Origin of the sequence: Erythrobacter sp. 3-20A1M (assembly GCF_018636735.1) — a bacterium.
Classification (GTDB): Bacteria; Pseudomonadota; Alphaproteobacteria; order Sphingomonadales; family Sphingomonadaceae; genus Alteriqipengyuania.
This window is the reverse complement of sequence record NZ_CP045200.1, coordinates 283,307-393,117: the sequence shown is the minus strand read 5'-3', so window position 1 is coordinate 393,117 and position 109,811 is coordinate 283,307. Positions and strand designations below refer to the sequence as shown.

The 109,811-nt window shown below is 65.4% G+C and carries 125 protein-coding genes, 1 tRNA gene and 1 pseudogene (1 of these 127 cut by a window edge); 80 read left to right on the top strand and 47 right to left on the bottom strand.

Annotated elements, in window-relative coordinates; all coding sequences use genetic code 11:
* Positions 1-218: 218 nt before the first annotated feature.
* From smc to F7D01_RS01915, 4 genes are all read right to left on the bottom strand, one after another.
* A complete protein-coding gene (smc, locus tag F7D01_RS01930) occupies positions 219-3,647 on the bottom strand; it encodes a chromosome segregation protein SMC (RefSeq protein WP_215228597.1) in 3,429 nt (1,142 codons plus the stop codon).
* An 18-nt stretch (positions 3,648-3,665) separates the two neighbouring features.
* The gene (locus F7D01_RS01925) at positions 3,666-4,388 is read right to left on the bottom strand and encodes a thioredoxin domain-containing protein (protein ID WP_251566984.1); all 723 of its coding nucleotides are present in this window, start codon (positions 4,386-4,388) and stop codon (positions 3,666-3,668) included.
* A 117-nt stretch (positions 4,389-4,505) separates the two neighbouring features.
* Positions 4,506-5,222 (bottom strand): thioredoxin domain-containing protein, encoded by a 717-nt coding sequence (locus tag F7D01_RS01920; protein ID WP_215228595.1) that lies wholly within the window; start codon positions 5,220-5,222, stop codon positions 4,506-4,508.
* A gap of 3 nt (positions 5,223-5,225) precedes the next feature.
* Positions 5,226-5,765 carry a DUF721 domain-containing protein gene (locus tag F7D01_RS01915; RefSeq protein ID WP_215229611.1) on the bottom strand — a complete coding sequence of 180 codons (540 nt, stop codon included), beginning with the start codon at positions 5,763-5,765 and terminating at the stop codon, positions 5,226-5,228.
* 29 nt (positions 5,766-5,794) lie between these two features.
* Between F7D01_RS01915 and F7D01_RS01910 the strand changes: the two genes are divergently transcribed.
* Positions 5,795-6,844, top strand: coding sequence for an A/G-specific adenine glycosylase (locus tag F7D01_RS01910; RefSeq protein WP_215228594.1), 1,050 nt, complete (start codon positions 5,795-5,797; stop codon positions 6,842-6,844).
* Here the strand turns inward: F7D01_RS01910 and F7D01_RS01905 are convergent.
* On the bottom strand, positions 6,841-7,062 hold the full coding sequence (locus F7D01_RS01905) for a hypothetical protein (protein WP_215228593.1): 222 nt from the start codon (positions 7,060-7,062) through the stop codon (positions 6,841-6,843). The two genes, F7D01_RS01910 and F7D01_RS01905, sit on opposite strands and share 4 nt — an antisense overlap.
* A gap of 104 nt (positions 7,063-7,166) precedes the next feature.
* Between F7D01_RS01905 and F7D01_RS01900 the strand changes: the two genes are divergently transcribed.
* Both F7D01_RS01900 and nudC read left to right on the top strand, forming a co-directional pair.
* Positions 7,167-8,486: a serine hydrolase gene (locus F7D01_RS01900; RefSeq protein WP_215228592.1), complete on the top strand. Its 1,320-nt coding sequence runs from the start codon at positions 7,167-7,169 to the stop codon at positions 8,484-8,486.
* Positions 8,479-9,369, top strand: coding sequence for an NAD(+) diphosphatase (gene nudC / locus F7D01_RS01895; protein ID WP_215228591.1), 891 nt, complete (start codon positions 8,479-8,481; stop codon positions 9,367-9,369). Before F7D01_RS01900 ends, nudC begins: the two co-directional genes overlap by 8 nt.
* Positions 9,370-9,434: 65 nt before the next feature.
* Here nudC and F7D01_RS01890 read toward each other — a convergent pair whose 3' ends face one another.
* The 5 genes from F7D01_RS01890 to mgtE all read right to left on the bottom strand — a co-directional run bounded on the left by F7D01_RS01890 (position 9,435) and on the right by mgtE (position 12,829).
* Positions 9,435-9,815 (bottom strand): hypothetical protein, encoded by a 381-nt coding sequence (locus F7D01_RS01890; RefSeq protein ID WP_215228590.1) that lies wholly within the window; start codon positions 9,813-9,815, stop codon positions 9,435-9,437.
* A gap of 127 nt (positions 9,816-9,942) precedes the next feature.
* On the bottom strand, positions 9,943-10,188 hold the full coding sequence (locus F7D01_RS01885; protein ID WP_215228589.1) for a hypothetical protein: 246 nt from the start codon (positions 10,186-10,188) through the stop codon (positions 9,943-9,945).
* A 56-nt stretch (positions 10,189-10,244) separates the two neighbouring features.
* Complete coding sequence (locus tag F7D01_RS01880) at positions 10,245-10,907, bottom strand: DUF4396 domain-containing protein (protein ID WP_251566982.1); 663 nt, start codon at positions 10,905-10,907, stop codon at positions 10,245-10,247.
* Positions 10,908-10,937: 30 nt separating this feature from the next.
* Complete coding sequence (locus F7D01_RS01875; protein WP_215228587.1) at positions 10,938-11,336, bottom strand: DUF1489 family protein; 399 nt, start codon at positions 11,334-11,336, stop codon at positions 10,938-10,940.
* A 32-nt stretch (positions 11,337-11,368) separates the two neighbouring features.
* On the bottom strand, positions 11,369-12,829 hold the full coding sequence (gene mgtE / locus F7D01_RS01870; protein WP_215228586.1) for a magnesium transporter: 1,461 nt from the start codon (positions 12,827-12,829) through the stop codon (positions 11,369-11,371).
* Between the two features lie 119 nt (positions 12,830-12,948).
* On the opposite strand from mgtE, the gene F7D01_RS01865 reads away from it, so the two are divergent.
* The 4 genes from F7D01_RS01865 (at position 12,949) to F7D01_RS01850 (ending at position 15,694) form a co-directional block, all read left to right on the top strand.
* Positions 12,949-13,413, top strand: coding sequence for a peptidylprolyl isomerase (locus F7D01_RS01865; protein WP_215228585.1), 465 nt, complete (start codon positions 12,949-12,951; stop codon positions 13,411-13,413).
* A gap of 68 nt (positions 13,414-13,481) precedes the next feature.
* The gene (gene gntA / locus F7D01_RS01860) at positions 13,482-14,165 is read left to right on the top strand and encodes a guanitoxin biosynthesis heme-dependent pre-guanitoxin N-hydroxylase GntA (RefSeq protein ID WP_215228584.1); all 684 of its coding nucleotides are present in this window, start codon (positions 13,482-13,484) and stop codon (positions 14,163-14,165) included.
* Entirely contained in the window at positions 14,162-14,749 is a 588-nt protein-coding gene (locus F7D01_RS01855) for a DUF1989 domain-containing protein (RefSeq protein ID WP_215228583.1), read from the top strand. The genes gntA and F7D01_RS01855 overlap by 4 nt, the downstream gene beginning before the upstream one ends.
* Positions 14,750-14,812: 63 nt before the next feature.
* Complete coding sequence (locus F7D01_RS01850) at positions 14,813-15,694, top strand: ATP-grasp fold amidoligase family protein (RefSeq protein ID WP_215228582.1); 882 nt, start codon at positions 14,813-14,815, stop codon at positions 15,692-15,694.
* On the opposite strand, the gene F7D01_RS01845 is transcribed toward F7D01_RS01850, so the two are convergent.
* The gene (locus F7D01_RS01845) at positions 15,682-16,383 is read right to left on the bottom strand and encodes a hypothetical protein (RefSeq protein WP_215228581.1); all 702 of its coding nucleotides are present in this window, start codon (positions 16,381-16,383) and stop codon (positions 15,682-15,684) included. The genes F7D01_RS01850 and F7D01_RS01845 overlap by 13 nt on opposite strands.
* 121 nt (positions 16,384-16,504) lie before the next feature.
* Here F7D01_RS01845 and F7D01_RS01840 point away from each other — a divergent pair, with 121 nt between their 5' ends.
* Complete coding sequence (locus F7D01_RS01840) at positions 16,505-17,287, top strand: response regulator transcription factor (RefSeq protein WP_251566981.1); 783 nt, start codon at positions 16,505-16,507, stop codon at positions 17,285-17,287.
* A 38-nt stretch (positions 17,288-17,325) separates the two neighbouring features.
* Here the strand turns inward: F7D01_RS01840 and F7D01_RS01835 are convergent, their stop codons facing one another.
* The 3 genes from F7D01_RS01835 to ybeY all read right to left on the bottom strand — a co-directional run bounded on the left by F7D01_RS01835 (position 17,326) and on the right by ybeY (position 19,699).
* Positions 17,326-18,210: a LysR substrate-binding domain-containing protein gene (locus tag F7D01_RS01835; protein WP_215228580.1), complete on the bottom strand. Its 885-nt coding sequence runs from the start codon at positions 18,208-18,210 to the stop codon at positions 17,326-17,328.
* A gap of 68 nt (positions 18,211-18,278) precedes the next feature.
* A complete protein-coding gene (locus tag F7D01_RS01830; RefSeq protein ID WP_215228579.1) occupies positions 18,279-19,193 on the bottom strand; it encodes a hemolysin family protein in 915 nt (304 codons plus the stop codon).
* A gap of 20 nt (positions 19,194-19,213) precedes the next feature.
* On the bottom strand, positions 19,214-19,699 hold the full coding sequence (ybeY, locus tag F7D01_RS01825) for an rRNA maturation RNase YbeY (RefSeq protein WP_215228578.1): 486 nt from the start codon (positions 19,697-19,699) through the stop codon (positions 19,214-19,216).
* A 194-nt stretch (positions 19,700-19,893) separates the two neighbouring features.
* Here ybeY and F7D01_RS01820 point away from each other — a divergent pair, with 194 nt between their 5' ends.
* On the top strand, positions 19,894-21,672 hold the full coding sequence (locus F7D01_RS01820) for a sensor domain-containing phosphodiesterase (protein ID WP_215228577.1): 1,779 nt from the start codon (positions 19,894-19,896) through the stop codon (positions 21,670-21,672).
* Between the two features lie 161 nt (positions 21,673-21,833).
* Positions 21,834-23,000 carry a diguanylate cyclase gene (locus F7D01_RS01815; RefSeq protein ID WP_215228576.1) on the top strand — a complete coding sequence of 389 codons (1,167 nt, stop codon included), beginning with the start codon at positions 21,834-21,836 and terminating at the stop codon, positions 22,998-23,000.
* 58 nt (positions 23,001-23,058) lie between these two features.
* Here F7D01_RS01815 and F7D01_RS01810 read toward each other — a convergent pair whose 3' ends face one another.
* Positions 23,059-24,093 (bottom strand): PhoH family protein, encoded by a 1,035-nt coding sequence (locus tag F7D01_RS01810; protein WP_215228575.1) that lies wholly within the window; start codon positions 24,091-24,093, stop codon positions 23,059-23,061.
* A 157-nt stretch (positions 24,094-24,250) separates the two neighbouring features.
* On the opposite strand from F7D01_RS01810, the gene F7D01_RS01805 reads away from it, so the two are divergent.
* Complete coding sequence (locus F7D01_RS01805; RefSeq protein ID WP_215228574.1) at positions 24,251-24,802, top strand: hypothetical protein; 552 nt, start codon at positions 24,251-24,253, stop codon at positions 24,800-24,802.
* A gap of 103 nt (positions 24,803-24,905) precedes the next feature.
* Here F7D01_RS01805 and F7D01_RS01800 read toward each other — a convergent pair whose 3' ends face one another.
* The 10 genes from F7D01_RS01800 to F7D01_RS01755 all read right to left on the bottom strand — a co-directional run bounded on the left by F7D01_RS01800 (position 24,906) and on the right by F7D01_RS01755 (position 32,138).
* Entirely contained in the window at positions 24,906-25,727 is an 822-nt protein-coding gene (locus F7D01_RS01800) for a PEPxxWA-CTERM sorting domain-containing protein (protein ID WP_215228573.1), read from the bottom strand.
* A gap of 26 nt (positions 25,728-25,753) precedes the next feature.
* Positions 25,754-26,443 (bottom strand): PEPxxWA-CTERM sorting domain-containing protein, encoded by a 690-nt coding sequence (locus F7D01_RS01795; protein ID WP_215228572.1) that lies wholly within the window; start codon positions 26,441-26,443, stop codon positions 25,754-25,756.
* Positions 26,444-26,556: 113 nt separating this feature from the next.
* The gene (gene miaB, locus F7D01_RS01790) at positions 26,557-27,900 is read right to left on the bottom strand and encodes a tRNA (N6-isopentenyl adenosine(37)-C2)-methylthiotransferase MiaB (RefSeq protein WP_215228571.1); all 1,344 of its coding nucleotides are present in this window, start codon (positions 27,898-27,900) and stop codon (positions 26,557-26,559) included.
* 50 nt (positions 27,901-27,950) lie between these two features.
* Positions 27,951-28,703 (bottom strand): lysophospholipid acyltransferase family protein, encoded by a 753-nt coding sequence (locus tag F7D01_RS01785; protein WP_215228570.1) that lies wholly within the window; start codon positions 28,701-28,703, stop codon positions 27,951-27,953.
* Positions 28,703-29,140: a Fur family transcriptional regulator gene (locus F7D01_RS01780; RefSeq protein WP_215228569.1), complete on the bottom strand. Its 438-nt coding sequence runs from the start codon at positions 29,138-29,140 to the stop codon at positions 28,703-28,705. Before F7D01_RS01780 ends, F7D01_RS01785 begins: the two co-directional genes overlap by 1 nt.
* Before the next feature lie 104 nt (positions 29,141-29,244).
* Complete coding sequence (locus F7D01_RS01775) at positions 29,245-29,688, bottom strand: MucR family transcriptional regulator (protein WP_215228568.1); 444 nt, start codon at positions 29,686-29,688, stop codon at positions 29,245-29,247.
* Positions 29,689-29,800: 112 nt separating this feature from the next.
* Positions 29,801-30,277: a GNAT family N-acetyltransferase gene (locus F7D01_RS01770; protein ID WP_215228567.1), complete on the bottom strand. Its 477-nt coding sequence runs from the start codon at positions 30,275-30,277 to the stop codon at positions 29,801-29,803.
* Positions 30,274-30,903 (bottom strand): tRNA (adenosine(37)-N6)-threonylcarbamoyltransferase complex dimerization subunit type 1 TsaB, encoded by a 630-nt coding sequence (gene tsaB, locus F7D01_RS01765; RefSeq protein WP_215228566.1) that lies wholly within the window; start codon positions 30,901-30,903, stop codon positions 30,274-30,276. The genes F7D01_RS01770 and tsaB overlap by 4 nt, the downstream gene beginning before the upstream one ends.
* A 16-nt stretch (positions 30,904-30,919) precedes the next feature.
* The gene (locus tag F7D01_RS01760) at positions 30,920-31,528 is read right to left on the bottom strand and encodes a malonic semialdehyde reductase (RefSeq protein ID WP_215228565.1); all 609 of its coding nucleotides are present in this window, start codon (positions 31,526-31,528) and stop codon (positions 30,920-30,922) included.
* A 31-nt stretch (positions 31,529-31,559) separates the two neighbouring features.
* The gene (locus tag F7D01_RS01755) at positions 31,560-32,138 is read right to left on the bottom strand and encodes a NifU family protein (RefSeq protein ID WP_215228564.1); all 579 of its coding nucleotides are present in this window, start codon (positions 32,136-32,138) and stop codon (positions 31,560-31,562) included.
* An 80-nt stretch (positions 32,139-32,218) separates the two neighbouring features.
* On the opposite strand from F7D01_RS01755, the gene F7D01_RS15450 reads away from it, so the two are divergent.
* The 8 genes from F7D01_RS15450 to F7D01_RS01720 all read left to right on the top strand — a co-directional run bounded on the left by F7D01_RS15450 (position 32,219) and on the right by F7D01_RS01720 (position 43,126).
* Positions 32,219-32,959 carry an insulinase family protein gene (locus F7D01_RS15450; RefSeq protein WP_371819651.1) on the top strand — a complete coding sequence of 247 codons (741 nt, stop codon included), beginning with the start codon at positions 32,219-32,221 and terminating at the stop codon, positions 32,957-32,959.
* Complete coding sequence (locus F7D01_RS01750; RefSeq protein WP_371819649.1) at positions 32,848-35,202, top strand: M16 family metallopeptidase; 2,355 nt, start codon at positions 32,848-32,850, stop codon at positions 35,200-35,202. The genes F7D01_RS15450 and F7D01_RS01750 overlap by 112 nt, the downstream gene beginning before the upstream one ends.
* A 101-nt stretch (positions 35,203-35,303) precedes the next feature.
* Complete coding sequence (locus F7D01_RS01745) at positions 35,304-36,677, top strand: class II 3-deoxy-7-phosphoheptulonate synthase (protein WP_215228563.1); 1,374 nt, start codon at positions 35,304-35,306, stop codon at positions 36,675-36,677.
* A gap of 388 nt (positions 36,678-37,065) precedes the next feature.
* On the top strand, positions 37,066-38,331 hold the full coding sequence (gene egtB, locus F7D01_RS01740) for an ergothioneine biosynthesis protein EgtB (RefSeq protein ID WP_215228562.1): 1,266 nt from the start codon (positions 37,066-37,068) through the stop codon (positions 38,329-38,331).
* Positions 38,331-39,317 (top strand): L-histidine N(alpha)-methyltransferase, encoded by a 987-nt coding sequence (gene egtD / locus F7D01_RS01735; RefSeq protein ID WP_215228561.1) that lies wholly within the window; start codon positions 38,331-38,333, stop codon positions 39,315-39,317. Before egtB ends, egtD begins: the two co-directional genes overlap by 1 nt.
* Before the next feature lie 29 nt (positions 39,318-39,346).
* The gene (locus F7D01_RS01730) at positions 39,347-40,057 is read left to right on the top strand and encodes a TIGR02281 family clan AA aspartic protease (RefSeq protein WP_215228560.1); all 711 of its coding nucleotides are present in this window, start codon (positions 39,347-39,349) and stop codon (positions 40,055-40,057) included.
* A 116-nt stretch (positions 40,058-40,173) separates the two neighbouring features.
* Entirely contained in the window at positions 40,174-40,857 is a 684-nt protein-coding gene (locus F7D01_RS01725; protein ID WP_215228559.1) for a Fe2+-dependent dioxygenase, read from the top strand.
* Positions 40,858-40,969: 112 nt separating this feature from the next.
* Entirely contained in the window at positions 40,970-43,126 is a 2,157-nt protein-coding gene (locus tag F7D01_RS01720; protein ID WP_251566980.1) for a TonB-dependent siderophore receptor, read from the top strand.
* On the opposite strand, the gene F7D01_RS01715 is transcribed toward F7D01_RS01720, so the two are convergent.
* The 11 genes from F7D01_RS01715 to F7D01_RS01665 form a co-directional block, all read right to left on the bottom strand.
* Positions 43,120-43,428, bottom strand: a complete 309-nt coding sequence (locus F7D01_RS01715) for a hypothetical protein (protein ID WP_215228558.1) — start codon at positions 43,426-43,428, stop codon at positions 43,120-43,122. The two genes, F7D01_RS01720 and F7D01_RS01715, sit on opposite strands and share 7 nt — an antisense overlap.
* A complete protein-coding gene (locus tag F7D01_RS01710) occupies positions 43,425-44,435 on the bottom strand; it encodes a response regulator (RefSeq protein WP_215228557.1) in 1,011 nt (336 codons plus the stop codon). Before F7D01_RS01710 ends, F7D01_RS01715 begins: the two co-directional genes overlap by 4 nt.
* A gap of 35 nt (positions 44,436-44,470) precedes the next feature.
* On the bottom strand, positions 44,471-44,911 hold the full coding sequence (locus tag F7D01_RS01705; protein ID WP_215228556.1) for a chemotaxis protein CheW: 441 nt from the start codon (positions 44,909-44,911) through the stop codon (positions 44,471-44,473).
* Between the two features lie 27 nt (positions 44,912-44,938).
* Positions 44,939-45,313 carry a response regulator gene (locus F7D01_RS01700; protein ID WP_215228555.1) on the bottom strand — a complete coding sequence of 125 codons (375 nt, stop codon included), beginning with the start codon at positions 45,311-45,313 and terminating at the stop codon, positions 44,939-44,941.
* 26 nt (positions 45,314-45,339) lie between these two features.
* Positions 45,340-45,894 (bottom strand): chemotaxis protein CheD, encoded by a 555-nt coding sequence (locus tag F7D01_RS01695; protein ID WP_371819703.1) that lies wholly within the window; start codon positions 45,892-45,894, stop codon positions 45,340-45,342.
* Positions 45,882-46,910 (bottom strand): chemotaxis response regulator protein-glutamate methylesterase, encoded by a 1,029-nt coding sequence (locus tag F7D01_RS01690; protein ID WP_215228553.1) that lies wholly within the window; start codon positions 46,908-46,910, stop codon positions 45,882-45,884. The genes F7D01_RS01695 and F7D01_RS01690 overlap by 13 nt, the downstream gene beginning before the upstream one ends.
* Positions 46,910-47,767, bottom strand: a complete 858-nt coding sequence (locus F7D01_RS01685) for a protein-glutamate O-methyltransferase CheR (protein ID WP_215228552.1) — start codon at positions 47,765-47,767, stop codon at positions 46,910-46,912. The genes F7D01_RS01690 and F7D01_RS01685 overlap by 1 nt, the downstream gene beginning before the upstream one ends.
* Entirely contained in the window at positions 47,764-49,923 is a 2,160-nt protein-coding gene (locus F7D01_RS01680) for a chemotaxis protein CheA (RefSeq protein ID WP_215228551.1), read from the bottom strand. Before F7D01_RS01680 ends, F7D01_RS01685 begins: the two co-directional genes overlap by 4 nt.
* Positions 49,924-49,940: 17 nt before the next feature.
* Entirely contained in the window at positions 49,941-50,204 is a 264-nt protein-coding gene (locus F7D01_RS01675; RefSeq protein ID WP_215228550.1) for an STAS domain-containing protein, read from the bottom strand.
* A 40-nt stretch (positions 50,205-50,244) separates the two neighbouring features.
* Positions 50,245-51,672 (bottom strand): methyl-accepting chemotaxis protein, encoded by a 1,428-nt coding sequence (locus F7D01_RS01670; protein ID WP_215228549.1) that lies wholly within the window; start codon positions 51,670-51,672, stop codon positions 50,245-50,247.
* A 282-nt stretch (positions 51,673-51,954) separates the two neighbouring features.
* A tRNA-Gln gene (locus F7D01_RS01665) sits at positions 51,955-52,029 on the bottom strand.
* A gap of 87 nt (positions 52,030-52,116) precedes the next feature.
* Between F7D01_RS01665 and F7D01_RS01660 the strand changes: the two genes are divergently transcribed.
* The 7 genes from F7D01_RS01660 to F7D01_RS01630 are packed head-to-tail and all read left to right on the top strand — an operon-like array spanning position 52,117 to position 59,461.
* Entirely contained in the window at positions 52,117-53,130 is a 1,014-nt protein-coding gene (locus tag F7D01_RS01660; protein ID WP_215228548.1) for a DNA topoisomerase IB, read from the top strand.
* Complete coding sequence (locus tag F7D01_RS01655) at positions 53,130-53,639, top strand: CinA family protein (RefSeq protein WP_215228547.1); 510 nt, start codon at positions 53,130-53,132, stop codon at positions 53,637-53,639. The genes F7D01_RS01660 and F7D01_RS01655 overlap by 1 nt, the downstream gene beginning before the upstream one ends.
* Positions 53,636-55,705, top strand: coding sequence for an NAD(+) synthase (locus F7D01_RS01650; RefSeq protein WP_215228546.1), 2,070 nt, complete (start codon positions 53,636-53,638; stop codon positions 55,703-55,705). Before F7D01_RS01655 ends, F7D01_RS01650 begins: the two co-directional genes overlap by 4 nt.
* 10 nt (positions 55,706-55,715) lie before the next feature.
* Positions 55,716-56,603 carry a DMT family transporter gene (locus F7D01_RS01645; RefSeq protein WP_215228545.1) on the top strand — a complete coding sequence of 296 codons (888 nt, stop codon included), beginning with the start codon at positions 55,716-55,718 and terminating at the stop codon, positions 56,601-56,603.
* A 47-nt stretch (positions 56,604-56,650) separates the two neighbouring features.
* A complete protein-coding gene (locus F7D01_RS01640; RefSeq protein ID WP_371819644.1) occupies positions 56,651-57,715 on the top strand; it encodes a type III polyketide synthase in 1,065 nt (354 codons plus the stop codon).
* Complete coding sequence (locus F7D01_RS01635; protein ID WP_215228544.1) at positions 57,708-58,394, top strand: methyltransferase domain-containing protein; 687 nt, start codon at positions 57,708-57,710, stop codon at positions 58,392-58,394. The genes F7D01_RS01640 and F7D01_RS01635 overlap by 8 nt, the downstream gene beginning before the upstream one ends.
* On the top strand, positions 58,373-59,461 hold the full coding sequence (locus F7D01_RS01630) for an NAD(P)/FAD-dependent oxidoreductase (protein WP_251566979.1): 1,089 nt from the start codon (positions 58,373-58,375) through the stop codon (positions 59,459-59,461). Before F7D01_RS01635 ends, F7D01_RS01630 begins: the two co-directional genes overlap by 22 nt.
* 1 nt (position 59,462) lies before the next feature.
* On the opposite strand, the gene F7D01_RS01625 is transcribed toward F7D01_RS01630, so the two are convergent.
* The 3 genes from F7D01_RS01625 to F7D01_RS01615 form a co-directional block, all read right to left on the bottom strand.
* On the bottom strand, positions 59,463-60,545 hold the full coding sequence (locus tag F7D01_RS01625) for a branched-chain amino acid aminotransferase (RefSeq protein ID WP_215228542.1): 1,083 nt from the start codon (positions 60,543-60,545) through the stop codon (positions 59,463-59,465).
* 119 nt (positions 60,546-60,664) lie between these two features.
* Positions 60,665-61,162 carry a hypothetical protein gene (locus tag F7D01_RS01620; RefSeq protein ID WP_215228541.1) on the bottom strand — a complete coding sequence of 166 codons (498 nt, stop codon included), beginning with the start codon at positions 61,160-61,162 and terminating at the stop codon, positions 60,665-60,667.
* A gap of 87 nt (positions 61,163-61,249) precedes the next feature.
* On the bottom strand, positions 61,250-61,777 hold the full coding sequence (locus F7D01_RS01615) for a TetR/AcrR family transcriptional regulator (RefSeq protein ID WP_251566978.1): 528 nt from the start codon (positions 61,775-61,777) through the stop codon (positions 61,250-61,252).
* Between the two features lie 118 nt (positions 61,778-61,895).
* On the opposite strand from F7D01_RS01615, the gene F7D01_RS01610 reads away from it, so the two are divergent.
* A complete protein-coding gene (locus F7D01_RS01610) occupies positions 61,896-62,783 on the top strand; it encodes an SDR family oxidoreductase (protein WP_215228539.1) in 888 nt (295 codons plus the stop codon).
* A 372-nt stretch (positions 62,784-63,155) separates the two neighbouring features.
* Here F7D01_RS01610 and F7D01_RS01605 read toward each other — a convergent pair whose 3' ends face one another.
* A complete protein-coding gene (locus F7D01_RS01605; protein WP_215228538.1) occupies positions 63,156-63,716 on the bottom strand; it encodes a hypothetical protein in 561 nt (186 codons plus the stop codon).
* A 34-nt stretch (positions 63,717-63,750) separates the two neighbouring features.
* On the opposite strand from F7D01_RS01605, the gene F7D01_RS01600 reads away from it, so the two are divergent.
* The 6 genes and pseudogenes from F7D01_RS01600 (at position 63,751) to F7D01_RS01575 (ending at position 68,276) form a co-directional block, all read left to right on the top strand.
* The gene (locus F7D01_RS01600) at positions 63,751-64,515 is read left to right on the top strand and encodes a TlyA family RNA methyltransferase (protein WP_215228537.1); all 765 of its coding nucleotides are present in this window, start codon (positions 63,751-63,753) and stop codon (positions 64,513-64,515) included.
* 87 nt (positions 64,516-64,602) lie between these two features.
* Positions 64,603-65,157 (top strand): TspO/MBR family protein, encoded by a 555-nt coding sequence (locus F7D01_RS01595; protein WP_215228536.1) that lies wholly within the window; start codon positions 64,603-64,605, stop codon positions 65,155-65,157.
* A 38-nt stretch (positions 65,158-65,195) separates the two neighbouring features.
* Positions 65,196-65,444 (top strand): accessory factor UbiK family protein, encoded by a 249-nt coding sequence (locus tag F7D01_RS01590; protein ID WP_215228535.1) that lies wholly within the window; start codon positions 65,196-65,198, stop codon positions 65,442-65,444.
* A 24-nt stretch (positions 65,445-65,468) separates the two neighbouring features.
* Positions 65,469-66,067: pseudogene (locus F7D01_RS01585) on the top strand (DNA repair protein RecO).
* A 2-nt stretch (positions 66,068-66,069) separates the two neighbouring features.
* A complete protein-coding gene (gene leuB / locus F7D01_RS01580; protein WP_215228534.1) occupies positions 66,070-67,134 on the top strand; it encodes a 3-isopropylmalate dehydrogenase in 1,065 nt (354 codons plus the stop codon).
* 53 nt (positions 67,135-67,187) lie between these two features.
* Positions 67,188-68,276, top strand: coding sequence for a glycosyltransferase family 2 protein (locus tag F7D01_RS01575; protein WP_215228533.1), 1,089 nt, complete (start codon positions 67,188-67,190; stop codon positions 68,274-68,276).
* A gap of 31 nt (positions 68,277-68,307) precedes the next feature.
* On the opposite strand, the gene F7D01_RS01570 is transcribed toward F7D01_RS01575, so the two are convergent.
* Positions 68,308-69,591 carry a phospholipid carrier-dependent glycosyltransferase gene (locus F7D01_RS01570; protein ID WP_215228532.1) on the bottom strand — a complete coding sequence of 428 codons (1,284 nt, stop codon included), beginning with the start codon at positions 69,589-69,591 and terminating at the stop codon, positions 68,308-68,310.
* Positions 69,592-69,707: 116 nt separating this feature from the next.
* Between F7D01_RS01570 and F7D01_RS01565 the strand changes: the two genes are divergently transcribed.
* The 34 genes from F7D01_RS01565 to F7D01_RS01400 all read left to right on the top strand — a co-directional run bounded on the left by F7D01_RS01565 (position 69,708) and on the right by F7D01_RS01400 (position 93,309).
* Positions 69,708-70,913, top strand: coding sequence for a PLP-dependent aspartate aminotransferase family protein (locus F7D01_RS01565; protein WP_215228531.1), 1,206 nt, complete (start codon positions 69,708-69,710; stop codon positions 70,911-70,913).
* Positions 70,914-70,973: 60 nt separating this feature from the next.
* Positions 70,974-72,245 (top strand): Glu/Leu/Phe/Val dehydrogenase, encoded by a 1,272-nt coding sequence (locus tag F7D01_RS01560; protein ID WP_215228530.1) that lies wholly within the window; start codon positions 70,974-70,976, stop codon positions 72,243-72,245.
* A 130-nt stretch (positions 72,246-72,375) separates the two neighbouring features.
* Positions 72,376-72,798 carry a Co2+/Mg2+ efflux protein ApaG gene (apaG, locus tag F7D01_RS01555; protein ID WP_215228529.1) on the top strand — a complete coding sequence of 141 codons (423 nt, stop codon included), beginning with the start codon at positions 72,376-72,378 and terminating at the stop codon, positions 72,796-72,798.
* Between the two features lie 41 nt (positions 72,799-72,839).
* Positions 72,840-73,643: a LysR substrate-binding domain-containing protein gene (locus tag F7D01_RS01550; RefSeq protein WP_215228528.1), complete on the top strand. Its 804-nt coding sequence runs from the start codon at positions 72,840-72,842 to the stop codon at positions 73,641-73,643.
* A 174-nt stretch (positions 73,644-73,817) separates the two neighbouring features.
* Positions 73,818-75,266, top strand: coding sequence for a pilus assembly protein TadG-related protein (locus tag F7D01_RS01545; RefSeq protein ID WP_215228527.1), 1,449 nt, complete (start codon positions 73,818-73,820; stop codon positions 75,264-75,266).
* The gene (locus F7D01_RS01540) at positions 75,263-76,111 is read left to right on the top strand and encodes a TadE/TadG family type IV pilus assembly protein (RefSeq protein WP_215228526.1); all 849 of its coding nucleotides are present in this window, start codon (positions 75,263-75,265) and stop codon (positions 76,109-76,111) included. Before F7D01_RS01545 ends, F7D01_RS01540 begins: the two co-directional genes overlap by 4 nt.
* Positions 76,108-76,740, top strand: coding sequence for a TadE/TadG family type IV pilus assembly protein (locus F7D01_RS01535; RefSeq protein ID WP_215228525.1), 633 nt, complete (start codon positions 76,108-76,110; stop codon positions 76,738-76,740). Before F7D01_RS01540 ends, F7D01_RS01535 begins: the two co-directional genes overlap by 4 nt.
* Positions 76,741-76,889: 149 nt before the next feature.
* Entirely contained in the window at positions 76,890-77,513 is a 624-nt protein-coding gene (locus tag F7D01_RS01530) for an SOS response-associated peptidase (protein ID WP_215228524.1), read from the top strand.
* Positions 77,514-77,894: 381 nt separating this feature from the next.
* Positions 77,895-78,266 (top strand): 30S ribosomal protein S12, encoded by a 372-nt coding sequence (rpsL, locus tag F7D01_RS01525; protein ID WP_126175288.1) that lies wholly within the window; start codon positions 77,895-77,897, stop codon positions 78,264-78,266.
* Positions 78,267-78,404: 138 nt separating this feature from the next.
* Positions 78,405-78,875, top strand: a complete 471-nt coding sequence (gene rpsG, locus F7D01_RS01520) for a 30S ribosomal protein S7 (RefSeq protein WP_215228523.1) — start codon at positions 78,405-78,407, stop codon at positions 78,873-78,875.
* 132 nt (positions 78,876-79,007) lie between these two features.
* Positions 79,008-81,140, top strand: a complete 2,133-nt coding sequence (gene fusA, locus F7D01_RS01515) for an elongation factor G (protein WP_215228522.1) — start codon at positions 79,008-79,010, stop codon at positions 81,138-81,140.
* Between the two features lie 120 nt (positions 81,141-81,260).
* On the top strand, positions 81,261-82,451 hold the full coding sequence (tuf, locus tag F7D01_RS01510) for an elongation factor Tu (RefSeq protein ID WP_215228521.1): 1,191 nt from the start codon (positions 81,261-81,263) through the stop codon (positions 82,449-82,451).
* A gap of 306 nt (positions 82,452-82,757) precedes the next feature.
* On the top strand, positions 82,758-83,069 hold the full coding sequence (gene rpsJ, locus F7D01_RS01505) for a 30S ribosomal protein S10 (protein ID WP_061924928.1): 312 nt from the start codon (positions 82,758-82,760) through the stop codon (positions 83,067-83,069).
* A 247-nt stretch (positions 83,070-83,316) separates the two neighbouring features.
* Positions 83,317-84,201 carry a 50S ribosomal protein L3 gene (gene rplC, locus F7D01_RS01500; RefSeq protein ID WP_215228520.1) on the top strand — a complete coding sequence of 295 codons (885 nt, stop codon included), beginning with the start codon at positions 83,317-83,319 and terminating at the stop codon, positions 84,199-84,201.
* 3 nt (positions 84,202-84,204) lie between these two features.
* On the top strand, positions 84,205-84,828 hold the full coding sequence (gene rplD / locus F7D01_RS01495) for a 50S ribosomal protein L4 (RefSeq protein WP_215228519.1): 624 nt from the start codon (positions 84,205-84,207) through the stop codon (positions 84,826-84,828).
* Complete coding sequence (locus F7D01_RS01490; protein ID WP_215228518.1) at positions 84,821-85,129, top strand: 50S ribosomal protein L23; 309 nt, start codon at positions 84,821-84,823, stop codon at positions 85,127-85,129. The genes rplD and F7D01_RS01490 overlap by 8 nt, the downstream gene beginning before the upstream one ends.
* A gap of 14 nt (positions 85,130-85,143) precedes the next feature.
* Complete coding sequence (gene rplB / locus F7D01_RS01485) at positions 85,144-85,980, top strand: 50S ribosomal protein L2 (protein ID WP_215228517.1); 837 nt, start codon at positions 85,144-85,146, stop codon at positions 85,978-85,980.
* Positions 85,981-85,986: 6 nt separating this feature from the next.
* Complete coding sequence (gene rpsS, locus F7D01_RS01480) at positions 85,987-86,262, top strand: 30S ribosomal protein S19 (protein ID WP_215228516.1); 276 nt, start codon at positions 85,987-85,989, stop codon at positions 86,260-86,262.
* Positions 86,262-86,639: a 50S ribosomal protein L22 gene (gene rplV, locus F7D01_RS01475; protein ID WP_215228515.1), complete on the top strand. Its 378-nt coding sequence runs from the start codon at positions 86,262-86,264 to the stop codon at positions 86,637-86,639. The genes rpsS and rplV overlap by 1 nt, the downstream gene beginning before the upstream one ends.
* Position 86,640: 1 nt before the next feature.
* On the top strand, positions 86,641-87,336 hold the full coding sequence (gene rpsC, locus F7D01_RS01470) for a 30S ribosomal protein S3 (protein ID WP_215228514.1): 696 nt from the start codon (positions 86,641-86,643) through the stop codon (positions 87,334-87,336).
* Between the two features lie 15 nt (positions 87,337-87,351).
* Positions 87,352-87,786, top strand: a complete 435-nt coding sequence (rplP, locus tag F7D01_RS01465) for a 50S ribosomal protein L16 (protein ID WP_215228513.1) — start codon at positions 87,352-87,354, stop codon at positions 87,784-87,786.
* Positions 87,786-87,995, top strand: coding sequence for a 50S ribosomal protein L29 (gene rpmC, locus F7D01_RS01460; RefSeq protein ID WP_215229607.1), 210 nt, complete (start codon positions 87,786-87,788; stop codon positions 87,993-87,995). Before rplP ends, rpmC begins: the two co-directional genes overlap by 1 nt.
* Positions 87,996-88,005: 10 nt before the next feature.
* Complete coding sequence (gene rpsQ / locus F7D01_RS01455) at positions 88,006-88,296, top strand: 30S ribosomal protein S17 (protein WP_215228512.1); 291 nt, start codon at positions 88,006-88,008, stop codon at positions 88,294-88,296.
* An 83-nt stretch (positions 88,297-88,379) separates the two neighbouring features.
* Complete coding sequence (gene rplN, locus F7D01_RS01450; protein WP_067680194.1) at positions 88,380-88,748, top strand: 50S ribosomal protein L14; 369 nt, start codon at positions 88,380-88,382, stop codon at positions 88,746-88,748.
* Complete coding sequence (rplX, locus tag F7D01_RS01445) at positions 88,748-89,068, top strand: 50S ribosomal protein L24 (RefSeq protein WP_215228511.1); 321 nt, start codon at positions 88,748-88,750, stop codon at positions 89,066-89,068. Before rplN ends, rplX begins: the two co-directional genes overlap by 1 nt.
* Positions 89,061-89,639 carry a 50S ribosomal protein L5 gene (gene rplE, locus F7D01_RS01440; RefSeq protein WP_215228510.1) on the top strand — a complete coding sequence of 193 codons (579 nt, stop codon included), beginning with the start codon at positions 89,061-89,063 and terminating at the stop codon, positions 89,637-89,639. Before rplX ends, rplE begins: the two co-directional genes overlap by 8 nt.
* A 26-nt stretch (positions 89,640-89,665) precedes the next feature.
* Entirely contained in the window at positions 89,666-89,971 is a 306-nt protein-coding gene (rpsN, locus tag F7D01_RS01435; RefSeq protein WP_215228509.1) for a 30S ribosomal protein S14, read from the top strand.
* Between the two features lie 11 nt (positions 89,972-89,982).
* The gene (gene rpsH / locus F7D01_RS01430) at positions 89,983-90,378 is read left to right on the top strand and encodes a 30S ribosomal protein S8 (protein ID WP_215228508.1); all 396 of its coding nucleotides are present in this window, start codon (positions 89,983-89,985) and stop codon (positions 90,376-90,378) included.
* Complete coding sequence (gene rplF / locus F7D01_RS01425; protein ID WP_215228507.1) at positions 90,378-90,911, top strand: 50S ribosomal protein L6; 534 nt, start codon at positions 90,378-90,380, stop codon at positions 90,909-90,911. Before rpsH ends, rplF begins: the two co-directional genes overlap by 1 nt.
* A 1-nt stretch (position 90,912) precedes the next feature.
* Complete coding sequence (gene rplR / locus F7D01_RS01420) at positions 90,913-91,257, top strand: 50S ribosomal protein L18 (protein WP_215228506.1); 345 nt, start codon at positions 90,913-90,915, stop codon at positions 91,255-91,257.
* Between the two features lies 1 nt (position 91,258).
* Positions 91,259-92,137 carry a 30S ribosomal protein S5 gene (gene rpsE / locus F7D01_RS15110; RefSeq protein WP_371819630.1) on the top strand — a complete coding sequence of 293 codons (879 nt, stop codon included), beginning with the start codon at positions 91,259-91,261 and terminating at the stop codon, positions 92,135-92,137.
* 5 nt (positions 92,138-92,142) lie between these two features.
* Positions 92,143-92,319 (top strand): 50S ribosomal protein L30, encoded by a 177-nt coding sequence (rpmD, locus tag F7D01_RS01410; protein ID WP_215228505.1) that lies wholly within the window; start codon positions 92,143-92,145, stop codon positions 92,317-92,319.
* Entirely contained in the window at positions 92,316-92,642 is a 327-nt protein-coding gene (locus tag F7D01_RS01405) for a hypothetical protein (RefSeq protein ID WP_215228504.1), read from the top strand. Before rpmD ends, F7D01_RS01405 begins: the two co-directional genes overlap by 4 nt.
* 205 nt (positions 92,643-92,847) lie before the next feature.
* The gene (locus F7D01_RS01400) at positions 92,848-93,309 is read left to right on the top strand and encodes a PleD family two-component system response regulator (protein WP_215228503.1); all 462 of its coding nucleotides are present in this window, start codon (positions 92,848-92,850) and stop codon (positions 93,307-93,309) included.
* Between the two features lie 166 nt (positions 93,310-93,475).
* On the opposite strand, the gene F7D01_RS01395 is transcribed toward F7D01_RS01400, so the two are convergent.
* Positions 93,476-94,489, bottom strand: coding sequence for an acyltransferase (locus F7D01_RS01395; protein WP_215228502.1), 1,014 nt, complete (start codon positions 94,487-94,489; stop codon positions 93,476-93,478).
* A gap of 195 nt (positions 94,490-94,684) precedes the next feature.
* On the opposite strand from F7D01_RS01395, the gene rplO reads away from it, so the two are divergent.
* The 12 genes from rplO (at position 94,685) to F7D01_RS01340 (ending at position 103,070) form a co-directional block, all read left to right on the top strand.
* Positions 94,685-95,185 carry a 50S ribosomal protein L15 gene (rplO, locus tag F7D01_RS01390; RefSeq protein ID WP_215228501.1) on the top strand — a complete coding sequence of 167 codons (501 nt, stop codon included), beginning with the start codon at positions 94,685-94,687 and terminating at the stop codon, positions 95,183-95,185.
* 106 nt (positions 95,186-95,291) lie between these two features.
* Positions 95,292-96,656, top strand: coding sequence for a preprotein translocase subunit SecY (gene secY, locus F7D01_RS01385; RefSeq protein WP_215228500.1), 1,365 nt, complete (start codon positions 95,292-95,294; stop codon positions 96,654-96,656).
* Positions 96,657-96,686: 30 nt separating this feature from the next.
* Complete coding sequence (locus tag F7D01_RS01380) at positions 96,687-97,331, top strand: adenylate kinase (protein WP_215228499.1); 645 nt, start codon at positions 96,687-96,689, stop codon at positions 97,329-97,331.
* A gap of 73 nt (positions 97,332-97,404) precedes the next feature.
* Positions 97,405-98,109 (top strand): SRPBCC family protein, encoded by a 705-nt coding sequence (locus F7D01_RS01375; protein ID WP_251566977.1) that lies wholly within the window; start codon positions 97,405-97,407, stop codon positions 98,107-98,109.
* A gap of 9 nt (positions 98,110-98,118) precedes the next feature.
* Complete coding sequence (locus tag F7D01_RS15105; RefSeq protein ID WP_251566975.1) at positions 98,119-98,304, top strand: SDR family NAD(P)-dependent oxidoreductase; 186 nt, start codon at positions 98,119-98,121, stop codon at positions 98,302-98,304.
* Entirely contained in the window at positions 98,292-98,903 is a 612-nt protein-coding gene (locus F7D01_RS01370; protein ID WP_251567164.1) for an SDR family oxidoreductase, read from the top strand. The genes F7D01_RS15105 and F7D01_RS01370 overlap by 13 nt, the downstream gene beginning before the upstream one ends.
* A 321-nt stretch (positions 98,904-99,224) precedes the next feature.
* Complete coding sequence (rpsM, locus tag F7D01_RS01365) at positions 99,225-99,593, top strand: 30S ribosomal protein S13 (RefSeq protein ID WP_215228497.1); 369 nt, start codon at positions 99,225-99,227, stop codon at positions 99,591-99,593.
* Between the two features lie 57 nt (positions 99,594-99,650).
* Positions 99,651-100,040 (top strand): 30S ribosomal protein S11, encoded by a 390-nt coding sequence (rpsK, locus tag F7D01_RS01360; RefSeq protein WP_215228496.1) that lies wholly within the window; start codon positions 99,651-99,653, stop codon positions 100,038-100,040.
* 106 nt (positions 100,041-100,146) lie between these two features.
* Positions 100,147-101,202 (top strand): DNA-directed RNA polymerase subunit alpha, encoded by a 1,056-nt coding sequence (locus F7D01_RS01355; protein ID WP_215228495.1) that lies wholly within the window; start codon positions 100,147-100,149, stop codon positions 101,200-101,202.
* A gap of 90 nt (positions 101,203-101,292) precedes the next feature.
* A complete protein-coding gene (rplQ, locus tag F7D01_RS01350) occupies positions 101,293-101,715 on the top strand; it encodes a 50S ribosomal protein L17 (RefSeq protein WP_215228494.1) in 423 nt (140 codons plus the stop codon).
* Between the two features lie 204 nt (positions 101,716-101,919).
* Positions 101,920-102,441, top strand: coding sequence for a hypothetical protein (locus tag F7D01_RS01345; protein WP_215228493.1), 522 nt, complete (start codon positions 101,920-101,922; stop codon positions 102,439-102,441).
* Positions 102,442-102,530: 89 nt separating this feature from the next.
* Positions 102,531-103,070 (top strand): hypothetical protein, encoded by a 540-nt coding sequence (locus F7D01_RS01340; RefSeq protein WP_215228492.1) that lies wholly within the window; start codon positions 102,531-102,533, stop codon positions 103,068-103,070.
* Here the strand turns inward: F7D01_RS01340 and F7D01_RS01335 are convergent.
* Positions 103,058-103,720, bottom strand: coding sequence for a trimeric intracellular cation channel family protein (locus F7D01_RS01335; protein WP_215228491.1), 663 nt, complete (start codon positions 103,718-103,720; stop codon positions 103,058-103,060). The two genes, F7D01_RS01340 and F7D01_RS01335, sit on opposite strands and share 13 nt — an antisense overlap.
* A 164-nt stretch (positions 103,721-103,884) precedes the next feature.
* Here F7D01_RS01335 and F7D01_RS01330 point away from each other — a divergent pair, with 164 nt between their 5' ends.
* Positions 103,885-105,561 carry a hypothetical protein gene (locus F7D01_RS01330; protein WP_215228490.1) on the top strand — a complete coding sequence of 559 codons (1,677 nt, stop codon included), beginning with the start codon at positions 103,885-103,887 and terminating at the stop codon, positions 105,559-105,561.
* A 33-nt stretch (positions 105,562-105,594) separates the two neighbouring features.
* Here F7D01_RS01330 and F7D01_RS01325 read toward each other — a convergent pair whose 3' ends face one another.
* The 4 genes from F7D01_RS01325 to odhB form a co-directional block, all read right to left on the bottom strand.
* Positions 105,595-106,929 (bottom strand): serine hydrolase, encoded by a 1,335-nt coding sequence (locus tag F7D01_RS01325; protein ID WP_215228489.1) that lies wholly within the window; start codon positions 106,927-106,929, stop codon positions 105,595-105,597.
* A 62-nt stretch (positions 106,930-106,991) separates the two neighbouring features.
* Positions 106,992-107,828, bottom strand: coding sequence for a hypothetical protein (locus tag F7D01_RS01320; protein ID WP_215228488.1), 837 nt, complete (start codon positions 107,826-107,828; stop codon positions 106,992-106,994).
* 13 nt (positions 107,829-107,841) lie between these two features.
* Entirely contained in the window at positions 107,842-109,245 is a 1,404-nt protein-coding gene (lpdA, locus tag F7D01_RS01315) for a dihydrolipoyl dehydrogenase (protein ID WP_215228487.1), read from the bottom strand.
* A 110-nt stretch (positions 109,246-109,355) separates the two neighbouring features.
* Positions 109,356-109,811, bottom strand: the 3' portion of a protein-coding gene (gene odhB, locus F7D01_RS01310; RefSeq protein ID WP_215228486.1) for a 2-oxoglutarate dehydrogenase complex dihydrolipoyllysine-residue succinyltransferase. Its footprint extends 819 nt past the window's final position; 456 of the gene's 1,275 nt are visible here — the last part of the coding sequence; its start codon lies off the right edge, out of view; its stop codon occupies positions 109,356-109,358.

Sequence of the window (109,811 nt, the reverse complement as noted above, 5' to 3'; positions counted from 1 at the left end):
TTGCGCGCAATAGGCATCGTTCATCCAGACGATGACCAGATCGGTATCGAGAATCACATACGGGTTCGGCGAAGCGCCAAGGACGTGCTCGAAATCGATACTCATAATCCCCCGGGAACCCACAATACCGGCTTTTGCGGGCTCAATGATCGCAAGGGGTGTTTGGTTTCATCGGTTCATCGCAGATTTCCCGGATTGGAACGTTTCTGATGGCGGTGTTACTCCGCTGCCATCCGTTCCGCCTCGCCCAGGTCGACGCTGACCAGGCGCGACACGCCGCGCTCCATCATGGTGACGCCGAACAGGCGGTGCATCCGGCTCATCGTCACGGCATTGTGGGTGACGATCAGATAACGGGTGCTGGTTTCGCGGACCATGGCGTCGAGCAGGTCGCAGAAGCGGTCGATATTGGCATCGTCCAGCGGCGCATCGACCTCGTCCAGCACGCAGATCGGGGCAGGATTGGTCAGGAACAGGCCGAAGATCAGCGCGATCGCGGTCAGCGCCTGCTCGCCGCCGGACAGCAGGGTTAGCGATTGCAGCTTCTTGCCCGGGGGCTGGGCGAATATCTCCAGCCCCGCCTCCAACGGATCGTCGCTGTCGACCAGCGCCAGATGCGCACTCCCGCCTTCGAACAGCTTGGTAAACAGGCGGCGGAAATGGGTGTCGACCCGCTCGAACGCCTCGCGCAGCCGCTCGCGCCCCTCGCGGTTGAGATTGCCGATCGAACCGCGCAGGCGATGCACCGCTTCGGCGAGTTCGGCCTGTTCTTCCGCGCTTGCGCCGTGCTCCCGCTCGATCTTCTCGAGCTCGTCGGCGGCCACCAGGTTGACCGGCCCGATCCGCTCGCGGCTGGCGACCAGGCGCTCGTGCACCTGTGCCTCGGCATCGCGATCCGCGACGGTCTCGGTGTCGAAGCCGAACCGTTCGCCGAGCAGGGGCGGGGGGCACTGAAAGCGCTCACCCGAAAGCCGCGCCATTTCCGTGCGTCGACCCTCTTCGTTCTCCGCCCGCGCGGTAAGCCCGGCGCGGGATTCGCGCGCAGACGACAGGGCCTCGTTGGCCGCGTCCAGCGCGCCGGAGGCCGCGTCCGCTTTCTCCTGCGCCGCCACGACATTGCCCTGTGCTTCCTCCAACGCAGCGGTCAGGCGGGCGCGGACGGCATCGCCTTGCTCGATCTCGCGTATCAGCCCCTCCGGCTTGGCGGCGATGACCGCGCGTTCGCCGGCGATTTCCTCGAAGCGGCTTTCCATGCCGGCAAGCCGCCGCGCCGCCTCGCCGGAGCGCGCCTGCCAGTTCGCCTGATCGCTCTTGAGCGCACCGACGCGTTCGCGCCCGACGGCGAGCGACTGGTCGAGCGCGGCGAGTTCGGCCAGCGACGCCTGGATGGCGGAGCGGCCGGCCTCGTTCTTCGCCTGCGCCGCTTCGAGTTTCGCACGACCCGCGGCGGGGTCGGGCAGCCGGTCGCGCCGCTCCGTGGCGTCCGCCAACTCGGCTGCGGCCTGCTCGCGCTGCTCCGCTGTGGCGGCTTCGGCCTCGGCGAGCTCGGCCAGCCGCGCCGCCAGCCGCTCGCGCGCAGCCTCCGCCTGATCGAGCGCGCGCAGCGCCTGTCGCTCGGTCTCGGCGGCGTCCTGCGCCTCGCGCTCTGTGCGGACAAGCGCGGCTTGCGCCTCCGCGAGCTGCACGGCGCTGTCGTCCTGTGCAGCCTTCGCCTCGTCGCGCGCCGCGCGGTGGCTAGGCAATGCCTGTTCGAGTTCGGCGAGCCGGTTCGCCGCTTCCAGCCGCGCCGCTTCGGCGGCCCCTTCGCCGTCCGCGACGAGACCGTCCCAGCGGCGCAGGCGCCCGCCCGTCGTCACCAGCCACTCACCGGGCGCGAGCGTGCGACCGTCGTCGGCATGGGCGACATGGACCAGCGCCAGCCGCGCCGCGAGCTGGGGCGGGCAATCGGTGACCTGCGCGGCGAGGCTGTCGGACACGGCAGGGGGCACAGCACCGTCACGCCCGGTCCAGTAGCGGCCCTCCGCCTCTCCCTCGGGCGTGCCGAGCAGGGCCTTGGCATCGCGCCCCAGCACCGCGGCCAGCGCGCGCTCGTAGCCCGGCGCCGCGCGCACCCGGTCGAGCGCGGCAGGCAGTTTCGCATGACCTTTCGCCTGCCGCTCGCGCGCTTGCCGGTCGCGGTCGAGCGCGTTGTGTTCGCGTTCGAGCCCGGTCAGTTCGGCCTGCGCTACGGAGAGCTGATCCGCCGCCGCGTCGCGCCGTTCGCGCAGGGCATCCTTTTCCTCCCGCAGGTGGGAGACGTCGGCGCGCAGCGTCTCGGCGCGCTCCGCCGCGCGCTCGCTCTCGCGCTGCGCCGCCGCTACCGCTGCGTCGGGATCGCCCTGTGCGCCCAGCGCCCGGCGGGTTTCAGCCTGTCGGCGCATCTCGGCATCGAGGCGTTCGAGGCGTGTGCGCGCCTGTTCGATCGTCGCTTCGGCGACGCGCCAGTCGGCCTCGACCCCGGCGTGATCGGCGGTCGCGCGCGCGAGCGCGAGTTCGGCGGCGCGCGCCGCGCTTTCGGCCGTTTCGACCTGCCGGGCGAGGGCGGGGCGGCGTGCCTCGTCCTCCTCCAGCGCGGTGCGCGCCGCCGCGAGATCGCTCTCCAGCTTGCGCAGGGCCTCCGCCGCGTCGCGCGTCAGCCGGTCGGCCTCGCCCCGATCCTCCTCCAGCCGAGCCTTCTGCCGGTCGAGGTCGGCAAGCCGTTCCTCCGCCGCTTCGAGCTGGTCGGTCAGCGCGGTCATGCGGTGCCCATGGGCCGAGGCGTCGTCGCGGCGGTCGGCCAGCTCGTCGCGCGCCTGGGCAAGGGTTTCGGCGGCGATCCGCTGCGCCTTCTGTGCCTCGCTCGCTCTGGCTTGCGCCTCGGCGACGCTTGCGTCGGCGCGCTTCGCCTCCGCGCGCGCTTCCTCGGCGGCGGCGGCGGCATCGCGCCAGCGGGCGTAGAGCACGCGCGCCTCCGCCACGGCGATCTCTTCGGAGAGCGTGCGATAGCGCTCGGCCTGCTTCGCCTGCCGCCGCAGCGAGGCGATCTGGCTGTCGAGCCCCGCCATCAGGTCCTCCAGCCGGGCCAAATTGGCCTCGGTCTGGCGAAGCTTACTCTCGGCATCGCGGCGGCGGACGTGAAGCCCCGCGATCCCCGCCGCTTCTTCCAGCATCATGCGCCGTTCGGCGGGCTTGGCCGCGATCACCTGCGCGATCTTGCCCTGGCTGACGAGCGCGGGGCTGTGCGCGCCGGTGGCGGCATCGGCAAAGGTCAGCGCCACATCCTTCGCGCGCACGTCGCGGCCGTTGACGCGGTAGGCGCTGCCCGCGCCGCGCTCGATGCGGCGCGTGACGTCGAGCTCTTCCCCCTCGCCATCCACGCCTTGCAGCACGACCTCGGCGAAGTCGCGTGCCGGGCGCGCCTCGGTCCCGGCGAAGATGACATCCTCCATCCCGCCCGAGCGCATGGATTTGGGCGAGTTCTCGCCCATCACCCAGCGCAGCGCCTCCAGCAGGTTGGACTTGCCGCAGCCATTGGGGCCGACGACCCCGGTCAGCCCGGGTTCGATGCGAAGTTCGGCAGGCTCGACGAAGCTCTTGAAACCGCTGAGCTTGAGCCGCCGGATCTCCATGCGCGCGGGTCTGTCGTCCTAGCGCGCCCCGGCGCGCTGCAGCAGCGGTTCGAGCTGCGCCCAGCTGCTGGCTTCGACCTCGCGTCCGTTGACGCGGAAGGTCGGCGTGCGTTGGACATTGTCCTTGCCCGCCTGTTCCTGCATCTGCTCCGCCATGCTGCGCATCTTGCCGGCGTCGGCCAAGCACTGGCGCGCCTGATCGCGATTGAGGCCGAGCTTGGCGTAATAATCGAGCAGGCCGGTGCGCGCGGCATATTCGACGAAGCGCTGGTCTTCGGGCAGCTGCATCGCCGCCTCGGCCGCCTGGGCGTTACCCTGCAGCCCTTCCATAACTTCGGGCAGGTTCTGCCATACCGCTTCCGCCCGCGGAACCACCGCCTCGGGCGGGCCGCACGCATCCAGCGCCACGACCACAAGATCGGCGGTGCCATGGATCAGGACGCTGCGAAATTCGTAGGAAACGCGGCCCGAATTCACGTAATCGTTCATCAGCGGTTCCATGCCCTGGACGCCGAAGGCGGCGCAGGCGGGGCATAGGACGGAGCCGTATTCGACCAGCTTGATCGGGGCGTCGGGATTGCCGACCAGCCAGCCGCCTTCCGGCGTGGTCTTGACCGTATCGACCCATTGCGCGCCGGCGGGTGCCGCGACCTTGGCCACCGGCTCGCTCTGCGCCGCCGCACTCGCTTCGCTGGCGGAATCGCCGCATGCGGCCAGCGAGAGTGCCAGGGGGAGCGCCATGACGGCTAGGGCGGAACGGAACTGGGCAATCATCGAACGGAGTCCTCGCAATTTCGGAAGGGAAGTCTAGCCCGCCGCCCGCATCGGGCAAAGGCGCCGGGCGCGGTATCCACAGGATCAGTCGGTCGCGACCGGCACCGGCCGCGCCGGGGTGGCGCTCGCGGGCAGGCGCGCGTCGATTTGGGGGGCGAGCATGTCCCAGCTGTAGGTTCCTGCCAGCAGCACGCCGTTCAGCGTGAAGCTGGGCGTTCCCGTCACCCCGATGTCGTCGCGATAGCTTTGCGTCGACGCCTCCAGCCGGTCGGCCAGCGCATCGTCGGCCAGACAACGGTCGAGCTGCGGCGTGGTGTAGCGGTCGCGGAACAGCTCGTAGAAACCCAGGTCCCGCGCCATCGCGCGTCGCCGCTCCAGCGTGGTGCCCGTTTCCCAGCGCTGCCGCTGTCCCGCGCTGGTCGCCTGCCGCGCCGCCAGCCACTGCGGCTGGGCATGCATCAGGATCGCGTGATTGCGCGTGAAATCGTCAGGCTTGCCGCACCAGGCGAGCAGCGCCGCCGTCAGGTCGACATCGTCGCGGATATAATGCCGCACCTCCACCTGCACGTTCCCGGTGGGGATATAGGCCAGCTTCAACGCGTCTTCTCCGCTACGCGCGAAATCGCCGCAATGGGGGCAGGTGTAGCTGATATATTCGGCCAGCTTGACCGGCGCATCGGGGTTGCCGACGCTATGCCACACGTCACCCGCCTCGGTGGTGGCGAGCCAGTTGCCCTTGGTCGCGGCGATGGTGCCCAGGGCTGCCACCACCAGCAGCACGGCCCGGATGGTATTGCGCATCTCTTACGTCTCCTGCCCGCCCAGGCTGCGCGCCAGCCCTTCCAGCACCGCCCGCAGCTCCGGGTCGCCGATATCGCGCAGCGAATCCCCCAGTTCCATCGGGATGGGTTTGAGCGAAGGCGGCGCCTTGGGCTTTTCCTCTAGCGGGGGTGCCTGAACCGCGCCTTGCCGCATCTTCACCTTGGCCACCGCTTTGTAGCCGAAGAAGCGGTTCACCCGCTCCATGAGCTCGGGGATCACGTGCTGGATGATCGGCGCGTGCGCGGGCAACACCACCAGTTGCAGGATGCCATCGGATTTCTCGCCTGGAGGGAAGCGGATCGATTCCGGCGCGCAGACGCGCGCGTGCCGTTCCCCCACGATTTCGGGCCAGCGGCTGACGACCGAGCTCTGTACGAAGCCGAAGCGGCGGAAGGCGGTGCGCCCGATATGCGGCATCAGGTCGCCGACCGCGCGCGCGGAGCCACCGCGCGGCCGCTCGTACTGGCGGGCCGAGGTGGCCTTGCGCTTCGCCGGCGCTTTCGGTTTCGCGTCCCGTTCCATCCCTGCCGCCGTCATGCCATAGCCGCCGCGTGACTGCCAGCGCGAACCCGCCGCCGATCGCGACCGAACTGCTCGCCTGGTACGATCGCCATGCGCGCGACCTGCCGTGGCGCGCGCCGCCGGGTACCCCGCCGCCCGATCCCTATCGCGTGTGGCTGTCGGAAATCATGCTGCAACAGACCACCGTTGCCGCGGTGAAACCCTATTTTGCCGCTTTCACCCGGCGCTGGCCGAGCGTGGATCAACTCGCCGGCGCGAAGGACGAGGAGGTGATGGCGGCGTGGGCGGGGCTGGGATACTACTCGCGCGCGCGCAATCTGCTGAAGGCGGCACGGCTGGTGGCTGCGCGGGGGGGCTTCCCGGATACCGAAGCCGGTCTGCGCGAATTGCCCGGCGTGGGCGACTACACCGCTGCCGCGATCGCCGCGATCGCGTTCGAACGGCGCGCAGTCGCGGTGGACGCCAATGTGATCCGCGTGGTGACGCGCCTGTTCGCAATCGACACCCCACTGCCCGGTGCGAAGCGCGAGATCGCGGTGGCGGCCGATAGCATCACGCCCGGCAGGCGGGCGGGCGATTTCGCGCAGGCGATGATGGACCTCGGTTCCTCCATCTGCACCACCCGCGCGCCCAAGTGCCTGCTGTGTCCGCTGGCGGAACGTTGTGCGGGCCGGGTGGCCAATCCCGAACGCTTCCCCGTCAAGCCGCCGAAGAAGGCGAAGCCGCTGCGGCAGGGCAGGTGTTTCTGGATCGAGCGGGAGGGGCAGGTCCTGCTGGTCGAGCGGGCGGGGAAGGGTATGCTCGGGGGGATGCGTGGGCTGCCCGACGATGGCTGGTCCGCGAAAGGCGACGGGAATGGCGAGCCGCCACTCCCGGGCGAATGGGAAACGCGCGGGTTGGTGCGCCACGGCTTCACCCATTTCGACATCGAGCTGGAAGTGGTGGAACGGGTCGGCGGCCCGCCGGGGGAGACAGGCAACGGGTCGTGGTATCCGGTTGCGGAAATCGAGACCCTCGGCCTGCCGACCCTGTTCCTGAAGGCGGCGCGGCGCGTGCTGGCCGCGCGGCAAACGGCCTAGAAGATACCGCCGCCGATCATCAGGCGCACGATCGCGATCAGCCCGACGATCAGGCAGAAATTGCGCCCGCCATTCTTGGACGAGAGCGCGCCGACGATGACGCCCACCGCGATCACCGGCAGGGCGAACCAGTTGCCCCAACCAAGGAGAGGAATGGAGGAGGGGATGACGATGACGAGCGAGAAGAGCCCGATCAGGATCGAGATGATATTCAGCATGTGTTCTAGCTAGGTAATACACGCTTCGCCTGCAAGAGCGGATTGACCGGGCGCACGCCAGGCCGCAGAAAAGGTCGCAAAGAGAAACCGGGAGGAGGATTTCCATGGCCTATCGCGAATTCGGCACCGCACTCGATCGCCGCGCGCTCCTTCGTGGCGCGGGCTGGCTCGGGGCGGCGGGCGTGCTGGCGGCGCATCCGCTGGGCCGCGCGGCCTGGGCTAAACCGCCTCTCGCACCGGCATTCCCGTCGGTCAGGGCCGCGATCGAGGAATATGTTTCCAGCGGCAAGGTCGCGAACATGCTCGCCACCTTCGGCTGGGGCCAGACGCCCGACCCGCAGGTGATCGCACGCGGCACGCTGGCGCTGGGCGGCGCGGCCAAGGCCGACATCGACAGCCTCTATCGCATCTACTCGATGACGAAGCCGCTGACCGGCATGTGCGCAATGCAGCTGATCGACGAAGGCAAAATGGGCCTCGACCAGCCGCTGGCCGAAATCCTGCCCGCTTTCTCCGAGATGAAGGTGCAGAAGACCTACGACGGCTCGATCGCGCCCGACGCGCTGGAGCCGGCGGAGCGCCCGATCACGATCCGCATGTTGCTGACCCATACCGCGGGCCTGGGCTATTCGATCATCCAGCAGGGTCCGATCAAGACCGAGTACGAACGGCTGGGCCTCGTCCCCGGCCAAGTGACCAAGCTGCCGCTCCCGGAGCTCGATCGCGGGAAGCCCGTCGCCAGCCTGAAGGCCTTTGCCGACGGGCTCGCCACCGTGCCGCTGGTCCTGCAGCCGGGTACGAAATTCAGTTACTCGGTCGCGCTCGACCTGATGGGCCGGGTGATCGAGGTGATCGAGGGCAAGCCTTTCGACCTCGTGCTGAAAGAAAGGCTGATCGACCCGATCGGGATGACCAGCACGTTCTTTCGCGTACCGCAGAGCGAGGTTGGGCGCCTTACCACCAATTACGGCATCTTGGGGGGCAAGCCCCTGCCACTCGATCCGGCCAGGGGCTCGGTCTATCTCGACGAGCCCGCGTTTCCCTATGGCGGGGCGGGGCTGGTGTCCTCCCCGCGTGATTACGACCGGTTCCTGCGCATGCTGCTGGGCTATGGCAAGATCGACGGCAAGCGGGTGATGGGCGAGCTGGCGGTGCGCGTCGGCACGTCCAACATCCTGCCCAAGACGGTCGAGATTCCGGCGGAAGGCGGGATGATGGGCGTGACCAGTTACGGCGCGGGCGGCCGGGTCGAAGGGAATGCCTATGGCTGGGGCGGCGCGGCGGGAACCGCGGCGTTCGTGGATTACGATTCGGGCCTGCGCGCGACGCTGTTCACGCAATATATGCCGTCCGAAGCCTACCCGATCCAGGGCGAGTTCAGCGATCTGGTCCGCCAGGATCTGGCGGCGATGACAAATGGCTGACGCGCCGAAGCCGCCCGCCTTCTCCGGCTCCCCGATCGACCGGGCGGACCACATCCGTGGCAATCCCGAGCTGCTTTCCGAACAGTTCGGGTTCTCCGCGCGGGTGCTGCGGCTCGACGGACTGCTGCCGCAATTCGACGATGCGGGTGGGCTGGCCTGGGGCTCGCTGGCCGATTGCGACGAGGATACGGAGCTCGTCTTCCTCGGCCTGCGGGATGGCAAGCCGTGTTTTGCGCCCGTGCCGCGCGACGGCAACATCGCACCGCCCTTCGCCGATCCACGCAGCTGGCAGGCGATGCAGCAATTGCCGGCGGAGGACCTGGCGATCTACGGCGGCGCGCGCAGCCTGGTCGACTGGCACGCACGCCATCGCTTCTGCGCCCGCTGCGGGTCCGCCACCCACCTGGCGAAGGGCGGTTGGCAGCGCGACTGCGCGCAATGCCATGCCCAGCATTTCCCCCGCACCGATCCCGTCACCATCATGCTGGTGGAGCACGAGGACCGGCTGCTGCTCGGCCGCCAGCCGCGCTTTCCCGCGCGCGCCTTCTCCGCGCTGGCGGGTTTCGTGGAGCCGGGCGAAACGATCGAGGAAGCGGTCGCGCGCGAAGTGTTCGAGGAAGCGGGGATCAGGGTGGCGGATGTGCGCTACGTCGCGAGCCAACCCTGGCCGTTCCCCAGTCAGCTGATGATCGGCTGCCATGCGATGGCGCAAGGCGACGCGATTACGCTCGACGAAACCGAGCTGGAGGAAGCGCGTTGGTTCACCCGCGCCGAAGTGGCCGAAGCGATCCGCGAGGGCCGCGACGGGGACGGGCCGTTTGCTCCGCCGCCCGATGCCGCGATCGCGAACCTGCTGATCCGGTGGTGGCTCGACCGCGCCTGATCCGGACATAAAAAACCCCGCGTCCCGAGGTGGGAGCGGGGCTTTTCATAGTCGCGCGGTCCGATTTAGCCGTCGGCCTGGGACATCTTCGAAAGGGCCGTGGCAATGCGGGTCTGCAATTCCGTATCGCTCCGCGAAGCCACTGCGATTTGCTGGAAGCGAGCGGGTGCCAGGTCGTTTTCCTGGAGCAAGACCATGATTGCCTGCTGCTGCGCCTGCGGCTGCATGTCGGGGTTCTCGCCCTGCATCTGCTGAATGCCCATCACGACCTTGGCGAATTTCGTGACTTCCTCGGCACTTACCGGACCGGCGTCCGCAGCGGGAGCGGCTGGCTGCGCCTGCGGCTTGGCCTGACCTTCGGACATCATCTGTGCGTTGGCTGCAGTGCCGAGCGTAGCGAGAGCGGCGAAACCGGCGAGCGCGGTTGTGGTCTTCGTGAATGTCATGAAATTCCGTCCCTTCGTTCTTTGATAGCGTAGGACGCAGGTGGCACCCATAGAATGGGAATCAACCCCGCGACCGGTCGAGCCGTGAATGAGCTGCGGTGCCTCGACCGATCGCGGGGGTAATGCGCTAGTTGGCGTTGCCCTTCTTGATCGCCTCCATCGTCTTCTCGCCCTTGCGGGCATCCTGCTCCGGGTTGTCGGAGCCGACGACGGGTTCGCGATTGTCGGGGTCGGTGGTGCGGTGTTCCTCGCCCCGCTTGCCGACGCGGACGTTAACGTCGCCCCCGCTGGAGCTCTGCTGCGACGGGGTCGCCTCCTCCTTCATGGCGTCGATCATCTCGTTGTCGGGGTGGCGGCTCTGGCGTTCTGGCATGTCGTGTTTCTCCTTTGCCAGACCAACGGCGCGGGCCGGGCAGGTGTTCCGACGCGCTACATCCGTTCCTTGATTCCCGACTTTATCAGCCAGTGATTGACCGGCAGGGCAGTCAGGAAGCCGCCCAGCATCGCCACCTGCATGGCCAGCCAGAACTCTGCCATACCGGCATCGACCGGTGCGCCTACTATCCGGGGAAAGACCACGAAATGGGCCAGCGCCATGGTTCCATACATCCCGATCTGCCAGCTGGTCAGCGACAGCACGTCGGCTTTCGCCGCCGCGCGCAGTCCTTCGCCAACTCCGAGATCGCGCATCGGCGCAATGGCGAAATACTGGAATGCGATGCCGATCGCCAGGGCAAGGACATAGTCGAAGGTCCATGCCGCGAAGAGATGGTCTTGCCACAGCCAGCCTAGCCCGAAGACCGTCAGGATGGCGGGCACGAACAGGGCGAGGGTTTCCGCGAGGATGTCGGCGAGCGTGCAGCCCGCCCCGCAATGCAGGGTGCCTTTGGCCACGGAGACCGCCCAGGGCGGATCCTCGCCCCGGCCCCACCGACGTTCGAACCAGATCAGCAGCGGCCCGGCGAAAAGGCCACATAGCGGCCAGACGAAGCCCATGACGGTCATTTTCGGCGGGTGGCGGAGCATCCGGGCGAACAGATAGAGCGCGCTGGCGATGCCGACGCCAAGCGAGAACTCGGCCAGAGTGTGCAACCAGGGTGGGATCATCCACCCCGCAACGGTTCAGATCAGGCCAAGTTTCAGCAATCTTCCGGCGAGCTTTCCCGGGAGGATGTCGCCGGGATCCTCCCCTTCGGGAAGATCGCGCGGCGCGTCTTCCGGTTTCAGATAGCGCCAGCCCTGATGCGCGCGTTTGGGCCGGGGTTCGACCGCGATCAGTTTCGGCTCCAGCACGATCCACCAGCGACCCTCGGGCGTCTGCTCGAAACCCATGATCGGACTGCGCCCGACGATGTTGTGTTCGAAGATCCAGTAGAGCGATCCGCCGACCATTTCCTCGTGCCGCTTGGGCAGATAGCGCGTGGTCAGCTTCATCTCGCGTTTGCGCCGCTCGTCGAACCAGCCGCGAATGTCGGAGTAGTTCTTCGCCCCAAAGGCGATCTTGGTCATGTGCAGCGGCATCGCGGCTCTAGATAGGGCCGCGCGGCCCTCGCTCAAGCCGCTTGGGCGACCAGTCCGCTCGCCACTGCCAAGCCGAGGAAGGCGAAGAAGCCCATGGAATCGGTGATCATCGTCACGAACACGCTGCTCGCCACCGCCGGATCCTGACCCAGCCGGTCGAACGTGACCGGGACCAGCACGCCGGCCAGCCCCGCGGTAAAGACGTTGAGCACCATAGCGGCGGCGATCACCACGCCCAGCTTGGCCGTGAACACCAGCCCCGTCGCCACCCCGACCAGGACCGCGATGGTCGCGCCGTTGAGCAGCGCGACGCGCATCTCGCGCCACATCATGCGGCCGGTATTGGATTGCACCAGCTGGTTGGTCGCGATCGCGCGCACCGTCACCGCCATGGTCTGCGTCCCGGCATTGCCACCGACGCTGGCGACTACCGGCATCAGGATCGCCAGCGCGACCAGCTGTTCGATCGCCGCGCCGAAGGCCGCGATGATGAGGCTGGCGATCAGCGCGGTGCCCAGGTTCGCGACCAGCCAGCGGACGCGAGCGGAATAGGCGTCGCGGATAGGCTCGTTGATGTCGCCATCGCCCGCGCCCGACAGCAGCATGACGTCCTCGTCCGCTTCCTCGGCGATGATGTGGACCACGTCGTCCACCGTCATCTGTCCGATCAGCCGCCCTTCGGTATCGATCACGGCGGCGGAGATCAGGCCGTATTTCTGGAACATCAGCGCGACCTCTTCCTGATCGGCCATCGCAGGAATGAGCGTCTGATCGCGCTTCATAACGTCGGCCAGCGCGATGTGGCGCGGGGCGCGCAGGATCCAGGCGAGCGCGCAGGCACCCACCGGGTGGTGCGCGGCGTCGACCACGAAGACCTCGAAGAACTCGTTCGGCAGGTCGCCGTCCTCGCGTAAATAGTCGATCAGGTCGCCGACCCGCATGTGTTCGGGCACCGCGACCAGCTCGCGGCTCATAAGGCGACCGGCGGTTTCCTCGGGATAGGCGAGCGCACTCTGGATCGCGGCCCGGTCTTCGGGCTCCATCTCGGCCAGAATGGCCGCCTGGTCCGGCGCGTCGAGATCCTCGATCAGCTGGACCGCATCGTCGGTCTCGAGCTGTTCCGCGATCTGCGCGACGACGCCCGGGGGCAGGGCGCCCATCATCTCGTCGCGGACGTAGTCGTTCAGTTCGGCGACCACGTCGCCCGTCATCAGGTCGCCGATCGCGAGCGTCAGCTCTGCCCGCGCGGGCGGCTCCAGCAATTCGAGAAGGTCGGCGATATCCGCGGGGTGAAGCGGCTCGACCAGATCGTAGGTCGCCCCCTTGTCACCATCCTCCAGCGTATCGACCACCTGGCGGACATATTCCAGCTTCAGCCGGTTTTCCTCGTCGTGGCGATCGTCGTCGATCCGGTCGTCGGGGCGACCGCCTTCGTCCGCCGGAGCATCGGCGAGCATCAGGTCGTGTTCGTCCGGGCGCGGTCCGTTCGCCATGTCCCGCCTCTAGGCCAGCGCCCACGAAAGACAAGCCGCGCGGCGTGACATTGTGCGCATCGCCCCTATATCGGCGCGCGACACGAAAACCCGATACGAACGATCAGGAGAATACCGCAATGGCCGACGAAACCCTCACCCTCACTCTCGATACCGGCAATGGCGAGGGCGGCGACGTCGTCATCAAGCTGCGGCCCGACCTCGCCCCCGGCCATGTCGAGCGCATCACCGAACTGGCGAAGGACGGCTTCTACGACGGCGTCGTGTTCCACCGTGTGATCCCTGGCTTCATGGCGCAGGGCGGCGATCCGACCGGCACCGGGATGAGCGGCAGCGACAAGCCCGACCTGAAGGCGGAATTCAACAGCGAGCCGCATGTGCGCGGGACCTGCTCCATGGCGCGCACCCAAGTACCCGACAGCGCCAATTCGCAGTTCTTCATCTGCTTCGACGACGCGCACTTCCTCGACGGGCAATACACCGTCTGGGGCCAGGTCGAGAGCGGCATGGAACATGTCGACGCGCTGCCCAAGGGCGAGCCGCCGCGCAATCCCGGCAAGATCACCAAGGCGTCGGTGTCCTGAGCCCAACGCGCCGAGATTGATTAATGTGAGGAGCGGGACCGTTTTTCGGTCCCGTTCTTTTTTCGGACATGGGATTGGATATTGCCGAGAGCCGCGAGCAGACGCTCGCACAGACGTTCGTCGACAGGATTCGCGCGCCGGACTTCCCCTGCGTGGGTGCGAAATCGGCGCTGGCGCGGGACAATCTGCGGGTCGAAACCGCGCGCGACCTGACCAGCGGCTGGAACGATGTGGAACTGCACCGCAAGCTACTCGAATGGGCTTGGGCGGCGCCGGCCAATCGGGAGGAACTGCGCAGTCTAGCGGTCGTGTTCGAGGGTCCGCTCGATCTCGACGAACAGGCGTTCGAACGGGCGATGTGGACCCGTCTGCAGAGCTTCGCCGACAAGGATGCATGGCTGGGGCAGGATTATGATCGGCAGGTCAGCGCGGATCCCACCCACCCCGATTTTTCTCTCAGCTTCGGCGGCGAGGCGTTCTTCGTCGTCGGGCTTCATCCCCACGCATCGCGGCCCGCGCGCCGCTTCCCCAATCCGACGCTGGTGTTCAACCTGCACGACCAGTTCGAGCGCTTGCGGGAGGAAGGCCGCTACGAGCGCATGCGCGAGCGGATACTCGAACGCGACGTGGCGCTGGCGGGCGACATCAACCCGATGCTGTCGCGCCATGGCGAAAGCAGCGAGGCGCGCCAGTATAGCGGGCGCAAGGTGGACGCGGAATGGCAGTGCCCCTTCCGGGATCCGCGCGCATGAGCGGGGCGCAGACGATTCCGCCGCGCAGCGGCACCGCCTTCGTGGTCGAGAAGGGGCAGCGGCTGACCGTGATCGACCCGGAAGGTGGGCAGGTGTCCGACTTGCTCGCGTTTTCGCAGGCCGATCCGCGTGAGGTCATCTCCAATGGCCGCACCTTCGATTACGAAGAGACGATCAAGCTCACCACAGGCAACCGCTTGTGGTCCAACCGCTCCAATCCGATGCTTGAGATCGTGGAGGATAGCTGCGGCACGCACGATTTCCTGCTGACGCCATGCAGCGAGGCGACGTTCCGTCACTTCTACGCGGACAAACCGGTTCATCGCGGCTGCTTCGGCAATTTGGCGGAAGCGCTTGCCCCCTACGGCATCGAACCGGACGCCATCCCGACCGCGTTCAACGTCTTCATGAACGTGCCGGTCGAACAGGACAGCGGTCGCCTGCAGGTCTTGCCGCCTCCGACCGAACCAGGCGACCGGATCGTGCTGGAAGCGCTGATGGATTGCGTGATCGGCCTGACCGCCTGCTCGGCCTACGATTCGTGCGGCGGAACCTTCAAGCCGATCGACTATTCCATAGCGTGAATTACCGGGTCCTCCGGTAAAGGTCGGGGGACGCAGCGGATGCATGGCGAGGGATACGCGCGGTTGCGCGTCGAATTGACCTATCTCTGGCGCTTCGGACGACGGCCCGACCTCGAACGGCCAACCCGCTTCACCGAGTGGGTCCAGTGGCGCAAGCTCAACGATCGCTCGCCGGACCAGCCGCAGCTTCTCGACAAGGTTGCCTCGAAGAAACTGGCGACGCATCTGCTCGGCCGCGAGGCGGTGCTGCCGCTCCTATGGACGGGAGAGATCATGCCGATGGATCGCCCGTTCGGGGCGGCGGCAATGGTGAAGAGCAGGCACGGGTGCAAACAATACCGGCCGGTCAGGAACGATGCCGAGTGGCGAGCGGCGGCGCGCCGTTCGGAACGGTGGCGCCGGCGATCCTACGGCGGTTGGCTGGACGAGTGGGCCTATCGCGACATCCCGGCCGGATTGATGGCGGAATGCCTGCTGGGCGACGGACGAACGCTGCCGGTCGATTACAAGATTTACGTGTTCGGGGGCCAGGCGACGCATATACAAGTCCATCTGGACAGGGCGAGCGACCACCGCTGGATCCTGCACGATCGCGATTTCCGCCAACTGGTCCCTAGCCGTGACGAGCCTCCGCCGCCGCGCAGCCTGAAGGCGATGCTGGAAGCGGCGGAGATCCTTTCGCAAGGCCGTGACTTCTTGCGCGTCGATTTCTTCGAAGGGTGCACCGGCCCGCTGTTCGGCGAGTTCGCGCTCTATCCCGGATCGGGTCTAGACCCATTCGGCGCTGATTGGGTGGATTTCGAACTGGGCAGGCTTTGGCATGCGGCGCGAAAAGAGCGGTCGCGGGCAACGAAGGGCGGCGATGTGCGGCAGTTCCGCCAAGATGCGTTCGGCAACGCGATTGTCGGTTTTCCATCACCCTGGACCGATGCTCAGAACCGATAACCGATCCTGAGGGTGACGATCGGGTAGACCTTGTAATCGTCGACATCGTCCTGGATCGCCTGCCGTTCCTGTTCGAGGTCCGCGCGGAAATCTGGATCGCCGCTGCTGGTGCCCGTTGCGGTGAATTCGCGGACCCGAACCGACCCTTGCAGCAGGACGCCGGCATCCGCCGCGATGAACATGCCGCGGCGCTTCGATCCTCCCCATCCCAGGGTGAAGGCGGGCGCGAACCCTTTCACGTCCGCTTCCCCGGAAATCCTGCCGACCTGTGCGGCGGTATAGGTCCCGTCGCCCAGGCCGACCGAACCCTCGCCCGGTAGCTGGGCCAGCAGGTCGGCCCGGTTGCGGTTTATCCGGGCACCGGCAGAGATGCGGAACGCGCCGCCGAATGGATAGACATCGACCATCGCGCCGTAGGATTGCAGCTTCAGCCGGGCGTCGTAGTCCAGATCGTCGCTCGACGGATCGGCACCGACACGCAGGAAACTCGCGTCCGCGCGGACACCCATATGGTCGGAGAAGCGCCATCCCACCTCCGGTCCGATTCCCAGCGTACCGCCCCCGATGGCCGCCGAGACCACGCCTCCCTCCTGCTCCCTGGTCTCGTCAGCGATCGGATCGGCCTCCTGCGCCGCGACCGGCGTAGCGATCAGGGCGAGCGCGGGTCCGTAGGCAAATTTCCAGTCCAAGGTTTCCTCCTGTCTTTGTCCGGTCGAGTGAGCCGGTCTGCTGACACGCGTTATTCCCGGCGGAGGGGTGTGTTTGCCATCTAGGAGAAGTTGGGTATTTTCGCGGCGACAGGAGGCGGGGATGGGGCCGGAGTTCATCGATCTAATCTCGGAACTGCACGATTGCCGGAGCCAGGGCGAGGCGGGTCGCGCGGGCGAAGAGAGGGCGATCGCCGCATTCTATGCCTATCTTCACAAGCGCGGTGTCGAACACTGCAATTTCGGCGGTTTCATGCTGGATGAGGAGGGGTCCGGCCAGGCGCGCGCGTTCAGCGGCTCCCTTCTCCCGGACCCCTTCGTCGAAGAATTTATCGAGGAATTGTCGGAGCACGACTACATCCTGCGCCGCGCGGCGCTGCTTTCGCCTGCACAACCGGTGGCGAATTTCGAGATCGGATTGCCGGCGCTGGACGAGATCGCGGAGTTCAATCCGTCGTCCGTCGCTGTCCAGCGCGAATGCGCGCGGCACGGCATCGTCGAAGGCGTGGCCCTGGTCGGCAATACCGTGCCCCGGGCCACGCCCGCCAGCGGGCGCTATTTCGGCTTTGCCTTCGCAGGGGAGCGCGGCAGCGGCAGGCATATCAAGGGTATGCTGGGCGAACTCAATGTCGCGGCCCATGCTCTGCTGGACCGGATCGCGCCGCGGCTGCATGCCGACATGGACGGCTTTTCCGGTCGCCTGACCCGGCGCGAGCGGGACGTTCTCGCCTGGCTGGCGGAAGGGGCGCAGCGCAAGCAGATCGCCTACAGGCTCGGCATTTCGCTAGCGACTGTGGACATGCATGCGGGCAATCTGAGGCGCAAGCTCGGCGCGACCACGCTGGCCGACGCGGTCGCGCGGGGGCTTCGCTACGGCCTGATCTGACCGGTCGCCGGAAAATCGAGCAAGGGCAGTCGTGCCTGCTACAGGCCCGCCCTAACCAGCCAGTCGTGGAACAGGCGCACGGGGCGTTCCTCCAGCGCGGCGCGCTTGCACACGAACCAGTAGCTGTAGGGGCTTTCGACCTCGATATCGAAGAGGTCGGTCAGGCGTGGATCGGCGGCGCGCCGACGGTGGTCGTCGTGCATGATCGCGATGCCCAGGCCCTGCGCCGCGGCTTCCAGCATGATCGAACCGGAATCGAAATGGTCGATCGCGGCTGGTTCTAGGTCTCGCATGTCCAGCGCGTTCTTCCATGCGGTAAAGCTTTCGGGCAGCTCGTTATGGACGAGGAAGGTCTGTTTCGCGAGAGTATTCAAGTCCGGATCGGGGCCGATCGTGTCGGCCAGAGTGCGGCTGACGATGGCGTGGACCTTGTTCTCGTCCAGCCGGATCGCGTGTAGGGACGTGTCCGGCCCCCGGCTGAGGATGATCGCCGCGTCGAGCGTATCGCCCACGCGCCCTTCCAGATGGGGGCCGGTGTCGATGTCGATATGGAGCAACGGATGCAGCTTGCGCAGCTCGCCCAGCCGCGGGAACAACCGCTGGGTTCCGAACAGCGGCAGCACGCCCAGATGGAGGCGCAGCACCGAAACGCTGTCCGACTGGCTTTCGACCGCGCGGGCCAGCGCCTCGAAATGCGGATGGATCGCCTCGTAGAACTGGTGCCCCTCGTCGGTCAGCTGCATCGTCTGGCGCGCACGGGTGAACAGCTTGCGCCCGATGAACTCCTCCAGGCTGGTGATCCGCCGGCTGAGCGCCGAGGGGCTCAGGCCCAGCTCGTCCGCCGCGGCCCGAGCGGAACCCAGGCGCACGGTGCGCATGAACGCCTCGAGCGCGCGCAAAGGGGGGAGGCGGCGAATGGCCATGGCGTGCACATTGCGTCGGCGCACGCATCATGTCGAGCGCGGATTTGCTGCAGGTGCGAAGAGTAGGGTTAATCCTCTTCCTGCGTCTCGACCGGCGGGTGGAGCCTGAGGCGCGTCACATGCGTTTCGTCGCCCGCGGTAACCTCGATCTGCCAGCCGCTGGGATGCGCCACGATCGTGCCGACGGGCGGAACCTGTTCGGCCAGCACGAAGGTCATGCCGCCCAGCGTGTCGACCGATTCCTCGATCTCGGCCAGGCGCGGATCGATCTGCTCGCCCACATCCTCCAGCTCGGCGCGGGCGTCGCAGTCCCACATTCCCTCGCCGATGGGAGTGATCCATTGTTCGGGCGCGTCGTCGTGCTCGTCCTCGATCTCGCCCACGATTTCCTCGACCAGATCCTCGATCGTGATGATCCCGTCCGTGCCGGAGAACTCGTCCACCACCACCGCCAGGTGAATGCGGCGGCTGCGCATGTCGGCCAGCACGTCCAGCGCGTTGCGGCTTTGCGGCACGAACAGCGGCTGGCGCATAAGCACGGTCCAGTCGGCGGGCGGCGGCTTGCCATTGGTGAGGTAGGGGAAGACATCCTTGATGTGGATCATCCCGATCACGTCGTCCAGTTGCTCGCGATAGACCGGCAGGCGCGAATGGCCGTGTTCGGAGAAGATCGCGAGCAGATCGTCCCAGTTGGCGCGCGCGTCGATCGCCACGATCTCGCCCCGCGGGATCGCCACGTCGTCGGCGTCGTGCTCGCTGAAATGAAGGAGGTTGCGCAACATCTGGCGCTCCACCCGCGACAGGTCGCCGCCGGGCGGCGCGTCGTCGTCCGAATCGGGGTGGTCGCCCTCGTGCTCGTCGATCGCTTCTTCGAGCTGGGCGCGCAGCGAGCGGTCGCCCTCTGCGTCGAACAATTTGCGGATGGCGAGCCAAAGCCCGCCTCTACTGTCCGCGTCTCCGGCGGAGGAATCGGTCTCGGGCATGGCCCCTTAATGCACTCCCGTCAGTTGCGATCCCCATATGGGTCGGCAAGGCCCATCAGTGCAAGCGCCTTGATCTCCAGCGCCTCCATCGCCTCGGCCTGATCGTCGCTGTCGACATGATCGTGGCCGGCGAGATGCAGCAGGCCGTGCACGATCAGGTGCGTCGCATGATCCGCCAGCGAGATAGCCTTTTCCGCCGCCTCGCGCGCGCAGGTCTCGTGCGCCAGTGCGATATCGCCGAGCAGTTCGGGCGGGCCATCCGGTGGCAGAGAAAGCAGTTCGTCGCGTTCCAGCATGGGGAAGGACAGCACGTTAGTCGGCTTGTCCCTGTCGCGCCATTCGCGGTTGAGCGTGTGAACCTCGGTATCGGAAGTGAACAATACGCTCGCCTCGAGCCGCGGATTTCCCAGCGCAGGCTCCACCTGTACGGCGGCATCTGCCGCCTGGCGCGCCAGTTCCTCCCACGCTCCGTCCGGCCAGTTCCGGATGTCGGTTTCAATCTGCATCGCGGATGCCCCCAGCTTCGCGAATCTTCGTCATATCGCGGCCCTATACCGGTTCGCTGCTTCCTGAAACTGCAAGCCGAGCCACGGGAAACGAGCCTCGCACAGGGCCCCCTTATCGTTCTGAAATGCAACCGATTTAAATGGATTTTTAACAGCTTGGCTCGACACTGCGGCTTGTACGTAACGGGGTCTTCATGGAAAAGCTGCTCGACCATACTGTCAACGAGGAAGCGCGCCTGAATGCGCTGCGCGATCTGAAGCTGCTCGACAGCCCGCCCAGTGACAGTTTCGATCGCCTGACCCGGTTGGCCAGCCAACTCCTGAAGGCGCCCGTGTCGACCATTTCGCTGACCGATCGCGATCGCCAGTGGTTCAAGAGCAAGGTCGGCGTCGATCTGACCGAGATTCCGCGCGAACAGGCGCCGTGCTCCTACGCGATCGAGGGCGACGGTGTTTTCGTCGTGCGCGATCTGAACGAGGACGAGCGTTTCATCGGCTCCCCGCTCGCTAAGGCCGGTATCCGTTTCTACGCCGGCGCGCCCCTGTTCACGCGGGACGGCCACGGCCTGGGCACGTTATGCGTGGTCGATGAAGAAGCCCGCGATCTGCGCGAGGGCGAGGGCGAGGTTCTGCAGGATCTGGCAGGCCTGGTGATGAGCCAGATCGATCTCCAGAACCGCGTCGGACAAGTCGACGCCGGAACCGGCCATCCCAACCAGCTGCGGCTGCGCGAAGAGGTGGAAAGCCTGGCCTCGCACGCGGCGGGCAAGCCCGCAGCGCTCCTTTCCATCGATGTGCTATCGCCGACGCGTGCCGATTACACCGTGCGCGTCATGGGGAGCGAAAGTGTCAGCATGATCATGCAACAGGCACTTTCCGCCGTCACCAATGCCGCGGGTGAAGGCGCCCGGGTATTCCATACCGGCAGGACCCGCTGTGCGGTCCTGATCGAAGGCGATTTGCTCGAAAGTTACGCGCTGGCGGATCGCATCGTCGCCGCGCTGAAAGAGCCGCTCTCGTGCGAGGGGGTCCCGATCACCGCCGATCCTTCCATCGGCGTTTTCGATTTCACGATCGGAGAGGTTTCCGCCCGCGATGTCTTCCACCGCGCCTCCGGCGCCGCCGACGACGCGCGGGAAACCTCTTCCGGTCGAGCGCGGTACAATCCGGCCAGCGATCAACGCAATGGCCGGCGCTTTGCCCTGCTGAACGATTTCGGCACGGCGCTGCAAAGCCCCGATCAGCTGAGCCTGGTCTATCAACCCCGGATCGAGCTTGCTTCCGGTCGGCATACAGGGGTCGAGGCGCTACTGCGTTGGAACCATCCCCAACTGGGCGCGATTTCGCCCGGCGAGTTCGTTCCTCTGGTTGAACAGACCGCACTCGGTCGTTCGATGACCGAATGGGTCGTCGGGCAGGCGATCGGACAGGCGCGATCATGGATGCTGGCTGGGAAGCCCCATGCGATGTCGATCAACGCGTCTGCCATGAATCTCGACGAAGAGGACTTTGCCGAGCGTTTACTCGCCGCCGCTTGCGGGGCGGGCGTGAACCCGGCGGATCTGGAGCTGGAGTTTACCGAAAGCGCCATCGTGCGCGACGCGGACCGCGTCATCGATCAACTGCGCCACTTGCGCGACCACGGCGTTTCGATCGCGATCGACGATTTCGGAACCGGGTACAGCAACCTGTCCTATCTTCAGAAGCTTCCCGTGTCGGTGCTGAAGATCGATCAGGCCTTCGTCCGTGACATGGCCAATTCCACGCGGGATAGCTCGCTGGTCCGGACGATGATCACGATGGGACACGACCTGGGCTACCGCGTGGTGGCCGAAGGCATCGAGAACCGCGACGTCTTCGACATGTTGGGCGAATGGGGCTGCGACGAGGGGCAGGGCTATTTCATGTCGCGCCCGGTCCACGCCGACAGCGTGTTCGGCCCGTCTGAAACCCGGTTGACCGCCGTGGCCTGATTTCTTCCGTCTCGCAGACCGAATTATCCGGGACCGGCACCCGGCTGTTTACCCATTCCTAACGTTGAGCGTCCATTGTTTGCGAATGGATCGGGTCGGGAAGGGGGACGCGTCCGTGGAGGCGCGAAGAACTTATGCCGCAAGCCGTATTGCCAATCTGCATGAATGCGCTGATCGGGGCGATGTTCGCCTCGGTTTTCCTGGTGATCGCCCATACCAATCCGACGATCCGCCGGGCACGATGGTTCGCGCTCGCCTACGCGCTGGGAATGCTGGAGCCGATTTCCAACCTCGCCATCGTGCTGGGCGCGCCGACCGATGCGATGCGCGTGCTCGGCTATGTCGGGTTTCTCCTCGCGCTGGTCGGGATGTCGCTGGCGCTGTCCTATTTCTACGAACGTAGGCCGATGTGGCGGATGGCCGGTGCCATCGTGGCAGGCGGCACGCTCTTCCGCCTTCTGACGCTGGATGGACCGCGCGACGCCTGGTATCTGGCCGCCTATCAGTCGTGGTACGCGGTCGGGGCCGCCCTGTGCGCATGGACGATCCTGCGCCATGCGCCCCGTTCGCGAACGAAGAAGATGTTCTACGCGATCTTCGTGGTCATCAGTCTGCACTTTCCGGTGAAGGCGATCTTTTCCATCCTTCTCGGCATCGGGCGCACGGAACGCGATTATACCCAGACGACCTACGCGGTCGTTTCACAGACCAGCAGCGGGGTGCTGCTGGTCGCGGCAGGACTGCTGCTGCTGGTCGGCCTGATGCAATCGGTCGTGCGAAGGTCCGATGCCGACGCGCGACGCGACCCGCTCACGGGTCTGCCCAACCGGCGCGCGATGGATGAATGGCTCGAACCGGGCCGGGCGTCAGCAAAGGCGGGCGGCTGGGTGGCGCTGATCGACATCGACCACTTCAAGGCGTTCAATGACCGGTTCGGACACGGGGCGGGCGACGACGTGCTGTGCAAGGTGGCGGAGTGTTTCGGCTCCAACCTTGCCACAGACGCGCGCCTGGCCCGGATCGGCGGCGAGGAATTCGTCCTCGTCCTGCCTGATAGCGACCGTGGCTCGGCGTTCGAGATTTGCGAGAGCCTGCGACACGCGATCGCCTGCATGGAAGCCGAGAACGGGATGGGCGTCACCGTGAGTATCGGCCTGACCGCACGACTGCGCGACGAAACCATGGCGACCACCCTGCGCCGGGCGGACACCGCGCTCTATCGAGCGAAGGAGATGGGGCGCAACCGCTGCGAAATTTCCGCAGGCCGAGAGGAATGGACGAGCGCGCCGGTGGTTCGCAAACGCCCCGAATTGGTAAGCGTCGCCTGACTCCGCCTGACCCGATAGCCGCAGACCCTGGACCAGCGCGGCCATGCGCTGGCCGCGATCAGTCCTTGCCCTCGTAAGCCTCCACGATCCGACCCACGATGGGGTGGCGCACCACGTCCGCGGCGGTGAAGCGGATGGTACCGAAGCCCTCCACGCCTTCCAGCTTCTCCACCGCATCGGCGAGCCCGCTCATCCGGTCGCCGCCCGGGATGTCGACCTGGCGCGGGTCGCCTGCGACCACCATGCGGCTGTTCTGTCCAAAGCGGGTGAGGAACATCTTCATCTGTTCGCGCGTGGTGTTCTGCGCCTCGTCCAGGATCACGAACGCATCCGCCAGCGTGCGCCCGCGCATGAAGGCGATGGGCGCGATCTCTATTACCCCGCTGGCAATATGGCGTTCGACCTGCTCGGGTGGCATGCAATCGTACAGCGCGTCGTAGAGCGGGCGCAGGAAGGGATCGACCTTCTCCTTCATGTCGCCGGGCAGGAAGCCGATCTTCTCGCCCGCCTCCACTGCGGGGCGCGACAGGATCAGACGCTGCACGCTGCCGGTGATCAACTGGCTGACCGCCTGCGCCACCGCGAGATAGGTCTTGCCCGTGCCCGCCGGCCCCAGCGCGAAGACGATGTCGTCGCGCGCAAGGCTGCGCATATAGGTGCTTTGCCGGGCGCTGCGCGGAACGATGGTCTTGCGCCGGGTACGGATCATGATCGGCGGGCCGCCTTCCGCGTCATCCGCGTCGATGATGCCGTCGAAGGTCGGCTCGTCCGCCATGGCGATCAGCGATTCGATCGCGCCCTGATCGAGCTCGCGGCCGAGCGCCAGCTCGTCGTACATCTTCTGGATGACCGTGCGCGCGCGCGCGACATTGTCTTCCGGCCCCTCTATTTGGACGGTCTGCCCGCGCGCCGAAATGAACACCCCCATGCGGTTTTCCACCTGGACGAGGTTCGCGTCGAACTGGCCGAACAGCGGGATCAGCAAGCTCTGGTTTTCAAAGCTCATCTCGGCCCGCGCGCGGCGATGTTCGCGCTGGGGAGCGGGGGGAGGGGAAATGGCCGGAATGCCGGCGCTGGTAGGTCTGCGGCCCATCTGGTCCTTTCGCTTACGACTCGGGAAGATAGGGCGTGGACGGCGTGGGGCAAGTTTGTGGTGGTCGCGTGGCTGGGGAAAGTCACGCAAATGCCACATGATACCGGGAACTGCCCCCGCGGCTCGGACGCTATGGCGCCATCAGCCGGAGTTTCCCATGCGTCTTTTTGTGATCATGTGCCTGCCTCTCGTGGCGGGGGCCTGCGCCACCGCCTCTGCCGAGGCCGATCTGCCCGCCGCCACGATTTCCGCTAGCGAAGCCGCATCGGACACGGAGGAGGTTGGCGATAGCGAGCTTCGGACGGGCGCTCTCGCCTGGGTGGCGGAGAATTACGGCGACGGGGTCGGAACCACTTACGGGGAAATCGATCTTGACGGCGATGGTACGATGGAGGCGCTGGTCTATCTCGACGGACCAACGGTCTGCGGCAGCGGCGGCTGCAACCTGGTGGTGTTGCGCCGCGCCTCCAGCGGTTTTCAGGTGCTCGGCCGCACCACGGTGACCCGTCTGCCGCTGGGTGTGCTGGATTCCAGTACCGGGACCATGCGCGATCTGTGGGTCACGGTCGGGGGCGGGGGCCTGCCCACCGGCTATCGCAAGCTGACGTGGCAAGGCACCGCCTACCCCTCCAACCCGACGGTCGCTCCGGCGGAGACGATCGATCAGATGGGGGAGACTATCATCGCGGCGGACAAGCCTGCGGGTTAACCCAGCTCGATCGAACGCTGCAGGTTGGACGCCGCAAGGGGAAAGCGAAAGGCCGCACCCTTTCGGATGCGGCCTCGCGGTTTATCACTTTAGCGACTGCGTGTCATGCCAAAGCGAGGCGGGCGAACCCGCGATTGCGCCGGCGCAGGGCGCCGCCCGCGAAGCCGAAGCCGAGGATCATCAGCGCCCAGGTGGCGGGTTCGGGAACCCCGCCCGCCGCGGCAAGGCCCGCGGTGAGGGAGAAGTTATCGACGCCCAGCCCATGGTCGCTGCCCGACGAGTTCTGGTCCACCCAGCGGAAGCCGAAGCTGCTGCCGCTGCCGATATTGAGGCCGCTCGCCGATCCGTTCAGCGAGACGCGGTTGGCGGCCAGGTTGCCGTTGAGCGCGGTGTTGCCGGCAAGCACCAGCGGGTTGAAGATCAGCGACGAGATGGTGGTCCAGGTGCCATTGTCGACCTGAGTCGCATCGAGCGAGTACTGGAAGGTCAGCCCATCGTCGTTCGAATTGCCGGCACGCCATTGTTCTCCGTCGTAGGAGAAGGTGAGGTCGGAAATCGTCGCGTCGAGGCCATTGGTGAAGATGCCGCCGAAATAGGTCGGGGCGACGCTGCCGCTGCCGAGGCTGCCCAGCGCACGATCGGACGAACCGTTGGCGCCGAAGCTGTAGACATCGCCCGCGTTGGACGTGCCCGAGCCGGCTTCGTAGCGACCATTTGCAGAGCTGCCGGTCCCTTTCTCGACGATCTGGAAGCCTGCGGGCAGGTTGCTGTTGTTGTCGCCCGACCGTGCCAGCGAATCGAAGTTCTGCGTGTAGGTCGTGTTGGTCAGGGTGTAGCTGGGGGCGGCGGTGCGCCCTTCGGCCAGCGCCGTGCCGGGAACGGAAGCGAGGATCGCGATTGCGGCTATCGAAGTGATGCGTTTCATCTTGGTATCCTTCTTTGGTGGTTCGGTCAGGCGGGATTGAAGGCGAGGGAGCGGCTACCGCGCTTGCGCAGGGAACCGCCGACGGCGGCGAAACCCAGGATCATCAGCGCCCAGGTCGCGGGTTCGGGAACGGCACCCGCCGCGTTGACTTCGCCGGTGTAGCGGAACACGGCGTCGCAATTGTTCGAGGCGCCCGCGCAGTTGGAGTAGGTCGTGCCGGTGCTCAGCAGCTTGCCGCCGGCATATACGTCACCGCTCTTCAGGCCGGGAGGCGAGTAGCTGTAGCCCGGCCCCACCTGCAGGCCCGCGCGCGAAGAGGTCGCGGTCAGCACGGCCGTGTAGATCGAGTTCATCGTGACGGGCAGGTCGGGCAGCGCGATGTCCACCCAGGCGAGATCGCCCCGCTGGGCGATGGTGGACGGCAGCGTGAAAACCTGCGTGAACAGGGCGGAGCCGGTCAGCGTTTCGCCTGCCAGCAGACGGAAGGTCAGCGGCGTGTTGGGTGAGCTCGCATTCAGCGTGCCGAAGCGGAAGCCGAAGGAACTCAGCGTGTCGGTGGTCGCCGTGAAGCTTTGCCCGATCGGGTCGTAGGCGGAAACGGTAACCATGCGGTCAGCGGTAGCGGGTGCGACCTCCACCGTTTCCGCTGCCTGCGCGGCGAAGGGAGCGGCGATTGCGATGGCGGCGGCGGTGGCCAGGCGTAGGGCTTTGAGCATTGCGAATCCTTTGTCGATGGGGACAAGGATTTGTTAAGGATATCGCGTGGCACCGCGGCGTCGGTTTTATGGCTTTCCCGCGACAGTCGATGACTGTTCCGCGTCTTGGCGAGCTACGCGGCGATGGCTGCGCGCGGCGCGCCCCGCATCGAATTCGGTCCAGCCTCGGCCAGTTCGACCTCAACCAGGTCGCCGATCGCGCAATCGCCTTCGAACCATACCGACTGCAGCCAGGGCGACTTGCCGAGCCATTGGCCGGGGCGCTTGCCGCGCCGCTCGATCAGAACCTCGCACGTGCGCCCGACCGAGTTCCGGTTGAAGGCGAACTGATCCCGGTTGATCGCCGCCTGCAGGCGCTGCAGGCGATCGTCCATGATGTCCGGCGCGACCTGCCCGTCCATCGTCGCGGCAGGCGTGCCGGGGCGCGGCGAATATTTGAAGCTGAACGCCTGCGCATATCCCACGGCATCGACCAGGGCCAATGTCTGTTCGAATTCACTTTCGGTCTCGCCCGGAAAGCCGACGATGAAATCGCCCGACAGCGCGAGGTCGGGGCGGGCGGCGCGAAAGCGATCGAGCAGTTTCAAATAACTTTCGACCGTGTGGCTGCGGTTCATCGCCTTCAGCACCCGGTCGCTGCCCGCCTGTACCGGCAGATGGAGGAACGGCATCAGCTTGTCGACCTCGCCATGGGCGGCGATGATGTCCTCGTCCATGTCGGCGGGGTGGCTGGTGGTGTAGCGGATCCGCGCCAGCCCATCGATCCGTGCCAGCGCGCGGACGAGGCCGGCCAGCCCCTGGCGATGACCCTTTTCGTCCTCCCCCGACCACGCGGAAACATTCTGTCCCAGCAGCGTGATCTCGCGCGCCCCGGCTTCGACCAGTTTGCGCGCTTCGGTCAGCAAGTCCGCGAACGGGCGCGATATTTCCGCGCCCCTCGTGTACGGAACTACGCAATAGGTGCAGAACTTGTCGCACCCCTCCTGAATGGTGAGAAACGTTGCGGGCGGGCTCTTGCGCCGGTCCGGAAGGCTCGCGAATTTAGCGATCGCGGGCATGTCAGTATCGGTCCCGCGCTCGCCCGCCACCGCCCGGTCGAGCATGTCGGGCAGGCGGTGATAGGCTTGCGGACCGACGACCATGGAGACCGCGGGCGCGCGGGCCATGATCTCTTCCCCTTCCGCCTGGGCCACGCATCCGGCGACCGCGATCAGCGGCTTCTTCCCGCGTGCTTCGCCTGCCTTCACCAGGCGACCGATATCGGAATAGACCTTCTCCGCCGCCTTCTCGCGAATGTGGCATGTGTTCAGCACCACGAGATCGGCGTCTTCGCCTTCCGCCGCGGGGGTAATGCCGCGCGTCGCCAGCAGTTCGGCCATGCGCTCCCCGTCATAGACGTTCATCTGGCAGCCAAAGCTCTTGACCCGGTAGGTCTTTGGATTGTCGGTCGGTTTCATGACCGGCGGCGGTTAGACCAAATGGCCGGACGGCGAAAGGGGCGCAGGCGTTACAGAACCTCGGCCACCGCGCGCTCGGCAGCGGCGGCGATCGTCTTGCGGTTCGCGAGATCGGACGAAGCGAGCGGCGGGAGGAAGCGGATCGTGAGGTGGACCGGGCGCAGGCGCGCCAGGATGCGGCGGAAATTGTCCAGCCCTGGCTCCTCCCCGACCCAGGAAACCCGGGGCGCGTCGGCATAGACCAGCGCCACCGGCTGCACCGCCAGATCGGCGGGCACCGGCTCGATCGCGGCGAGAAGCGAGGATTTGAAGGGCAGGATCCGGGTGCCGTCGCAGGTCGTCCCTTCCGGGAAGAGCGTGAAGGGAGGGCGCTGCGCCAGTGCATCGCGCAGGTCGCTCGCCTGGTCGGCCACCGTCTCGCGCCGGTCGCGCGCGATGAACAGCGTCTGGTTCATGTCGCACAGCCATTTTAGGAATGGGAAGGCGGCGAGCCCATCATGCGCGACGAAGGCGGTCCCCGATGCGTTCGCCAGCGCCAGGATATCGAGCCAGCTGACATGGTTCGCCAACAGCAGCGCGCCGCGTTCGGGTCGCCCCTCGACCCGCAGGTTCAGCCCGGCCACCGCGCCTATCCCGGCTAGGAACAGGCGCGGCCAGAAACGACCGCCGATCAGCGCATGGGTGATGAGGTGAAGCGGTACGCACACCGCCAGCAACACCGCCATCGCGGCCAGCCGGATGGCGAGCAGCGCCCAGCCCAGCGGCCGGATTCGCGGCGCAGGGACGGCCTGCGCCCCGGCCATCAACCGGTCTTGTCGCCGCTATCGCGAGCGAGGCTTACGCCATATAGCTCCAGCCGGTGATCGACGAGGCGATAGCCGAGCCGTTCGGCGATCTGTTTCTGCAGCGCTTCCACCTCGGGATCGACGAATTCGACGACCTTGCCAGTCTCGACATCGATTAGGTGATCGTGATGCGCCTCGGGCGCGGGTTCGTACCGCGCGCGGCCATCGCCGAAATCGTGGCGGTCGAGCACGCCCGCCTCTTCGAACAGGCGCACGGTACGATAGACCGTGGCGATGGAGATGTTGGGATCGATCTCGCTCGCCCGGCGGTGCAGCAATTCCACATCCGGGTGATCGCTGCTTTGCGAAAGAACGCGCGCGATCACGCGGCGCTGCTCCGTTATCCGCAGACCCTTTTCCTGGCACAACTGTTCGAGATCGATGGTATGCGGCAAACAAAGCTTCCCTGAAAAACGAACGCCCCGCACCCTTACCGGGCCGGGGCTTCGTTCTCAAGCCATCACTGGCTGCGATCCGCGCGAGGGCGGCGGCAAAGCGATCAGCTCTCGGTCTTCTTCTTGCGACCGCGCTTCTGACCCGGGGTGCGGCCCAGGCCGATCTTCTTGGCCAGTTCCCGGCGCTTCTCGGCGTAGTTGGGCGCGACCATCGGATAGTCGCTGGGCAGGTTCCAGCGCGCGCGGTATTCTTCCGGGCTCATATCGTAATTGGTGCGAAGATACCGCTTCAGCATCTTGAGCTTCTTGCCGTCTTCCAGACAGATAAGGTAGTCCGGCTTGACCGAAGCGCGGACGGACACCGCGGGTTCGGGCGGTTCTTCCTGACCGTCGTCTTCGCCACCCAGCCCGGACAGTGCACCATAAACATTGGTAATCAGCGAGGGCACGTCTTCTACCGCGACATTATTGTTGCTGACATGCGCCGCAACGATGTCGGAGGTGAGAGTGATCAACGTTTCGTTAAGATCGTGATCTAATTGGTCCATCGAAATTTGACTTTCTTCTATTTTTTTCGGGTGGGGGAAGTTGAGGGTTCTCACCTAGTCACCCCTCCTCACCTATTCAACGGGTTTGCGACTATTAAGGACAGAAAATCGATCAAATCGATGGCGAGGCGATCGCCAGGCGCAAAGTAACCGCGTCCAGCACCTGGCCATTCCCGGTTCGATAATAGCCTTTACGCCGTCCGATCGGCTCGAAACCCGCCGCACGATAGAAATCGGCAGCGGGATTGTTCTCGCGCATCTCGAGGAAAAGCGATTCCGCTTCGCGGGCACGCGCCGCCGCGATTACTTGGTGCAGCACCTGGCGGCCCAGTCCGCGCCGCTGCCGGTCGGGGGTGACGGCCAGTAGCAGCACTTCCTCCTCCCCAGGGGCCGACCGGACCAGGGCGAAAGCATCCGCGCGCCTGTTCCCGTCACCATCTCCGTCCGGCAGCAAATAGTAATGTGTATGGGCGAAACGCAGCGAGTCTTCGACCTGGCGGCGCGTCCACGCTTCGCCCCAGTGCGGATCGAACGCGCGCTCCATGACTGCCATGATGCGATCGATATCGTCCTGCGGCGGAAAGGTCATGGCCGAGGGGCGGCCGGCCGCGCATCGGGCGCGCGACCGTAAATCGGCGCCACGCGATCGGTCAGGAGCATGGTGGGGAGCGCGGAGAAAGCCGAGGCGTCCGGCAATAGTGACAAGGCCGATCCCTGCCCCCGGGCAGCAACCAGCGGCTCCGCCTGCGATCCGGCGACCAGCGGCGGACGCAGCTCGCGCGCGGCGGCTTCGGGAGGAAGCGAGAGAAGATCGGTAGCGGGTAAGCCCCCGGTGTCGAATTCCTGCACGAACCACTCTCCGTGCCCGCCCGTCATCGCCACGCCGACGGGCTGATTGCCATGCTCCCGCCGCACCATTGCGGCGACGAGGGCGAGGGTGGGGAAGCCGACCACATGCGCACCCCAGGCAACACCGAGGGCGCGGCCCGTTGCGACGCCGATGCGTACGCCGGTGAAGCTGCCCGGTCCCAGCGAGATCGCGATTCGCGCCGCCTTCCCGCGTTCGGGCAGCGCGGCGATCATCGGCACGAGCTGTTCGGCGTGCCCGCGGCCAAGCACGCGATGGTCATGCGCGACCACCCGCTCGCCTTCGACCAGGGCGATCGAACACGCCTCGGTCGCGCACTCGATCACGAGGGTCCGGGGGCTCTCCATCGGCGGGTGCGGAGGTTCAGACGATGGTGTTGAAGCGCTCGAAATCGGGGCGCGGACTGCGATCGAAGATGGTCGACTTGTCGCCATAGCCGATGGAGCAGATCCAGTCGGCGCGATATTGCGGCTCGTCGGCGAAGAAATCCTCCGTCACCGCGTCCAGGTCGACGCCTGACATGGGCCCGCAATCGAGGCCCAGCGCGCGTGCCGCCAGCATCAGATAGGCCCCCTGCAACGCGGAATTGCGCTTCGCGTGCGCGATGCGGCCCTCGACGTCGCCTTCGAACCAGCTTTTGGCGTCGGTGTGGGGGAACAGCCACGGCAATTGCTCATGGAAATCGATGTCGTAACCGATGATTACGCACCACGGTGCGGTCTTGACCTTGTCCTTGTTGCCTTCCGATGCGTGGGCAGCGAGCCGGTCCTTCGCCTCGGCCGAGTGGCACCAGATGAACCGGCCGGGCTGCTGGTTCGCAGAAGTAGGCCCCATCTTCAGGAGGTCGTAGATCCGCCTGATCTGGTCTTCGCTCACTTCCTTGTCGAGCCAGCCATTATAGCTGCGCGCTTCGGTGAAGAGCTGCGCGAGCGCGGCGTCGGACAAGACGGTATCGTGGAGTTGTTCGGTCATCTGTGGGCTCCTGCGAGCGAAGGGATCAGGGTCAGGCGGCGCGCACTTCGGTGACTTCGGGCACGTAGTGCTTCAGCAGCCCTTCGATCCCGTGCTTGAGCGTGGCGGTGGAACTGGGACAGCCGGCGCACGCGCCCTGCATGCCGAGATAGACCACACCGTCGCGGAAGCCGCGATAGGAAATGTCGCCGCCATCACCCGCGACCGCGGGGCGCACGCGCGTATCGAGCAATTCGTTGATCTGCGCGACGATATCGGCATCGGCGGGATCTTCCTCGACCACCATTGCATCCTCTGCCGGGACCGAGATGCCCGCCGCGCTGCCAGCGGCGAACAGCGGCGCCTGGCTGACGAAATGGTCGAGCAGGATCGCGACCACTTGCGGTTTCAGGTCGGTCCATTCGACGCCGGGGGCCTTCGAAACCGAGATGAAGTCACCGCCGAACAGCACATTGGTCACCTCGCCGGTGTCGAACAACGCCTGGGCGAGTGGGCTCGCCTCCGCATCCTCCGGATTGGCGAATTCGCGGGTGCCCGACGGCATCACCTCGCGCTGGGGGAGGAATTTCAGCGTGGCCGGGTTGGGCGTGGTTTCGGTCTCTATGAACATGGGCCACGATGTAGGATCGCGGGTGGGGCGGGGCAAGCCATTCACTGTGCCTTCACCCCTGCACGGCCTATAGGGCGCGCATGAATCGTTTCTCGCGCGCCGCCCGGCCGTTCGCCGCCCTTGTTTCCTTCGCGTTGCTGACCGCCCCCGCCGCGGCGCAGGATGTTGCGCCGCAACCCCAGGATCTGGCGCCGCAACCCATTGCGTTGCCCGAGCCGACATCGATCCAGGGCCCCGACGAGACGCCCTGGCTGTACGAAGGCAGCGACATCCCGGTCGATCGCGAGTGGGTGTTCGGCAAGCTCGACAACGGCCTGCGCTATGCCGTGCGGCATAACGGCGTGCCGCCGGGCCAGGTCTCCATCCGCATCCGGATCGACGCCGGCTCGCTTTACGAAAAGGATAGCGAGCAGGGCTTCGCGCACCTCATCGAGCACATGACCTTCCGCCAGAGCACCTATCTCGGCTTCGGCGAGGCGATCCCGACCTGGCAGCGCCTAGGTGCGAGCTTCGGCACCGACACCAATGCGCAGACCAGCCCCACGCAGACGCTGTTCAGCCTCGACCTGCCCGACATTACGCCGACCAAGCTCGACGACAGCATGCGCTATCTTTCGGGCATGATCCGCGCCCCGTCTTCAACGACGAGACTCTGGCCGCCGATCTCCCCATCGTGCTCGCCGAAATGCGCGAGGGCGGCGGCCCGGGCATGCGCGTCGCCCTCGAATCCCGCAAGACGCTGTTCGCCGGGCAACGGCTGGCCGAACGGCTTCCGATCGGGACCTTGGACAAGCTGGAGGCGGCGACTCCCAAGGCCGTGAAGGCTTTTCACGATCGCTGGTACCGGCCTGAAAACGTCGTGATTTCGATCGCCGGCGATGTCGATCCGAAGGTCCTGGCGGCCATGATCGAGAAATATTACGGCGACTGGAAGGTGAAGGCGAAAGCGACTCCTGCGCCCGATTTCGGCGATCCGGTCGCGCCCAAAGGTGTCGATGCCGACAACCCGGTGGGTCAGGTCGCGGTCGAGGTCGAGCCCGATCTGCCGCGCAGCTTCACCTATGCCGTCCTGCGTCCGTGGCGCAAGGTGAACGATACGATCGAATACAACGAAGGGCTGATGATGGATCAGCTCGCGCAGGCACTCATCAACCGGCGGTTGGAGGCGAAGGCGCGGGCGGGCGGCAGCTTCCTCTATGCCCAGGTGCAGCAGCAGGACGTCAGCCGCAGCGTCGACGGAACCTTCGTCTCCTTCGCCCCGCTGACCGAGGACTGGCAAGCGGCGCTGACGGATGTGCGCGGCGTGATCGCCGATGCGCTCGCGACGCCACCGACGCAGGAGGAAATCGATCGCGAGGTGTCCGAACTGGAGGTCGCGTTCAAGGCCGGGGTGGCCGAGCGCGACGTGCAGGCCGGGGGCGCGCTGGCCAACAATATCGCCAGCGCGGTCGATATCCGCGAGACCACCGCATCGCCCGAGACCGTGCTGTCCGTGTTCCAGGGCATGCAGGCCAAGATCACGCCCGAGGCGATCCTGGAGCACACTCGCGCCCTGTTCGAAGGGGACGTCGTGCGCGCCGTGTATACGACGCCTGCCGCCGGAGAGGCGAGCGACGCGGCCCTGCGCACCGCGTTGCTGGCTCCGGTCGATGCGGCGAGCGACGTGCGCCTCGCAGCGCGCACCATCTCCTTCGCCGACCTGCCGCCGATCGGTACGCCGGGTACGGTCGTTTCCACCACGCCGCTGGGCGTTCTGGGGATCGACCGGGTCGAGCTTTCCAACGGGGTGACCGCGCTGCTGTGGTCCAACGATGCGGAGCCGGGCCGCGTTGCGGTCAACGTGCGCTTCGGTTCGGGCTATCGCGCCTTCGACGCGAAGGACGCACCCTATATCGCCCTGGGCGAGAGCGCGCTGATCGGCTCGGGCCTCGGCGATCTTGGTCAGGAGGACCTCGATCGTCTCTCCACCGGGCGCAAGCTCGGCTTCGATTTCGGGATCGACGATGCCAATTTCACCTTCGACGCGCAGACGCGGAAGGAGGACCTGGCCGACCAGCTCTATCTGTTCGCGGCGAAGCTGGGCATGCCGCGCTGGGACGATAACCCGGTGCTGCGCTCGCAGGCGGCGGCACGGCTGGCCTACGATACCTTCGCGACCAGCCCGGCCGGACTGATCCAGCGCGATCTGGATTATCTGCTGAGCGGCAAGGACGCGCGTTACGAGACGCAGACGCCCGAAATGATTGCGCAGACCACGCCCGAGGGCTTCCGCAAGGTGTGGGAGCCGCTGTTGAAGCAGGGCCCGATCGAGGTCTCGATCTTCGGCGATTTTGACCAGGCGAAGGCGATCGAGGCGCTGGAGAACACCTTCGGCGCGCTGCCGCCGCGAGAGCCGATTCCCGCCGATGCGTCGGCGCGGGTGCCGGGCTTCCCCGATCCCCAGCCGGTGACGGTCGAGTATCATCGCGGCGATGCCAACCAGGCGGCGGCGCTGATCGCGTGGCAGACCGGCGGCGGGATCGAGAACCTGCGGGAATCGCGCCAGCTCGAAATCCTGACGCAGCTGTTCAACAACCGCCTGCTGGAAGAGATGCGCGAACGGGCGGGGGCGAGCTATGCCCCGGTGGTGCGCAGCGACTGGCCGGTCGATGTCCCCTCCGGTGGCAATATCGCGGCCTTCGCGCAGTTGCGGCCGCAGGACGTTCCGGTCTTCTTTGCCGCCGCGCAATCGATCGCGGAGGACCTCGCCAAGAACCCGCCCTCCGCCGACGAGCTGGAGCGGGTGACCGAACCGCTTCGCCAGCAGGTCATGCGCGCATCCACCGGCAACACCTTCTGGATGTGGCAGCTGGCAGGGGCGAGCACGGACCCGCGCCGCGTCGCGCTGACCCGCAGCCTGCTGGTCGATTATTCGCAGACCACGCCGGAGCGGATGCAGGCGCTGGCGCAGAAATATCTGGGCGACCGGGCAGGTTATCGCGCGGCCTTCATCCCGGAAGGGCAGACGCTGGCGACCGCGCTGCCGACCGGCACGAAGGCGGCGGAGGCACTCTCGAGCCGCTAGAAGCGGGCGCTACTTGGGGCGGCTAAACCCAAATTAGCCTTGCCCCGCGCGCCTGTTTCCCGGCAAGGCGTGCGCTGCCCGCAGAAGGAGGCGAGCGAGAAATGGCACGCGAGTGGAAACCCGAAGGCTGGAGAGCGCACGAGGCGCGCCACCTGCCCCGTTACGAAGACCCCGCGGCGCTGACGCGCGCCGAGGAGACGCTCGCGGCCTATCCGCCCCTGGTGTTCGCGGGCGAGGCGCGGGCGCTGAAGGCCGATCTTGCCGATGTCGCGCGCGGGGAGGCGTTCCTGCTGCAGGGCGGCGACTGCGCCGAAAGCTTCGCCGAGTTCCACCCGAACAATATCCGCGACACCTTCCGCGTGATCCTGCAGATGGCGGTCGTGCTGACCTTTGCCGGCAAGCTGCCGGTGGTGAAGGTCGGGCGCATGGCGGGCCAGTTCGCGAAGCCGCGCAGTTCCGACACCGAAACGCAGGGCGATGTGACTTTGCCGAGCTATTTCGGCGACAACGTCAACGGGATCGAGTTCGACCCGGCGCAGCGCCGCAACGATCCCGAACGGATGGTGCGCGCCTATTCGCAGGCCGCGGCGACGCTCAACCTGCTGCGCGCCTTTGCCGGCGGCGGCTACGCAAACCTGCGCCAGGTCCACCAGTGGACACTCGATTTCATGGGCCGCAGCCCGTGGGCCGATCGCTTCGCGGAGACCGCCGACCGGATCACCGAAGCGCTCGATTTCATGGAAGCGTGCGGGGTCGATCCCGCCACCGTGCCGCAATTGCAGGGCACCAGCTTCTACACCAGCCACGAGGCGCTGCTGCTCCCTTACGAGCAGGCGATGACCCGGCGGGATTCGCTGACCGGCGACTGGTACGATTGCTCCGCGCATCTGCTGTGGATCGGCGACCGCACCCGGTTCGAAGGCAGCGCGCATATCGAGTTCGCACGCGGCATCGGCAATCCGCTGGGCATGAAATGCGGCCCGAGCCTGGAGCCGGACGCGCTGCTCAAGCTGCTCGACACGCTCAACCCGGGCCGCGAGGCGGGGCGCATCACGCTCATCAGCCGTTTCGGCCATGACAAGGTGGAGGCGGGGCTGCCCCGGCTGGTCCGCGCGGTGCAGCGGGAAGGGCACCCGGTGGTGTGGAGCTGCGACCCGATGCACGGCAACGTGGTCAAGTCGGAAAGCGGCTACAAGACGCGGCCCTTCGACCGCATAATGGCCGAGGTGTGCGGCTTCTTCGCCGTCCACCGGGCGGAAGGAACCCATGCGGGCGGTATCCATCTGGAAATGACCGGACAGGACGTGACCGAATGCGTCGGCGGCGCGGTGGCGATCACCGACGATGCGCTGGGCGACCGCTACCACACCCATTGCGACCCGCGCCTCAACGCTGCGCAGTCGATCGAACTGGCGTTTGCGATCGCGGACATGCTGCGGCTCGCGGCGACCGAGCAGCAGGCGGACGCGGCTTAGAGGGGTTCGGGCCCACGGTAGGGCTCGCCCTGTTAGTTCAGAAGGCCGTCATCCCGGTAAAGGCTAGGATGACGGCGCCCGTGCGTGTTGCCTATGGCCCATGGTAGGACGTCTTTGGCTGCTGGGCATAGTTTCCTACCCGACGTGAAAATGCGAGACGTGCGGGAATGCTTCGTGCCCCGCACACCCCGCGCATTCCCGTCAGAAACCACACTGTTCCCGACCCCGATTTCCGTCCCCAGGACACTGTTCCATGTGTTCCATCCTGTAGGACTTCGCCTTGAAAAGGCGCGCCGTTTCTGGAACGAAGAGGCAACTCCCGCGCTTAAGCGGGAAGGGCGGTCGTCTGTCACCGGGTGACGGATCGCCGCGACAGGGATCAGACCGCATGGCCGAACCGAAGCTCCGCACCCGTCCGCAAGACGCCTCGCTCGCCGCGCGTTTCCAGGCCACGCGCGCGCTGACCGAGGCACTGGCCGCACCGCTTTCGGAAAGCGATGCGACGATCCAGTCGATGGAGGATGCGAGCCCCGCCAAATGGCATCTCGCACACGTCACCTGGTTCTGGGAGACCTTCCTGCTGCGCGACCATCTCGATGGCTACGAATTGCACGACGAGAAATGGCCGTTCCTGTTCAACTCCTACTACGAGACAGAGGGCGAGCGCATCGCGCGCGACAGCCGGGGCATGCTGTCGCGTCCGACCGTGGGCGAGATACTCGCATGGCGGCATCACGTGACCGAAGCGATGGGCCCGCTGCTGGATCGCGAAGACCTCGCCCCGCTGATCGAACTGGGCATCGCGCACGAGCAGCAGCATCAGGAACTGCTCCAGACCGATATCAAGCACGCGCTGTTCCAGAACCCGCTCGGTCCCGGGATGTGGGACGGCACCCCCGTGAAGGCCGAGGCGCGCGACCGCGACTGGCTCGAACATCCCGGCGGCATTGCGTTGATCGGGCATGGCGATAACGGCTTCGCTTTCGACTGCGAGGGGCCGCGCCACCGGGTGCTGCTGGAACCGTTCGCGCTGGCCGACACGCTCGTCACCAATGCCGAGTGGGATGCGTTCGTCGCCGATGGCGGCTACCGGGACCATTCGCTGTGGCTGTCCGACGGCTGGTGCTGGGTTCAGGATAACGGCGTTGCCGCGCCGCTCTATTGGCGCGACGACCAGCACTTCACGCTTCAGGGCTGGCAGGCGCGCGATCCGCACGCGCCGGTCACGCATATCTCCTATTACGAGGCCGACGCCTTCGCGCAGTGGGTGGGCGCACGCCTGCCGACCGAATTCGAGTGGGAGGCGATCGCGCGCGGGCAACATGCCGAGCAAGCGCCGAGCCATGATCCGGCAGGCGGCAACCAGCTCGACGAGGCAGGCCCGGTCCATCCGAGCGGGGGCGCCAAGGGTTCGTCGGACCTGTTCGGCGATTGCTGGCAATTCACCCGCAGCGCCTATCTGCCCTATCCGCGCTTCCAGCCGGCCGAGGGTGCGGTGGGCGAATACAATGGCAAGTTCATGAGCGGCCAGTTCGTGCTGAAGGGCGCGAGCTGCGCCACGCCGCGCGCACATTCGCGCTCATCCTATCGCAATTTCTTTTACCCGCACCAGCGCTGGCAATTCACCGGCCTGCGGCTCGCCAAGGATATCTGATGACGCAAAACCGGGGGCTGGAACTCGTCGATCGCGACGAGCAGGGGGTGGACCGCGCCTTTCGCGAGGACGTGCTGGAGGGTTTGAGCGAGACGCAGAAGGCGACGCCCGCACGCTGGCTTTACGACGATGCAGGCTCCGAACTGTTCGAGGATATCACGCAGGTGGAGGAGTATTATCCGACGCGCTGCGAGACCGAGATACTGCGCGCACGCGGTGCGGAATTTGCCAGCGCCGTGGGGCCGGGCCGGGCGGTGGTCGAATTCGGTAGCGGGTCGTCGGTCAAAACGCCGCTGCTGCTCGAGGCGATCGACCCGGCGGCATACGTCCCGCTCGACATCGCAGGCGATTTCCTGCGCGCCGCGGCAGAGGATCTGGGCCGCAAGTTCCCCGACCTTCCGATCTATCCGGTGGAGGCCGACTTCATGCGCCGGGTCGAGCTGCCGGCCGAAGTGGCCGACATGCCCAAGCTGGGTTTCTTCCCCGGCTCGACCATCGGCAACATGGTGCCGCGCACGGCGGTGGACCTGCTGCGCACCATGCGCGCGACGCTAGGCGAGGGGTCGATGCTGCTGATCGGGATGGACCTGATCAAGAAACGCAAACTGCTGGAAGCCGCATACGACGATGCGGCGGGCGTCACCGCCAGCTTCAATCTCAACATGGCGCGGCGGATCAATCGCGAGTTGGGCGGGACCATCCCGGTCGAGAAGCTGCACCACGAGGCGCGGTGGAACGACGATTTCGCCCGGGTCGAAATGCATCTGGTGGCCGACGAGGACATTGCGTTCGAGGTCGCGGGGCGCAGCTTCACGATGGCGAAGGGCGAGACGATCCATACCGAGAACAGCCACAAGTTCAGCCGTCGCAGCTCCAACGCCCTGCTGCTGGCGGGAGGCTGGACGCCGGTCGGTCGCTGGCTCGACGGCAAGGACCGCTTCAGCGTCGTGCTGGCCGAAGCGACCGTGCCGCGCAACGCACCCTGAGGGCGGGTGCCACGCGGCTTGCACCGTTCATGGAATTGCTAGCCGATAGCGCCTATATCGAACGCGTGGACCCCAAGACCCTCTTCGACGCGCTGCTGAGCTACGTCGCCGACATTCCGCAGAGCGAGCTGCTGATGGCGGCACTGGCGGCCATGGTGCTGGGCTGGGTCGGAGCGATGATGGCGCGGCGGCGCATACCGCTGGGCCGCCTTGTCGGCACGGCCTCGACAGTCGTGCTGGTCGGTGTGCTGGCGCTGGTGGTGGTGCAGGTCGCGCGGATGGACCCGCGCTTCGACGTCGCGATGTCGGACCTCGGTCTGCCGGAACAGCGCGTGGAGGGGAAGGAAACGCGCGTTCCGCTGGCACCCGACGGGCATTACTGGCTTAAGGCGCGCGTGAATGGCGAGCAGGCCAATTTTCTGGTCGATACCGGCGCGACGCTGACCGCCATTTCCGCGCGCACGGCGGAGCGGGCGGGCATCGAACCGCGCCGCGACCGAATGCCGGTGATGATGACCACCGCCAATGGCACGGTCCGCGTGGGCACCACGACGATCGACGAACTGCGCTTCGGCAATGTGGCGGCGCGCGGGCTCGACGCGGTGATCGCGCCCAATCTAGGCAATACCAACGTGATCGGCATGAATTTGCTCAGTCGCCTGGCAGGCTGGCGGGTGGAGAACGGGGAGCTGATCCTGGTCCCCAATCATCCGCAACCCGAAGCGGACACGACCGAATAGAGCTCGGTCCGCATCGGCGATCCGCCTCCTGACGAGGCTGGGGCGCTATTGACAATCATTCGCAAGGGGCTCAGCGCGCGCACTTCACTGCTCGCGTGTGAAGGGGACCGACCGACATGATGCTGCGGATCGAGAATGTGCTCGACAAGGGTTCGCTGAACGCGGTCCGCCGCACGATCGACACCGGACCCTGGGTGGACGGGAACGAGACATCGGGACACCAATCGCGCACCGCCAAGCGGAACCGGCAATTGCGCCAAGGCTGCAAGGAGGCGGCCGAGGCCGGGCGCATGGTCCTCGACGCGCTCGGCAAGGCCCCCGAATTCGTCGCCGCCGCGCTGCCGTTGAAGGTCTTCCCGCCCCTGTTCAACCGCTACGCGGGTGGCGAAAATTTCGGCGCGCATGTCGACAATTCGATCCGCCAACTCGCCGGCAGCGAGTTCCGCATTCGCAGTGACCTCTCGGCGACGCTCTTCCTCGAAGAACCCGGTGCCTACGAAGGCGGCGAACTGGTGGTCGAGGATCTGTTCGGCGAGCACCGGGTGAAACTACGCGCCGGGGACATGGTCCTTTACCCCGCCTCCAGCCTCCACCGCGTCACCCCGGTGACCGAGGGGACGCGGACCGCCTGTTTTTTCTGGCTGCAAAGCATGGTCCGCGACGATGGCGAACGAGAACAACTGTACCGGCTAGATCGCAGTGTCCGGGCGCTGACCGACGAGCGCGGACCGCACGATCCCGTCGTGTTGGAACTCACCAATCTTTACCACAATCTGATGCGTCGCTGGGCCGACGCCTGACCTACGCATAGCGCGTAGGATGATATTGAGAATAACTCGCATTAGCGTTGACTCCAAGTTTTTGCGATCCTAGAGGCGCTGCCAGGGACAACGAAAACAGGGGCCAAAAATCGTGAATGCTTCCTCTCGCCACAACGTGGCTCGCGGCACCGCGCCATTTCTCGCAATCGGATGCATCGGCTTCATCGCCAGCGCCCCGGCCCAGGCCGAAGAGGCGGCGGCTCCTCCCGATACGATCGTCGTCAACGGTGCGCGCCTGGACGGGTTGGACATCGATGAGGCTACGGCGAAGGTGCTCGATACTCCGCGCACCATCAATATCGTGTCGGAAAAGACGATCGAGCAGACCGCGTCCTACTCGCTGGAGGATGCGCTCCGGACCGTGCCCGGCATCACTTTGGGTGCGGGCGAGGGCGGCACCGCAAGCGCTGACATACCCCTGATCCGCGGGATCGATGCTACCGGGGACATCTTCGTCGACGGCGCGCGCGACATCGGGACCCAGACCCGCGACACCTTCGCGGTGGAGCAAATCGAGGTCTTCAAGGGCCCGAGCGGCGCGTTCGGCGGCCGCGGCGCAGCGGCGGGCGGGATCAACCTCGTCAGCAAAATCGCGCGCGAAGGCTCCCTGGTCGCCGGAACCGCGTCGATCGGAACGGCGGACCTCTATCGCGCGACTGCAGATGTAAATCAGCAGATCGGCGATCGTCTGGCCGTGCGGGTCGCCGCCTTGTATCATCAGAGCGACGTGGCTGGGCGCGATGCGGTTCACGATGAACGATGGGGCGTGTCGCCGTCGATCGCGTTCGGGGTGGGGACGGACACCATCGCGAGCCTGACGCACTACCATTTTGAAAGCGACGGCATCCCCGATTACGGGATCCCGCTGACCTCGCGCGGTCAGTTACCCGGCGGGGTGCGTCGCCCGTCGGATGTCGATTACGACAATTTCTATGGCTTGCTCGTACGCGACTTCCAGAAGACGCGCGTCGATGCGACCACGTTCCAGTTCGACACCGCGCTGAGCACAAACTGGAACGCCAGTGCCCTGCTGCGCTACTCCAACTCGCGCAACGACTATATCGTCACCAACCCCGACGACAGCGCTGGCAACGTTGCGAACGGGTACGTCTGGCGGAACATCAAAAGCCGCAATGCGCTGACCGAATCGATGACCGCGACGGCCAATGTTTCGGGCCAGTTCGCCACCGGCGGGATCGAACACAGCCTTTCGACCGGGGTGGAATACAGCTGGGCCGATACGTTCAACCGCAACTACAGCGTCGATACCGGCAACTATCGTTTCAACGGCCCGGGAACGGGGTGCCTCGATCCTTCGGGGCTCGCCAGCTACAATTGCACCGACCTCCAGAACCCGAACCCGGCCGACCCATGGTCCGGTGCGATCACCCCTTCCACTTCGCCTTCGACCGCCGATGCAGAAGATATCAGCGTCTATGCGTTCGAGTCGATCACGCTGATGCCGCAGATCATCGTCAACGCGGGCGTGCGCTACACCGATTACCGCGCGGGTGGTGCGGGCAGCGGGCGCGGCGGACCCTATAGCGGGTCGGTTAAGACCGATTTCGTCAGCTGGCAGGCAGGCGTGATATTCAAGCCTGCGCCGTGGGCGAGTATCTACGCATCCTACGCGAATGCCAAGAACCCGCCGGGGACCGACGTGGGCGCGGGATCGGGGAACATCCCCATTCAGAACGATACCTACGCGCCGCAGGAAACCGAGAACTACGAGATCGGCGCGAAGGCCGATCTGTTCGGCGGCTCCATGCAGCTATCGGGAGCGGTGTTCCAGGTCGATCGCAACAATATCATTCAGACCGACGGGCTGGGCAATGTGACCGAGATCATCGATTCCGCACGTATTCGCGGATTCGAACTGGGGGCGACCGGCCGCGCCGGACCACTGTCCGTGTTCGGCGGCTACAGCTATATCGACAGCGAGCTACCCAACTCGCCCCGCAACAACCTGTCGCTCAACGCTTCGCTCGCGGTCACGCCGCGGTTCGAATTCGGTGGCGGCGTCTATCATCAGTCAAGTCGCTTCGCCGATACGACGCAGCTGGTGCGGGCGGAAGGCTATTGGCGGTTCGACGCCTTTGCATCCTTCGCGATGACCGATCGGATCAAGCTGCAGCTCAACGTCAAGAATGTCGGCGACGAGCGCTACGTCGTGAAGCTGCGCAATCCGCACTTCGCGGTTCCCGCGCAGGGGCGCCAGGCGATCCTTTCGCTTTCCGCGCGCTATTGATCGTCGCGCTGGCAGGCGGCGCGTAGCCGCTGAGCCATGTCCTCCAGCCCGACCTCCAGGCTGTCGCCAGCCTGGAGGTCGCTTTCCAGCACGCTAGCGACCGAGAGCTGGATTTGCGTTACCAGGTCGATCTTCTGCAGCGGTTCCATGTGCTTGCGCACGACCTCGGGATCCATCGCGAGTTCGTATGCCAGATCGTTGAGATGGCGCGCGGCAAGCCTGAGTTCCTCGGCCAGGGCGGCGGTCAGCGCCGGCCCCTGAAACGCAGGCTCGTCCTGTACGATTGCGCTGGCCCGGGTCATTTGCTGATCAGCTTGAGAAGTTCGGAGGCGAGGCTTTCGCGTGCGACCGGCTGGGATGCGTGACCGCGAGACAGGTTATATTCGCCATTCTCGTCGACTGCGATGACGTGCGATCGCGCGTCGCTTAGCACACCTGCGCCCCGCGCCGCGTCTTCGCCCAGGCTGGTTACCACGAGGCCGACTGCGCCATCGCCTGCCGCCTTCGCGGTGGAAGCGAACAGCAGCGAGATGGCAGGTCGCTGTCCGGCCACCGGATCGCGCGCGAGCAATTGCAGGCGCCCTTCCGGCCAGCCGCCGACAACGAGGTGATGCTCGGTACGCGGCGCGAAGTAGATCGTGCCACTCTCCATCGCCATGCCGTCTTCCGCAATAACGACCTTCGCGCCGAGCTGGCCGTCCAGCTTCGCCACCACGCCTTCCAGCACGTCCTGATCGACGTTCTGCAAGACGACGGCGGTGGGCGGGCAGTCGTCTCCGAAGCCGGAAAAGAGCGAGAAAAGCTCGCTGATCGAGGTCGAGTCAGCTCCGACCGCGAGCGGGCGACCGTTCCACTCAAGAGGCGGGCGGGCCGGTGCCGGCCCATCATCCTGCTTCGATAGCTTGGACAGCCGGACGGACAGTGCCCGCTTGATGCATTCGCCGACCTCGGCGATGGTTTCCTGCATCACGTCGCGCGAGCCGACCGGCTTGGGGAAGCACCCGACCGCGCCCAGCCGAAGCGCCTCGACCGTATCGGCGGCGCCTTTCGAGGTGCGGGTGGAGAACATGATGACGGGCATCGGCCGCGTGCTCATGATCTCTTCCAGATATTCGATTCCCGACATGCCCGGCATCTCCACATCGAGGGTGATTACGTCCGGACGAAGCGAAGCCGCCTGCTCGCGCGCGTCGTCGGCGCTGTCGGCTTCCCCGACGACAGAGATGTTCGGGAGTTCCTCCAGCGCGAGCGATATCATCGTGCGCATCATGCGGGAATCGTCGACGACCAGAACCTTCGTGTCGGACATGGCTAACTGCAACCTTTAGGCAAGTATGGAAGAGATCAGGCGGCTTCTGACAGCGCCTTGGGTAAACTCAGCCGCTCCAGTGCGAGAACCGAGATCACCCGGTCGTCGACGGTCGCGAGGGCTTCGAGCAGGCTCGGGGACTGCGGATCGTCGACTTCGGGCGGGGGCTGGAGGTCGTCCTGCGAGACGGACACGATATCGTTGACCGCGTCCGCCATGATGCCGTGCAATTGCTCGTTGATCGACATGACGATGATGACATGGCGCTCGCTCGGTTCGGTACGGCCCCAGCCGAGCCGCTCCCTGAGGTCGAGCACGGGCAGCACCACACCGCGCAGGTTTACCACCCCGCGAACGTGGGAATCGACATTGGGCAGGGGCGTCGCTGGCGACCACGCGCGAATCTCGCGGATGGCCATGATATCCATACCCAGCGTCTGGCCGTTGATTTGGAAGGTGATGAGTTGGCGGTTCATGGTCGGCTTCCTGCGTTATGCGAATGATCAGTGGAGAACCCGGCGGATGGCCGCCGCGAGCTTTTCCGGATGGAAGGGTTTGACGATCCAGCCGGTCGCGCCGGCGGCCCGCGCGCGCTGCTTCTTCTCGTCCGAACTTTCGGTGGTCAGCACCAGAATCGGCAGATCGCTGCGTCCCGCCGCACGAACCTGTTCGATCAGCGCGAACCCGTCGAGCCGCGGCATGTTGAGATCGGTGATCAGCAGGTCAGGCTTGAATTCGGCACCGTAGAAATCGAACTTGTCCAGCGCGCACACGCCGTCTTCCGCTTCGACCACGTCGTAGCCCATGTCGGTAAGCGCGCTGCGCAACAGCATTCGCATACTGGGCGAATCGTCCACGGTGAAAATCGTCTTGGTCACGGCTCGGTCCTTGTCATTCGATGATCTCAAAAGAATTCCACGTCCCCGCCGGTATCTACGGCGGGTGTCGGAGCTGGCGGCGGCGGTGGCGGCGCGGCACCCGCGATCGTTCGCGAACGTGCCAGGCCAAGGCCCGGGCGAAATTCGACCCGGCGCGCCGAAGTGCCGCCGACGTCTTCCCCGACGAGCGGGATCCTCTCTTCCGCAAGGAAGGAGCGCGCGAAGGCGATGTTGGCGGAGCCGATATCCTTGAAGGCGGCATGCATCCGGGCACCGCCGAAGATCCGCGCCTTCAGCCGGTGCCGCATTGCGCCTTCGGCCAGCATCTCGTTGATCAGCACTTCCATCGCGTGGACGCCGTAGCGCCGCAGCGCGCCCGGATTTTCCTCCGAACCCTCGGCCAGCAGATAATGATTGAGCCCCCCGATCCGCGCGAAGGGGTCGTAGAAGCAGGCCGCGACGCAGCTGCCGAGCACGGTGGTCAACACAACATCGGTGGCGCCGCAAACCTGGCCCTCTCCCTGTGCGACCGTGATCCGGCGCAGGCCATCGCGATTGGGGAAGCGGGTCATGCGCGGCACCATTCAAGCGCGCGCTGGCCGATCCGGCGCAGGGGAAGCTGTTCGGTCACCGCCCCGCAGTTGAGCGCAGCCGCCGGCATGCCGTAGACGATGCTCGTCGCCTCATCCTGACCCAAAGTCATCGCGCCGCGATCGCGCATGCCCTTTAGCCCCGCCGCGCCGTCGCAGCCCATGCCGGTGAGGATTATACCAAGGGCAGTGTCGCCCGCAACCCGCGCTACCGATTGGAACAGGCGATCGGCGGAGGGGCGATGCCCGTTAACTCGTTCGCCCGCGGTCAGCCGACAGTAGAGCTGGCCCGGCTCGCCCGCGATTTCCAGATGCCTGTCGCCGCCGGGCGCAATGTAGACTTGGCCGCGTACCAGTTTCGCTCCGGCGCGCGCTTCCGCGACCTTTGGCGGACATTTGCGGTCCAGTCGTGCCGCGAAGCTCGTGGTGAAGCTTGGCGGCATGTGCTGGACGATCACGGTCGGCGGGCAGTCCGCAGGGAACCCGCCAAGCAACTCGATCAGCGTTTCGACGCCGCCGGTCGATACTCCGATGGCGATCACGCTGTCGTGGCGGGGGCTGTAATCGCGCGCGGGCCGCTCCGCCCTGGTGGTGGAGGGCGAACAGGTGAGCCGGGCTCGCAGCGCGGCGGACCGGACCAGCTCGACCAGCGAAGGCGCGTGCTCGACCTTGCGGGCACCGAGATTGTTCTTGTCGTGGCAGGCGAAAGCACCGAGTTCGAGCGCGGTCAGCGAAGCGTTCGCCCCCTCGCTGGTGAGCGAGGACACCATGACCACCGGCATGGGGCGGAGCTGCATGACCCGCCGGAGGAACTCCAGCCCGGACATGCCCTCCATCTCGATATCGAGAGTGATGACGTCCGGATTGAGCGCCTTGATCTTGTCGCGGGCGTCATAGGCGCTGTTTGCCACCCCCACCACGTCGATATCGGGGGCCTCGTCCAGTTCGCGGCGCAACAGCGCCAGCATGGTGGGCGAATCGTCGACGATGAGAACGCGCGTCGGCATCACGCGACCTTCCGCCAGGACGTCCGACCGACGATCTCGAAACGCCGGGCGATCTCGCCGTCGAGGCGCTCGGAGTGACCGATGCAAAGCAGACCGCCAACCTTCAGGGCATCGGCCAGTCGCGCCTGTAGCCGGGCCTTCGTCGGGCCATCGAAATAGATCATCACGTTGCGGCAGAAAATGGCGTCGAAGGTTGTGCGGATCGGCCAGTCGCCCAGCAGGTTGAGGACGTTGAACACCGCTGCAGCGCGCAGGGCGGGATCGACTTCGAAGCCGTCGCCGGATTTGCTCAGCCAGGTCTTCGCGAGCGGGCCGGGGACGGTTTCCACCACGTTTGCGGGATAGATTCCGGCCTTCGCTGTCGCCAGCATCGATGGCGAAACGTCGGTCGAGAGCATCCGGAAATCGCCGCTCAGCAAACGCTTTCCGCCGCTACGGTCGCTGCCGAGCATCGACATCAGCCAGCTGTAGGGCTCTTCCCCGCTGGAACATGCCGCCGACCACAGCCGAACACGCCCGCCCGACGCGAGCCGCGCCTTGAGGTCGGGCCAGACGAGGCGGTTGAAGTCGTCGAAATGGTGGTTTTCTCGGAAGAAGAACGTGTGGTTGGTCGTCAGCGCGTCGATCGCGCGACCCCGTTCGGCGGCGTCGCTATCGATCAGACCGATATAGTCCGCCACACTCGACAGACCGCAAGCGCGCACGCGCGGTGCCAGCCTGCCATAGACCATCTGTGCCTTCGACGCGGGCAGCAGGATGCCGACCTCGCGATAGGCAAGCTCCGCGATCGCCCGGTGGTCGGCCTCGCCGAAACCGAACTCGCGCTCGCGCGGACGAGAGGCTGTCGCCGCCTTCATGCCGCGTCGGCCAGCACTGCGGGAGCGGCTGCCCCGCGGTGACGGGAAAGCAACTCATGCGCGTCCACGATCAACGCGACCTTGCCATCTCCCAGGATGGTGGCCCCGGCGATACCGGCGACCGGCTGGAAATTGGCCTCCAGGCTCTTCACCACGACCTGTCGCTGATCGTCGATGGAGTCCACCATCAGGGCGACCTGCCCGTGATCGCCGTCGACCACGATCAGCACCCCGTCGCGCGGATCGCGCTCGCGCTCGTCGATCGCCAGCGCGGAGGCGACCGACAGGATCGGTACGTAGGTTCCGCGCACGTTGAGGAGATGGCCGCTTGCGCCATAGGGTTTGACCGCTTCGGGGGTGGGGCGGATGTTTTCGATTACGTGGGACAGCGGAACGACCATCGTCTGATCGCCAACCGTCACCACCATGCCGTCCAGCACAGCCAGGGTCAGCGGCAGGCTGAAGGAGAAGATCGATCCATGTCCGGGGCGCGAGGTGATGGTGATCCGCCCGCCCAGCGCCTGGATGTTCTTGCGCACGACATCCATACCCACGCCGCGGCCCGAAATGTTCGAGACCGCCTCCGCGGTGGAGAAACCCGGCGCGAAGATGAGCGCGTCGATCTCTTCATCGTTCAGGACCGCGTCCGCATGTACGATACCCTGCTGGATGGCGCGGGCACGCACCTTCTCGCGATCGATCCCTTTACCGTCGTCGCTCACCGCGATCACGATCCGGCCCGACTGATGGGTAGCAGAAAGCCGGATGAGACCTTCCTCCGGCTTTCCGGCGGCGACGCGACCTTCCGGCCCCTCGAGACCGTGGTCGACCGCATTGCGGATGAGGTGGGTCAGCGGCTCGCCGATCCGCTCGATGACCGTCTTGTCGACTTCCGTCATCTCGCCTTCGAGTTCGAGGCGTACGCGCTTGCCCGTTTCGGCTTCGAGGTCGCGGATCAGGCGCGGTATCCGGCTGTAGACCGTCTTCATCGGTTGCGCGCGGATCGCCATGGTCGATTCCTGCAATTCGCGCGTCAGAAGCTCGAGATCGGCCAGTTCGTCGGCGTGTCCGGCCCCGTCGTCGAGGAGGCGCTGCGACAGCATCGACTGGGTTATGACCAGTTCTCCGACTAGGTTCACGAGCCGGTCCAGCTTGGCGAGATCGACCCGGATCGTGGCCGAGGGGGCGGGTGCGGCAGATGGGCTAGGCCGTGCCGCGGGTGTGGCGGGCGCGCTCGCCTTTTCCGGCTTCGCTTCGGCTACGGGAGCGGGTTGGACCACGGGTGCCGCTTCGGGCGCGGCATCCGCAGGATCAGCGTCCTCCTGCTCTGTTTCGGCGGAAGCGCGGGCTAGGGTCAGGCTCTCCGGCTCGCTGAATTCGAAGGGAATGCGTATATCGTCCTCCGCCACGCTGGCGGGGATGCGCAGCGTCCAGCGCAGATAGGCTGTTTCCGGGTCGAACGCGCCGAGCGCCGGAAGCGCACTATGATCGCAGCGGATGTCGCGAGCGCCGAGCGCCGCAAGCTCGCGTAGGATGAGCAGCGGCTCGGCTCCGTTGGCCAGAGCGTTCGGGGCTGGGCAATAATTGAGCACCCAGTCGTCCGCTTCCTGTTCCGTGGTGGTGCAGGTCTCAGTCTCGTTCGCGGGTTCCGCCACGGAGGGCGTCGGGCGGAGCATCGCCATCAGATCATCGAAGCCGTCGTCCTCCGCCTGCGCCTGTTCCGGTGTAGCGGTCGGCGCATCCTTGGCGCTCGCCGGTGCCTCGGCGGCACCGGTTGCGGTCGCCTGGCAGCGCGCGTCGAGCCGCTCTATCATGCTATCGTCAGCGGGCGGTTCGCCATGTTCGCGCGCAGCGTTAACGTGATCCGCCAGCATGTCGAAGGCGCCAAGCATCAGGTCCATCAGATCGCGGTCGAGCGCGATCTTGCCTGACCTCACGAGGTCGAGGAGCGATTCGTAATGGTGCGCGTAATGCTGCAACTGCTCCAGCCCGAACGCACCGGCACCGCCCTTGATCGAATGCACGTGGCGGAAGATCGTATTGATCGTTTCGGGGTCCTGATCCGCGCCTTGCAGTTCGGCGAAGCAGGCTTCCATCCCGGCCAGTCCTTCTTCACATTCCTGGAAGAAGATGGCCTCGATTTCGTTCATATCCACGAGCGGGACTCCGGCGGTCAGGAGGTCAGAAGGTCGTCGAGGCCGGCAAGGGCCGTCATCTCCGACAGCGGCTTGCTCGGATTGTCGAGCCGGAATGGCAGGCCGACGCTGGCAGCCGTCGTCTTGGCTGCAAGCAGTACCTGCAGGCCTGCCATCCCGATCTGATCAACCTCTCCACCGTCCATCAGCAGGGGCTCGGATCGGTCGACATGTTCTCCCAATGCGGTCGCAATCCTGACCGCTTCGGAGCCATTGACGTTACGGGATAACGCTATCGTCACGCTTCAACTCCCCCTGAACTGACTGGTACGCGTGCGCGGCTCAGAACTCGGACCAGTCGTCGTCGCCGAAGCTGGTGGTTCCACCGTTCGCTACGCGCCGTGCCTGGGGCGCCGGGGGCGCGCGATTGATGTTCGCCGCTTGGGCCTGGAGCCGGTGAACCGGATTGCCGGTGGAACGCGGGGCCGTGCCGCTATTGAGCAGACGGAATTGCGAAACCTGCTGGTTAAGGGTCGTCGCTTCCTCGGCCAGGCTGCGCGCTGCGGCGGTCGCTTCTTCCACCATCGCGGCATTCTGCTGCGTTACGCCGTCCATTTCGCTTACAGCGGTATTTACCTGCTGAAGACCGGTCGACTGCTGCTTGGCCGATGCGGCGATCGTTTCCACCAGATCGGCGACCTCTGCGATCCGGGTGATGATGCGTTCGAGCGCCTGACCCGTCTCACTCACCAGACCGACGCCCAGTTCGACCTGATCGGAGGAGGCCGTGATCTTCGCCTTCACGTCCTTCGCCGCTTCGGCCGAACGCTGGGCAAGGGCGCGCACTTCGGATGCGACGACCGCAAACCCTTTGCCTGCATCGCCCGCGCGGGCCGCTTCGACCCCCGCGTTGAGGGCCAGAAGGTTGGTCTGGAATGCGATCCCGTCGATGACGCTGATGATTTCGCTGATTTCGCCCGAAGAGCGTTCGATCCCGTTCATGGATTCGACCGCCCGGCGCACGATTTCGCCCGATTGCTGCGCGTCGTTGCGGGTTTCGCCGACGATGGCGTTCGCCCGGTTCGCCCCCTCGGCCGTCTCGCGAACGGTGCCCGTGATCTCGTCCATGGCGGCGGCAGTCTCTTCGAGGCTCGCCGCCTGCTGTTCGGTGCGCTGCGACAGGTCGTCCGACGCCTGGCGGATATCGCTGGCCCCGTTGTTGATCCCGTTCGCAGCCTCGATAACCGCTCCTACGACGTCGGAGAGAGCTTCGGAGGCGCGGTTGAAGTCGTTACGCAACTTCTCGTATTCGGAGGGGAAGGGCTCATCGATCCGATGCGTAAGATCGCTTACCGCGAGCTTCGAAAGGCCTTCGCCCAGTTCCGCCACAATCCGCTCCTGCGCCGCGGCAGTGTCGCGCACCGTTTCGCCATTCTTGCGAAACACGTCCATCGCGCGTGTCATCCGGCCGACACAGTCGGTGTAGGTCGTGTACTCGATGGGGGAGGAAAGGTCGCCGGCGGCGAGGCCTTCCATCCGCACCACGGTCCCCACATAAGGATCGCAGACGTTCTTCTTGAAAATCAGGCCCGCCGCGACCGCAGCGACCAGCGCCCCGAACGCGGGGAAGAGCAGCCACCCTTCCGCACCGGAAGACGAAACCGCCGTTACAGTGGTAAACACCGGGACCGCGACGATCGCCGCGAACACGAATGTGATGACATCGAACTTGCGCCGAATGGGCGCGTTTTCCCGGAACCACGAGAGCATGCAGAAACCTCCGCGTATAGAAATCAGGACTGTGGGATTTTCCTACCGTCGAGGCCCGGATACGGGTTAGCCCCTAAACCGTAGTTAAGCGCGTTGGTTACTCACAGCTTACCGGACGGTTTCGTCGCTTGGCTTGGAGGTCGCCGTGAGCGAAACAGATGCCGACAACTGCTGCTGGAGAGCTCGAGAATCCGCGTCTCTCATGACGAAAGACCATGTATGCCGTAGGGGAAACGCGTCCCGCTGTGGCGAGCGATCTAAGTAAACGTGAGGGCGGGAGAATGGCTGGGGTGGCAGGGATCGAACCTGCGAATGCCGGTACCAAAAACCGGTGCCTTACCACTTGGCTACACCCCAGCAGGTGCGCGCCCCTATAGCGTGCAGACGCGGGATGTGAAGGGGCGATGCGGGGAACCAGACCGGGCGGGCGCGAATTGAGCCCGCATGGTGTCGCATCCCTCCGGACTGATATACGTCGACGATCAACTGCCCGGCATCACGCGCAAGCGGTCAGGCAAGGGGTGGAGCTATTACGATCCCGAAGGCGAACTGATCACCGACCGCGCCGAACGTACGCGGCTCAACGCTATCGCGCTACCGCCTGCCTATACCGACGCATGGTACTGCCCGGCGGAAAACGGGCATATTCTGGCAACCGGATACGATGCGAAGGGGCGCAAGCAATATCGCTACCACCCAGTTTTCCGGGAAGCGCGCGAAAGCGAGAAGTTTGACGGTTGCATCACCTTCGCCAGCCTGCTGCCGCTGATCCGCAAGCGGGTCGAGGAGGATCTGGCAGGCACCCACGTCACGCGCGAACGCGCGCTGGCGGGTGTGGTCCGGTTGCTCGATCTGGGCGCGGTGCGCATCGGGAATGACGGTTACTCGAAGCGCAATGGCAGCTACGGGGCGACGACGATCAAGAGCCATCATGTGAAGGTCAAAGGCCAGAAACTGGATTTCAGCTACAAGGCGAAGTCCGGCAAGCAGCGAGAGATCACGCTGGACGATGCGGACCTCGCAAGGATCGTGCGTGAGATGCAGGATCTGCATGGGCAGGACCTTTTCACGTTCGAGGATGGCGAGGGCGGAATCTGCGACGTCACTTCCAGCCATGTGAACGACTATCTGTGCGAAACGATGGGCGATCACTTCACCGCGAAGAATTTCCGCACCTGGCATGCGAGCGTCCTGGCGTTCGAGATGATCGCGACGACGAAGGACAATCTCACGATCAAAGCTCTCACGGAGAAGGTTGCGGAGAAGCTGGGCAACACGCCTGCCGTGACCCGCAAGAGCTACATTCATCCCGCCATGTTCGCGCTGCTCGACCGGCAGGCGGAATGGCGGCGGGGATTGCGCCTGCCGCGCGCGACCAAATGGCTGTCCCGTGCCGAACGGGGTCTCATCGAATATCTCGAAACCTGCCCGCCTGCGCAGGACCTGCTGGCCGCCTGATGGCGGAGACGCTCGACCCTCTCCTTCCCGAGCGGCTCGATCGGCTTGCACGCGAAGTGCTGGATTTGGCAAAGGAGCGGGATGCGCCGATCTCCGTTGCCGAAAGCTGTACCGGCGGTCTGCTCGCCGCGCTGCTGACCGACGTTCAGGGGCGTTCGCACATGTTCGAGCGCGGTTTCGTCGTTTATTCGGACGGCGCGAAATGCGATCTGCTCGGTATCGAGCGCGAAATGGTGGATGATTGCGGCGCGGTCAGTCGCCCGGTGGCGCTGGCCATGGCGAAGGGCGCGCTGAACCGCGCCGATGCCGGAGTCGCCCTTTCGGTCACGGGTTTCGCCGGGCCGGGGGGAGATGACGACGAGGAGGGCCTTGTGCATTTCGCATGCGTTCGCGATGGTGGCGAGCCGCTTCACCGCGAATGCCATTACGGTGCCGTCGGACGGGACGGCGTACGGATCGCGGCGCTCGAAACGGCGCTGGAAATGATGAGGGACGCCTTGCGCGCATGAGTGAAGATCGCAGCCATCCGTTCTACGACCTGCACAATCATGGCTTCGTACGCGTAGGGACCTGTACGCCCACGGTGCGCACCGCGGATGTCGACGCGAACACGCGCGGCATCATCGAACAGGCACGGGTCGCCAGTGAACGGCAGGTGGACCTGCTGCTTTATCCCGAACTGTGCGTGTCGTCTTACGCGATCGACGACCTTCATCTGCAGTTTGCGATGCTGGAAGCGGTGGAGCGTGGCATCGGGGAGATCGTCGAAGCCTCGCGTGAGCTGACCCCCGTGCTGGTCGTCGGCGCGCCGCTGGCCCGCAATGGGAAAGTGTACAATTGCGCGCTCGCCATCGCGCGGGGTCGCATCCTGGGCGTCATTCCAAAAAGCTACCTGCCCAATTATCGCGAATTTTACGAGAAGCGCTGGTTTCAGCACGGGCGCGGCTGTGTCGGCCTGACGATCGAGGTGGCGGGGCAGGATGTGCCCTTCGGAACCGACGTTATCTTCGCCGCATCGAACCTTCCCGGTTTCACCTTCGGGATCGAGATTTGCGAGGATTTCTGGGCGCCGAACCCACCGGGCACGCTGGCCGCGCTGGCGGGCGCAACTATCCTGCTCAACCTCTCGGCCTCGCCGATTACCATCGGGCGCGCGGACGATCGAAAGCTGCATTGCCGCGCCAGCTCCAGCCGATCGATGTGTGCCTACGCCTATTCCGCCGCGGGCCATGGCGAGAGCACCACCGACCTCGCCTGGGACGGACAGGGCGTGATCTACGAACTGGGCGAGCTGATGGAAGAGAGCCAGCGCTTCGATCTGGATCCCGAGCTGTGCGTGGTCGATATCGACACGCAGCGAATCCTGTTGGACCGGATGCGCAACCAGACCTTCTCGGACGCCGCCGAGCACGAAGGGCGGCCGGAGGATTTCTATCGCACGGTCCGTTTCGAACACGAATATGAGGCTGGCAACCATGGGCTCGAACGGCCGATCCGTCGCTATCCCTTCGTTCCCAACCGGCAATGGGCGCTGGACGAGGATTGTTTCGAGGCCTTCGGCATTCAGGTCGATGCATTGATGCGGCGGATCGAGGCAACGAAGCCCGAAAGCCTCGTCATCGGAATTTCGGGAGGGCTCGATTCTACCCATGCGCTGCTGATCGCGTCCAAGGCGTGCGATCGGTTGGGACTGCCTCGTTCGACCATCCGCGGCTACACGATGCCCGGCTTTGGCACGTCGCAGGGGACCAAGGGCAATGCCTGGGCCCTGATGAAAGCGACCGGCATTGTCGCCGAGGAAATCGATATACAGCCCGCCGCGCGTCGCATGCTGGAGGACATCGGCCATCCCTTCGCCGATGGCGAGCCTGTCTACGACACCACTTTCGAGAACGTGCAGGCGGGGCTCAGGACCGACTATCTGTTCCGGCTGGCAGGGCAGCATAACGGCTTCGTCGTCGGCACCGGGGACTTGAGCGAACTGGCGCTGGGCTGGTGCACTTATGGCGTGGGCGACCAGATGAGCCATTACGGGGTCAATTCCGGGGTGCCCAAGACGCTCATCCAGTACCTCATGCGCTGGGCGGCGCAGACCGAGCAATTCGATGAGGATGTGCACCAGGCGCTCTACCGGGTGCTGGACACGGAAATCAGCCCAGAATTGATCCCGGCGGGTGAGGATGGCACGATCCAGAGCACCGAAGACACAATCGGCCCTTATTCGCTCAACGACTTCTTCCTCCATCATATCCTGCGCTACGGCCAGAAACCGGGCAAGGTCGCCTTCCTTGCCTGGCATGCGTGGCGCGACGCCGGCGAAGGCGTTTGGCCGGCAGGTTTTCCGGAAGGGTCGAAACGGGCCTACGATCTGGCGGAAATCCGCAAATGGCTGGAAAAATTTCTTTGGCGTTTCTTTCAGTTTAGCCAGTTCAAGCGCAGTGCCATGCCTAATGGTCCCAAGGTGTCGGGCGGTGGCGCGCTCAGTCCGCGCGGCGACTGGCGTGCCCCGAGCGACGCCGTAGCGGACATCTGGCTTGCGGAACTGCGCGAGAGCGTGCCGGGCAGGGACGGCTAACCTTCGCTGCATGTCATTCCGCACGATCGCACTACTGTTCCTCGTCAATCTGATCTGGGCCGCCAATGTGGTGGTCAGCAAGCTGGCGGTGGGCGATCTGGGAATCCCGCCGCTGTTCTATGCCCTGCTGCGATCGGTAATCGTGGTGGCCGCGCTCGCACCGCTGCTGCGTCCGGTGCCCCAAGGGCTCCTTCGCGTGATGCTGGTCGGGCTCGCCATCAGCGGTGGTTCGTTCGCATTGCTCTTCGTCGGGCTCAAAACCGCCAGTCCCTCGGCCGCGGGGATCGTCAGCCTGTCGGGGGCGCCGCTGACCGTGCTGTTCGCGATCCTGATCCTGAAGGAGCGCGTTCGCTGGCGTCGGGCCGGCGGGATCGTCCTCGCCTTCGTCGGCGTGGGGATTGCTGTTGCCTCGCCGGCCGGTTGGGCCAGCGGTTCCGGACTCGGCTGGGTCGGTCTGTCGGCCATCGTCGGTGCCCTGGGATCGGTTTTCGTAAAACGGATCGAGATCGATTCGGTGCGCTTGCAGGCATGGGCGGCGGTTGCATCCACCATCGTTCTCACGCCGCTATCTCTCGCGACCGAAAGCGGGCAGTTCGCCTCGATCTTCGCCCACCCCTGGGAAGCGACGGCGTGCCTGATCTATGCCGCACTGGTCACTTCCGTGGGCGCGCATTCGCTGTATTACCGCCTTCTCCAGCATAATGAGGCGAACATGATCGTGCCGTTTACGCTGTTGTGTCCCTTGATGACGGTGGGGCTGGGCGCATCGATCACGGGGGACGCCATAGGATGGCCGCTCGTCATCGGCGGGATAATTGCTGTCGCCGGTGTGGCGGTGATCGTGCTGCGCCCCAGCCAGGTCATGCCGAAGCAGTTCCTCGTCCGGCCGCGGTTATAGTCGCTAAGGGAGCGATCGCGCGCTTCCCGCGTTTAGTGCGTACCCCGATGGCCGAGACCCCCCATTCCATGACCGCGCGTATTACCGATCTAGCCACCGCCGTACCCGACTGCGATTTCGAGCAGGATTATCGCGGCTGGGCCATGCGCCAGCTGGGCGAGGGACGGGAAGCCAAGGTTTACGAGCGCATGGCTGAGCGTTCGGGCATCGAGCATCGCTGGTCGGTATTAAGTGCGGAGGACGCCAAGCTCGACCGGGGGGAAGGCTATTACTCGGCCGCCGCTCCCTCGACCGCAAGTCGGATGGCTATCTACGCGCGGGAGGCGCCGGATCTGGCACTGCGCGCGATTGCGAAGCTCGATCGGCTGGGCGATATCACGCACATCGTGGTGGCCAGCTGCACGGGCTTCGTGGCCCCCGGTATCGACCAGATCATCGCGCGTCGCCTGGGCTTGCCCGACGATGTCGAGCGCGTGCTGATCGGCTTCATGGGGTGCTACGCCGCGGTCACCGCATTGCGCACCGCGCGCCATATTGTCCGTTCGGAGCCAGATGCGCGGGTACTGGTGGTGACGGTCGAACTCTCGACCCTGCATCATCAGAACCGGGTCGAGATCGAGCCGCTGCTGGCGGGCGCGCAGTTCGGCGACGGAGCTGCCGCGGCGATCGTCACCGGCAAGGGGCCGGGCCTTGAACTGGGTGAGGGTATTTCCGCCGCGCTTGAGGAAAGCGAGGCCCTGATAACCTGGCGCATCGGCGACACCGGGTTCGAGATGCATCTGTCCGGGGAGGTACCCAATCGCATCGCCGCAGCCCTATCGGATACGGCGGTGCAGCGGCGTATTCTCGGGACCGGTCCCAAACCCGAAGCCTTTGCCGTTCACGCAGGCGGTCGCTCGATCCTCGACGCGGTGGAGCGTGGCCTTGAGCTCGATCCGGCCCAGCTAGAGGCGTCGCGCGCGGTTCTGCGCGATTTCGGGAACATGTCGTCCTCCACGCTGATGTTCGTGATGGGGCGTATGCTGCGCGAAATGCCCGCTAGCGGCATCGCGCTTGCCTTCGGCCCGGGTCTGGCGATGGAAGGCTTCCGGTTCGGCCGGGTGGATGCTTGAGCGCCGCCTCATCGCCGAGGAACTGATGGATGATCCGGCACTTGCGCCGGAGATCTACGACGCCGTGTTACGCGACTTGGCCAAGGTCAACCGGGTCACCATGGCCGCGCGCCCTACGCTTGCCTTTCTCGACCGAGCAGTGGGACGGCGTGACCATTTCAGCCTGCTCGATGTCGGTTTCGGTGATGGCGATATGCTGCGCATCATACGCCGCTGGGCGGTTCGGCGCGGCGTCGCGGCGCGGCTCGTAGGCATCGACTTGAACGCCAAGAGCGTCGCTACCGCGCGGGCGCGGACCGATCCCGACAGCGGAATAGAGTACCGGGCGGGCGACTATGCCGATCTGGCGGGCGAGGGGTTCGACTGCGTCGTCTCCAGCCTCGTCGCGCATCATATGACCCATGCTCAGCTCGTCGCCTTCCTGCGCTTCATGGACGGCGAAGCGCGCGCGGGTTGGCTGGTCAACGACCTCCATCGCCACGGCTTCGCCTATCGTGGCTACCCGCTGCTCGCGCGGATGTTCGGCTGGCACGATATCGTGCGCCATGACGGGCAGATGAGCATCGCGCGTTCCTACCGCCCCGGCGAATGGGCACCCATGCTGGCCGAGGCGGGGGTGCGGGGTGCGCGGGTGTTCCGTGTCTTTCCCTTCCGCCTGTGTGTCGAGAAGCTGCGCTGACCGCGCCGCTGATCCTCGGGGCCGGACCTGCCGGTTGCGCCGCCGCCATCGTGCTGGCGCGCGGCGGGGCGGAGCCGGTGCTGATCGACCGGGACGAGAGAGTTGGTGACGCGCTGTGCGGCGGCTTCATGAGCTGGCGCACGGCGGAGAGTCTGCGCGGCCTCGGGATCGATCTGCCCGCGCTCGGCGCGCACCGGGTCGGGCGGCTGCGACTGTTCGCGGGCGAGCGCCAGGCGGAGGCGCGGTTGCCCGCGACCGCTTTCGGCCTTTCTCGCCACGCATTCGACACCGCGCTGCGCCAGATGGCTCTGGCTTCGGGCGCGCGGCTCAAGATCGATCGCGCGCGGGGCGTGGCACCCGGCCGGATCGAGGGCGCGCGGCGGGAATGGCGCTCCGACGCGATCTTCCTCGCCACCGGCAAGCACGATGTGCGCGGAGAGAGCCGCCCGCGACAGGGCGACGATCCCGCGCTGGGCCTGCGCATCCGCCTGCCCGGCGGTAAGCGGTTGCACGATCTGCTCGCCGGGGCGATCGAGCTGCATTTCTTCGATGGCGGCTATGCCGGGATCGTGTTGCAGGAGGATGGGAGCGCCAATGTCTGCCTCGCGGTCAGGAAGTCTCTGCTGGCCGGGGCGGGCGGCGACCCGCGCACCCTACTCGACCGGCTGGCGGCGGATTACCCGGCGTTCGCCGAGCGCATGGCGGGCGCACCGGCGGGGCTGCCCATCGATACCATCGGCTCCGTCCCCTACGGCTGGATCGCGACCGAGACGCAGCCCGGCCTCTACCGGCTCGGCGATCAGGCGGCGGTCATTCCGTCGCTTGCGGGCGAGGGGATGAGCATCGCCATCGCCAGCGGGATCGCGGCGGGCGAAGCCTACCTTTCGGGCCGCAGCGCGCCGCAATTCCAGCGCGGCTTCGCCCGGCGCTCCCGGCGACCCGTCGGCGCGGCTAGCCTGGTGTGGCATCTTGCCGAGAACCCGACCGGCGCGCTTGCGCTGGCAACCATGGCGAAGCTCCTGCCCGCCAGCGCCGGGCTGGCGATGCGGCTATCGCGGATCGACTGACCTAGAGCCGCGTCACCCAGCCATGGGTGTCGTCGACCGCGCCCTTCTGGATGCCGACCAGCCGCTCGCGCAGCTTCGTGGTTAGCTGACCCGGACCGCCGCTGCCGATGGTGAACTCGCCGTCCGGCTGCGCGACCGTGCCCACGGCGGTGACGACCGCCGCGGTGCCGCAGGCCATGGTCTCGACCAGCTTCCCGCTCTCGGCATCGGCGCGCCACTGGTCCAGCGAATAGGGCTCCTCGCGCACGGTCAGCCCTTCTTCGCGCAGCAGCGTCAGCAGGCTGTCGCGAGTGATGCCGGGCAGGATCGTACCGGTCAGCGGGGGTGTCACCACGCTGCCGTCGTCAAACACGAAGAACAGGTTCATGCCGCCCAGTTCCTCGATCCACTTGCGCTCCACCGCGTCTAGGAACACGACCTGGTCGCAGCCTTTCTCGATCGCCTCGGCCTGCGGAACCAGCGAGGCGGCATAATTTCCGCCGGTCTTCGCCGCCCCGGTGCCGCCGGGCGCGGCGCGGACATAATCCTGGCTGACCCAGATTTTCACCGCCGGCGCGCCGGACTTGAAATAATTGCCCGCCGGGCTGGCGATGACGAGATATTTGTACTTCTTCGCCGGACGCACGCCGAGGAAGGCCTCGTCCGCGAACATGAAGGGCCTCAGATAGAGCGAGCCGCCCGGCACGGTCGGCACCCAGGCGCGGTCGACCTCCACCAGCCGCCGCAGCGATTCGAGGAACAGCTCCTCGGGCAGTTCGGGCATGGCGAGCCGCCGTGCGCTGTCCCGGAACCGGCGCGCATTCGCCTCTGGCCGGAACAGCGCGAGGCTATCGTCCGCCTGCTTGTACGCCTTCAGCCCTTCGAAGATCTCCTGCGCATAATGCAGAACCGCCGCCGCGGGATCGAGGCTGAGCGGTTCGCGCGGTGCGATGCGGGCCGAATGCCAACCACGCCCATCGTTGGCGTCGTATTCGATGATCGCCATGTGATCGGTAAAGACGCTGCCGAAGCCCGGATCGGCGATCGCCTGGTCGCGGGTTTCGCCCGGTACCGGCGCGGGGTGGGGAATGTGCTCGAAATCCATGGCGGCGGAGTAATCCGCGAGGGGGGCGGGGGCAAGAGGAGAGGTTGCAGGTGGCCCTTGCCGCGCATCGTCCAACAGGATGGAACGCGAAACGCGCGTTTGAAAAGTGTGACTTTCGCTCATCCCGTCGCCCATTCGTCGGCATGGCGGGTGCGGGCGAGCAGCGCGAAAAGCGCGGAATTGTCGGGCTTGCGCCGCACCCCGGCATAGCGCCCGGCGTGCAGGATTACCTTCCACACACCGGTATCGACGCGCCATTCGAGCTGCCTGAGTGTGACTTTCGGCGAGGGGCGCAGGGCGGCACGCGCCGCGTCCAGTGCGGCGAGCAGCTGTTCCTGACCGCGCCTGGTCCCGGTGCGCGCCAGCGCCGCGTCCCACGCCGCGACGAAACCTTCCGATCCGGCACGCGTGCGCAGGCGGTACGCGCTCTCGCGCGCCATCGAAACGCACCGCGCGGCCTGCGCGACCGAGCGCGTTTCCGCCAGATGCCCAATGAACTCCGCCTGCCGCAGCGGCGTCCAGCCGTCGGCCCGCAGGCGCACCGGCACGGCATGAAAGGGCGGAATGGCGATCGCCGGCGAGCGATCGCGCGGCGGCAGGGTGAAATAGCGCTTCATCCGCCAAGTTGAGGCAGATTTCGGCGGAGTAGGAAAGCGAATAGCCCACCAACCTGTCGCCTTGGGCGGGAACGTCGGAGCCGACTCTTACAGAACGCTCTTCAAGGCTCTCTCGGCCAGATCGAGACGCTCCGCCAGCGACGGTTGGTCATCTTCCAGCCAAGCAAGCGTCGCGTGGGCGAAGGAAGCCATACCAGCACGGGCGGCCAGTACGGCGGGCAGCTCGGAAACACCGCGTTGCCGCAAGGCCGAAGCAAGCCCGTCGGACAACGCTTCCAGCTTGGACAGCTCGCGTTCGTGGAGGGCCGGTGTCGCGGAGATGACCTTTTGCCGGGGCTGCGAAAAAGGGCGGTTGTCTTCCAATAGCGGCGTCACCGCTCGGAAGGCCCTGAAGAGCGTGTCGAGCGGCCCCAGCTCGGCTGGCGCGTCGGCGATCGAACTGGTCAGCGCTTTCACCAGCACCGCCTGGCCATCGAACAGCACCTCGCGCTTATCGAGAAAGTGACGAAAGAACGTGCGCTCCGTCACTCCGGCCCGGTCGGCGATTTCGGCTGCGGTGGTGCGGTCGTAGCCGCGCTCCAGAAACAGCTCCACCGCTGCCTGTTGCAGGCGCACGCGCGCATTCGATGTCGATTTCGCCATATCCCTCCTTGTCAGTGACTGACATCGAACCTATGTCAGTCACTGACGGTGGTCATAGCCCCATGCCGCCTCGAACAGCAAGGAGGTTGCAATGCGTGTATTCCTGACAGGTGCGAATGGCTGGATCGGCTCGGTCGTCGCGCGCGAGCTGATGGCGGCCGGTCACTCGGTCGTCGGTCTGGTCCGGTCGGAGGAAAAAGGTGCGGCGCTTCTTGCTGCGGGGGGCACGGTAGTGGTCGGCGGACTGGGCGACCTGGACGTTCTTCGTCGGGGCGCTGCGGATGCGGACGGAATCATCCATACCGCCTTTGGTCTCGACATCTCACGGATCGGCGAGTTGGCGGCCGAGGACAGCGCCGCGATCGAAACGTTCGGCGAGGTGTTCGCCGGATCGACACGGCCGATCGTCGTTACCGATGGCTTCCTGCACCTCACGGGCGAGAAGGCGTTGGAAACCGACCGGCCGGAGGTGATGCCGGCCTTTCCGCGCGCATCCCAGCAGACCGCCTTTGCGCTGGCCGATCGCGGCATCCATGCGAACGTTGTGCGCAACCCGCGCTCCGTTCACGGCCAAGGCGAAACGCATGGCTTCGTGCCCATGCTCGCAGGCATTGCTCGCGAGAAGGGCTTCTCGGCCTATGTCGGTGATGGCGCGAACCTGTGGCCGGCGGTTCACCGTCTGGACGCCGCACGCGTCTACCGGCTAGCCCTGGAACGCGGTGCCCGCGGCGAGGCCTACCATGCGGTTGCCGAGGAGGGCGTGCCTTACCGCGAGATCGCAGAAGCGATCGGACGCCAGCTCGGCCTGCCGACCAGGTCGCTGACACCCGAAGAGGCGGAGGCGCATTTCGGACCCCTTGCCACCTGGGTTGCCAATAACGGCCCCGCTTCCAACGCGTGGACGAAGAAGGTGCTGGGCTGGTCGCCCGAGCAGCTCGGGATCGTCGCCGACATCGAGCGACCGGATTACTCTTGCTAGCGGCTCGCCGGTAGCGAAAATGAGAAGGCCAGCCTCCGCGCCCGGCTCGATGCCCTGGGGGAGACTGGCCTTCGCATGGTCAGCGGCCAGGAAGTGCCGCTCACGGTGCCTCTATCGAAGGAATCCTACCGATAGTGCTCCGTGCGGAAACTTGCCGACCTCTCTGCTGAACCATGAGACATCGGATCACCTCCTTTCGCGCTGTAGAGCCATAACCCGCCGTATCACCGGGGGTTGAAATCGTCGTTCGCCGCCGATCTCATCCCCTTTGTGATTCGTGCGGCCTGCGAAAACAAGGCTTGAATAAAAGTTTTCCGACGTCAGAATTGATCGAATGCGGTGCGCGCGTTTGCGCGCGCCTCGCGACTCTCCTTACCGACAGTCCTCGATCACCCGGCTCACCTCCGCCCAGGCGGGGAGATAGAGCGTGGGCAATCCCGCAACCTCGATCGCGAAGCGCCCCTTGCTGAAGGCCATCGCATCCAGCAGCGGGTCGCGCGCGTTGAGCGTCGCCGCGACACGACCTGTGCCGGCAATGGGCTGGGCCTGCACCACGCGGTCGGCGGTTTCGGTGCGCACCTGCATGGGAACCGCTGCACCGGCGCTGCCCGCGCGGACCAGCGCGATCGATCCGGCCGTGCGGTCGCACTCGATGGCGAATTGCCCGGTCCCGCCGCGCGCGCCGAATACGGCATAGGGCTTCCTGCCGTCCGGGGCGTAGCGCCAGTCGCCCGGCGTCTGGGGCGCGTCCATCCAGTTGTCGAAGCTGGGCGTGGGCACCGTCACGGTGACCGGGGGCGGGGGAGGCGGGGGCATGGGGGTCTGCTCCACCCGCTGCGGCGTGGGCGCGCAGGCGGCGAGCCCGATCGTCAGCGCGATCCCGGGGGCGAGGCGCAGGGCGATGGAGCGGATCGGCGTTCGGTTGCTTTGCATGGGGATGTAATGCGCGCTAACCGCGATGGGGTCCATGGCGAAGAAGATCCGTATCGACCAGTTGCTCGTTTCCCGCGGTCTGGCGGAAAGCCGCACCCGTGCGCAGGCGCTGGTGATGGCAGGGCTGGTGTTCTCCAACGAAAGCAAGCTGGCGAAGCCGGGCCACCAGCTGCCCGAGGACGCGCCGCTGGAAGTGCGCGGGCGCGACCATCCCTGGGTCTCGCGCGGGGGAATCAAGCTGGCGCACGCGATCGAGCATTTCGGGCTCGATCCCGCAGGCGCGGTGGCGATGGATATCGGCAGCTCCACCGGCGGGTTTACCGACGTGCTGCTGCAGCAGGGCGCGGCCCATGTCTTCGCGGTCGATTCGGGCACCAACCAGCTCGCGTGGAAGCTGCGGCAGGACGAGCGCGTGACGGTGCTGGAACAGACCAGCGCGCGTATTCTGACCACAGAGCAGATCGACCGGCCCTGCGACTGGGTGGTCTGCGATGCGAGCTTCATCGGCCTCGCCAAGGTGCTGGAGCGCCCGCTGGAGCTGGCCGCGCCCCGATGCCGCCTCGTCGCGCTGATCAAGCCGCAGTTCGAGGTCGGGCGCGAGGAGGTGGGCAAGGGCGGAGTGGTGCGCGACCCGGCCCTGCACGCGCGCGTCTGCGCCGAGGTGTGCGCCTGGCTGGCGGATCGCGGCTGGACGGTTGACGGGGTGGTCGAGAGCCCCATCACCGGGCCGGAGGGCAATGTCGAATTCCTGGTCGCGGCGCGCCGCGGGCATGGTGCAGGCGAAAGCGGCGGGGAATAGTGCGTCTGCCGGTTGCGCGCGCGTGCGCCGCAATCTAGGTGCTGGTGCGAATAGGTCGCATGAATGCCCCTTTATCGAGGAGGTTCAATGTCGCGTCTGGCCTCGCGCGGGCAACTGCGCGCCAGCTTCATCCGCTGGGCCCTGTTGTGCATTCCCGCAGTCGTCCTGCTCGGCCTGCTGTCGGGGGCCGCGTCGGGCAATGGCGATGGCAACCCGTGGTTCGCCTCGCTCGATAAGCCGGCGCTCTATCCCCCGCCGATCCTCTTTCCCATCGCCTGGACCGTCCTCTACGTCCTGATGGGGCTGGCGCTGGCGTTGGTGTGCAATGCATGGGGCGCGCGGGGTCGGACCGCGGCGATCTTCGCCTTCGTGGTGCAGTTCGCGCTCAATCTCGCGTGGAGCCCGCTGTTCTTCGCCGCGCACCAGATCACCGCGGCGCTGATCCTGATCGTCGCGATGGGGATCGCGATCGTCGCGACCATGGTGCTGTTCTGGCGGGTGCGGCGGGCGGCCGCCGTGCTGCTGGTGCCCTATCTCGCCTGGGTGTGCTTCGCCAGCGTGCTCAACTACCAGATCCTGGCTCTCAATCCGCAGGCCGACGGTGCATCGTCCAGCGGGGCGGCGCAGCGGATCGCGATCTGATCTTGCCAATTCCGCCCGCGCGCCACATCTAGGCCGGTATGCAGAGCCAGAACCCCATGATCGCCGATTTCGTTAAGCTCGTGAACGGTGCCGCGGGCACCTTCGCCGGGATGACCCGCGAGGCGCGCGAGAGCGCGCGGGAGCGGGTCAAGGAAACGCTCGGCGGGCTCGACTTCGTCAGCCGCGAGGAGTTCGAGGCGGTCAAGGCCATGGCCGCCAAGGCGCGCGAGGATAGCGAGGCGCTGGCCGCCCGCGTGACCGCGCTCGAGGCCAAGCACAAGCTCTGACCGGCCGGCCGGGACGATGATCCCGTGCAGCTGAGGGCACCCGCCATCGTGCTGGCGACGCGCTCGCATGGCGAGACCGCCGCATCGCGCGGCTGTTCACCGAGGAGGCTGGCGTCGTGGCGGCCTATGTCGCGGGCGCGCGCGGCCGCCGGATGCGGCCCGTCGTGCTGCCGGGCAATATGGTGGAGGCAGACCTTCGCGCCCGGTCCGACAGCCAGCTCCCCTTCGCCAAACTCGAACTCACCCAGTCGCGCGGACCCTGGCTGAGCGAACCCTTGCCCGCCGCGGCGATCGGCTGGGTCACCGCGCTCACCGCCGCGACCCTGCCCGAACGCAATGCCTATCCCGCGCTGCACAGCGCCCTTTCGGCTCTGCTCGACGCCATCTGCGCCGCACCTTCCGCCCGGGGCTGGGCACCCGCGCTGGTAGCTTACGAAGCGCTGCTGCTGCGCGAGCTCGGCTATGGGGGCACGCGGCCCGCGGCGAGCACGCTAGCCGAGGTATTGGCGGCGATGGAAAAACTGGCCGAACCGCTCGCCCGCCATCTGCTAGCCGACCGGGCGAGCGACACGATGGCCGCGCGCGAGCGGCTGGTGGCGCGCCTCGCAAGAATGGACGGGTAGCGATGAAGATAGCGGTGTTCGGAGGCGACGGGATCGGTCCCGAAGTGACGCGGCAGGCGGTGCGCGTGCTGGAGACGCTCGATCTGCCCTGCCTGACCCTGTTCGAAGGCGATGTCGGCGCGGTCGCCTATCGCCGCCACGGCCATCCTCTGCCCGAAGAAACCCTCGCCATGGCGCGCGAAGCGGACGCAGTGCTGTTCGGCGCGGTCGGCGATCCCGCCTGCGACGACCTGCCACGCGAGCATCGGCCCGAACAGGCGATCCTGGGCCTGCGCAGCGAACTCGGCCTGTTCGCCAATCTGCGCCCCGCGACGACCTTTGCCGGGCTGGAGGACATGAGCGGCCTGCGGCCCGAAATCGCGCGCGAGATCGACATGCTGATCGTGCGCGAGCTCAATGGCGACGTCTATTTCGGGGAGAAGGGCACGCATACCCGCACCGACGGACAGCGCGAGGGGTGGGACCGGATGTCCTATGCCGAGGGGGAGGTGCGGCGGATCGCGCATGTCGCCTTCGCCGCGGCGCGCGGGCGATCGGGCCGCCTGACCAGCGTGGACAAGGCCAATGTCCTCGAAACCAGCCAGCTTTGGCGCGACGTGGTGTGCGAGGTCGCTGCCGATTACCCCGATGTCGAGCTCGATCATCTCTATGTCGACAACGCCGCGATGCAGATGGTTCGCGCGCCCGGCCAGTTCGACACGATCGTGACGGGCAATCTGTTCGGCGACATCCTGTCCGATCAGGCGAGCATGTGCGTGGGCTCGATCGGGTTGCTGCCCAGCGCCAGCCTGGGCGAACGCCGCACCGCGCACGGCACTTTCGGACTTTACGAGCCGATCCACGGCAGCGCGCCCGACATTGCCGGGCAGGGCCGGGCAAACCCGCTCGCCGCGATCCTTTCCGCCGCCATGCTGCTGCGTCACTCGCTGGGCCGCGAAGACGATGCGCGGAGCGTGGAGAGAGCGGTCTCCGACACGCTGGCGGATGGGCTGCGCGGCTTCGATCTGGGCGGAGACGCATCGACCGAACGGCTGGGGGATGCGGTGGTCGGACGCCTCGCTGGTTGACCCACGTCAACTGGCGATTGCCAGTAACCTGCGCTGACCCTAAAGGCGCGCGCGTGATCGAACTCGCCATCATTTTGCCGACGCTGAACGAGCGCGGCAATCTCGCCCCCCTGCTCGACCGGCTTCACGAGACTCTCGGCGATATCGCCTGGGAAGCGATCGTGGTCGACGACGACAGCCCGGATGGCACCGCCGAGGAGGCGCGGCGGCTGAGCCGGACCGACCCGCGCATGCGCGCGGTGCAGCGGATCGGCCGCCGGGGCCTCGCCTCCGCCGTGATCGAGGGGGCCTGTGCCACCGCCGCGCCTTACATCGCGGTGATGGACGCCGACCATCAGCACGACCCGGCGCTGATCCCCGAAATGCTCGCCCATGTCCGCGGCGGGGAATACGAGGTCGCCGTCGCCTCGCGCTTCGTCGAAGGCGGCAGCGCGGCGGGCCTGTCCAGCGCCCGGCGCGAGAAGGGGTCGGACCTCGCCAATCGCCTGGCGCGCAAGATGACCGGCGTCGAACTGGCCGATCCGATGAGCGGGTTCTTCGTGATCGAGGCGGCGAAGGTTCGCGAGCTCGCCCCCAATCTGTCCGGCATCGGGTTCAAGATCCTGCTCGACATCCTCGCCGCGGCACCGGTCGCCCTGAAGGTCAAGGAAGTGCCGATGCAGTTCGCCTGCCGCCGCGAGGGCGAAAGCAAGCTGGACCGAGCGGTGGCGTTCGAGTTCCTGATCGGGCTCTACGACCGTGCTTTCGGTCGCTTCGTTCCCACCCGCTTCGCCCTGTTCGGGACCGTCGGGGCGCTGGGCGTGGCGGTTCACCTGACCGTGCTGACGCTGCTGTTCCGGTTCGCGGGCGAAGGCTTTGCACTTGCGACCACGATCGCGACCTTCATCGCGATGTCGTTCAACTTCTGGCTCAACAACTGGCTCACCTATCGCGATAAGCGGCTGGCGGGGGTGAGCGCCTTCGTGCGGGGGTGGGCCGGGTTCATCGTCACCTGCCTGGTCGGCGCGATGGCCAATGTCGCCATCGCCACGCTGTTGCAGGCGCGCGGGTTTCACTGGGTGCTCGCCGCGTTGGCGGGGATCGTGATCGGTTCGGTCTGGAACTACGCGCTGTCGAGCCGCTTCGTCTGGGGCAAGTTCTAGGCGGTGGCCGTCTATCGTTGAAAGTACCCGATCACTTCCATTCCTTGAACCAGGCGTAATCCGTGAACGCGTTCTTTTTGTGGAGCGGTGCGGCGCTCAGGATCGGGTAGAACCACGCGAACAGGCCGATGCTTGCGGCCATCGCCAGCAGCACCGCGCCCTGCGCCCAGCGCCGCCGCAGGTTCCATAGCGCGTCGAGCGCCAGCGCCAGCGCGGCGAGCAGGAAGCAGCTCGGCAGGAAATAGTGGTAGTAGAACTGGATCGGCTTGGCCGCGACGATCCAGGTGCCGATGGCGACGGCATAGAGCACGAACACCGCCAGCGCGTCCGCCCGCTTGCGGAAAAAGCCGGCCCAGGCGCACCAGAGCACTGCCGGCAGTCCGGCGAGCATGGTAAAGGGATTGCCGATCAGCATCACTCCGCGCTGCGCCCCGTCGATCTTCTCGTACAGATACCAGATCGCGCGCGAATCGGTGACCCACTGGTACCACTGGCTCTGGTAGGGATGCGGCTTGCGTACGCTTTCCTGCAGCTCAACCATCCATTTCTGCACTTCGAACAAATTGCCGTGCGTGAAGGGGCCGCCCGCGAACCACAGCGCCGGGATGAAGGTCGCCGCATAGACCGCAAGCGGTAGCAGGCCCAGCCACACGCCCGCTTCTATCAGGGAGACGCCGGGCACGGGTCCCCCCTCGCGCGCGAACAGCAGCCGGTGGCGCGCCGTCCAGCCCCGCCAGACCAGGAAGGTGAGCCCCGGCAGCGCGACGAGCGGCCCCGCGTTCCACTTGCAGGCGAGGGCGGCGCCCATGGCTATCCCGGTAAGGACAAGGTGCGTGCGCCCGCGCTGCGGATGGCGCAGCGCAGCGGCGAACTGCCAGGTCGCCAATGCGACGAAACCGACCATGAACATGTCGAGCATGGCGATGCGCGCCTGCACGAACAGGATGAAGCCGGTCGCCAGCAGCAGGGCGAACATGACGGTCGCCGCCCGGCGCAGGCTCGCCAGCCAGAGCGCGCGGCTGAAGGCGAACAGCGTCAGACTGGCGGCGACCAGCGGGCCGATGCGCCAGGCCAATGGACGGTCGCCGAACAAAGCGAGCAGGCCGACCAGGATTTCCTTCGCCAACGGCGGATGCTCGGCGTTCTTCCATGCGGTCCCTGCCAGCATCTGGCGCGCGGCCGGAATGTAGTGGACCTCGTCGAAATACAGCTTCGCCGGGAATTCGAGCCGGATGGCGCACAGTCCGGCGAAAGCGAGCGTTAGCAGGACGAGGATGATCAGCGGGTCGCGCGCGCCGAAACGGGGCTGGTTCATCGCCGCACGATTATGGGCAGAGCGGCCCGACCACAACAGCTTTCTGGCGCTTTGAAGACGCGAGGCGCTTCATGGCCACCGTTGCCAGCGACGGGCGCGTTCCGTAAGCGGGCCGCATGAAGAAAGACACCGGCACCGACCGTTCCATCACGCAGAACTGGCGCCCCGCCACGCAGGCCCTGCGGGGCGGCACCTGGCGGTCCGATCATGGCGAGACGAGCGAGGCGATCTTCCTCACCTCGGGCTATACCTACGACGATGCGGCGACCCCCGCGGCGCGTTTCGCGGGCGAGGAACCGGGAATGACCTATTCCCGGTTGCAGAACCCGACAGTCGCGATGCTGGAGGAGCGGATCGCGCTGATGGAAGGTGCCGAGGCGTGCCGGGCGCAGGCAAGCGGGATGGCGGCGATGACCGCCGCACTGCTGGCGAGCCTGTCGGCGGGCGATCACTGCGTCGCTGCGCGCGCCGCCTTCGGGTCATGCCGCTGGCTGGTCGACCAACTCCTGCCGCGCTTCGGGATCGAGACGACGGTGGTCGACAGCGCGGACAACGACGCCTGGCAGGCGGCGATCCGGGACAACACGAAGGTGTTCTTCTTCGAAACGCCGGCCAATCCGACGCTCGACGTGGTCGATCTGGAGCATGTCTGCGGCGTCGCGAAGGCACATGGCGTCACCACCATCGTCGACAACGCCTTCGCCACCAGCGTGCTGCAAAAACCGATGGAGTTCGGGGCCGACGTCGTCGCCTATTCCGCGACCAAGCTGATGGACGGGCAGGGCCGCGTGCTCGCCGGTGCGGTGTGCGGGACGAAGGAGTGGATCGACGAGGTGCTGCTGCCGTTCCAGCGCAACACCGGGCCCAACCTGTCGCCGTTCAATGCCTGGGTCGTGCTGAAGGGCCTCGAAACGCTGGAACTGCGCGCCATGAAGCAGAGCGAGAACGCGGTCGCGCTCGGCCGGATGATCGAACCCAGGGTCAAGCGGATGCTCCATCCCGGCCTTGCCAGCCATCCGCGTCACGACCTCGCGATGAAGCAGATGCGCGCGACTGGCCCGATCTTCAGCTTCGAGGTCGAGGGGCGCGAGCAGGCCCATGCGATCCTCGATGCGCTGCAACTGGTCGATATCTCCAACAATATCGGCGATGCGCGCAGCCTGATGTGCCACCCCGCCAGCACCACCCACGCCGCCATGAGCGAGGACGAGCGGCAGACGATGGGCATTCCCCAGGGGCTGCTGCGGGTGAATGTCGGGCTGGAGGATATCGAGGACCTGAAGGAAGATCTCGACCGCGCATTGTCCGCAGCGGGGCTTTAGGCCGGAACGAAGCGCCGGTTTCGGCCATTCTTCGGGCAAAACAGACCGGAGAATTCCAACATGGGTGATATGTTGAGCGCCGCGCGCGAGCGGATGCATCGCGCCGCGAAGGCGCTGGACCTGCAGGACGAACTGATCGAGCGGCTCTGCTATCCGCGCGAGACCTTGGCCGCCTCGATCCCGCTGCGCCGCGACGACGGCACGCTGATGCAGCTGAAGGCGTGGCGCTGCCGCTACGATTCCACGCTCGGCCCGACGAAGGGCGGCATCCGCTTCCATCACACGGTGAGCGAGGACGAGGTCTCGACCCTCGCTTTCTTGATGACGATGAAATGCGCGCTGATGGATCTGCCCTTCGGCGGGGGCAAGGGCGGGGTGAAGGTCGATGCGACCCAGCTTTCCACGATGGAGCGCGAGCGGCTGGCGCGGCGTTATGTGCGCGCCTTCGCCCGCATCCTGTCGCCCGACCGCGACATTCCCGCTCCCGACGTCGCCACCGGCGAACGCGAGATGGCGTGGATGGTGAGCGAATATTCCGACCTCGTGGGCCGGATCGAGCCGCATGCCTTTACCGGCAAGCCGGTCTCGCTGGGCGGCATCGTCGGGCGTACCCCGGCGACCGGGCGCGGCGGGATGATCGCGCTGGAAGCCATGCGCGAGAAGCTGGGGCTGGGCGGCAACCAGTCGCTGACCATCGCCCTGCAAGGCTACGGCAATGCAGGCAGCTGGTTCGCGAAGGCCGCGCGCGAGGCCGGGCACAGGATCGTCGCCGTATCCGATTCGTCCGGTCTGGTGCGCGCCAAGGGCGGGTTGCCGATCGACCGACTCTCGCAGGTGAAGGAGGAGAAGGGCGAAGTCTCCGCTCTCACCGGGGAGGGTATCTCCTCGCTCAAGGACGGCGCGAAGATAGTGGAGCAGGAATGCGACGTGCTGGTGCTGGCCGCGCTCGGCGGAGTGATTGCCGGCCCCGAGGACGTGGAGAAATTGGGCTGCAAGGCCATCGTGGAGATTGCGAACCGCCCGATTCTGCCGGCCGCCGACGACGCCTTGCGCCAGGCGGGTATCGAGGTCGTGCCCGACATCCTCGCCAATGGCGGCGGCGTGGTGGTGAGCCATGCCGAATGGGTACAGGGTCGCCAAGGGCGGCCATGGAAAGAGCACGAGGTCGAGACCTATCTGGAAGATCATATCAGCGACGCCGCCGACCGCGTGCGGCGCCTGATGGATTCGCACGGTCTCGATATGCGTACCGCCGCCCATGGCTGCGCGCTGCAGCGTCTATGCGCCGGGATTTCCGCCAGCGGCCTGGCGAAAGATTACGCTGACGGGTGACTCGAGGCGTCGACACGGCCGTGCAGATTGGCAACAGCTTTCCGATAATTTCACCGCGGGTTCGGTCGCGGCGCGAAAAAGTGCGCGTTGGACCTTGCCGTGACAGACAGAAGGATTACGCTCGCCCGATATGAAGGAAATGTTCCAGCACGCCGCCACGACCGACGGGATCACGGTTCGGGTCGTTGCCAACTATCTGCCCGAACAGAGCTGCCCGGACGATGGCAAGTGGTTCTGGGTCTATCACATCCGGATCGAAAACGGCTCGCACGAGCGGGTCCAGCTCGTCAGTCGACACTGGCGCATCGCCGATGCCGATGGCCGGGTAAGCCATGTCGACGGCGAAGGGGTCGTCGGCGAACAACCGGTGCTCAATCCCGGGCGCAGCCACGATTACGTCTCGGGCTGTCCGCTCGAAACGCCGTTCGGCACGATGGAAGGTTTCTATACCTTCCACCGCGAGGACGGCCATCCGTTCGAGGTGCGTATCCCGTTCTTCCCCTTGGCCGCACCGGCCAATGCGGAAAGCCGCGCCCCCGAAGCGCGCGGCTGAATATTGCGGTTCGCGCCCGCGCGGCCTAAGTCGCGGGTCCGATGAAGCGCACTCACCTCCCTCTCAACGCCCTGCGTGTGTATGACGCGGCGGCGCGGCACCTCTCCTTCACCCGCGCAGCGGACGAGCTGGCGGTCACCCCCGCGGCCGTAGGGCAGCAGATCCGAGCGCTGGAAGACCACCTCGGCACTGTCCTGTTTCGCCGCACCAGCAAGGGCCTCGAACTGACCGAGGAAGGGCGCGCGGGGCTGGAGCCGCTGCGCGAAGGCTTCCTGAAGTTCGAGGAAAGCGTGCAGAACATGCAGGCGGGTCAGGCGAGCGATCGCTACACCATTGCCGCGCCGCGCGAATTCTACGCCCAGTGGCTGGCGCCGAGGCTCGCCGCCTTCCGGGCCGAAAGCCCCGGGACCCGCTTTCAACTGGTCGAGAACGAGAACGCCGATTTCACCGAAGCCAATCTCGATGTCGCCATCCGCCTGATCGACGGGCCGGGCGATCTGGAAGGGGTGGAGCTGGCACCCGCGCGCCGGGTGGTGGTGGTCGCCGCGCAGCATGGGCAGGAGCCGCCCGACGAATGGATCGCGTGGCCCGGCGCTCCGCTGCCGGAAGGCGCGGAGGCGACGGTGCAGGTCGGCAATGCCGGCCAAGCGCTGTCGAGCGCGGTGGCCGGGCTGGGCCGCGCCGTGCTGCCCTATCTGCTGGTCGAGGAAGCGCTGGAACAGGGCAAGCTGGTCGCGATCGAGGGGCCGGACGAGGGCCGCCGCGCCTATTGGATGGTCGCGCCGCTGCCCCAGTGGCGGCAGAAGAAGGTGCGCGCGCTGGTGACCTTCCTCGCCGATTCCTGAATATGGGGGCCGACGCGGCCCTCTCTGGTCCGTGCATGTAAAGCGCGCATGGAGCAGACGTTCTTAGCGATGCGGTAAGCATTCCTGCGGCATATGCGCGAGCCTATGACTGGGCTCCGTGTAATTCTTGCGCATTGGATCGGGCTGCTCGCGCGCGACGTGCGGGGAAACGCGTTGGCGATTTTCGCCGGGGCGCTGCTGCCGCTGACCGCGATGATCGGCGGCGGGGTCGATATGGGCATCGGCTACATGGCGCAGGCCAAGCTGCAGAACGCGTGCGACGCGGGCGTGCTGGCCGCGCGCCAGTCCATGCGCGGCAATCTGTTCACCGCGGCGAACGAGGCCGAAGGGCAGAAGTTCTTCGCCTTCAACTTTCCCGACGGCATTTACGGCATCGGCGATGCGAACCTCGATATCGAACAGAGTGATACCGACAAGGCGCAGCTGTTCGGCTACGCTACCGCCAATGTCCCGACCGCGATCATGGCGGTTTTCGGATACGACCAGATCCCGATATCGGCCGCCTGCGACGCGCGCCGCGACCTCGGCTACAACGACGTGATGCTCGTGCTCGATGTGACCGGGTCGATGAATTCGGCCCCCTCGGGTGGTGGCGCGAAGAAGATCGTGCGCCTGCGTTCGGGCGCGAAGGGCCTCTACCAGTCGCTCGCCGCCGCCGATTCGCCGGATACCACCCGCTTCGGCATGGTGTCTTATTCGGTTACCGCCAATGTCGGACGGCTGTTGTCGAACAACGATTTCGTGAAGAACCAGCATCACTGGACGACACGCCAGGTATGCGGGTTCTCGCTGTTCGGCACATGCATTTTCTACACCACGGAAGTGGGCAATTTTCTCGTCAACATCCGCGATACCAAATGGCGGAAGAACAATGACGAGCAACAGAGTCTGACCGCCTTCCGCACCAGCGGGGATGGCTGCGTCGAGGAGCGACCGAGCGAGGGCTACACCCAGGACAACTACCAGATCCGCGACACCGTCACGCAAAACGATATCGACCGCCGGGCGAGCGGCCCCGACGACACCAGCTGGCAATTCGGTCGCTATGATCCGGATTCGATGGTCGACCCCGGCGGACACAGTTGCCCGTCCGAGGCCTTGCCCCTGACCAACTATCCGAACCAAGGCAGCTTCGTTAGCGATATCAACAAGGTGACGCAGAACGTGGGCGGCAACACCTACCACGATGCGGGGATGCTGTGGGGACTGCGCCTGATCTCCTCCACCGGGTTCTTCGCCGCCGACAATCCGACCACGCGCAACGGGGTCGTCGTGAACAAGCATATCGTGTTCATGACCGATGGCGTGCAGCAGGTGAACGCCAACGGCTACACCGAGGATAGCCGGGATTCTCAGATGAACCGCGTGCAGGGAAGCGGCGGTCTGGACGCGATCCACAAGGCGCGCTTCCTCGCCACCTGCAATCTCGCGAAATCGATGGGTATCACCGTCTGGGTCATCGTGCTCGATACGAAGCCCAATGAAGAGGTGGAGAAATGCGCGACCAGCGGCGCGACCTATTTCTACAGCGACGGTAACGATCTGGAGCAGGTGTTCTCCGACATCGGTGCCGGCATCGGCAGGCTGAGGCTGACCAGATGATCCGCCGCATGTTCCCCTCCCGCATCGCGCGCGACGAACGCGGCGCGACCATCGTCGAGTTCGCGCTGATCCTGATCCCCCTGCTGACGGTGATCATCGCCGGGCTCGACTTCGGCTATCAGAGCTATGTCCGCGCGGTGATGCAGGGCGCGGTGAACGACGCCGCGCGCCGTGCTTCCGTGCAGAATCCCGAGCTGTCCTATTCCGGCGAGACCGTGGAGGAGCAGGTCGAGCAGATGATCCGCGACCAGATCGGGACCATCGCGATCGGGGCGGAGATCGATGTGAAGCAGACCAGCTTCTACCGCTTCTCCAGCATCGGCAATGCCGAACCTTTGCTGACCGACGTCAACAAGAATGGCAGCTTCGACGCCGACGACGGCGATTGCTGGCGCGACGAGAACGAAAACGGGGTGTACGATACCCACCAGACCGCCGGTACCACCGGTCGCGGCTCTCCCGACGACGTCATCTTCTACCAGGTCGACGCGCTCGTGCCGCGCCTGTTCAACAGTGGCTGGCTGTGGGGCGGCTCCGACGAGTTCGAGCTGGCCCTGGAGGCGGCAGTGCGCAACCAGCCTTTCGGCGAGCGCGTCACGCCGCCCGTCCTGTGTGGCAAACCGGTAGCGAGCGGCCCGGGCGGTTCTGGCGGCAATTGCAACGGTAACGGCCTCGCAGTGGGGCTCAACAACGGAACCGGCAACGGGCTGGGCCTGGGTGTCTGCGTCGGCGGTATCGGCGTGAACGCCAATGCGGGCGGCGGTAACGGCAACGGTAACGGTAACGGTAACGGTAACGGTAACGGTAACGGTAACGGTAACGGTAACGGTAACGGTCGCCCGTGATCGCGCCCGCCGCCTTCCTCTCCCGCCTGCGCCGCGCGACCGGCGGCGTCGCCTATATCGAATTCGCGCTCGGCCTGCCGGTGTTCCTGACGCTGATCCTGGGCGGGATCGAGACCACAAATTACACCATCGCCCAGCTGCGCACGAGCCAGATCGCGATGTCGGTCGCCGACAATGCGGGCCGCAATCCCGAGAGCGTGGACGAGGCCGACATCTACGAGGTCTTCGCCGGCGTACCGGCCATCGGCGGCTCGTATAATTTCGAGGACAACGGCCGCGTCGTCGTCTCCTCCCTTCAGGACAACGGCAAAACCGGATCGAAGAAGGGGCAGATGATCGAATGGCAGCGTTGCTACGGCGGTCTCGACGTCGATCCCGCCTATGGCGAGCAGGGCGACGGGGCGAACGACGACAGCCTGAAGGACGGGCTCGGCGCGCCCGGCCACCAGATCGCGGCGGGGCAGGGCACCGCGGTAATCTTCGTCGAGGCGACCTACGAGTACCAGCCGCTGTTCTGGGACCGCGTGATCTCCGACCCGATCATCCGCTACGAAAGCGCCTTCAACGTGCGCGACCGGACCGAGAACGCGATCACCAACACGCAGAAGCTGACCCCGCTGACCTGCTGAGCGGGGAAGGGTGGGTAAGGAGGGCGGCGTGCATCCTCCCCTCGCATTTCGCCGCGTGTGTTTTCGCCCGGAGCCGATCTATAAGGCTGGGCACTGTCACCTATGGCCGAAGCCTGTCGTCCCAAGCCAAACGCCGTTAAACAGTCCCCATGTGTAATCTCTATCGCCTGACCAAAACCACCGCCGAGGTCGCCAAATGGTTCTCGGCGATCGAGCAGCCCGCCGGCGCGAACTTTGCAGGCGAGGTCTTTCCCGGCACGCCCGGCATGGTCGTGGCCGAAGGGGCGCTGGTCTCGATGAATTGGGGCTTTCCGCTCCAGCGCACCGGGTCGAAGGGGCAGGCGTTGAAGCCCAAGCCGGTCAACAATACGCGCGCCGACAAGCTCGACGGGTTCTTCTGGCGCTACAGCTTTGCCGAGCGGCGCTGCCTCATCCCGCTTACCGCTTGGGCAGAGGCGGAGGGGCCGCGCGGGGGCAAAACGCGCAGCTGGCTCTCGCTGCCCGACGCGCCGCTGTTTGCCTGCGCGGGGATCTGGCGCGACAGCGACGAGTGGGGGCGATGCTACTCCATGGTGATGACCGATGCCTGCGGCGTGGCGGCCGATTGCCACGACCGGATGCCGGTGATCCTGTCAGCCAGCGACTACGCCATCTGGACCGCGGGCGAGCCCGAGGCGGCGCGCGCGCTGTGCCGCCCGTGGGAAGGGCCGCTGACGCTCGAGCGGACGGATGAGCCATGGGCGGGCGGGGCGGCGCAGCCTTCGCTGTTGTAGCGGCGGTCGTTTCCGGTCGGGCGGTCGACCGCTCCCTTGACCCGAATCCCACAAGTGCGTATGTGCGCGCCTATCCGAGGCAGCGCTTGCGCCGCCCCGGGTAGATAGAGCTGAACATTGCCGGTGGTGTCCCGGGGCCTGGTGCCGATGCGCGTCGGGCTCTTTTCTATTGGGGCGAACCTCACGCTTGACAGGGTGGGGCTCGCGCGGGGCAGCCGTCAAAGTAACCCGGTGGCCGTGCGGCCCGAGGGTGGAGCGTTTCAGGCTCGTGCGAGAACACCGTGTGCGGCGCGATGCGCCCGCGTGGCGCTCGCCCGAACCGATACATTCCGTCCCGATCCGCTAGTTGCCGCCTCCATACGGTGAAGAGAAAGAACTCATATGCCGACGATCAACCAGCTGGTCCGCAAGGGCCGCGAACCGCAGAAGGCCAAGAGCAAGGTCCCTGCGATGGAAGCCAACCCGCAGAAGCGCGGCGTTTGCACCCGTGTCTATACCACGACCCCGAAGAAGCCGAACTCGGCGCTGCGCAAGGTTGCCAAGGTCCGCCTGACCAACCAGCGCGAGGTCATCACCTACATCCCCGGCGAAGGGCACAACCTGCAGGAGCACTCCGTGGTGCTGATCCGCGGCGGGCGTGTGCGCGACCTTCCCGGCGTGCGCTATCATGTGCTGCGCGGCGTGCTCGACACGCAGGGTGTGAAGGACCGCAAGCAGAGCCGTTCGAAGTACGGCGCCAAGCGCCCGAAGTAAGGTTTAGGCGCGGCGGCGGCTCGCTCCCTCACCCGGTCACCCCTACGTGGGTAGGATTTGGGTGGCCGGGTGGGGGAGCGGGCCGGTGCCGCAGGACGCTCACGGATGTGAGCGACCACTCCGAAGGAGTTAGAAAATATGTCACGTCGTCGTCGCCCGGAAAAGCGCGAAATCCTGCCCGATCCCAAGTTCGGTGATCTGGTGCTGTCCAAGTTCATGAACAACCTGATGCTCGATGGTAAGAAGGCCGTGGCCGAGAAGATCGTCTATGGCGCGCTCGACACCGTCGAGGCGAAGGCCAAGGCGAACCCGGTCGAGGTGTTCCACGCCGCGCTCGACAACATCAAGCCGCAGGTGGAGGTCCGCAGCCGTCGCGTTGGCGGTGCGACCTACCAGGTGCCGGTCGAGGTCCGTCCCGAGCGTGCCCAGGCGCTGGCCATCCGCTGGATGATCACCGCGGCGCGCGGTCGCCCGGAAACCACCATGGCGGCGCGCCTCTCGGGCGAGCTGCTCGATGCGTCGAACAACCGCGGCAACGCGGTGAAGAAGCGCGAGGACACGCACCGCATGGCGGACGCGAACCGCGCCTTCTCGCACTACCGCTGGTAAGAGATCGGTCAAAGCGGGGCCGCTCGGCGACGGCCGGCGGTCCCCGCGTCTTCAATCGGTCACACTGATACCCATATGGGGGAGGCTTACCGGCAGCCCCTGCTTTACATTCGAACCCGACGAGGAATTATCATGGCCCGCGACTATCCGCTGGAGCGCTATCGCAATATCGGCATCATGGCGCACATCGATGCCGGCAAGACCACCACGACCGAGCGTATCCTCTATTACACCGGCAAGTCCTACAAGATCGGCGAAGTCCACGACGGCGCCGCGACCATGGACTGGATGGAGCAGGAGCAGGAACGCGGGATCACGATCACCTCGGCCGCGACCACCACGTTCTGGACGCCCGAAGACCCGGCGATGGATGCCCGTTCGGATCCCGAAGCGCTGCGTGCGGACATGCCCAAGTACCGCATCAACATCATCGACACGCCCGGCCACGTGGACTTCACCATCGAAGTCGAGCGTTCGCTGCGCGTGCTCGACGGCGCGGTTGCCGTGTTCGACGGCGTGGCCGGGGTCGAGCCCCAGTCCGAAACCGTCTGGCGGCAGGCTGACAAGTACGGCGTTCCGCGCATGTGCTTCATCAACAAGCTCGACCGCACTGGCGCCGATTTCTATTATTGCGTCCAGTCGATCGTCGACCGTCTCGGCGCAACCCCGCTGGTCATCACGCTGCCGATCGGTGCGGAAAGCGACCTGAAGGGCGTCGTCGACCTCGTCGCCAATCGCGGTATCGTGTGGCAGGCCGAAGACCTCGGCGCGAAGTACGAATTCGTCGACATTCCCGAGGACATGGCCGACAAGGTCGCCGAGTACCGCGAGAAGCTGATCGAAACCGTCGTCGAACAGGACGACGAGGTCATGGAAGCCTATCTCGAAGGTAACGAGCCTGACATCGCCACGCTTAAGAAACTGATCCGCAAGGGCACGATGGCGCGCGATTTCGTGCCGGTGACCTGTGGTTCGGCGTTCAAGAACAAGGGCGTTCAGCCCCTGCTCGACGCCGTGGTCGATTACATGCCGAGCCCGCTCGACGTTCCGGCGATCAAGGGTGTCCTGCCCGACAGCGAAGAGGAAGAGACCCGTCCGTCGTCCGACGACGCGCCTTTCGCCGCGCTGGCCTTCAAGATCATGAACGATCCGTTCGTCGGCTCGCTCACCTTCACCCGCATCTATTCGGGCAAGCTGGCCAAGGGCCAGGTCCTGAACTCGGTGAAGGACAAGAAGGAAAAGATCGGCCGCATGCTGCTGATGCACTCGAACAATCGCGAGGACATCGAGGAAGCGTTCGCCGGCGACATCGTCGCTCTGGCGGGCATGAAGGATACGACCACCGGCGACACGCTGTGCGATCCGGCCAAGCCGATCATCCTCGAACGCATGGAGTTCCCGGACCCCGTGATCGAGCTGTCGGTGGAGCCCAAGACCAAGGCCGACCAGGAAAAGATGGGCGTCGCGCTCAACCGCCTGGCCGCCGAGGATCCGAGCTTCCGCGTCACGACCGACCACGAATCGGGCCAGACGATCATCAAGGGGATGGGCGAGCTTCACCTCGACATCCTGGTCGATCGCATGAAGCGCGAGTTCAAGGTCGAGGCGAATGTCGGTGCGCCGCAGGTGGCGTATCGCGAATCGCTCGCCCGCGAAGTCGAGCTGACCTACACCCACAAGAAGCAGTCGGGTGGTTCCGGCCAGTTCGGTGAGGCGAAGGTACGCCTGATCCCCGGCGAACGCGGGCAGGGCATCGTCTTCGACGACCAGATCAAGGGCGGCAATATTCCGCGCGAATATATTCCGTCAGTCGAGAAGGGTATGCGCGAGCAGGCCGAGAGCGGCTATCTGGTCGGCTTCCCGATCATCGACTTCACCATCGAGCTGATCGACGGCAAGTACCACGACGTCGACTCGAGCACGGTGGCGTTCGAGATCACGGGTCGCGGCGCGATGCGCGAAGGTGCGCAGAAGGCCGGGATCAAGCTGCTCGAGCCGATCATGAAGGTCGAGGTCGTGACGCCCGAGGATTACCTCGGCGACGTGATCGGCGACCTCAACAGCCGGCGCGGACAGATCCAGGGCACCGACAGCCGGGGCAACGCCCAGGCGGTGGAGGCCAATGTGCCGCTCGCCAACATGTTCGGCTACGTCAACGAACTGCGTTCGTTCACGCAGGGTCGCGCGCAGTACACGATGCAGTTCTCGCACTACGACGAGGTCCCGGCCAACGTCGCGGCGGAAGTCAAGGAGAAGCTTGCCTAAGGCAGGGCAAGCGAGTAGGGGCGGCGCCTTCACGAAGGTCCTTACGGGGGCCTTCGACCTGGGGCGCCGATCCTCTCCCGGTGAAAATTCAAAATCTGACAGACAGAGGTTAAGAGTAAAATGGCGAAGGAAAAATTCGAGCGGAACAAGCCGCACTGCAACATCGGCACGATCGGTCACGTCGACCACGGCAAGACCACGCTGACCGCGGCGATCACCAAGGTGATGGCCGAGACCTACGGCGGTTCGGCTGTCGATTTCGCGAACATCGACAAGGCGCCCGAAGAGCGTGAGCGCGGGATCACCATCTCGACCGCGCACGTCGAGTACGAGACCGAAGCGCGTCACTACGCTCACGTCGACTGCCCGGGTCACGCCGACTACGTGAAGAACATGATCACCGGTGCCGCCCAGATGGACGGCGCGATCCTGGTCGTGAACGCCGCCGACGGCCCGATGCCCCAGACCCGCGAGCACATCCTGCTCGCTCGTCAGGTCGGCGTGCCGCAGCTGGTCGTGTACATGAACAAGGTCGACCAGGTCGACGACGAGGAAATCCTCGAGCTGGTCGAGCTGGAAGTTCGCGAGCTGCTGTCCGAGTACGGCTTCGACGGTGACGATATTCCGATCGTCAAGGGTTCGGCCCTGGCCGCCCTCGAAGGTCGCGACGACAACATCGGCAAGGAATCGATCATCGCGCTGATGAAGGCCGTCGACGAGTACATCCCGCAGCCCGAGCGCCCGGTGGACCAGGCGTTCCTGATGCCGATCGAGGACGTGTTCTCGATCTCCGGCCGCGGCACCGTGGTTACCGGCCGCGTCGAGACCGGCGTCGTGAACGTCGGCGACGAAGTCGAGATCGTCGGCATCAAGGACACCACCAAGACGACCGTCACCGGCGTCGAGATGTTCCGCAAGCTGCTTGATCGCGGCGAAGCGGGCGACAACATCGGTGCCCTGATCCGCGGCGTTGCGCGTGAAGGCGTGGAGCGTGGCCAGGTCCTGGCGAAGCCGGGTTCGGTTACGCCGCACACCGAGTTCAGCGCCGAAGTCTATGTTCTGTCGAAGGACGAAGGCGGCCGTCACACGCCGTTCTTCGCCAACTACCGGCCGCAGTTCTACTTCCGCACCACGGACGTCACCGGCGAGGTCATCCTCCCCGAGGGCACCGAGATGGTTATGCCGGGCGACAACGTGACCATTTCGGTCAAGCTGATCGCGCCGATCGCCATGGATGAAGGTCTGCGCTTCGCGATCCGCGAAGGCGGGCGTACCGTCGGCTCGGGCGTGGTGTCGAAGATCACCACCTGATCTTCGCCGTAGCGAATTGAGAAGGCCCGGTTCCCGATGGGGAGCCGGGCCTTCGCTATTTATAGGAGGTGCCGTCCGTCGCACGCGGCGGTCGAAACCTCCCGGTAACGCCCGATTTGTTGGAAAACGGGGGTTGCCAGAGCGCGAGCAGATTCGTATATGCGCGCCTCGACCCGGGGATTCGTCTCCGTCGAAACGAATTTCAGGAGGGCCGCCCTCTCCGGAGTTTTCCGGAAAGCGGGTGGGCCTTTCTTTTTTTGATGGCCTGGCAACGGGTCGTTTGGCTCTTTCGCATCGGTGTAGGTAATGGAAGCTCAGAATATCCGCATTCGCCTCAAGGCGTTCGATCATCGCGTTCTCGACCAGGCGACTGGCGAAATCGCAGAGACCGCTCGTCGTACCGGTGCGCTTATTCGTGGCCCCATTCCCATGCCGACGCGTATCGAGAAGTTCACCGTGAACCGCGGCCCGCACATCGACAAGAAGTCGCGCGAGCAGTTCGAGGTGCGCACCTACAAGCGGCTGCTCGACATCGTGCAGCCCAACGCCCAGACGGTCGACGCGCTGATGAAGCTGGACCTCGCCGCGGGCGTCAATGTCGAGATCAAACTGGCTTGATCGCGACCGTCCCCGGTGGGACGCTAAACTGACCGAAGGTTTCGGGGTTCTCTACGGCCCCGCCGATCCCAGCCAGGATCGGCAAGACATAGGGATACCGCCGGACCTGGTCCGGGCCGCGTCCCCCGTCTCGCTCTCTCCCGAATGGGGGAGGGCACTTTGGCCCGGACGGGGCGACGCATCACAGAATGGGCCAAGCATGCACCCGGGGATGGGCCTCTGGTGCCTCTGTTGAGGAGTTTCGACGATGCGCACAGGCGTTATCGCAAAGAAAGTCGGGATGACCCGCCTCTTCCAGGAGGACGGACGGCACGTGCCCGTTACCGTTCTCGCGCTGGAGGATTGCCAGGTCGTCTCGCACCGCACCGCGGATCGCGACGGCTATTTCGCCCTCGCAGTGGGTTCGGGCACTGCCAAGCAGAAGAACGTCAACAAGCCGCAGCGCGAAGCTTTCGGCAAGGCCGAAGTTGGGTTGAAGATGAAGGTCGCGGAATTCCGCGTCGAGAACGACGAGGGCCTGCTCCCCGTCGGTGCCTTCATCAGTGCGGACCACTTCATCGCCGGCCAGAAGGTCGACGTGACGGGCTACACGCAGGGCAAGGGCTTCGCCGGCGCCATGAAGCGCTGGAACTTTGGCGGCCTGCGCGCGACGCACGGCGTTTCGCTGAGCCACCGTTCGCATGGTTCGACCGGTAACCGTCAGGATCCGGGTCGCGTCTTCAAGAACAAGAAGATGGCCGGCCACATGGGCGACCGTCAGCGTACGCAGCAGAACCTCGAAATCGTGCGCACCGACGCCGATCGCGGCCTGCTGTTCGTGAAAGGCTCCGTCCCCGGCGCGAAGAACAGCTGGATGCTGGTCCGCGATGCGGTGAAGGTGGCGATGCCCGACGATCTGCCGTTCCCCGGTGTGATGCGTCGCAACCAGTCCGAATTCTCGCACGAAGAGACCGATGCCGGTCTGGTCGAGAGCGGAGCCGAGCACGAAGTGCACCAGGAGGTTTCCGCCGAGCAGCAGGAAGCGCTCCTGAAGGAACAGGACGCGGGGGCCGATGCCGATACCGGTGCCGCCGATGACAACAACACCACGCCCTCTGCCGACAAGGCCGAAGGCGAGAACAAGGAGGGCTGAGCCGTGAAGGTGAAGGTCCAGAAAATCGACGGTAAGGCGTCGGGCGACATCGAGCTGAACGACGATGTGTTCGGCGTCGAGCCGCGCGCCGACATCCTGCACCGCGTCGTCACCTGGCAGCTGTGGAACCGCCGTGCCACCGCACGTCCGACGCGCGAGCGTTCGGATGTGGCGCGCACCGGCAAAAAGTTCGGCGCGCAGAAGGGTTCGGGCGGTGCTCGTCACGGCGATCGCGGCGCTCCGATCTTCATCGGCGGCGGCAAGGCGCATGGCGCGCGCAAGCGCGACTTCAACATGTCGCTCAACAAGAAGATCCGTGCCCTCGGCCTGAAGATGGCGCTCTCGAGCAAGGCGAAGGACGGCCTCGTCGTTCTCGACAGCCTCGAGATGAAGGAAGCCAAGACGAAGGAGCTCAAGGGCCACTTCGACAAGGCGGGCTGGAACGGCAAGGTCCTGGTCATCGGCGGCGAGAACGTCGACGAGGGCTTCCGCAAGGCGGCGAGCAACCTGGTGGGCGTCAACGTCCTCCCGGCGGCCGGTGCCAATGTCTACGACATCCTGAAGCACGACACGCTGGTCCTGACCAAGGACGCGGTCGAAAAGCTGGAGGCGCGTTTCAATGGCTAAGCAGCAGAATGTGGACGCGCGCCACTACGACGTGATCCTGGCGCCGCACATCACCGAGAAGTCGACGCTCGCGAGCGAGAACAACGCGGTGGTGTTCAAGGTGGCGAACGACGCCACCAAGCCGCAGATCAAGGAAGCGGTCGAAGCGATCTACGACAAGAAGGTCGTGGGCGTGAACACGATCGTGACCAAGGGCAAGACCAAGCGCTGGCGGGGCAAGCCCTACAAGCGCACCGACTTCAAGAAGGCGATCGTTACGCTCGCCGAGGGTGACTCGATCGACGTCACCAGCGGTATCTGAGGGGCTAGAGGAAAATGGCACTCAAGAACTACAATCCGACCAGCCCCGCACGCCGCGGGCTGATCCTCGTCGACAAGACCGGGCTCTACAAGGGCAAGCCGGTCAAGTCGCTGACCGAGGGCAAGCGCAAGACCGGCGGGCGCAACAACAAGGGTCACGTGACCTCGCGCGGCATCGGTGGCGGCCACAAGCAGAAGTACCGCTTCATCGATTTCAAGCGGCGCAAGTGGGACGTGGAAGGCACCGTGGAGCGGATCGAGTACGATCCCAACCGCACCGCTTTCATCGCGCTGATCACCTATAGCGACGGCGAGCAGGCCTACATCATCGCGCCGCAGCGCCTGGCCGTTGGCGACACCGTCGTCGCCGGCGAGCGTGTGGACACCAAGCCGGGCAACGCGATGCCGCTGGGTAACATGCCGGTCGGCACCATCATCCACAATGTGGAGATGAAGCCGGGCAAGGGCGGGCAGATCGCCCGTTCCGCCGGTGCCTACGTCCAGCTGGTCGGTCGCGACCGCGGCATGGTCATGGTCCGCATGAACAGCGGTGAGCAGCGTTACCTGCGCGCCGATTGCATGGGCACGGTCGGTGCGGTGTCGAACCCGGACAACCAGAACCAGAACTTCGCCAAGGCCGGCCGCACCCGCTGGAAGGGCAAGCGCCCGCTGACCCGCGGTGTCGCCAAGAACCCGGTCGATCACCCGCACGGCGGTGGTGAAGGCCGGACTTCCGGTGGCCGTCATCCGGTTACCCCGTGGGGCAAGCCGACCAAGGGTGCGCGCACCCGCAACAACAAGCAGACGGACAAGATGATCATCCGTTCGCGCCACGCCAAGAAGAAGAGGTAATCGGACATGGCACGTTCCGTCTGGAAAGGTCCGTTCGTCGAACTCAGCCTTCTGAAGAAGGCGCAGGACGCACAGGAAGCGAGCAGCAGCAAGCCGATCAAGACCTGGTCGCGCCGCAGCACGATCCTGCCCGACTTCGTCGGCCTGACGTTCAACGTTTACAACGGTCAGAAATTCATCCCGGTCTCCGTTTCGGAAGACATGGTCGGCCACAAGCTCGGCGAGTTCTCGCCCACGCGCAGCTTCCCCGGCCATGCCTCCGACAAAAAGGGCAAGCGCTAATGGGCAAGGCAAAATCCCCCCGTCGCGTAGCCGACAACGAGGCGCTGGCCGTAGGCACCACCATCCGTGGTTCCGCGCAGAAGCTGAACCTCGTCGCCGAGCTGATCCGCGGCAAAAAGGCCGAGGAAGCGTTGAACATCCTCGCTTTCTCGAAGAAGGCGATGGCTCGCGATGCCAGCAAGGTGCTGGCTTCCGCGATCGCCAATGCCGAGAACAACCATGATCTCGATGTCGACGCGTTGGTCGTCGCCGAGGCTTCGGTGGGCAAGTCGATTACGATGAAGCGGTTCCACACCCGCGGTCGCGGCAAGTCGACGCGCATCCTGAAGCCGTTCAGCCGGCTGCGCATCATCGTTCGCGAGCAGGAAGAGGCGTAAGATGGGTCAGAAGAGCAATCCGATCGGTCTGCGCCTGCAGATCAACCGCACCTGGGACAGCCGCTGGTACGCCGAAGGGCGCGACTATGCCAAGCTGCTCAAGGAAGACATCGAGATCCGCAAGTACATCGTGAACTCGCTGCCGCAGGCCGCGATTTCGAAGGTGGTGATCGAGCGTCCGGCCAAGCTGTGCCGTATCTCGATCTACGCGGCACGCCCCGGCGTCATCATCGGCAAGAAGGGCGCCGATATCGAGAAGCTGCGCACGAAGCTCGCCACCATGACGGAAAGCGAGATCAAGCTGAACATCGTCGAGATCCGCAAGCCGGAAGTCGATGCGAAGCTCGTCGCGCAGGGTATCGCCGATCAGCTGATCCGCCGTGTGGCGTTCCGCCGGGCGATGAAGCGCGCGATGCAGTCCGCCATGCGCCTTGGTGCCGAAGGCATCAAGATCGTGTGCGGCGGCCGCTTGGGCGGTGCCGAGATCGCGCGTGTGGAGCAGTATCGCGAAGGTCGCGTTCCGCTGCACACGCTGCGTGCGAACATCGATTACGCCGAGGCCGAGGCACTAACCTCGTACGGCATCATCGGGATCAAGGTCTGGGTCTTCAAGGGCGAGATCCTGGGTCACGATCCGACCGCGCAGGACCGTCTGATGATGGAATCGCAGACGTCCGGCGTGCGCCCGGCGCGTTGAGTGTAGGATAGAGCAATGCTGCAACCGAAACGAACCAAGTACCGCAAGGCGTTCAAGGGCCGGATCAAGGGCGAGGCCAAGGGTGGCACCGACCTGAACTTCGGGTCCTACGGCCTGAAGGCGCTGGAGCCGGAGCGTATCACCGCCCGCCAGATCGAGGCCGCGCGCCGTGCGATCACGCGCCACATCAAGCGCCAGGGTCGCCTCTGGATCCGCATCTTCCCGGACGTGCCGGTGTCGAAGAAGCCTGCCGAAGTCCGTCAGGGTAAGGGCAAGGGTTCCGTCGAATACTGGGCCGCCCGCGTGAAGCCGGGTCGCATCCTGTTCGAACTCGATGGCGTCGCCGGCCCGCTGGCCGCCGAAGCGTTCGAGCGTGCGGCGATGAAGCTGCCGATCAAGACCAAGGTCGTTGCCCGCCTGGGCGACACCAGCCACCTGGGAGGCGAATGATGGCCAACGCATTCGAAGACCTGCGGCAGAAGACCGACGACCAGCTCGTCGAGGAACTGACCGAGCTGAAGCGCGAGCAGTACAACCTGCGCTTCCAGGCCGCCACCAACCAGCTGGAGCGTCCGGCGCGGATCAAGGAAGTCCGCCGCACGATCGCCCAGATCAAGACGCTGCAGGGCGAGCGTTCGCGCGCCGCCGAGAAGGCATAAGGACCAAGATATGCCCAAACGTATCCTGATCGGGACGGTGACGTCCGACAAGACCGACAAGACGGTGACCGTGCTGGTCGAGCGCAAGGTGAAGCACCCGCTCTACGGCAAGATCATCCGCCGCTCGAAGAAGTACCACGCCCACGACGAGAACAACGAGTTCACGCTGGGCGACGTGGTGCGGATCGAGGAGACCAAGCCGATCTCCAAGACCAAGACCTGGGCCGTCAAGGACCGGGTCACCGCGGGCGGCGTGCAGCCGGTCGAGGCCGAGCTCGACGTCGAGGCGGCGAGCAACTGAATTTTGCGCCCCGTATTTGCGGGGACAGGCGTAGGAACTGCCGGGCAACCGTCCCGGCAAGCCAGTGAGAAGGAACCGGATCGATGATCCAGATGCAGTCCAATCTCGACGTCGCGGACAACAGCGGCGCGAAGCGCGTCCAGTGCATCAAGGTGCTGGGCGGGTCGAAGCGTCGTACGGCGTCCGTCGGCGACGTGATCGTGGTTTCCGTGAAGGAAGCCCAGCCGCGCGCGAAGGTGAAGAAGGGCGACGTACACCGCGCCGTCATCGTTCGCACGAAGAAGGATGTGCGCCGCCCCGATGGCAGCGTGATCCGCTTCGACAGCAATGCCGCGGTGCTCGTGAACAAGAGCGAAGAGCCGATCGGCACCCGTATCTTCGGACCCGTCGTGCGCGAACTGCGCGGCCGCGGCTTCATGAAGATCATCTCGCTCGCACCGGAGGTGCTGTGATGGCTAATGCCAAGATCAAGAAGGGTGACAGCGTCGTCGTCCTGTCCGGCAAGGACAAGGGCAAGACCGGCACCGTCGCGAAGGTCCTGCCCAAGGAAGGCAAGGTCGTCGTCGAGGGTGTGAACACGATCGCCCGTCACCGCAAGCCGAGCCAGACCAACCCGCAGGGTGGCATCGACCGCTACGAGGCGCCGATGTCCATTGCCAAGGTTGCCGTGGCCGATCCGAAGGACGGCAAGCCGACCCGCGTCCGCTTCGAGGAGCAGGACGGCAAGAAGGTCCGCATCGCCGTCAAGTCCGGGGAGAAAATCGATGGCTGATTATACCCCTCGCATGAAAGCCCGTTACGAGGAGGAAATCGCGAAGGCGATGACCGAGAAGTTCGGGTACAAGAACCGTCTGGAAGTTCCGCGGCTCGAAAAGATCGTGCTCAACATGGGCGTGGGCGAGGCGAGCCAGGACAAGAAGAAGGTCCAGACCGCTGCCGAGGAAATGGCGCTGATCGCCGGTCAGAAGCCGGTCATCACCAAGGCGAAGAAGTCGATCGCTCAGTTCAAGCTGCGCGAAGGCATGCCGATCGGGTGCAAGGTGACCCTGCGCCGCGAGCGGATGTACGAATTCCTCGACCGCCTCGTGACGATCGCGATGCCCCGCATCCGCGACTTCCGCGGCCTCAACCCGCGTTCCTTCGACGGTCGTGGCAACTATGCCATGGGCCTGAAGGAGCAGATCGTGTTCCCCGAGATCAGCTACGACAAGATCGAGAAGGTCCGGGGCATGGACATCATCGTGACCACGACCGCCAAGACGGACGAAGAAGCGCGCGAACTGCTGCGCCTGTTCGGTTTCCCGTTCCCGGCGGAAGAGTCGCAAGAGAAGGAAGCGGCGTAAGCCGCGAGAAAGAGAGCTTAAGTCCAATGGCGAAACTGAGTTCGATCAACAAGAACGAGAAGCGCAAGAAGCTGGTCAAACAGTATGCGGCGAAGTTCGAGAAGTTGAAGGCGATCGCGGACGACACCTCGCTCGACGAGAGCGAGCGTCTGATGGCCCGGCTGAAGATGGCCGAGCTGCCGCGCAATGCGAACCCGACCCGGGTGCGCAACCGCTGCTCCACCACCGGCCGCCCGCGCGGCTATTACCGCAAGTTCGGCATTAACCGCATCGAACTGCGCGACCTCGGCAACAAGGGCCTGATTCCGGGCCTGACCAAGTCGAGCTGGTGAGGAATCGATAGATGGCTATGACCGATCCCCTGGGTGACATGCTCACCCGCATCCGCAACGGCCAGCAGGCGAAGAAGGACAGCGTCCTCTCGCCCGCCAGCAAGCTGCGTGCAAACGTCCTCGAAGTTCTCCAGCGTGAAGGCTACATCCGTGGCTATTCCGAGGACGAGAGCGGCAAGCACAAGGCGCTGCGGATCGAACTGAAATATTTCGAAGGCGAGCCCGCGATCAAGCATCTCGCCCGCGTTTCGAAGCCGGGCCGGCGCGTCTATTCGGGCAGCCGCGAGCTGCCGAGCGTGCGCAACGGCCTTGGCATCACCATCGTCTCGACGCCGCGCGGCGTGCTCTCGGATGCCGAAGCACGCAGCGAGAAGGTCGGCGGCGAAGTGCTGGCGGAGGTGTTCTGATGAGCCGCATCGGCAAAAGGCCGGTGGCGATCCCCAACGGGGTCACCGCCAATATCGAGGGCCAGACCCTGAACGTGAAGGGGCCCAAGGGCACCCTGTCGATGTCGCTCAGCGATCTCATCGACTACAAGGTGGAAGGCGACGCGATCAGCGTGCAGCCCGCCAACGACACGCAGAAGGCGCGGGCCTATTGGGGCATGCAGCGCACGCTGGTGTCGAACCTGGTCGAAGGTGTCACCGAAGGCTTCACCAAGACGCTGCAGATCTCTGGCGTCGGCTACCGTGCGCAGGCGCAGGGCAGCAAGCTGAAGCTGCAACTGGGCTATTCGCACGACGTCGATCTCGACGTTCCCGAAGGCCTTACGGTGCAGACCCCGGACCAGACGACCGTGATCGTTACCGGGATCGACAAGCAGGCCGTGGGCCAGTTTGCCGCCGAAGTCCGCCGCTGGCGCAAGCCCGAGCCGTATAAGGGCAAGGGCATCAAGTACCAGGGCGAGTATATCTTCCGCAAGGAAGGGAAGAAGAAGTAAGATGGCAAAGCTTTCCCTCTTCGAACGCCGCCGGCGTCGCGTGCGTACGGCTCTCAAGTCGCGTGCCGGTGACAAGCCGCGCCTGTCGGTGCATCGTACCGGCCAGCATATCTATGCCCAGGTCATCGACGATGCGCAGGGCAAGACGATCGCGTCCGCTTCCACCCTTGGTGGCAAGAGCACCGGCGCGAATGTCGATGCCGCCACCCAGGTGGGCAAGGACATCGCCGCCGCCGCCCAGAAGGCGGGCGTGACTTCCGTCGTGTTCGATCGCGGCGGCTTCCTGTTCCATGGCCGCGTGAAAGCGCTGGCCGACGCCGCCCGCGAAGGCGGGCTGGAGTTCTGATATGGCTGACGAAAAGAAACCCGAAGACAACGCCGCTACCGATGCGGCCAACGCGCCCGCGATGACCCCCGAGGTCGCCAAGGCTCGCGCCGATTCCGGTGTCGATATCGACCACCCGGCGAGCGCCGAGAGCGGTCCGGAAGTGAAGAAGGAAGAACCGGCGATCGCCGATACGCCTTCCGAAGCTGCCGACAACCAGAGCGCCGCGCAGGGTGCCGAAGGCCAGCCGCGCGAGCGTGGCGATCGCGGCGGTCGTGGCCGTGGCGGTCGTGACGGTGGTGGCGGTGGTCGCGGCCGTGGCCGTGGCGGCCGCGACGGCGGTCGCGGGCGGCGCGAGGAAGAAGACGACGGCATCATCGAGAAGCTCGTCCATATCAACCGCGTCAGCAAGACGGTGAAGGGCGGCAAGCGCTTCGGCTTCGCGGCGCTGGTCGTCGTGGGCGACGGGTCGGGCCGGGTCGGCTTCGGCCACGGCAAGGCGCGCGAAGTGCCCGAGGCGATTACCAAGGCTTCGGCCTCGGCTCGCAAGAAGATGGTTCGCGTTCCGCTGAAGGAAGGCCGCACGCTCCACCATGACGGCAAGGGCCGTTTCGGTGCGGGCAAGGTGACCGTTCGTGCCGCACCGGCGGGTACCGGCATCATCGCTGGCGGCCCGATGCGCGCCGTGTTCGAGAGCCTGGGCGTGGCCGACGTGGTGACCAAGTCGGTCGGTACGTCCAACCCCTACAACATGATCCGCGCCACGTTCGATGCGCTGACCAACCAGACGTCGCCGAAATCGGTGGCGCAGCGTCGGGGCAAGAAGGTCGCCGACCTGCTGGGTCGTGGCAGTTCGAGCGAGGCCGAGGCGGAAGCCGACGCCGCGGCTCTGGTGGAGTAACCGGAATGGCCAAGATCAAGATCAAGCAGATCGGCAGCCCGATCCGGCGCCCTGAATCGCAGAAGAAGATTCTCGTCGGGCTGGGCTTGGGCAAAATGCACCGCACCGTGGAGGTGGAAGACACCCCCGAGGTGCGCGGCGCGATCGCGAAGCTCCCCCACATGGTGGAAGTGGTCGAGTGAAACACTTCCGGTTCTTCCTGGAAGGGGAAAATTTTCCCCTTCCACAGGAAGGATCGGAAGTCGTTGTCGACATGGGCTGGTTCGCCACCCGCTGGGTGCAGGCGACGACGCTCGACGCGGCGATGGCAAAGGTGATGAGCGACATTCGCCGTCATCCCCGCCTTGCCGCCGTTCCTCCCGGCAGCGGTGCGATCGTGTCCGTGCATGAAGCACGTAGGATAAACGCCGGTCAGGCCGGTGCCCCCCGAGAGGCTTTGTCCTTCTATCGCATGCCGCCATCCGGCCCGAAGCAGAACGAGAGCGCCGCGAGCGTCAGTATCTGAGCGACATCCCCCGGGCGCATAGGCTACGGCAGACGCCGCCGGATCTCGGCAGTGACACATGGGAATACGGCGCGAAGCGCGCCTCGCCCCAGGCAATCTGCGTATGCGCCGCTAGGCACCCTCCAAGACATCATCGAAAACGCCTGCCTCGGCGGAACTTTGCAGCCGTTAGGTTCGTATGCCCGTTCGCGAGGAGGGGCCCCTTATGCACCGTTTGGTCGCGGTGTTGTCCATACCGGTGGTGATGCTAACCTCCTCCGGGATCGCAGGAAAAGGCCCATCTATGGCACTGATATTGTACGCCGAAGACGACCCCATCATGGGGGAGATCGTCAGGGCGGCGCTGGGTAAGGCGGGTCACGTCGTCGGGGTGGTGGGGGACGGAAAGGCTGCGCTCGCGTCGCTGCGCTTTCGCCGGCCCGCGCTGCTGATTCTGGATATGAATATGCCCGGGGTCGGCGGAGCGGAAGTGCTGGATTACGTCAGGCGCGATCCCGATCTCTACGATCTTTCCGTCCTGATCCTGACAGCGCGCCAGAGCGCATCGGACGAGGAGATCACGCTTCGAGCCGGAGCGACCGATTATTTGAAAAAGCCCGTCGATCCCGATAAGCTTGCGGTGACGGTGGATATGATCCTGATGCGGGACGAAGCCCGCCGCGGCTGACCCGCTCCGCCGCCGGTACGTTAGACACCCCGGAAACGGAAAACGCACATCGGGATCTAAGAGGCAGTTCCTTCCAACCGTGCTGGCCATAGCGAAAGCGCGCATGGTCGGCGTATGGGCGCATCCATTCCCGAGCCTGGACCATTCTCCAGCTGCAATCGATCGTTCACTTGCCTTGGAGGGAACGTTCGTCGGCTAATCCCGGGCGTTCTCCCTTCGCGAGAAACTTGGGTAGAACAAATAGCCAGGGCGCGAAGCGATCCGTTATGTTTCTGATCACGACCGATACGAATACCGCTATCGCCGTGCCCAAGGGTACGGCCCAGTATTCGATGCCTTCTGTCGTCACCTTGCGGAACAAGCTCATCAGCGGCCACATCATGCCGAAGTGAAGGATGAATATCTCGAGCGAATGCCGTCCCAGATATGTGAAAAGGGCGCGCACGGCCTCGAGATGATCCGTTATGATCTTGGCGATCGACAAGCCCACGATCGTTCCGAACACGGCAAGACCGGCATTGAAACCGAGTTTTCCGGAAATGATCGCCAGCAGAAGAGCCGCCGTGCCGATCGTGATGGGGCGAGCCACGAGGTATCGAACCCACGGCATCGCAAACCAGATACCGAAAAGATAGAAGACAGCATCCTTGGCGACGGCGGTCTGATGGGTCGAAAGCGCGCCCCACAGGTTCTGGGGCCACCCTGCAAACGATAGGATCGAAAGCGCCGCGGCGATCAGTATCGCCGGAAGTTTCATGGACACCGCCGCCCGCGCGGTGAAGCGGTAGATCAGGAGGCCCCATAAGAACCACAGGTGTATCGGTGGATTATAGAACGATGAGAGAACCCATTCCGGGTCCTCGCGCCCTCGCAGCGCATACAGGAAGGTCCACAGCGTGAAGAGCCAGATCATCGTCAGCAATCTCTTGCGAAAGAAGGTGGCCCAGCCTTCGGACAAGGTATGGCTGAAAACGAGACCGGATACGAAGAAAAACAGCGGCATCCGGATCTGCAGCAGTGGATTGTTTATCGCGACGTAGATCGAGTCCCGTGGCAGATCGATGGTAGTGTACGCGGCGGCAATGGCATGCCAGAATACCACCAGGACTATCGAGAAGCCTTTCGCGGTATCGAGGAACAGTTCGCGTGGTTTCTTGTCCGACGCTGTGATTTCGGCCATCCGGCGGTTTCCCTATGCTGAAATCGAAGGCCTATCGACAAGCACCGAACACGATCGCGCCGGTGGAATTCAGCCTCTTTCAGAATATTTTCGGGAAAGAACCTCAGTGCGATTCCGAGGGTGACATCGCGGCTAAATCTCGTTAAGGGCGCGCCTTTCCAACAGCGCGAACCAAAGCGAAAGCGAGTGCAGACCATGAAATTGAACGAAATCCGCGACAACGAAGGTGCCCGTAAATCCCGCATGCGCGTGGGCCGGGGCATCGGCTCGGGCAAGGGCAAGACCGCGGCGCGCGGCCAGAAGGGCCAGAAGAGCCGCGAGGGCGTGTCCATCAACGGCTTCGAAGGCGGCCAGATGCCGCTCCACATGCGCCTGCCGAAGCGCGGCTTCAACAATCCGTTCGCGAAGGACTATGCCGAGGTGAACCTGGGCATGGTGCAGAAGTTCATCGACGCCGACAAGCTCGATGCGAAAAAGGACATCGACCACGCCGCACTGAAGGCGGCCGGCCTCGCCCGTGGTGGCAAGGACGGTGTGCGCCTGCTCGGCAAGGGCGAGCTCAAGGCGAAGGCCAAGTTCATCGTCGCTGGTGCCAGCAAGGGCGCGATCGAGGCTGTCGAGAAGGCCGGCGGGTCAGTCGAGGTGCTCGCACCTAAGAAGCCGAAAACCGAAAAGGCCGCCAAGGCCGACGCATAATTCACGCAAAAGGGGCGGGCCGGGTTCGACATCGGACCCGCCCGTCCCTATGTGTCCCCCCGACGCCGGGAGGGACCGGCGAAAAGTCTAGGATATACAGAATCCCATGGCATCACGCGCCGACAATATCGCGAGCAATCTGAGCCTCGCGAATTTCTCCAAGGCCACCGAGCTGAAGAACCGTATCTGGTTCACCATCGGTGCCCTGATCGTGTTCCGCTTCCTGAGCTTCGTACCGCTGCCGGGCGTCAATCCGATGATCCTGTCGCAGCTATACGCGCAGACGCGGGGCGGGATCCTCGATCTCTTCAACACCTTCTCGGGCGGTAGCCTGGAGCGCATGAGTCTCATCGCGCTCGGCGTGATGCCTTACATTACGGCCTCGATCGTCGTGCAGATGGCCGCTTCGCTTCACCCGGCGCTCGCCGCGTTGAAGAAGGAAGGGGCGACCGGGCGTCAGAAGCTGAACCAGTATACCCGCTACGGCACAGTCTTCCTGTGCGCGATCCAGGGCTGGTTCCTGGCGACCGGCCTCGAAAGCTACGGTGCCCAGAGTGGCATGCAGGCGGTGATCGATCCCGGCCTGCTGTTCCGCGTGGTCGCGGTGATCAGCCTGATCGGCGGGACTATGTTCCTGCTGTGGCTGGGCGAGCAGATCACCAGCCGGGGTATCGGCAACGGCGTCTCGCTGATCATCATGGCGGGCATCGTCGCCCAGTTCCCGAACTTCACCAGCAACATGTTCGCCAGCTATTCGAAGGGCACGATCAGCTCGTTCCTGATCATCGGCTTCATCGCCATGATCGTAGGGCTGGTGCTGTTCATCTGTTACATGGAGCGGGCGCAGCGGCGCTTGCTGATCCAGTATCCCAAGCGCGCGACGCAGCGCGGGATGATGCAGGCGGATCGCAGCCACCTGCCGCTGAAGCTCAACACGTCGGGCGTGATCCCGCCGATCTTTGCCAGCTCGCTGCTGCTGCTGCCGCTGACCATCAGCCAGTTCGCGCAGAACTCGATCGCGATCAACAGCACCGGCGGTCAGATCCTGCAGACGCTCAACCAGTATCTGCAGCATGGCCAGCCGCTCTACATGCTGCTGTATGCGATCGGCATCATCTTCTTCTGCTTCTTCTACACCGCCGTCGTCTTCAACCCGGAGGAAACCGCGGACAATCTGAAGAAGAACGGCGGCTTCATTCCCGGTATCCGTCCGGGCAAGCGGACCAGCGAGTATCTCGATTACGTCCTGACCCGCATCACCGTGGTCGGTGCCGTATACCTGACCGTGGTCTGCTGCCTGCCCGAATACGTCATCGCGCAGACCGGCATTCCGCTGTTCCTGGGCGGAACCAGCCTGCTGATCGTCGTCAACGTCACCGTCGACACCATCAGCCAGATTCAGTCGCACCTGCTGGCGCACCAGTATGGTGACCTGATCAAGAAGGCGAAGTTGAAGGGGCGCATGCGCTAGGGCATGACCGGGGCGAAAGGGGAGCGCCAAATGAACATCATCCTTCTGGGTCCGCCGGGCGCGGGCAAAGGGACGCAGGCCAATCGCTTGGTCGAAGAGCGCGGCATGGTGCAGCTGTCCACCGGCGACATGCTGCGCGCCGCGGTGAAGGCGAGCACACCCGTCGGACTTAAGGCCAAGGCGGTGATGGACCGCGGAGAGCTGGTTTCCGACGAGATCGTGTCGGAGCTGATCGATGCCGAGCTGACCGCCATGGACGCGGGCACGGGCGCGATCTTCGACGGCTATCCCCGCACCCGCGCGCAAGCCGAAAGGCTCGACGAACTGCTCGACAAGCACGGTCGCAAGCTGGACCGAGTGATCGAGCTGGAAGTCGACGAGGATGCGCTGGTCGATCGCATCACCGGGCGCTTTACCTGCGGCAATTGCGGTGCTGGCTACCACGATCGCTACAACCTTCCGCAGGTGGAGGGGGTGTGCGACCGGTGCGGTTCCACCGAGTTCAAGCGGCGGCCCGACGATACCGAGGAAACGGTGCGTACGCGGATGCAGGAGTACCGGGCCAAGACCGCCCCGATCCTGCCCTATTACGAAGAGCGTGGCATCGTCAGCCGCGTCGATGGCATGGCCAGTATCGACGAGGTTGCCGACAAGATCGACGCGCTGCTTTCCTGATCATTTCCCCTTTTGCTTCCCATTCCCTCGGCACGCCCGTTCGCCTAGGATGGGATGCGAAGGAGGAGCGAGGGTGATCGGAAAACGGATAATCGGTGCGTGCGCGCTCACCGCCGGAACGGCGCTTGCCATGGCGACTCCGGTGCAGGCCAAGGTCGTGAGGCAGGAGGCGGATTTCTTCGTCACGCAGGACAGCGCGACGGTCCCCGCCGATCCGCAGGCGGTGTGGCTTGCGCTGATCTCTCCGGGCGAGTGGTGGAGCGACGAGCATACCTGGTCGGGCGACGCCGCGAACATGTCGATCACTCCGCAGGGCGGCGGGTGTTTCTGCGAGCGCATTCCGGAGAGCGACACGGACGGCGTGGTCGGCCTGGCGGGGAGCGTCCAGCACATGGTCGTGCTGCAAGCCTTCCCGCGCAATGCGCTGCGCATGCGTGGGGGGCTCGGCCCGTTGCAGAGCGAACCGGCGACCGGCGTCCTGACGATTACGATCAAGCCGGTCGCGGGCGGCACGCGAATTCTGTGGGAATATGTCGTCGGCGGCAAGACGCGCTACGATACGGCCGACATCGCCAAGGCGGTGGACGGCGTGATGAGCCAGCAACTCGCGGGCCTCGCGAAGAAGCTCGGCGGTAAGGTCGATGCCGCGGGGGAGGGCGCCGCCGAAGAGCGCGCCGCGCCCGCAGGCAAACCGAAGCCAGCTGCACAGGCTCCCGAAGCGAGTTCCGACAACGTGCTCGACGCCGTGGACGCGCTGGGCAAGAAACCGAAGGGCTGAGACGACACGATGGATCTGGGAATAGCCGGGAAGACCGCGATCGTCTGCGCTTCGAGCGCCGGGCTGGGCCGAGCTTGTGCAGCGCATCTAGCCGAAGCCGGGTGCGCGGTGGTTGTAAACGGACGCGACGTCGACAGACTGGAGCGGACCGCCGCCGAACTGCGCGAGCGGAGCGGGCGCGGATCGTCACCGTAGCGGGAGATGTAACCGAAGCGGAAACGCGCGAGGCGCTGATCGAAGCGGCGGGTGGGGCGGCCGACATCCTCGTCAACAATGCAGGCGGGCCGCCGCTGGCCGATTTCCGCGAACTTTCCGAACAGGACATTCACGCCGGGCTCCAGTCCAACATGGTCACCCCGATCGCGATGATCCAGCTGGTCATCGGCGGTATGGAGGAGCGCGGCTTCGGCCGGATTCTCAACATCACTTCGGCGAGCGTGCTGACCGGGATCGAGAAGCTCGATCTGTCCTCCGGCGCGCGGGCCGGTCTGACCGCGTTCCTGTCCGGCGTCGCGCGGCAGGTCGCGCCGAAGGGTGTTACGATCAACAATCTCCTGCCCGGTAATTTCGACACCGACCGGCAGGCCTCGATCATCGATCGGATCGCCGAGAACACGGGCAAGTCGCGCGATGCGGTGCGCGAACAGCGGGCAGCCGTCCAACCGGTTGGCAGGCTGGGCAATCCGGAGGAATTCGGCGCGGCCTGCGCCTTTCTCGCCAGTACGCACGCAGGCTTCATCACCGGACAGAATCTGCTCTTGGACGGAGGGGCCTTCACCGCCAATTTCCCGTAAGGCGTGCGGCTTTTGACAGAGCGGGCGTGACAGAGTAAATCGCGCTTGAAACGCGCTACGCGGGACCCATATGGAGCTCGCGCCGCTTTCGCATCGCGCGCTGTTGACGCGTGGTGAGAATCGGCCTAAGCGCGCCATTCATTCGATTGTTGCGAGATATATGAGTCCGGCAGGCTGCGAGACACTGGCACGCCAACCGGACTTTTGGCTTTTCCGGCCCTTCGTGTCCGCAGCCGCCGAATGAATATCAGCGATGAGATAGGGGGCGCCGCTTCGCGCATCCGCGGATCGACCGTCCCCCTGTGGAGCATGGAGAAGTAAGTGGCTCGTATTGCCGGGGTCAATATCCCCACCAACAAGCGCGTGATCATCGCGCTCACCTACATCCACGGGATCGGTCGCACGACCGCCGTGGAAATCGCCAACAAGCTGGGCATCGATCACAAGACCCGCGTCCAGGACCTCACCGATGCCGAGGTGCTGCAGATTCGCGAGGCGATCGACGCCGAACACACCGTGGAGGGTGACCTCCGCCGTGAGACGGCGATGAACATCAAGCGGCTGATGGACCTGCGGTCCTATCGCGGCCTGCGCCACCGTGCGGGCCTGCCCGTGCGCGGTCAGCGCACGCACACCAACGCCCGCACCCGAAAGGGCAAGGCGAAGCCGATCGCAGGTAAGAAGAAGTAAGCGCGGGTCCTTCCGCAGCTTACCCGTCTTCTTCTCTCAAGTTAGGGAAACATCACCATGGCACGCGAACCCAGCCGTATCCGGCGCCGCGAACGCAAGAACATCACCAGCGGCGTTGCGCACATCAACGCCAGCTTCAACAACACCATGATCACCATCACCGATGCGCAGGGCAATGCGATCAGCTGGTCCAGCGCCGGCATGATGGGCTTCAAGGGCAGCCGCAAGTCGACGCCCTATGCCGCGCAGGTCGCCGCCGACGATGCGGGCAAGAAGGCCGCCGAGCACGGCGTCCGCACCCTCGAGGTCGAGGTCAAGGGCCCCGGTTCGGGTCGTGAGAGCGCGCTGCGCGGGCTCGCGGCGGTCGGCTTCACGATCACCTCGATCCGTGACGTCACCCCGATCCCGCATAACGGGGTGCGCCCGTCGAAGCGTCGCCGCGTCTGATCCGAGCCTGCCCGGCGGCGCCTAACGGTGCCGCCGCTCCCATCCCGGATTGGACGCGCAAGGCCAGCGCACCGGTCCGCCCGAATTCGAACACCAGGGGAATCCCATGTCCGTCAACACCAAGAACTGGCAGGAACTCAAGAAGCCGACGCAGCTCGACATCAAGGACAGCGGTGACAAGAAGCGCAAGACCACTTTCGTAGCCGAGCCGCTGGAACGCGGTTTCGGTCTGACGCTCGGCAACGCCTTGCGCCGCGTGCTGCTCTCCAGCCTGCAGGGTGCCGCGATCACCTCGATCAAGATCGAGAACGTGCTGCACGAATTCTCCTCGCTCGCCGGCGTGCGCGAGGACGTGACCGATATCGTCCTGAACGTGAAACAGATCGCGCTGAAGATGGAAGGCGAGGGGCCCAAGCGTCTCCAGCTTTCCAAGACCGGCCCGGGTGCGGTCAAGGCGGGCGACATCGCCGTTTCGGGCGACATCGAGATCATGAACAAGGATCTCGTGCTCTGCCACCTCGACGAAGGTGCGAACCTCAACATGGAACTCACCGCCGACGTGGGTAAGGGCTATGTCCCCGCGGTCGCGAACCGTCCGGTCGATGCGCCGATCGGTCTGATCCCGGTGGACAGCCTGTATTCGCCCGTGCGCCAGGTCAGCTACAAGGTCGACAACGCCCGCGTCGGGCAGGAGCTCGACTACGACAAGCTGAATCTGACGGTGGAGACCGACGGCACCGTGACCCCGGAAGATGCCGTGGCCTACGCCGCGCGCATCCTGCAGGATCAGCTGACGCTGTTCGTCCACTTCGAGGACGGCATCCCGCAGCCGCAGAGCGCGATGATCGGCATGGCCGCCGAGCCGCAGGAATCGGATGCCAACCAGCTCAACCGCTACCTCCTCAAGAAGGTCGACGAGCTGGAGCTGTCGGTGCGTTCGGCGAACTACCTGAAGAACGACAACATCATCTATATCGGCGACCTGGTCCAGAAGACCGAGGCCGAGATGCTCCGCACGCCGAACTTCGGCCGCAAGTCGCTCAACGAGATCAAGGAAGTCCTTTCCTCGATGGGCCTGCGCCTTGGCATGGACATCCCCGGCTGGCCGCCGGAGAACATCGAGGAAATGGCCAAGAAGCTCGAACAGGAGCTGCTGGGTTAGTTCACCTCGCGACGGGCAGGGGCCGGACCCGCAAATCCGGCCCGTACCGGGGTACCTCGCACGGCCCCCTTACGAACGAAGGAATGAAATATGCGTCACGGAATTTCGCAGCGTAAGCTGAACCGCAAGTCTGGCCACCGCACCGCCATGTTCCGCAACATGTCGGCCGCGCTGATCAAGCACGAGCAGATCCTCACCACCGCGCCGAAGGCGAAGGAACTGCGCCCCTATGTCGAGAAGCTGATCACGCTGGCGAAGCGCGGCGGCCTCTCCAACCGTCGCCTTGCGATGAGCCGCCTGGGCGACGAGACCCAGCTCAAGAAGCTGTTCGACGTTCTGGCCGAGCGTTATTCCGATCGCGAGGGTGGTTACACCCGCGTCATCAAGGCCGGCTACCGCGGTAGCGACGCCGCGCAGATGGCGGTGATCGAATTCGTCGACCGCGACGAGGAGGCCAAGGGCCAGGACTCGGGCCCGGTTATGAACGACGAGGAAGATTACGAGGACGCGTAAGCCCTCCACATATCGAACAACCGGAAGGGCCGCGGGGAAACTCGCGGCCCTTTTCAATTGGTTCGAACGTATAAGTGCGTTCAGATAACTAGGCTGTTAACTGAACGGAGGCTGTCGCGTCAATTCAGCGTCGTCTCATTGCCGATGCTCCATAAGGGGATCAACCGAGGCAGTCCCGCCCCGGCCTGATGCGAGGAGCAACATATGAGAACCGTTTCAAAAGCCCTGCTCGGAACCGTCGCCGCAGGTGCGATGGCGGTGACTTCGGCAGCCCCCGCAATGGCCCGCGATCGTTACGGTCGCGACGACGGTATCAGCACGGGCGAAGTGATCGCCGGCGCCGTCATCCTGGGCGGCATCGTCGCCATCGCCAGCTCGATCGGCAAGAACCGCGACCGGTATCGCGGGGACCGCCGCTACGATGCCCGCTATCGTGACAATTATTATCGCAGCCGGGGCAATCCGCGCGCCGCGGTGGAGCAGTGCGTGCGCGCCGCGGAAGGCAATGCCAACCGCTACGGGTATCGCGCCGACGTCACCAATATCAGCCGGGTGAACGACACGCGCTATGGCTGGCAGGTTCGCGGCAACATCGCGGTCGATGCGGGTCGGGGCTATGGCCGCTACAATCGCCGCGGTGGCTACGACACCGGTCGCTTCACTTGCGACATCAGCCGCGGCCGCGTGGTCGACATCGACTATCACGGTATTCGCGGGCTGCGGTGACGCAATCTCTCGCAAAGCTGCGGTTCAGCCTCACGACAGGCTGAACCGCGCATTTTCCGCCTCTTCCCTATCGAAAGGGTGATTTCATCATGACACGACTGCCTTCCCTGCTCGCCGGACTTGCCGCCGCTTCGATGGCGGTCGTGCCGATTTCCGCCTCTGCGGCGCAGGTACAGACCCCGGTTTCGCCTGCCGTCTATGATCAGGGGTCGGCTCTGGCCTTCCTCGATGCGGATGCGCACCAGTACGACCGGAGGTGGCGCGATCGCCGCTATCGCCACCATCGCGACGACAACGGCATCACCGGCACCGACATCCTGATCGGGGCGGCGGTGATCGGCGGTCTCGCCGCGCTCGCCACCGCCAGCCAGAAGCCGCGCGAGGAACCCCGCTACGAGCCGCAATACGACGACGATTATCCGCAGGCCCCCGATCAAGCCTATAACGACCAGGCCTATAACGACAGCTATGCGTCCGCCGACGGACAGTACGACGATCAGACCTATTACAATGCCCGCGCCCGGGCCGGCTCCCCGGCACCTGACGCGCCGTCGGGCGCGTATGATTACGATCCGAACGCGCGGTCCGACTATCCCGGAGGCCCCCCGGCGGACTATTACGGCGACTGATTTTCCTCTTCCGCTGTCGCCGCGGCCCGTTCATGATAAGCCGGCAGCGCCAGATTGAAGCGGATGGCGGCGCTGCGCAGTGCGTAGCCCGCCGCCGTCGCTCCGGTCCAGGTGAAGCCCCGCGCGATATTGAGCTCGGTGCCGATGGCGCAGAGCGTTGCGGAAAGAGCCGAGGCAGTAACGTAAAGCTCCGGCTTCATCAGGATCGACGGGCGACCCGCCACCACGTCACGGATAATGCCGCCCACGCACCCCGTCACCACGCCCATCATCGCGGCGGGGACGGGCGGAACGCCATAGGTCATCGCTTTGGCCGTGCCGAGAACCGCGTAGGCGGTGAGACCCAGCCCGTCGGCATAGTCGAGCAGATGGCCGGTCCAGATGCGGGTCGGGGTGAACCACACCGCCAGCGCCACGATCAGCGTCACCGCCGCGACCCAGGGATCGTGAATCCAGAACACCGGTGCACCGATCAGCAGGTCGCGGATCGTCCCCCCGCCGACCCCGGTGACGAGGGAGAAGAAGGACAGGGTGACGAAGGTCTGCCGCTCGCGCGCGGCGATCAGCGCGCCCGACAGCGCGAACACCGCCACGCCGGCCAGATCAAGCCAGTCGAGCAGCGGCGTCAGGATGGTCTGTGCGTCTGGCATTACGGCACGGTGCGACAGGAGAGAATCATGCGCGGCCCCTTAGGCCTCTCGTGCGCACGGCACCACCCGTTGCACGCCGCCCCCTGGCAGCGGTTGCCGTGACACGCCGGGCACCGCCCGTTAGATCGACCGTTGATACCGTTCATCGCAAAGGAACCCCGCCCATGCGCAAAGCCATTCTCCCGCTTCTCCTGACGACAGCCGCGTGCGCCGCGCCGATGGCCGATACCGCCGATATCGCAAGCGCACGATCCGCTGCGGCGGAAGGCTACGATATGGATGCGCAATACGCGAAGCTGGCGGAGATCCGGATGGACCCGGACACGTCCTACCTCTCCGCCGAAGAGCGCGATGTGGTGAACCTGCTGATCCAGGCGTCCGACCTGATGAGCGAAATCTACCTGCGCCAGCGCTATGCCGACAATCCGCAGATCCGCACCGCCATCTCGCGCATCCGGCGCGCCGATCGCGACCGGCTGCTGGCGATGTTCGACCGCAATTTCGGGCCATGGGACGAGATCGCGGAACTGCATCCCTTCTACGGCACCGACGCCATGCCGGAAGGGGCGGGCTTCTATCCCACCGACATGACGCGCGAGGAATTCGACGCCTATCTCGCGGCGCATCCCGATCAGAAGGATGCGCTGACCAGCCCCTACACCGTGGTGCGGCGCGAGGGCGACGCGTTGAAGGCGATCCCCTATTCGGTCGAATACGCCCAATGGCTCAAACCCGCCGCCGCGCTGCTGGAGAAGGCGGCGGCGCGCACCAGCAATCCGAGCCTGAAGAAATTCCTGAACCTGCGGGCCAAGGCCTTCCTCACCGATGACTACTACCAGAGCGAGCTCGCCTGGATGGATCTGAAGGACACGCCGATCGAAGTCGCGATCGGCCCGTACGAGGTCTATACCGACAGGCTCTACGGCACGAAGACCGCGTTCGAGAGCTTCGTCACCCTGCGCAATCCCGAGGAAAGCGCGGCGCTGGCGAAGTACAAGAACTATCTGCGCGACATGGAAAAGAACCTGCCGATCGAGGACCGGTACAAGAATTTCGAACGCGGTTCGGAAAGCCCCATCGCGGTGGCGGACCAGGTGCATGGCGGCGGCGACAACGAACCGGGCGTGCAGACCATCGCCTTCAACCTGCCGAACGACGAGCGCGTGCGCGAGGCCAAGGGCGCGAAGAAAGTGATCCTCGCCAATGTGCTCGGCGCCAAATACGATCGCATCCTGAAGCCGATGGCGGGGGTGATCCTGAAGCCCGACCAAGCCGCGCTGGTGGCGAAGAAATACATGGAGCTGGAAACGCTGTTCCACGAGCTGTCGCACAGCCTGGGGCCGGGCAGCATCACCGTCGACGGGCGCAGGACCACGGTCAGCGCTGAGCTCAAGGACCAGTATTCCGCGATCGAGGAATCGAAGGCCGACGTGATGGGCGCGTACAACGTGCTCTACATGATGGAGCGCGGCGAAATCCCCGCGAGCGAGAAACAGCAGCTGCTCGCCTCCTACTTCGCCGGCATCTTCCGCGCGGTCCGCTTCGGCACGGAGGAGGCGCACGGCAAGGGCGCGGCGCTGCAATACGGCTATCTGAAGGAAAAGGGCGCGTTCCGCTGGGACGATGCGGCGCAGCGCTACGTGGTCGACTACGCGAAGCTGGAAAGTGGCCTCACCGATCTCCTCCACGACCAGCTAATGCTGCAGGCGCGGGGCGATTACGCCGGGACCAAGGCGTTCTTCGCTCGCTACGCCAGGCTCGACGATCATGCCCGGGCCGCGATCGCCGCGATGGGCGGCATCCCGGTCGATATCGACCCGATCTATCCGGAGCGTATCTGATCGCGATCGGGGTGGCCGGGAGCGCTGCCCGCCCTATTCTCGCCTGGCGGGCATCTCCTGACCGTTCTGGAACAGGGTCAGGCCGGTGACCTTGCCGCTGTCGTCGCGGGTGAATTCCACCACCGCGTCGACCACTTTCAGGAAGAAGCGGTCCGTCTTCTCGGCGTAGAGCTGGAACTCGGGCTGGCCCGTCGCCTGGGCCATCAAATGATCGCCCTCGCGCCGGATGGTGATCGCGAAGGTCGGCGCGAGGCGATAGGTGCCCGGGTATTCGTCCAGCGTCTCGGCCGACACCGCGACCTCATTGCGCACCGTGACCGGCGTGGCCTCGCGGCCCTGCGCCAGCTTCATCAGCGATGTGCCGAGGCGCGAGGCGGCGGGGCCATTCAGGTTGGCGAGCACCGCCACCGTCACCTTGCGGTCGGGATCGTAGCCGAGCCAGCTGTTGAACCCCTCGATCCCGCCGCTGTGCGAGATCGTCGTCGCCTCGCCTTCGCGCTGGACCAGCAAGCCGAGCGCGTAGTCGTCGCGCGCCACGGTCAGCAGGTCCTTCATGCTGGCGGCGGGTAGCAGCTTGCCGCCGAACAGCGCGCGCTCCCATTTGAGCAGATCGCGGGTGGTGGAATAGAGCCCGCCCGCGCCGAGCGGCCAAGACATGTCGGCATAGGGCGCGTTGAGCGGCCCGTCCGGCCCCGGAGCGTAGCCCGACGCCCGGTGCATCACGATCGCGCTTTGATCGTCATAGGCGGTGTCGGTCATTCCCGCCGGCTGGAACAGGTTCTCGTGCACGAAGTCCGCATAGGGCCGGCCGCTCAGGCGCTCGACGATGCGGGTGAGGACGATATAGTTGGAGTTCGAATAGTCGTATTTGGAGCCCGGTTCGAATTCCAGCGGCAGGTCGCGGAACAGAGCGATGGGCTCGCCTTCGGCGGTCGGCCGGGCCTTTTCCGCATCGAACGCGTCGAGCCCGGTGAAATTGACGATGCCGGAAGTGTGGGTGAGCAGGTTGCGCACCGTAACCTTCGCCCAGGCGGGCGGGGTGTCGGGGAGATAGGTCGAAACCGGCGCGTCGAGCTTCAGCTTGCCCTGGTCGCGCAGCATCAGGGTGGCGACGGCGGTGAACTGCTTGGTCAGCGAGCCGATGCGGAACTTTGTGTCGCCATCGTTGGCGATGTTCCATTCGAGATCGGCATCGCCATAGCCCCGGTCGAACAGCACCGTTCCGTCGCGCGCGACCAGCACCGCGCCCATGAACTGCCCGGACTCCGATTCGGCATCGGCGAAGCGGGCGATGTCGGCCTCGCTCTGAGCATGGGCGGGTGCGGCGATGGCGACCAGTGCGGCCAGCCCGAGTGCGAAACGGTTCATTGCTATCCCTCCATCGTGTATTACGATGGTAATACACGATGGCGAGGAGTGCAATCGTATCGCTACGATCCACTTCTTGTGAAAGGTCGCGCCGATGGGGCTGACTGCGTTTTGCCAAGCAGTCCGAGCGCCAGCCCGTAGCCGAGGATCGGGGCGGCACCGTAACCGATCAGCGCTGTCGGATAGGGGCCGATCAGGCTCGCAAGCACGAAGCCGACAAGGGATGCGGCCAAGGCAAGCCGTGGAAGCTTCTCGACCGGCGCGGTCAGCAGGGCGACCAGCCCCACGATCGCCGCGGCAGCCAGGACGAGCACCCACACGAGCGACTGCGCGGCTGCGGTTGCGAAAACGTGCTCGACGAACATTTGCGGCTCCAGCGTGTCGCTCAGGCACAGCACCACCGCCGCGACGATCCCCACCACGCCGAACAGCGTCAGGGACGTCTCCTTGCCGATCATGCCGATCGCGCCCACCCCCAGGGCGAGCGACAGCGAGAGCGCGGCATCGGGTTGCAGGATGGCAGCGAGCAGCGCCAGCGGTGCGCCCACGAGCAGGAGCGGGCGTTCGCGCGTCATCAGGACCAGCAAAGCCGGGAGAGCCAGTCCGCCTACGTGCAGCGTAACCGGACCGAGCGGCAGCCAGCGCGAGACACCATCCAGATGCGGGCCGCTCGCAAGCGGCACGAACAACAGCAGGAGGAGAAAGGCGAAGAGCCCGCGCCGCGGCATCGTGCCCTGCGGCGGGCGCAACCAAAGCGCCGCTGCCAGCCCGATGGCCAGCGCCACGGCGTTGACGGCGATATACTGTCGCAGCGCCCCGTTACCCGCCATCCAGACGATCCCTGCCAGTACCGGGAACGCCAGGAAGGGCAGGACGCGGTATCGTGGCCGGATCGCCATCAGCGGGCTTTGGTCATACGTGGATCGGCTTGCCCGTCACGCCCATCGCGGCTTCCTTCATCGCTTCGGCATGGGTCGGGTGCGCGTGGCAGGTGTAGGCGATGTCCTCGCTCGTCGCCCCGAATTCCATCGCCACTGCGGCTTCCGCGATCATCGTACCCGCGACGCTGGCGATGCACCATACGCCCAACACACGGTCGGTTTCCGCATCCGCGATCACCTTCACGAAGCCATCGGGCTCGTGATTGGTCTTGGCGCGACTGTTGGCCATCATCGGGAACTTGAACGACTTGACCTCGCCCGTTTCCTTCGCTTCTTCCTCGGTCAGGCCGACGCCCGCGATCTCGGGCCAGGTATAGACCACGCTGGGGATCACCGCGTGGTTCACGATGCCGGTCTGGCCCGCGATGTTTTCGGCGCAGGCGATGCCCTCGTCTTCCGCCTTGTGGGCGAGCATCGGGCCGGGGATCACGTCGCCGATCGCCCACACGCCATCCACCTTCGTGCGGAAGTCGTGATCGGTCTCGATCTGGCCGCGCTTGTTGGTTTCCAGCCCGATCGCGTCGAGGCCGAGGCCTTCGGTGTTCGGCCGCCGCCCGATCGAAACGAGGACGCAATCGGCCTCCATCGTCTCCTCGTCGCCGCCCGCCGCGGGTTCCAGCGTCAGGGTCGCCTTCTTGCCCTTCACGGACACGCCGGTGACCTTGGTCGAGAGTTTGAATTCGATTCCCTGCTTCTTGAAAATCTTGTTCGCTTCCTTGCGAATGTCGCCGTCCATACCGGGCAGCACCTGGTCGAGAAATTCGACGCAGGTGACTTCGGCGCCAAGGCGGCGCCAGACGCTGCCGAGCTCCAGCCCGATCACGCCCGCGCCGATGACGACCATCTTCTTGGGCACCTTGGGCAGTTCCAGCGCGCCGGTGGAATCGACCACCACATGGTTGTCGTTGTCGACCTCCACGCCCGGCAGCGGCGTGACGGAGGAGCCGGTGGCGATGATGATGTTCTTCGCCGTCTTCGTCTCGCCGCCGACCTCGACGGTGTGCGCGTCCTTGAATTTGGCGTAGCCGTTCAGCCAGTCGACCTTGTTCTTCTTGAACAGGAAGGCGACGCCCTTGGTCAGACCCTCGACCGCGTCGCGGCGCTGGGCGTGCATCTGGTCGAGATTGAGCTTGGGGGTCACGTCGATCCCCAGCTCCTTCATCGTGCCGTTCGCCGCCGCGTCGAAATACTCGCTCGCGTGAAGCAGCGCCTTCGACGGGATGCAGCCGACATTGAGGCAGGTGCCGCCCAGCGTCTCGCGCCCTTCGGCACAGGCGGTCTTCAGCCCCAGCTGCGCCGCGCGGATCGCGGCGACATAGCCGCCGGGTCCGGCACCGATGACGAGGACGTCGTAGTCGTAGTTCTGGTCAGCCATATCAAATTCCGCTCATCCTGAGCTTGTCGAAGGATCTTAGTTTTCACCGCGGCACCCCAAGGAAGGGCGGGGCGTCGACAAGCTCGGCCCGAGCGGTGTGGGTTCAACTCTTACAGGTCGATCAGCATCCGGGTCGGATCCTCGATCGCCTCCTTGATGATCTTCAGCGCGGTCACGGCTTCGCGCCCGTCGATCAGGCGGTGGTCGTAGCTCAATGCGATATACATCATCGGACGGATTTCGACCTTGCCGTCGATCGCGACCGGGCGGTCCTCGATCCGGTGGAGGCCCAGAACCGCGCTCTGCGGCGGGTTGATGATCGGGGTGCTCATCAGCGATCCGAACACGCCGCCGTTGGAAATGGTGAAGGTGCCGCCCTTCATGTCTTCCATCGTCAGCGTGCCTTCGCGGGCGCGGCTGCCGAAATCGGCGATGTCCTTCTCGATCTGCGCGAAACCCTTCTTGTCCGCGTCGCGGATTACCGGGACCACCAGACCGTTGGGAGCGCTGACCGCGACCGAGATATCGGCGAAGTCGTGGTACACGATCTCGTCGCCCTCGATATA

Bases quoted from the DNA above. Each gene is read 5' to 3' on its own strand.
- smc (WP_215228597.1), bottom strand. From the start codon at position 3,647: ATGGAGATCCGGCGGCTCAAGCTCAGCGGTTTCAAGAGCTTCGTCGAG.
- F7D01_RS01925 (WP_251566984.1), bottom strand. From the start codon at position 4,388: ATGGCGCTCCCCCTGGCACTCTCGCTGGCCGCATGCGGCGATTCCGCC.
- F7D01_RS01920 (WP_215228595.1), bottom strand. From the start codon at position 5,222: ATGCGCAATACCATCCGGGCCGTGCTGCTGGTGGTGGCAGCCCTGGGC.
- F7D01_RS01915 (WP_215229611.1), bottom strand. From the start codon at position 5,765: ATGGAACGGGACGCGAAACCGAAAGCGCCGGCGAAGCGCAAGGCCACC.
- F7D01_RS01905 (WP_215228593.1), bottom strand. From the start codon at position 7,062: ATGCTGAATATCATCTCGATCCTGATCGGGCTCTTCTCGCTCGTCATC.
- F7D01_RS01900 (WP_215228592.1), top strand. From the start codon at position 7,167: ATGGCCTATCGCGAATTCGGCACCGCACTCGATCGCCGCGCGCTCCTT.
- nudC (WP_215228591.1), top strand. From the start codon at position 8,479: ATGGCTGACGCGCCGAAGCCGCCCGCCTTCTCCGGCTCCCCGATCGAC.
- F7D01_RS01890 (WP_215228590.1), bottom strand. From the start codon at position 9,815: ATGACATTCACGAAGACCACAACCGCGCTCGCCGGTTTCGCCGCTCTC.
- F7D01_RS01885 (WP_215228589.1), bottom strand. From the start codon at position 10,188: ATGCCAGAACGCCAGAGCCGCCACCCCGACAACGAGATGATCGACGCC.
- F7D01_RS01875 (WP_215228587.1), bottom strand. From the start codon at position 11,336: ATGCCGCTGCACATGACCAAGATCGCCTTTGGGGCGAAGAACTACTCC.
- mgtE (WP_215228586.1), bottom strand. From the start codon at position 12,829: ATGGCGAACGGACCGCGCCCGGACGAACACGACCTGATGCTCGCCGAT.
- F7D01_RS01865 (WP_215228585.1), top strand. From the start codon at position 12,949: ATGGCCGACGAAACCCTCACCCTCACTCTCGATACCGGCAATGGCGAG.
- gntA (WP_215228584.1), top strand. From the start codon at position 13,482: ATGGGATTGGATATTGCCGAGAGCCGCGAGCAGACGCTCGCACAGACG.
- F7D01_RS01855 (WP_215228583.1), top strand. From the start codon at position 14,162: ATGAGCGGGGCGCAGACGATTCCGCCGCGCAGCGGCACCGCCTTCGTG.
- F7D01_RS01840 (WP_251566981.1), top strand. From the start codon at position 16,505: ATGGGGCCGGAGTTCATCGATCTAATCTCGGAACTGCACGATTGCCGG.
- F7D01_RS01835 (WP_215228580.1), bottom strand. From the start codon at position 18,210: ATGGCCATTCGCCGCCTCCCCCCTTTGCGCGCGCTCGAGGCGTTCATG.
- F7D01_RS01830 (WP_215228579.1), bottom strand. From the start codon at position 19,193: ATGCCCGAGACCGATTCCTCCGCCGGAGACGCGGACAGTAGAGGCGGG.
- ybeY (WP_215228578.1), bottom strand. From the start codon at position 19,699: ATGCAGATTGAAACCGACATCCGGAACTGGCCGGACGGAGCGTGGGAG.
- F7D01_RS01820 (WP_215228577.1), top strand. From the start codon at position 19,894: ATGGAAAAGCTGCTCGACCATACTGTCAACGAGGAAGCGCGCCTGAAT.
- F7D01_RS01815 (WP_215228576.1), top strand. From the start codon at position 21,834: ATGAATGCGCTGATCGGGGCGATGTTCGCCTCGGTTTTCCTGGTGATC.
- F7D01_RS01810 (WP_215228575.1), bottom strand. From the start codon at position 24,093: ATGGGCCGCAGACCTACCAGCGCCGGCATTCCGGCCATTTCCCCTCCC.
- F7D01_RS01805 (WP_215228574.1), top strand. From the start codon at position 24,251: ATGCGTCTTTTTGTGATCATGTGCCTGCCTCTCGTGGCGGGGGCCTGC.
- F7D01_RS01800 (WP_215228573.1), bottom strand. From the start codon at position 25,727: ATGAAACGCATCACTTCGATAGCCGCAATCGCGATCCTCGCTTCCGTT.
- F7D01_RS01795 (WP_215228572.1), bottom strand. From the start codon at position 26,443: ATGCTCAAAGCCCTACGCCTGGCCACCGCCGCCGCCATCGCAATCGCC.
- miaB (WP_215228571.1), bottom strand. From the start codon at position 27,900: ATGAAACCGACCGACAATCCAAAGACCTACCGGGTCAAGAGCTTTGGC.
- F7D01_RS01785 (WP_215228570.1), bottom strand. From the start codon at position 28,703: ATGGCCGGGGCGCAGGCCGTCCCTGCGCCGCGAATCCGGCCGCTGGGC.
- F7D01_RS01775 (WP_215228568.1), bottom strand. From the start codon at position 29,688: ATGGACCAATTAGATCACGATCTTAACGAAACGTTGATCACTCTCACC.
- F7D01_RS01770 (WP_215228567.1), bottom strand. From the start codon at position 30,277: ATGACCTTTCCGCCGCAGGACGATATCGATCGCATCATGGCAGTCATG.
- tsaB (WP_215228566.1), bottom strand. From the start codon at position 30,903: ATGGAGAGCCCCCGGACCCTCGTGATCGAGTGCGCGACCGAGGCGTGT.
- F7D01_RS01760 (WP_215228565.1), bottom strand. From the start codon at position 31,528: ATGACCGAACAACTCCACGATACCGTCTTGTCCGACGCCGCGCTCGCG.
- F7D01_RS01755 (WP_215228564.1), bottom strand. From the start codon at position 32,138: ATGTTCATAGAGACCGAAACCACGCCCAACCCGGCCACGCTGAAATTC.
- F7D01_RS15450 (WP_371819651.1), top strand. From the start codon at position 32,219: ATGAATCGTTTCTCGCGCGCCGCCCGGCCGTTCGCCGCCCTTGTTTCC.
- F7D01_RS01750 (WP_371819649.1), top strand. From the start codon at position 32,848: ATGCGCGTCGCCCTCGAATCCCGCAAGACGCTGTTCGCCGGGCAACGG.
- F7D01_RS01745 (WP_215228563.1), top strand. From the start codon at position 35,304: ATGGCACGCGAGTGGAAACCCGAAGGCTGGAGAGCGCACGAGGCGCGC.
- egtB (WP_215228562.1), top strand. From the start codon at position 37,066: ATGGCCGAACCGAAGCTCCGCACCCGTCCGCAAGACGCCTCGCTCGCC.
- egtD (WP_215228561.1), top strand. From the start codon at position 38,331: ATGACGCAAAACCGGGGGCTGGAACTCGTCGATCGCGACGAGCAGGGG.
- F7D01_RS01730 (WP_215228560.1), top strand. From the start codon at position 39,347: ATGGAATTGCTAGCCGATAGCGCCTATATCGAACGCGTGGACCCCAAG.
- F7D01_RS01725 (WP_215228559.1), top strand. From the start codon at position 40,174: ATGATGCTGCGGATCGAGAATGTGCTCGACAAGGGTTCGCTGAACGCG.
- F7D01_RS01715 (WP_215228558.1), bottom strand. From the start codon at position 43,428: ATGACCCGGGCCAGCGCAATCGTACAGGACGAGCCTGCGTTTCAGGGG.
- F7D01_RS01710 (WP_215228557.1), bottom strand. From the start codon at position 44,435: ATGTCCGACACGAAGGTTCTGGTCGTCGACGATTCCCGCATGATGCGC.
- F7D01_RS01705 (WP_215228556.1), bottom strand. From the start codon at position 44,911: ATGAACCGCCAACTCATCACCTTCCAAATCAACGGCCAGACGCTGGGT.
- F7D01_RS01690 (WP_215228553.1), bottom strand. From the start codon at position 46,910: ATGCCGACGCGCGTTCTCATCGTCGACGATTCGCCCACCATGCTGGCG.
- F7D01_RS01685 (WP_215228552.1), bottom strand. From the start codon at position 47,767: ATGAAGGCGGCGACAGCCTCTCGTCCGCGCGAGCGCGAGTTCGGTTTC.
- F7D01_RS01670 (WP_215228549.1), bottom strand. From the start codon at position 51,672: ATGCTCTCGTGGTTCCGGGAAAACGCGCCCATTCGGCGCAAGTTCGAT.
- F7D01_RS01660 (WP_215228548.1), top strand. From the start codon at position 52,117: ATGGTGTCGCATCCCTCCGGACTGATATACGTCGACGATCAACTGCCC.
- F7D01_RS01655 (WP_215228547.1), top strand. From the start codon at position 53,130: ATGGCGGAGACGCTCGACCCTCTCCTTCCCGAGCGGCTCGATCGGCTT.
- F7D01_RS01650 (WP_215228546.1), top strand. From the start codon at position 53,636: ATGAGTGAAGATCGCAGCCATCCGTTCTACGACCTGCACAATCATGGC.
- F7D01_RS01645 (WP_215228545.1), top strand. From the start codon at position 55,716: ATGTCATTCCGCACGATCGCACTACTGTTCCTCGTCAATCTGATCTGG.
- F7D01_RS01640 (WP_371819644.1), top strand. From the start codon at position 56,651: ATGGCCGAGACCCCCCATTCCATGACCGCGCGTATTACCGATCTAGCC.
- F7D01_RS01635 (WP_215228544.1), top strand. From the start codon at position 57,708: ATGCTTGAGCGCCGCCTCATCGCCGAGGAACTGATGGATGATCCGGCA.
- F7D01_RS01625 (WP_215228542.1), bottom strand. From the start codon at position 60,545: ATGGATTTCGAGCACATTCCCCACCCCGCGCCGGTACCGGGCGAAACC.
- F7D01_RS01620 (WP_215228541.1), bottom strand. From the start codon at position 61,162: ATGAAGCGCTATTTCACCCTGCCGCCGCGCGATCGCTCGCCGGCGATC.
- F7D01_RS01610 (WP_215228539.1), top strand. From the start codon at position 61,896: ATGCGTGTATTCCTGACAGGTGCGAATGGCTGGATCGGCTCGGTCGTC.
- F7D01_RS01605 (WP_215228538.1), bottom strand. From the start codon at position 63,716: ATGCAAAGCAACCGAACGCCGATCCGCTCCATCGCCCTGCGCCTCGCC.
- F7D01_RS01600 (WP_215228537.1), top strand. From the start codon at position 63,751: ATGGCGAAGAAGATCCGTATCGACCAGTTGCTCGTTTCCCGCGGTCTG.
- F7D01_RS01595 (WP_215228536.1), top strand. From the start codon at position 64,603: ATGTCGCGTCTGGCCTCGCGCGGGCAACTGCGCGCCAGCTTCATCCGC.
- F7D01_RS01590 (WP_215228535.1), top strand. From the start codon at position 65,196: ATGCAGAGCCAGAACCCCATGATCGCCGATTTCGTTAAGCTCGTGAAC.
- leuB (WP_215228534.1), top strand. From the start codon at position 66,070: ATGAAGATAGCGGTGTTCGGAGGCGACGGGATCGGTCCCGAAGTGACG.
- F7D01_RS01570 (WP_215228532.1), bottom strand. From the start codon at position 69,591: ATGAACCAGCCCCGTTTCGGCGCGCGCGACCCGCTGATCATCCTCGTC.
- F7D01_RS01565 (WP_215228531.1), top strand. From the start codon at position 69,708: ATGAAGAAAGACACCGGCACCGACCGTTCCATCACGCAGAACTGGCGC.
- F7D01_RS01560 (WP_215228530.1), top strand. From the start codon at position 70,974: ATGGGTGATATGTTGAGCGCCGCGCGCGAGCGGATGCATCGCGCCGCG.
- apaG (WP_215228529.1), top strand. From the start codon at position 72,376: ATGAAGGAAATGTTCCAGCACGCCGCCACGACCGACGGGATCACGGTT.
- F7D01_RS01550 (WP_215228528.1), top strand. From the start codon at position 72,840: ATGAAGCGCACTCACCTCCCTCTCAACGCCCTGCGTGTGTATGACGCG.
- F7D01_RS01540 (WP_215228526.1), top strand. From the start codon at position 75,263: ATGATCCGCCGCATGTTCCCCTCCCGCATCGCGCGCGACGAACGCGGC.
- F7D01_RS01530 (WP_215228524.1), top strand. From the start codon at position 76,890: ATGTGTAATCTCTATCGCCTGACCAAAACCACCGCCGAGGTCGCCAAA.
- rpsL (WP_126175288.1), top strand. From the start codon at position 77,895: ATGCCGACGATCAACCAGCTGGTCCGCAAGGGCCGCGAACCGCAGAAG.
- rpsG (WP_215228523.1), top strand. From the start codon at position 78,405: ATGTCACGTCGTCGTCGCCCGGAAAAGCGCGAAATCCTGCCCGATCCC.
- fusA (WP_215228522.1), top strand. From the start codon at position 79,008: ATGGCCCGCGACTATCCGCTGGAGCGCTATCGCAATATCGGCATCATG.
- tuf (WP_215228521.1), top strand. From the start codon at position 81,261: ATGGCGAAGGAAAAATTCGAGCGGAACAAGCCGCACTGCAACATCGGC.
- rpsJ (WP_061924928.1), top strand. From the start codon at position 82,758: ATGGAAGCTCAGAATATCCGCATTCGCCTCAAGGCGTTCGATCATCGC.
- rplC (WP_215228520.1), top strand. From the start codon at position 83,317: ATGCGCACAGGCGTTATCGCAAAGAAAGTCGGGATGACCCGCCTCTTC.
- F7D01_RS01490 (WP_215228518.1), top strand. From the start codon at position 84,821: ATGGCTAAGCAGCAGAATGTGGACGCGCGCCACTACGACGTGATCCTG.
- rplB (WP_215228517.1), top strand. From the start codon at position 85,144: ATGGCACTCAAGAACTACAATCCGACCAGCCCCGCACGCCGCGGGCTG.
- rpsS (WP_215228516.1), top strand. From the start codon at position 85,987: ATGGCACGTTCCGTCTGGAAAGGTCCGTTCGTCGAACTCAGCCTTCTG.
- rplV (WP_215228515.1), top strand. From the start codon at position 86,262: ATGGGCAAGGCAAAATCCCCCCGTCGCGTAGCCGACAACGAGGCGCTG.
- rpsC (WP_215228514.1), top strand. From the start codon at position 86,641: ATGGGTCAGAAGAGCAATCCGATCGGTCTGCGCCTGCAGATCAACCGC.
- rplP (WP_215228513.1), top strand. From the start codon at position 87,352: ATGCTGCAACCGAAACGAACCAAGTACCGCAAGGCGTTCAAGGGCCGG.
- rpmC (WP_215229607.1), top strand. From the start codon at position 87,786: ATGGCCAACGCATTCGAAGACCTGCGGCAGAAGACCGACGACCAGCTC.
- rpsQ (WP_215228512.1), top strand. From the start codon at position 88,006: ATGCCCAAACGTATCCTGATCGGGACGGTGACGTCCGACAAGACCGAC.
- rplN (WP_067680194.1), top strand. From the start codon at position 88,380: ATGATCCAGATGCAGTCCAATCTCGACGTCGCGGACAACAGCGGCGCG.
- rplX (WP_215228511.1), top strand. From the start codon at position 88,748: ATGGCTAATGCCAAGATCAAGAAGGGTGACAGCGTCGTCGTCCTGTCC.
- rplE (WP_215228510.1), top strand. From the start codon at position 89,061: ATGGCTGATTATACCCCTCGCATGAAAGCCCGTTACGAGGAGGAAATC.
- rpsN (WP_215228509.1), top strand. From the start codon at position 89,666: ATGGCGAAACTGAGTTCGATCAACAAGAACGAGAAGCGCAAGAAGCTG.
- rpsH (WP_215228508.1), top strand. From the start codon at position 89,983: ATGGCTATGACCGATCCCCTGGGTGACATGCTCACCCGCATCCGCAAC.
- rplF (WP_215228507.1), top strand. From the start codon at position 90,378: ATGAGCCGCATCGGCAAAAGGCCGGTGGCGATCCCCAACGGGGTCACC.
- rplR (WP_215228506.1), top strand. From the start codon at position 90,913: ATGGCAAAGCTTTCCCTCTTCGAACGCCGCCGGCGTCGCGTGCGTACG.
- rpsE (WP_371819630.1), top strand. From the start codon at position 91,259: ATGGCTGACGAAAAGAAACCCGAAGACAACGCCGCTACCGATGCGGCC.
- rpmD (WP_215228505.1), top strand. From the start codon at position 92,143: ATGGCCAAGATCAAGATCAAGCAGATCGGCAGCCCGATCCGGCGCCCT.
- F7D01_RS01400 (WP_215228503.1), top strand. From the start codon at position 92,848: ATGCACCGTTTGGTCGCGGTGTTGTCCATACCGGTGGTGATGCTAACC.
- F7D01_RS01395 (WP_215228502.1), bottom strand. From the start codon at position 94,489: ATGGCCGAAATCACAGCGTCGGACAAGAAACCACGCGAACTGTTCCTC.
- rplO (WP_215228501.1), top strand. From the start codon at position 94,685: ATGAAATTGAACGAAATCCGCGACAACGAAGGTGCCCGTAAATCCCGC.
- secY (WP_215228500.1), top strand. From the start codon at position 95,292: ATGGCATCACGCGCCGACAATATCGCGAGCAATCTGAGCCTCGCGAAT.
- F7D01_RS01380 (WP_215228499.1), top strand. From the start codon at position 96,687: ATGAACATCATCCTTCTGGGTCCGCCGGGCGCGGGCAAAGGGACGCAG.
- F7D01_RS15105 (WP_251566975.1), top strand. From the start codon at position 98,119: ATGGATCTGGGAATAGCCGGGAAGACCGCGATCGTCTGCGCTTCGAGC.
- rpsK (WP_215228496.1), top strand. From the start codon at position 99,651: ATGGCACGCGAACCCAGCCGTATCCGGCGCCGCGAACGCAAGAACATC.
- F7D01_RS01355 (WP_215228495.1), top strand. From the start codon at position 100,147: ATGTCCGTCAACACCAAGAACTGGCAGGAACTCAAGAAGCCGACGCAG.
- rplQ (WP_215228494.1), top strand. From the start codon at position 101,293: ATGCGTCACGGAATTTCGCAGCGTAAGCTGAACCGCAAGTCTGGCCAC.
- F7D01_RS01345 (WP_215228493.1), top strand. From the start codon at position 101,920: ATGAGAACCGTTTCAAAAGCCCTGCTCGGAACCGTCGCCGCAGGTGCG.
- F7D01_RS01340 (WP_215228492.1), top strand. From the start codon at position 102,531: ATGACACGACTGCCTTCCCTGCTCGCCGGACTTGCCGCCGCTTCGATG.
- F7D01_RS01335 (WP_215228491.1), bottom strand. From the start codon at position 103,720: ATGCCAGACGCACAGACCATCCTGACGCCGCTGCTCGACTGGCTTGAT.
- F7D01_RS01330 (WP_215228490.1), top strand. From the start codon at position 103,885: ATGCGCAAAGCCATTCTCCCGCTTCTCCTGACGACAGCCGCGTGCGCC.
- F7D01_RS01325 (WP_215228489.1), bottom strand. From the start codon at position 106,929: ATGAACCGTTTCGCACTCGGGCTGGCCGCACTGGTCGCCATCGCCGCA.
- F7D01_RS01320 (WP_215228488.1), bottom strand. From the start codon at position 107,828: ATGGCGATCCGGCCACGATACCGCGTCCTGCCCTTCCTGGCGTTCCCG.
- lpdA (WP_215228487.1), bottom strand. From the start codon at position 109,245: ATGGCTGACCAGAACTACGACTACGACGTCCTCGTCATCGGTGCCGGA.